Annotated in this window: 81 protein-coding genes and 1 pseudogene (1 of these 82 only partly in view); 48 read left to right on the forward strand and 34 right to left on the reverse strand. The window is 53.1% G+C overall.

Annotated features, from left to right (window positions below; all coding sequences use genetic code 11):
• Nucleotides 1–2,129, reverse strand: the 5' portion of a protein-coding gene (gene malT / locus OGX67_RS03685; RefSeq protein WP_003837876.1) for an HTH-type transcriptional regulator MalT. The gene continues 577 nt to the left of window position 1, outside the view; only the first 2,129 of its 2,706 coding nucleotides appear in the window; the start codon lies at nucleotides 2,127–2,129; the stop codon falls past the left edge of the window.
• Between the two features lie 619 nt (nucleotides 2,130–2,748).
• Between malT and malP the strand changes: the two genes are divergently transcribed.
• Both malP and malQ read left to right on the forward strand, forming a co-directional pair.
• Nucleotides 2,749–5,142 (forward strand): maltodextrin phosphorylase, encoded by a 2,394-nt coding sequence (gene malP, locus OGX67_RS03690; protein ID WP_257651315.1) that lies wholly within the window; start codon nucleotides 2,749–2,751, stop codon nucleotides 5,140–5,142.
• Nucleotides 5,143–5,151: 9 nt separating this feature from the next.
• Entirely contained in the window at nucleotides 5,152–7,239 is a 2,088-nt protein-coding gene (gene malQ / locus OGX67_RS03695; RefSeq protein ID WP_046671278.1) for a 4-alpha-glucanotransferase, read from the forward strand.
• A 45-nt stretch (nucleotides 7,240–7,284) separates the two neighbouring features.
• Here the strand turns inward: malQ and gntT are convergent, their stop codons facing one another.
• From gntT to gntX, 3 genes are all read right to left on the reverse strand, one after another.
• Complete coding sequence (gene gntT, locus OGX67_RS03700; protein ID WP_032950402.1) at nucleotides 7,285–8,601, reverse strand: gluconate transporter; 1,317 nt, start codon at nucleotides 8,599–8,601, stop codon at nucleotides 7,285–7,287.
• A gap of 368 nt (nucleotides 8,602–8,969) precedes the next feature.
• Nucleotides 8,970–9,545 carry a Fe-S biogenesis protein NfuA gene (gene nfuA / locus OGX67_RS03705; RefSeq protein ID WP_003023509.1) on the reverse strand — a complete coding sequence of 192 codons (576 nt, stop codon included), beginning with the start codon at nucleotides 9,543–9,545 and terminating at the stop codon, nucleotides 8,970–8,972.
• 58 nt (nucleotides 9,546–9,603) lie between these two features.
• On the reverse strand, nucleotides 9,604–10,287 hold the full coding sequence (gene gntX / locus OGX67_RS03710; RefSeq protein WP_054528856.1) for a DNA utilization protein GntX: 684 nt from the start codon (nucleotides 10,285–10,287) through the stop codon (nucleotides 9,604–9,606).
• 37 nt (nucleotides 10,288–10,324) lie between these two features.
• On the opposite strand from gntX, the gene bioH reads away from it, so the two are divergent.
• Nucleotides 10,325–11,095 (forward strand): pimeloyl-ACP methyl ester esterase BioH, encoded by a 771-nt coding sequence (gene bioH / locus OGX67_RS03715; protein WP_110248760.1) that lies wholly within the window; start codon nucleotides 10,325–10,327, stop codon nucleotides 11,093–11,095.
• 45 nt (nucleotides 11,096–11,140) lie between these two features.
• Here bioH and OGX67_RS03720 read toward each other — a convergent pair whose 3' ends face one another.
• The 6 genes from OGX67_RS03720 to greB form a co-directional block, all read right to left on the reverse strand.
• Entirely contained in the window at nucleotides 11,141–12,091 is a 951-nt protein-coding gene (locus tag OGX67_RS03720; RefSeq protein ID WP_257651314.1) for an Rpn family recombination-promoting nuclease/putative transposase, read from the reverse strand.
• 245 nt (nucleotides 12,092–12,336) lie between these two features.
• Nucleotides 12,337–12,573: a [Fe-S]-dependent transcriptional repressor FeoC gene (gene feoC, locus OGX67_RS03725; protein WP_003023516.1), complete on the reverse strand. Its 237-nt coding sequence runs from the start codon at nucleotides 12,571–12,573 to the stop codon at nucleotides 12,337–12,339.
• Between the two features lie 11 nt (nucleotides 12,574–12,584).
• Entirely contained in the window at nucleotides 12,585–14,903 is a 2,319-nt protein-coding gene (gene feoB / locus OGX67_RS03730) for a Fe(2+) transporter permease subunit FeoB (RefSeq protein ID WP_286525931.1), read from the reverse strand.
• Nucleotides 14,904–14,921: 18 nt separating this feature from the next.
• Nucleotides 14,922–15,149, reverse strand: a complete 228-nt coding sequence (gene feoA / locus OGX67_RS03735; protein WP_003023519.1) for a ferrous iron transporter A — start codon at nucleotides 15,147–15,149, stop codon at nucleotides 14,922–14,924.
• Between the two features lie 375 nt (nucleotides 15,150–15,524).
• On the reverse strand, nucleotides 15,525–17,858 hold the full coding sequence (locus tag OGX67_RS03740) for a Tex family protein (RefSeq protein WP_016151100.1): 2,334 nt from the start codon (nucleotides 17,856–17,858) through the stop codon (nucleotides 15,525–15,527).
• A 98-nt stretch (nucleotides 17,859–17,956) separates the two neighbouring features.
• Complete coding sequence (gene greB / locus OGX67_RS03745) at nucleotides 17,957–18,430, reverse strand: transcription elongation factor GreB (protein WP_003023524.1); 474 nt, start codon at nucleotides 18,428–18,430, stop codon at nucleotides 17,957–17,959.
• Nucleotides 18,431–18,655: 225 nt separating this feature from the next.
• Between greB and ompR the strand changes: the two genes are divergently transcribed.
• Both ompR and envZ read left to right on the forward strand, forming a co-directional pair.
• Nucleotides 18,656–19,375 (forward strand): osmolarity response regulator transcription factor OmpR, encoded by a 720-nt coding sequence (ompR, locus tag OGX67_RS03750; RefSeq protein WP_001157751.1) that lies wholly within the window; start codon nucleotides 18,656–18,658, stop codon nucleotides 19,373–19,375.
• Nucleotides 19,372–20,724, forward strand: coding sequence for a two-component system sensor histidine kinase EnvZ (gene envZ, locus OGX67_RS03755; RefSeq protein WP_003837891.1), 1,353 nt, complete (start codon nucleotides 19,372–19,374; stop codon nucleotides 20,722–20,724). The genes ompR and envZ overlap by 4 nt, the downstream gene beginning before the upstream one ends.
• A 56-nt stretch (nucleotides 20,725–20,780) precedes the next feature.
• Here the strand turns inward: envZ and nadS are convergent, their stop codons facing one another.
• The 3 genes from nadS to pckA all read right to left on the reverse strand — a co-directional run bounded on the left by nadS (nucleotide 20,781) and on the right by pckA (nucleotide 23,192).
• Nucleotides 20,781–21,077 (reverse strand): NadS family protein, encoded by a 297-nt coding sequence (gene nadS / locus OGX67_RS03760; RefSeq protein ID WP_003837894.1) that lies wholly within the window; start codon nucleotides 21,075–21,077, stop codon nucleotides 20,781–20,783.
• Nucleotides 21,078–21,129: 52 nt separating this feature from the next.
• Nucleotides 21,130–21,447 carry a type II toxin-antitoxin system RelE/ParE family toxin gene (locus OGX67_RS03765; protein ID WP_003847996.1) on the reverse strand — a complete coding sequence of 106 codons (318 nt, stop codon included), beginning with the start codon at nucleotides 21,445–21,447 and terminating at the stop codon, nucleotides 21,130–21,132.
• Nucleotides 21,448–21,569: 122 nt separating this feature from the next.
• Complete coding sequence (pckA, locus tag OGX67_RS03770) at nucleotides 21,570–23,192, reverse strand: phosphoenolpyruvate carboxykinase (ATP) (protein ID WP_257651313.1); 1,623 nt, start codon at nucleotides 23,190–23,192, stop codon at nucleotides 21,570–21,572.
• A 378-nt stretch (nucleotides 23,193–23,570) separates the two neighbouring features.
• On the opposite strand from pckA, the gene OGX67_RS03775 reads away from it, so the two are divergent.
• Nucleotides 23,571–25,289 (forward strand): DUF4153 domain-containing protein, encoded by a 1,719-nt coding sequence (locus OGX67_RS03775; protein WP_257651312.1) that lies wholly within the window; start codon nucleotides 23,571–23,573, stop codon nucleotides 25,287–25,289.
• Between the two features lie 108 nt (nucleotides 25,290–25,397).
• On the opposite strand, the gene hslO is transcribed toward OGX67_RS03775, so the two are convergent.
• The 4 genes from hslO to igaA all read right to left on the reverse strand — a co-directional run bounded on the left by hslO (nucleotide 25,398) and on the right by igaA (nucleotide 29,579).
• Nucleotides 25,398–26,276 (reverse strand): Hsp33 family molecular chaperone HslO, encoded by an 879-nt coding sequence (gene hslO, locus OGX67_RS03780; RefSeq protein ID WP_071697088.1) that lies wholly within the window; start codon nucleotides 26,274–26,276, stop codon nucleotides 25,398–25,400.
• 24 nt (nucleotides 26,277–26,300) lie between these two features.
• The gene (hslR, locus tag OGX67_RS03785; RefSeq protein ID WP_003837900.1) at nucleotides 26,301–26,702 is read right to left on the reverse strand and encodes a ribosome-associated heat shock protein Hsp15; all 402 of its coding nucleotides are present in this window, start codon (nucleotides 26,700–26,702) and stop codon (nucleotides 26,301–26,303) included.
• A gap of 10 nt (nucleotides 26,703–26,712) precedes the next feature.
• Nucleotides 26,713–27,381 (reverse strand): GMP/IMP nucleotidase, encoded by a 669-nt coding sequence (yrfG, locus tag OGX67_RS03790; RefSeq protein WP_003023533.1) that lies wholly within the window; start codon nucleotides 27,379–27,381, stop codon nucleotides 26,713–26,715.
• Nucleotides 27,382–27,443: 62 nt separating this feature from the next.
• The gene (gene igaA, locus OGX67_RS03795) at nucleotides 27,444–29,579 is read right to left on the reverse strand and encodes an intracellular growth attenuator protein IgaA (protein ID WP_003023535.1); all 2,136 of its coding nucleotides are present in this window, start codon (nucleotides 29,577–29,579) and stop codon (nucleotides 27,444–27,446) included.
• A 322-nt stretch (nucleotides 29,580–29,901) separates the two neighbouring features.
• On the opposite strand from igaA, the gene nudE reads away from it, so the two are divergent.
• Complete coding sequence (nudE, locus tag OGX67_RS03800; RefSeq protein WP_003023537.1) at nucleotides 29,902–30,462, forward strand: ADP compounds hydrolase NudE; 561 nt, start codon at nucleotides 29,902–29,904, stop codon at nucleotides 30,460–30,462.
• 55 nt (nucleotides 30,463–30,517) lie between these two features.
• Here nudE and mrcA read toward each other — a convergent pair whose 3' ends face one another.
• Nucleotides 30,518–33,070, reverse strand: coding sequence for a peptidoglycan glycosyltransferase/peptidoglycan DD-transpeptidase MrcA (mrcA, locus tag OGX67_RS03805; protein WP_048218777.1), 2,553 nt, complete (start codon nucleotides 33,068–33,070; stop codon nucleotides 30,518–30,520).
• A 120-nt stretch (nucleotides 33,071–33,190) separates the two neighbouring features.
• Here mrcA and OGX67_RS03810 point away from each other — a divergent pair, with 120 nt between their 5' ends.
• From OGX67_RS03810 to OGX67_RS03905, 20 genes are all read left to right on the forward strand, one after another.
• Entirely contained in the window at nucleotides 33,191–33,970 is a 780-nt protein-coding gene (locus OGX67_RS03810; protein WP_003023541.1) for a type IV pilus biogenesis protein PilM, read from the forward strand.
• Nucleotides 33,970–34,509 (forward strand): PilN domain-containing protein, encoded by a 540-nt coding sequence (locus tag OGX67_RS03815; RefSeq protein ID WP_204583218.1) that lies wholly within the window; start codon nucleotides 33,970–33,972, stop codon nucleotides 34,507–34,509. Before OGX67_RS03810 ends, OGX67_RS03815 begins: the two co-directional genes overlap by 1 nt.
• Nucleotides 34,493–34,948, forward strand: coding sequence for a HofO family protein (locus OGX67_RS03820; protein ID WP_032932729.1), 456 nt, complete (start codon nucleotides 34,493–34,495; stop codon nucleotides 34,946–34,948). Before OGX67_RS03815 ends, OGX67_RS03820 begins: the two co-directional genes overlap by 17 nt.
• The gene (locus OGX67_RS03825) at nucleotides 34,938–35,351 is read left to right on the forward strand and encodes a HofP DNA utilization family protein (protein ID WP_003837912.1); all 414 of its coding nucleotides are present in this window, start codon (nucleotides 34,938–34,940) and stop codon (nucleotides 35,349–35,351) included. Before OGX67_RS03820 ends, OGX67_RS03825 begins: the two co-directional genes overlap by 11 nt.
• Nucleotides 35,254–36,501, forward strand: a complete 1,248-nt coding sequence (hofQ, locus tag OGX67_RS03830; RefSeq protein WP_286525938.1) for a DNA uptake porin HofQ — start codon at nucleotides 35,254–35,256, stop codon at nucleotides 36,499–36,501. The genes OGX67_RS03825 and hofQ overlap by 98 nt, the downstream gene beginning before the upstream one ends.
• Nucleotides 36,502–36,905: 404 nt before the next feature.
• Nucleotides 36,906–37,427 (forward strand): shikimate kinase AroK, encoded by a 522-nt coding sequence (aroK, locus tag OGX67_RS03835; protein WP_003023552.1) that lies wholly within the window; start codon nucleotides 36,906–36,908, stop codon nucleotides 37,425–37,427.
• A 57-nt stretch (nucleotides 37,428–37,484) separates the two neighbouring features.
• Nucleotides 37,485–38,573, forward strand: coding sequence for a 3-dehydroquinate synthase (gene aroB, locus OGX67_RS03840; RefSeq protein ID WP_003837915.1), 1,089 nt, complete (start codon nucleotides 37,485–37,487; stop codon nucleotides 38,571–38,573).
• Nucleotides 38,574–38,669: 96 nt separating this feature from the next.
• Nucleotides 38,670–39,971 (forward strand): cell division protein DamX, encoded by a 1,302-nt coding sequence (gene damX / locus OGX67_RS03845; RefSeq protein WP_071697072.1) that lies wholly within the window; start codon nucleotides 38,670–38,672, stop codon nucleotides 39,969–39,971.
• 117 nt (nucleotides 39,972–40,088) lie between these two features.
• Nucleotides 40,089–40,925, forward strand: a complete 837-nt coding sequence (gene dam, locus OGX67_RS03850; protein WP_003023558.1) for an adenine-specific DNA-methyltransferase — start codon at nucleotides 40,089–40,091, stop codon at nucleotides 40,923–40,925.
• Between the two features lie 17 nt (nucleotides 40,926–40,942).
• Entirely contained in the window at nucleotides 40,943–41,620 is a 678-nt protein-coding gene (gene rpe, locus OGX67_RS03855) for a ribulose-phosphate 3-epimerase (protein ID WP_003023561.1), read from the forward strand.
• Entirely contained in the window at nucleotides 41,613–42,371 is a 759-nt protein-coding gene (gene gph, locus OGX67_RS03860; RefSeq protein ID WP_003837920.1) for a phosphoglycolate phosphatase, read from the forward strand. Before rpe ends, gph begins: the two co-directional genes overlap by 8 nt.
• On the forward strand, nucleotides 42,364–43,368 hold the full coding sequence (gene trpS / locus OGX67_RS03865; protein WP_003023564.1) for a tryptophan--tRNA ligase: 1,005 nt from the start codon (nucleotides 42,364–42,366) through the stop codon (nucleotides 43,366–43,368). The genes gph and trpS overlap by 8 nt, the downstream gene beginning before the upstream one ends.
• 165 nt (nucleotides 43,369–43,533) lie before the next feature.
• Entirely contained in the window at nucleotides 43,534–44,439 is a 906-nt protein-coding gene (gene yhfZ / locus OGX67_RS03870) for a GntR family transcriptional regulator YhfZ (RefSeq protein ID WP_044701428.1), read from the forward strand.
• A 15-nt stretch (nucleotides 44,440–44,454) separates the two neighbouring features.
• The gene (locus tag OGX67_RS03875) at nucleotides 44,455–44,817 is read left to right on the forward strand and encodes a hypothetical protein (protein ID WP_003023568.1); all 363 of its coding nucleotides are present in this window, start codon (nucleotides 44,455–44,457) and stop codon (nucleotides 44,815–44,817) included.
• Nucleotides 44,818–44,900: 83 nt separating this feature from the next.
• On the forward strand, nucleotides 44,901–46,064 hold the full coding sequence (locus tag OGX67_RS03880; protein WP_003023571.1) for a YhfX family PLP-dependent enzyme: 1,164 nt from the start codon (nucleotides 44,901–44,903) through the stop codon (nucleotides 46,062–46,064).
• Nucleotides 46,064–47,290 carry a phosphopentomutase gene (locus OGX67_RS03885; RefSeq protein ID WP_054528851.1) on the forward strand — a complete coding sequence of 409 codons (1,227 nt, stop codon included), beginning with the start codon at nucleotides 46,064–46,066 and terminating at the stop codon, nucleotides 47,288–47,290. Before OGX67_RS03880 ends, OGX67_RS03885 begins: the two co-directional genes overlap by 1 nt.
• Nucleotides 47,287–48,165: a phosphotriesterase-related protein gene (locus tag OGX67_RS03890; protein ID WP_032937263.1), complete on the forward strand. Its 879-nt coding sequence runs from the start codon at nucleotides 47,287–47,289 to the stop codon at nucleotides 48,163–48,165. The genes OGX67_RS03885 and OGX67_RS03890 overlap by 4 nt, the downstream gene beginning before the upstream one ends.
• Nucleotides 48,166–48,175: 10 nt before the next feature.
• Nucleotides 48,176–48,529, forward strand: a complete 354-nt coding sequence (locus OGX67_RS03895) for a DUF2620 domain-containing protein (protein WP_003023576.1) — start codon at nucleotides 48,176–48,178, stop codon at nucleotides 48,527–48,529.
• A gap of 11 nt (nucleotides 48,530–48,540) precedes the next feature.
• Nucleotides 48,541–49,845: a YhfT family protein gene (locus OGX67_RS03900; protein WP_286525941.1), complete on the forward strand. Its 1,305-nt coding sequence runs from the start codon at nucleotides 48,541–48,543 to the stop codon at nucleotides 49,843–49,845.
• A 13-nt stretch (nucleotides 49,846–49,858) separates the two neighbouring features.
• Nucleotides 49,859–50,947: an aminotransferase class I/II-fold pyridoxal phosphate-dependent enzyme gene (locus tag OGX67_RS03905; RefSeq protein WP_257651311.1), complete on the forward strand. Its 1,089-nt coding sequence runs from the start codon at nucleotides 49,859–49,861 to the stop codon at nucleotides 50,945–50,947.
• 65 nt (nucleotides 50,948–51,012) lie between these two features.
• Here OGX67_RS03905 and OGX67_RS03910 read toward each other — a convergent pair whose 3' ends face one another.
• From OGX67_RS03910 to tsgA, 8 genes are all read right to left on the reverse strand, one after another.
• On the reverse strand, nucleotides 51,013–51,183 hold the full coding sequence (locus tag OGX67_RS03910; protein ID WP_071697075.1) for a YhfL family protein: 171 nt from the start codon (nucleotides 51,181–51,183) through the stop codon (nucleotides 51,013–51,015).
• A gap of 191 nt (nucleotides 51,184–51,374) precedes the next feature.
• Nucleotides 51,375–56,507: a pectate lyase-fold domain-containing protein gene (locus OGX67_RS03915; RefSeq protein ID WP_286525946.1), complete on the reverse strand. Its 5,133-nt coding sequence runs from the start codon at nucleotides 56,505–56,507 to the stop codon at nucleotides 51,375–51,377.
• A 54-nt stretch (nucleotides 56,508–56,561) separates the two neighbouring features.
• Entirely contained in the window at nucleotides 56,562–57,269 is a 708-nt protein-coding gene (locus tag OGX67_RS03920) for a BigA/YdbA N-terminal beta-barrel domain-containing protein (protein ID WP_286525950.1), read from the reverse strand.
• Between the two features lie 339 nt (nucleotides 57,270–57,608).
• Nucleotides 57,609–58,982: a siroheme synthase CysG gene (gene cysG / locus OGX67_RS03925; protein ID WP_048218769.1), complete on the reverse strand. Its 1,374-nt coding sequence runs from the start codon at nucleotides 58,980–58,982 to the stop codon at nucleotides 57,609–57,611.
• 15 nt (nucleotides 58,983–58,997) lie between these two features.
• On the reverse strand, nucleotides 58,998–59,807 hold the full coding sequence (nirC, locus tag OGX67_RS03930; RefSeq protein ID WP_257651309.1) for a nitrite transporter NirC: 810 nt from the start codon (nucleotides 59,805–59,807) through the stop codon (nucleotides 58,998–59,000).
• Nucleotides 59,808–60,005: 198 nt separating this feature from the next.
• Nucleotides 60,006–60,332 carry a nitrite reductase small subunit NirD gene (nirD, locus tag OGX67_RS03935; protein ID WP_003023590.1) on the reverse strand — a complete coding sequence of 109 codons (327 nt, stop codon included), beginning with the start codon at nucleotides 60,330–60,332 and terminating at the stop codon, nucleotides 60,006–60,008.
• Nucleotides 60,329–62,872, reverse strand: coding sequence for an NADPH-nitrite reductase large subunit (gene nirB, locus OGX67_RS03940; protein WP_003023592.1), 2,544 nt, complete (start codon nucleotides 62,870–62,872; stop codon nucleotides 60,329–60,331). The genes nirD and nirB overlap by 4 nt, the downstream gene beginning before the upstream one ends.
• Before the next feature lie 305 nt (nucleotides 62,873–63,177).
• A complete protein-coding gene (gene tsgA, locus OGX67_RS03945; RefSeq protein ID WP_003023593.1) occupies nucleotides 63,178–64,359 on the reverse strand; it encodes an MFS transporter TsgA in 1,182 nt (393 codons plus the stop codon).
• Between the two features lie 264 nt (nucleotides 64,360–64,623).
• On the opposite strand from tsgA, the gene ppiA reads away from it, so the two are divergent.
• The 5 genes from ppiA (at nucleotide 64,624) to argD (ending at nucleotide 67,960) form a co-directional block, all read left to right on the forward strand.
• Nucleotides 64,624–65,196, forward strand: a complete 573-nt coding sequence (ppiA, locus tag OGX67_RS03950) for a peptidylprolyl isomerase A (RefSeq protein WP_003023595.1) — start codon at nucleotides 64,624–64,626, stop codon at nucleotides 65,194–65,196.
• A gap of 106 nt (nucleotides 65,197–65,302) precedes the next feature.
• A complete protein-coding gene (gene ficA, locus OGX67_RS03955; RefSeq protein ID WP_003023597.1) occupies nucleotides 65,303–65,470 on the forward strand; it encodes a FicA/YhfG family antitoxin in 168 nt (55 codons plus the stop codon).
• Nucleotides 65,460–66,062, forward strand: coding sequence for a putative adenosine monophosphate-protein transferase Fic (locus tag OGX67_RS03960; protein ID WP_032950367.1), 603 nt, complete (start codon nucleotides 65,460–65,462; stop codon nucleotides 66,060–66,062). Before ficA ends, OGX67_RS03960 begins: the two co-directional genes overlap by 11 nt.
• 31 nt (nucleotides 66,063–66,093) lie before the next feature.
• Nucleotides 66,094–66,657, forward strand: a complete 564-nt coding sequence (gene pabA / locus OGX67_RS03965) for an aminodeoxychorismate synthase component 2 (RefSeq protein ID WP_257651308.1) — start codon at nucleotides 66,094–66,096, stop codon at nucleotides 66,655–66,657.
• A gap of 85 nt (nucleotides 66,658–66,742) precedes the next feature.
• Nucleotides 66,743–67,960: a bifunctional acetylornithine/succinyldiaminopimelate transaminase gene (argD, locus tag OGX67_RS03970; RefSeq protein WP_003023603.1), complete on the forward strand. Its 1,218-nt coding sequence runs from the start codon at nucleotides 66,743–66,745 to the stop codon at nucleotides 67,958–67,960.
• Nucleotides 67,961–68,051: 91 nt separating this feature from the next.
• On the opposite strand, the gene OGX67_RS03975 is transcribed toward argD, so the two are convergent.
• Both OGX67_RS03975 and crp read right to left on the reverse strand, forming a co-directional pair.
• On the reverse strand, nucleotides 68,052–70,139 hold the full coding sequence (locus OGX67_RS03975; RefSeq protein WP_003023605.1) for a YccS/YhfK family putative transporter: 2,088 nt from the start codon (nucleotides 70,137–70,139) through the stop codon (nucleotides 68,052–68,054).
• A gap of 51 nt (nucleotides 70,140–70,190) precedes the next feature.
• Complete coding sequence (gene crp / locus OGX67_RS03980; RefSeq protein WP_000242758.1) at nucleotides 70,191–70,823, reverse strand: cAMP-activated global transcriptional regulator CRP; 633 nt, start codon at nucleotides 70,821–70,823, stop codon at nucleotides 70,191–70,193.
• 306 nt (nucleotides 70,824–71,129) lie between these two features.
• Between crp and OGX67_RS03985 the strand changes: the two genes are divergently transcribed.
• Nucleotides 71,130–71,534 carry an OsmC family protein gene (locus tag OGX67_RS03985; RefSeq protein WP_003023611.1) on the forward strand — a complete coding sequence of 135 codons (405 nt, stop codon included), beginning with the start codon at nucleotides 71,130–71,132 and terminating at the stop codon, nucleotides 71,532–71,534.
• A 98-nt stretch (nucleotides 71,535–71,632) separates the two neighbouring features.
• Here OGX67_RS03985 and OGX67_RS03990 read toward each other — a convergent pair whose 3' ends face one another.
• The 4 genes and pseudogenes from OGX67_RS03990 to OGX67_RS04005 all read right to left on the reverse strand — a co-directional run bounded on the left by OGX67_RS03990 (nucleotide 71,633) and on the right by OGX67_RS04005 (nucleotide 74,594).
• Nucleotides 71,633–72,502: a phosphoribulokinase gene (locus OGX67_RS03990; RefSeq protein ID WP_155574530.1), complete on the reverse strand. Its 870-nt coding sequence runs from the start codon at nucleotides 72,500–72,502 to the stop codon at nucleotides 71,633–71,635.
• A gap of 53 nt (nucleotides 72,503–72,555) precedes the next feature.
• Nucleotides 72,556–72,774 (reverse strand): YheU family protein, encoded by a 219-nt coding sequence (locus OGX67_RS03995; protein WP_003023615.1) that lies wholly within the window; start codon nucleotides 72,772–72,774, stop codon nucleotides 72,556–72,558.
• Nucleotides 72,771–73,839: pseudogene (locus tag OGX67_RS04000) on the reverse strand (hydrolase). Before OGX67_RS04000 ends, OGX67_RS03995 begins: the two are co-directional and overlap by 4 nt.
• A gap of 35 nt (nucleotides 73,840–73,874) precedes the next feature.
• Nucleotides 73,875–74,594 carry an NUDIX hydrolase gene (locus tag OGX67_RS04005; RefSeq protein WP_003023620.1) on the reverse strand — a complete coding sequence of 240 codons (720 nt, stop codon included), beginning with the start codon at nucleotides 74,592–74,594 and terminating at the stop codon, nucleotides 73,875–73,877.
• Nucleotides 74,595–74,785: 191 nt separating this feature from the next.
• Here OGX67_RS04005 and prs point away from each other — a divergent pair, with 191 nt between their 5' ends.
• On the forward strand, nucleotides 74,786–75,646 hold the full coding sequence (gene prs, locus OGX67_RS04010; RefSeq protein WP_071697079.1) for a ribose-phosphate diphosphokinase: 861 nt from the start codon (nucleotides 74,786–74,788) through the stop codon (nucleotides 75,644–75,646).
• Between the two features lie 14 nt (nucleotides 75,647–75,660).
• Nucleotides 75,661–77,151: a nicotinate phosphoribosyltransferase gene (locus tag OGX67_RS04015; RefSeq protein WP_257651306.1), complete on the forward strand. Its 1,491-nt coding sequence runs from the start codon at nucleotides 75,661–75,663 to the stop codon at nucleotides 77,149–77,151.
• Nucleotides 77,152–77,203: 52 nt separating this feature from the next.
• Here the strand turns inward: OGX67_RS04015 and OGX67_RS04020 are convergent, their stop codons facing one another.
• Nucleotides 77,204–79,105 (reverse strand): ABC transporter ATP-binding protein, encoded by a 1,902-nt coding sequence (locus OGX67_RS04020; RefSeq protein WP_286525958.1) that lies wholly within the window; start codon nucleotides 79,103–79,105, stop codon nucleotides 77,204–77,206.
• 132 nt (nucleotides 79,106–79,237) lie between these two features.
• Between OGX67_RS04020 and kefG the strand changes: the two genes are divergently transcribed.
• The 4 genes from kefG (at nucleotide 79,238) to slyD (ending at nucleotide 82,504) form a co-directional block, all read left to right on the forward strand.
• Nucleotides 79,238–79,789, forward strand: coding sequence for a glutathione-regulated potassium-efflux system ancillary protein KefG (kefG, locus tag OGX67_RS04025; protein ID WP_003023629.1), 552 nt, complete (start codon nucleotides 79,238–79,240; stop codon nucleotides 79,787–79,789).
• Nucleotides 79,789–81,594 carry a glutathione-regulated potassium-efflux system protein KefB gene (gene kefB / locus OGX67_RS04030; protein ID WP_003023630.1) on the forward strand — a complete coding sequence of 602 codons (1,806 nt, stop codon included), beginning with the start codon at nucleotides 79,789–79,791 and terminating at the stop codon, nucleotides 81,592–81,594. Before kefG ends, kefB begins: the two co-directional genes overlap by 1 nt.
• A gap of 9 nt (nucleotides 81,595–81,603) precedes the next feature.
• Nucleotides 81,604–81,804: a YheV family putative zinc ribbon protein gene (locus OGX67_RS04035; protein ID WP_003023632.1), complete on the forward strand. Its 201-nt coding sequence runs from the start codon at nucleotides 81,604–81,606 to the stop codon at nucleotides 81,802–81,804.
• 94 nt (nucleotides 81,805–81,898) lie between these two features.
• Nucleotides 81,899–82,504 (forward strand): peptidylprolyl isomerase, encoded by a 606-nt coding sequence (gene slyD, locus OGX67_RS04040; protein WP_003023634.1) that lies wholly within the window; start codon nucleotides 81,899–81,901, stop codon nucleotides 82,502–82,504.
• A 198-nt stretch (nucleotides 82,505–82,702) separates the two neighbouring features.
• Here slyD and OGX67_RS04045 read toward each other — a convergent pair whose 3' ends face one another.
• Complete coding sequence (locus OGX67_RS04045; RefSeq protein WP_003023639.1) at nucleotides 82,703–82,921, reverse strand: protein SlyX; 219 nt, start codon at nucleotides 82,919–82,921, stop codon at nucleotides 82,703–82,705.
• 232 nt (nucleotides 82,922–83,153) lie between these two features.
• On the opposite strand from OGX67_RS04045, the gene fkpA reads away from it, so the two are divergent.
• The 9 genes from fkpA to tuf all read left to right on the forward strand — a co-directional run.
• Entirely contained in the window at nucleotides 83,154–83,972 is an 819-nt protein-coding gene (fkpA, locus tag OGX67_RS04050) for an FKBP-type peptidyl-prolyl cis-trans isomerase (RefSeq protein ID WP_003023641.1), read from the forward strand.
• Nucleotides 83,973–84,139: 167 nt separating this feature from the next.
• Nucleotides 84,140–84,862: a helix-turn-helix transcriptional regulator gene (locus OGX67_RS04055; protein WP_003023643.1), complete on the forward strand. Its 723-nt coding sequence runs from the start codon at nucleotides 84,140–84,142 to the stop codon at nucleotides 84,860–84,862.
• A complete protein-coding gene (tusD, locus tag OGX67_RS04060) occupies nucleotides 84,862–85,248 on the forward strand; it encodes a sulfurtransferase complex subunit TusD (protein WP_003023646.1) in 387 nt (128 codons plus the stop codon). The genes OGX67_RS04055 and tusD overlap by 1 nt, the downstream gene beginning before the upstream one ends.
• Nucleotides 85,248–85,607: a sulfurtransferase complex subunit TusC gene (tusC, locus tag OGX67_RS04065; protein ID WP_003837966.1), complete on the forward strand. Its 360-nt coding sequence runs from the start codon at nucleotides 85,248–85,250 to the stop codon at nucleotides 85,605–85,607. The genes tusD and tusC overlap by 1 nt, the downstream gene beginning before the upstream one ends.
• A gap of 7 nt (nucleotides 85,608–85,614) precedes the next feature.
• A complete protein-coding gene (gene tusB, locus OGX67_RS04070) occupies nucleotides 85,615–85,902 on the forward strand; it encodes a sulfurtransferase complex subunit TusB (protein WP_003023651.1) in 288 nt (95 codons plus the stop codon).
• 125 nt (nucleotides 85,903–86,027) lie between these two features.
• Nucleotides 86,028–86,402: a 30S ribosomal protein S12 gene (gene rpsL, locus OGX67_RS04075; protein ID WP_003023654.1), complete on the forward strand. Its 375-nt coding sequence runs from the start codon at nucleotides 86,028–86,030 to the stop codon at nucleotides 86,400–86,402.
• Between the two features lie 95 nt (nucleotides 86,403–86,497).
• Nucleotides 86,498–86,968 carry a 30S ribosomal protein S7 gene (rpsG, locus tag OGX67_RS04080; RefSeq protein ID WP_003023657.1) on the forward strand — a complete coding sequence of 157 codons (471 nt, stop codon included), beginning with the start codon at nucleotides 86,498–86,500 and terminating at the stop codon, nucleotides 86,966–86,968.
• Between the two features lie 96 nt (nucleotides 86,969–87,064).
• Nucleotides 87,065–89,179 carry an elongation factor G gene (gene fusA / locus OGX67_RS04085; protein WP_003023659.1) on the forward strand — a complete coding sequence of 705 codons (2,115 nt, stop codon included), beginning with the start codon at nucleotides 87,065–87,067 and terminating at the stop codon, nucleotides 89,177–89,179.
• A 69-nt stretch (nucleotides 89,180–89,248) separates the two neighbouring features.
• The coding region (gene tuf / locus OGX67_RS04090; RefSeq protein WP_118262821.1) for an elongation factor Tu at nucleotides 89,249–90,345 on the forward strand (1,097 nt) is incomplete at its 3' end.

Raw genomic sequence — 90,345 nt, forward strand, 5'->3', positions numbered from 1 at the left:
ACAATTTCAGCCGGTTCAAACTCACCCAACAGGATTTGCGCGCGAGCGATGTTGCGCCACTGGCTTTGCAGGAAGTGGTTATTGGCGAATTCTGGTTTCGGCGTGTGGCGCAGCCAGTTGGCGGCAGAGTTTTTGTCGCTCACCATTTGCCAGTAAATCACCCGCACCTTATCGGCGTTGGAGATCCAGTCGCTGTGATAGTGACCGTTGCCCAGCAGGTTTTCCAGACGGTTGAGCAGGCTGCGAGCGTTATCAAGATCACCCCGCGCAAGTGAACACTGAACCAGCAGCGCCAGACACTGTAGCTGCTGCTGCGGCTGGAAAGTGGAAAGCAGTTCAATACCGCTACGGGCAGAGGCTTCTGATTCGTCCAGACGCGCCCATGCCCACAGGAGCTGCGCGCGAATACGTACCAGGAACTCGTGCATCGGCAGCTGTTCCAGGTGCTGCTCTTTGATCAGCTGGAACGCTTTTTCCTGAGTCTCCCAGGCGGCTTGTAAAAAGCCTTGGGCAAACAAAATTTCGCTTTGCTGGATAAGGCTCCACAGTGCGTAATGCCAGACGTCATGATGACGTGCCATTTGCTCGGTTTGCTGCATTAACGCCAGAGAGCGCGTGAGATCGCCCTTACAATGCAGGACTTCGCCGTGCACCGAGGTGGCGACGATACGACTATAGAACCAGGCGATGGGTAATTCATCCAGCGCCAGTTTTGCCAGGCGTTCGGCTTCGTCAGGGTTGCCATCGTTAATCGCTACCTGCGCCCGTAAAGCGTTGAATTCGGCGTGCAGCGTTGGCTCCATGTCGCCTTTTATTTCCTGCTCTGCGCGCGCCAGCAGGGTGTTAACCTCTCCGTAGCGGTGCTGGCTCTGCATCAGCCAGGCCTGTAGCAGAACCAGACGCGGATTTTCCAGCAGGCTTTCCCACGGCAGGGCTTTCAGCGACTCTTCCAGTAACGTCAGCTCGCTGTGGTTAAACAGTCCCCACGCATGATTAAGCAGGATATCGCGCAGCATATGGGCGTCACCGGCCGCCAGCGCGTGGTGGATAGCTTCGCTGGGGAAGCCTTGCGCCATCCAGCTTTCGGCGGCGGCGCGGTGTATTTCGGGCAGTTCGTTCGCCAACTCCCATTGGCAGCGCTGGCGTAAAAAGCTGCCAAACAGCGGGTGATAGCTGAACCACTCGCCAACGTCATCCATCCGCTGCAGGAATAACCCCTGGCGCTCAATTTCTTCCAGCCGCATCTGGCCATTTTCTTCCCCGGTAACGCGGACGATCAGCGCATCGTTCATGGAACGCAGAATGGCGCTTTTCAGCAGGAAGTGACGGGTGCCGAGGTCGACGCTGTCCAGCACTTCATCAACCAGATAATCGGACAAATGGCTGGCGTTGATCCCCGCGAGACGGCGTGCGGACTGGTGCGCAGAATGGTTGTTCTGGCGGGCGGAGAGGGCGATCAGCTGTAACGCTGTGGCCCAGCCAGCAACGTCATCGCACATCCGGCTGCTTTCTGCCGCTTCAATGGGAGAGGACAAACGTCGGTCGAAAAATTGTTTGGCTTCCTGATGATTAAAGGCCAGCTGTTGGCTGCCTATTTCCAGCAGTTGATCGCGTACCCGCAGATTGGCAATACCCAACTGCGGCAGGTTGCGCGACAGTACGACCAGCGTGAGGTTTTCAGGCTGGTGACGCAGGAAGAAACGCATCGCTTCGTGAATAGCCGGATTGGAGATCAGATGATAATCATCCACCACCAGGTAGAGCGGACGGTGCCACTCGGCCAGTTCGATAAATAGCTGGGCAAACAGTGACGTCAGACTGGCGTACTGGCGCTTTTGCACCATCGCTTCGCTGGTGGTGCAATGTCCACCCGTTGCCTGTTGGATGGCGGCGATCAGATAGCTGGCAAAGCGCTCTTGTTGATTATCGCCTTCATCCAGAGAGTACCAACCTAAGTCGTTCTTCCCCGCCGCCCATTGTGAAACCAGCGTTGTTTTTCCATAACCAGCAGGACTTGTTATCAGGGCAAGCCTGAAATTGTTCACGCCGGAAAGTTTAGCCAACAGGCGCTCACGAACCACCGTATGGTCGAGTCGAACCGGACGACTTAATTTAGACGGAATCAACATAAGTTAGTCACTTCACTGTGTGAAAATAGGGAAGAATGATTTTTTTTTGCGCTTCGTAATTAATAGATATAAGGTCGGCCAGATTGGTGTTTTATGCAAGCTAAGCGGACTTTTTGTGTGTCTGATTTTGCACTATGTCACAAATCTATACATCTATTGCAATAATTGTTTTAAAGAGTCGCAACAGGCGTGGCGACTGGATCCGTTGTAATTTTTAATGTGTCGAAAAATCCCTCTGTTTTTATATGGTTACTCAGGCGACTAATCAAAATCGACGAATTTTGTGGCCGACTTAAAATTTTTATGTGAATTATCTTACCCGGCATAGATATTTCAGGTTAGAAACTATTTCTCTATTTACATTTTGTTTCTCATCGTCACTCCATTATTTGAGATTGTCGATTAATCCTTTGTTATTAATGCGTCATCCAAAGGGCGTTATGCACGGTTTGCGCGAATTTACGGGTGATTACGCCCCCTTTAAGTGGCGGTGATCACACTTTTATGCTCATCCCCGCTCCTCCTCCCTCCCTAATCCGTGCCAGGATGAGGAATGTCAACAACGAGCCAGGCAAACTAGCGATAACGTTGTTTTATTACCTAAGGATCTGGAACCCCTATGTCACAGCCTACTTTCAACAAAGATCAATTTCAGGCTGCCCTGACGCGTCAGTGGCAGCGCTTCGGTTTACTGTCGGCTCAAGAAATGACGTCGCGCCAGTGGTGGCGGGCAGTGAGTGGGGCGTTGGCTGAGTTACTCAGCGCCCAGCCTGCGGCGAAACCGGCAAAAAATCAGCGTCACGTTAACTACATCTCGATGGAGTTTTTGATTGGCCGTCTGACCGGCAATAACTTACTCAACCTCGGCTGGTATCAGGAGGTGAGCGATGAGCTGAAAGCACATGATGTCAACCTGACCGACCTGCTGGAAGAGGAGACCGATCCGGCGTTGGGTAACGGTGGATTGGGACGCCTGGCAGCCTGCTTCCTCGATTCGATGGCGACTGTCGGCCAGTCGGCGACGGGGTATGGCCTCAACTACCAGTACGGCCTGTTCCGTCAGTCCTTTGCCGATGGGCAACAGATGGAAGCCCCGGATGACTGGCATCGTGGCAGCTACCCGTGGTTCCGTCACAACGAGGCGCTGGATGTGCAGGTTGGGATTGGCGGCAAGGTCAGCAAAGAAGGCCACTGGGAGCCAGGTTTTACCATCACCGGTCAGGCCTGGGATCTGCCAGTTCTCGGCTACCGTAACGGCGTAGCGCAACCGCTGCGTCTGTGGCAGGCCAGCCACGCGCATCCGTTTAACCTGACCAAATTTAACGACGGTGATTTCCTGCGCGCAGAGCAGCAGGGCATCGACGCCGAAAAACTGACGAAAGTGCTGTACCCGAACGATAACCACACCGCGGGTAAAAAGCTGCGCCTGATGCAGCAGTACTTCCAGTGTGCCTGTTCTGTAGCTGACATTCTGCGCCGCCATCATCTGGCAGGGCGTAAACTGCATGAGCTGGCTGATTTTGAAGTTATTCAGCTCAACGATACTCACCCGACCATTGCCATTCCTGAGCTGCTGCGCGTGCTGATTGATGAGCACCAGATGAGCTGGGACGATGCGTGGGCCATTACCAGCAAAACCTTTGCTTACACCAACCACACCCTTATGCCAGAGGCGTTGGAGTGCTGGGACGAGAAGCTTGTGAAAGCGCTACTGCCGCGCCATATGCAAATCATCAAAGAGATTAACGAGCGCTTTAAGACGTTGGTCGATAAAACCTGGCCGGGTGATGCTGAAGTCTGGGCGAAGCTGGCGGTGGTGCACAACAAACAGGTGCGCATGGCTAACATGTGCGTGGTCAGCGGCTTTGCTGTTAACGGTGTGGCGGCGCTGCACTCCGATCTGGTGGTGAAAGATCTGTTCCCTGAATACCACCAGCTCTGGCCGAACAAATTCCATAACGTCACCAATGGGATTACCCCACGTCGCTGGATTAAGCAGTGCAACCCGGCGCTTGCCGCACTGCTGGATAAAACGCTGAAAAAAGAGTGGGCCAACGACCTCGACCAGTTGATTAACCTGGAAAAATATGCAGACGACGCGAAGTTCCGTCAGCAGTATCGCGACATCAAGCTGGCGAACAAAGAGCGCCTGGTGAAGTTTATTAAAGCGCGTACCGGTATTGAAATAACGACTAACGCTATCTTTGATATTCAGATTAAACGTCTGCATGAATACAAGCGTCAGCACCTCAACCTGCTGCATATTCTGGCGTTGTACAAAGAAATCCGTGACAACCCGCAGGCAGATCGCGTGCCGCGCGTATTCCTGTTTGGCGCAAAAGCGGCTCCGGGTTACTACCTGGCGAAAAATATCATCTTCGCCATCAACCAGGTTGCACAAACTATCAATAACGACCCGAAAGTTGGCGACAAGCTGAAGGTCGTCTTCCTGCCGGATTATTGTGTCTCGGCGGCGGAAATGCTGATCCCGGCGGCGGATATCTCTGAGCAAATTTCAACCGCAGGGAAAGAGGCTTCCGGCACCGGTAACATGAAGCTGGCGCTGAACGGTGCGTTAACCGTTGGTACGCTGGATGGCGCAAACGTCGAAATCGCCGAGAAGGTGGGTGACGAGAATATCTTTATCTTTGGTCATACCGTGGAAGAGGTGAAGGTGCTCAAAGCCAAAGGCTACGACCCGGTGAAATGGCGTAAAAAAGACAAAGTGCTGGATGCTGTCCTGAAAGAGCTGGAAAGCGGGAAATACAGCGACGGCGACAAGCATGCCTTTGACCAGATGCTGCACAGTATCGGCAAGCAGGGCGGCGACCCGTATCTGGTAATGGCGGACTTCGCGGCCTACGTTGAAGCTCAGAAGCAGGTTGACGTGTTGTATCGTGACCAGGAAGCCTGGACCCGGGCGGCGATTCTGAATACCGCACGTTGCGGCATGTTCAGCTCGGATCGCTCCATCCGCGATTATCAGGCTCGTATCTGGCAGGCGAAACGTTAAGGAATCGCGATGGAAAGCAAACGTCTGGATAATGCCGCGCTGGCGGCGGGGATCAGCCCCAATTACATTAATGCCCACGGTAAACCGCAGTCTATTGGTGCCGAAACCAAACGGCGTTTGCTTGACGCCATGCATCGCACCACCGCTGCCACTCAGGTGGCGGTAACTCCGGTGCCGAATGTCATGGTCTATACCGCCGGTAAGAAAATGCCGCTGGCGGTTGAGGGAAGCGGAGAGTTTAACTGGCTGCTGACCACCGAAGAGGGCGTGCAGCACAAAGGGCATGCCGTCGGCGGTAAATCTTTCACTCTTCCGGCGAAGCTGCCGGAGGGGTATCACACGTTGACCCTGACCCAGGGCGAGCTGCGTACCCATTGTCGTATCATCGTGGCACCAAAGCGCTGCTATGAACCGCAGGCGCTGTTAGCCGGGCAGAAGCTGTGGGGCGCATGCGTTCAGCTCTACACCCTGCGATCAGAAAAGAACTGGGGGATTGGCGACTTTGGCGATCTCCGCGCCATGCTGGTAGATGTGGCGCAACGCGGCGGCGCGTTTATCGGGCTTAATCCTATTCACGCGCTGTATCCGGCTAACCCGGAGAGCGCCAGCCCGTACAGCCCGTCTTCACGCCGCTGGTTGAACGTGATTTATATTGATGTGAACGCCGTAGACGATTTCCGTCTGAGTAAAGAGGCGCAGGCGTGGTGGCAGAAACCCGCGACTCAGCAAGCTCTGCAACGTGCGCGCGATGCCGAGTGGGTTGATTATTCTGCCGTTACTGCACTGAAGATGACGGCGCTACGTATGGCGTGGAAAAGCTTCTCTGTACGTGATGATGAGCAGATGGCGGCCTTTCGCCAGTTTGTGTCTCAGGAAGGGGACAGCCTCTACTGGCAGGCAGCCTTTGATGCGCTGCATGCGCATCAGGTGAAAGAGGACGCATTGCGCTGGGGATGGCCGGTGTGGCCGAAAGCTTTCCAGTCAGTGGACTCGCCAGAGGTAAAACGCTTCTGCGAAGAACATCGTGACGATGTGGATTTCTACCTGTGGTTACAGTGGCTGGCGTATACCCAGTTTGCTGACTGCTGGAAAACCAGCCAGAGTTTTGCGATGCCGATTGGACTGTATCGCGATCTGGCGGTTGGCGTGGCCGAAGGTGGGGCGGAAACCTGGTGCGACCGCGAGCTGTATTGCCTGAAAGCCTCGGTTGGTGCGCCGCCGGATATTCTCGGTCCGCTCGGACAAAACTGGGGGCTGCCGCCGATGGATCCGCACATCATCACGGCACGCGCCTACGAACCGTTTATCGAACTGCTGCGCGCCAATATGCAGAACTGCGGTGCGCTGCGTATCGACCATGTTATGTCGATGCTGCGTCTGTGGTGGATCCCCTACGGTGAAACTGCCGATCACGGCGCTTACGTGCACTATCCGGTCGATGACCTGCTTTCAATTCTGGCGCTGGAGAGTAAACGTCATCACTGCATGGTAATTGGTGAGGATCTGGGTACTGTGCCGGTGGAGATCGTCAGCAAGCTGCGCGACAGCGGCGTGTACTCCTACAAAGTGCTTTATTTCGAGAATGACCATGAGAAAAACTTCCGTACGCCGAAAGCGTACCCGGAACAATCAATGGCAGTCGCGGCGACGCATGACCTTCCTACGCTTAAAGGTTATTGGGATAGCGGCGATTTGACGCTGGGTAAAGCACTGGGCCTGTATCCGGATGAAGTCGTGCTGCGCGGGCTGTATCAGGACCGAGAGCTGGCGAAACAGGGGCTGCTGGACGCGCTGCACAAATACGGCTGCCTGCCAAAACGTGCCGGTCACAAGGCGTCCCTGATGTCGATGACGCCGATTCTTAATCGCGGCATGCAACGCTACATCGCTGACAGCAACAGTGCGCTGCTGGGCCTACAACCGGAAGACTGGCTGGATATGGCTGAACCGGTCAACATTCCGGGGACCAGCGACCAGTACAAAAACTGGCGGCGTAAGCTCACCGCCACGCTGGAGCAGATGTTTGCCGATGAGAGAGTGAATAAGCTAATTAAGGATTTGGATAAGCGGCGAAAAGCGGCCGCGAAGAAGAAATAAAGAAATCAAGCCGGGTAGGCGCTAGCGCCACCCGGCTTTTTTACATCAGATTGCCATATTTAACAGCAGACACCCTACCAGACCGCAGACGGAGATAATGGTTTCCAGCATTGACCATGACTTGATGGTTTCACCGATGGTTAGGTTGAAGTACTCCTTGAACAGCCAGAAACCTGGATCGTTCACGTGGGAGAAGATGACAGAACCGGAACCAACCGCAATAACCATCAGCTCAGGGCTTACGCCGGTTGTTGCAATCAGCGGCGCCACTATCCCACCAGCGGTGATCGCTGCAACGGTTGCGGAACCCAATGCGATACGCAGTACTGCAGCGATAGACCATGCCATCAGCAGCGGAGACACGTTAGAGCCGTGCATCATTGAGGCGATGTATTTGTCCACGCCGCTATCAACCAGGACCTGTTTGAAGGCTCCGCCACCACCGATGATCAACAGCATCATCGCGATGATTTTGATTGAAGACACCAGCGTGTCGTTAATCTGATCCATCGAACGTCCGCGGTTCAGACCAAACGTGAACATCGCAATCAGCACTGCAATCAGCGTTGCCATGACCGGGTCACCGAGGAATTCTGCAACCGTCAGGAAAGCATGACCTTTCGGCAGAATCATCTCCGCCACGGCGCGCATTGCCATCAGAATAACCGGGACCAGAGAGGTCCAGACGCTGACGCCAAAGCCTGGCATCTCTTCTTCAGTGAAGGTTTTTGCGCTGTACAGACCTTCCGGGATTGGCTTATCAATGCCTTTCAGGAAACGTGCGTATACCGGACCGGCGAGAATAACGGTCGGGATTGCCAGAATCGTACCAAACAGCAGGGTTTTACCCATATCTGCGTGGAAAATGGTGGCAATAGCGGTTGGACCCGGGTGCGGTGGCAGGAAGCCGTGCGTTACGGACAGTGCCGCAGCCATTGGCACGCCAACGTACAGCAGCGGGATATTGGCAGCAGCGGCAATGGTGAACACCAGCGGCAGCATCAGTACGAAACCAACTTCGTAGAACAGGGCAAAACCAACGGTGAAGCCGGTTAATACCACCGCCCATTGAATATGTTTTTTGCCGAATTTAGCAATCAGGGTGGTTGCGATGCGCTGTGCGCCGCCGCAGTCCGCCAGCATTTTGCCCAGCATGGCGCCAAAACCCATAATCAGGGCGAGGCTGCCAAGGGTTCCGCCGACGCCGGCTTTAATTGAACCGATGACTTTATCCAGTGGCATCCCTTGCATCAATCCGACAGCAAGCGCCACCAGGACGAGAGCGATGAAGCCGTTCATTTTGAAACGGATCATCAGGAGGAGTAACAAGATTACACCGATAGCAACGATGACTAATGGCATGATTTACCTGGCCTTAACTTTGTTATGGGTAACGTCAGTGTTTAGATGACAAATTCCGATTGTCCCGACCGGGAACAGAGTATTCTCAGCACCAATGCTGGTTGCCTGCAAAACTAATCAGTTTAGCTGGCTATTATGTGTGTGTTAGGTGCTGATACGAATGATACGGGTAACATGAGGCGCTTGAAAATCACCTGGGCAGGCAAAATTTAAATTATGAGAGGCTGGTCAAATTATGCGGGGGATTATTACAGGGTGCGTGCAGAGAAATGTAAGGGCGTAGGCCGGATAAAGCGTTTACGCTGCCATCCGGCATCGATGCCCGGTGGCGACGCGGATGCGTCTTACCGGGCCTACAAGTCTGGTCGTTAGTAGTAAGAGTGCTCGCCGCGCTGGTGTTCGGTTAAATCGCGAACGCCTTTCAGTTCAGGGAATTCAGCCAGCAGCTGCTTCTCGATACCTTCTTTCAGCGTCACATCGACCATTGAACAGCCGTTACAGCCGCCGCCAAACTGCAGAATGGCGTAGCCTTCATCGGTGATTTCCATCAGAGATACGCGACCACCGTGACCAGCCAGCTGTGGGTTGATCTGCGATTGCAGCATGTACTCCACACGTTCCATCAGCGGCGCATCATCGGCAACTTTACGCATTTTGGCGTTTGGTGCTTTCAGGGTCAGCTGGGAGCCTAACTGGTCGGTAACGAAATCGATTTCTGCATCTTCCAGATACGGTGCGCTCAGTTCATCAACATATGCGGTCAGCAGGTCAAATTTAATGGCGGTGTCGGTTGCTTCCACGGCGTCCGGCGGACAATAAGAAACGCCGCATTCAGCGTTAGGCGTGCCGGGATTAATCACAAATACGCGGATTTGTGTCCCTTCTTCCTGATTTGCCAGCAGTTTGGCAAAGTGCGCTTGTGCAGCATCGGAAATATGGATCATAGTAATGGCCTAATAGTTGACTATTTTACTTGGTTATAATACGCCCATCATCGAGGCTCTACAAGGTTCGACACAGGCACCATACCTGGACAGTCGCCGCGCCGTTGCGTAAAAGCAGCTGCGCGATTTCCGCGACGGTACTTCCGGTAGTGACGACATCATCCACAATAACCATATGGAGTCCCTGCACCGGCAATTCAAGGCGAAAGGCATTTTTCAGGTTACGTTTACGTAATCGGGCGCTGAGATGGTGCTGTGTGGCGGTTGCCCGAACCCGCGAGATGGTCCGGCTGTCCCAGTCGCAACCCAGCCAGCGTGCAAGCGGACGGCACAGTAAATCGCTCTGATTAAACCCTCTGCGCCAGTGTCGGCGTTGCCAGAGCGGGACGCTGACCAGCCTGTCCGGCAGAGGAAGAGCGCTGACGCGCCGGGCCTGTAGTACCTCCAGCAACAGCAAACGCGAAAGAGCGGAGGCTGTTTCGCTGCGTCGCGAAAACTTGAGCTGGTGGATAAGCCCGCTCAACGGCGGAACATAGTCGCTGACGGTGACCAGCCGCTGCCACGGCGGCGGTTTTTGCAGACAGCGCCCACAGGGAATGACGGTATGAGCGGCAGGGAGTCCACATTGGGGGCATAGGCTGGCGTGTTGGCGCGTTGCCCGCGTACAGACTGAGCAGATCCCCCAATGCCCTAACGTCAGGGGCATTCGGCATAGCCAGCACAATCCCGGTACTGTTAGCATAGATGCATCCTTTCAGGCTAAAAGAGAACAATAACTGATGAATGACATCTGGTGGCAGACCCAGGGTTCGGGAAATTGCCATCTTGTGCTGCTGCACGGATGGGGACTGAATGCGCAAGTGTGGCATTGCATAAGCGAGGAACTGAGTTCGCATTTTACGCTGCATCTTGTCGACTTACCGGGATTTGGTCGTAGCCAGGGTTTCGGTGCAATGTCGCTGGAAGAGATGGCTGAGCGGGTATTGAATCAGGCACCGGAGAAAGCTATCTGGCTCGGCTGGAGTCTGGGCGGGTTGGTCGCGAGTCAGGTAGCCCTAACGCATCCTGAGCGTGTTCAGGCGCTGGTGACCGTCGCGTCTTCCCCTTGCTTTAACGCGCGGGATGAGTGGCCGGGTATCAAGCCAGAGGTGCTGGCAGGCTTCCAGCAGCAGCTGAGCGAAGATTTCCAGCGTACAGTGGAGCGTTTTCTGGCATTGCAAACGATGGGTACGGAAACCGCGCGTCAGGATGCGCGAGCGTTGAAGAAAACGGTGCTGGCTTTACCCATGCCGGACGTCGAGGTGCTTAATGGCGGGCTGGAGATCCTGAAAACGGTCGATCTGCGGGAACCGCTGTGCACGGTGGAAATGCCTTTCCTGCGGTTGTACGGCTATCTTGATGGCCTGGTGCCGCGCAAAGTCGTCCCGATGCTGGATGCCCTGTGGCCGCAGAGCGAGTCGTTGGTGTTTGCTAAGGCGGCGCATGCGCCGTTTATCTCGCATCCGGCGGAGTTCTGCTCAGCGCTGGTGGCGTTAAAACAACAGCTATAGCCAATGTTGATTTGCCCGGTAGCGTCGCGCTTGCCGGGCCTGAAATTAATGCGGTTGCGCAGGCAGGTCTTTAGCGCTAAGCCCGGTAATTCTGAGTATTGTTAATCTGTCGATACCATCCGCTAGCATGGTCGTCGCGATGCGCAAAGCTTCCTCTCGTTTGCCTTGTTGTAGACCTGTTTGTAACCCCTCTTGTAATCCTTTCCGATGGCCTTCCTGAAGACCATTAAAATGTCCTTCCTGCCGTAGCCTCTCAGCGATTGTCATCAATCTCTCCTTGTGTTGGGGTAAACGTTCGACGATTTCATGAATAAATTCCCCAAAATGCATGGTGTCTCCGGCTTGCATCAGGTAATTAAACAAGGCTTTCAACTGGTTGTCATTAGCGTGTCCTTTAACAAGCAGGATGGCCAGTTTTTCTACCAGCCCCATTAAATCGCGTTTACGGATATGTTTTTGGATGAGTTCCAACAGCGCCATCCGGCGATGCTGCATAATCTCGTCATCGGGCATAACGGTGATATCGATCAATGGAAACGCGGTGCTATAAAGCTGTCTGGCGGACTCTGGGTCATTAAACTCGTCCAGCCAACAAAGTGAATAGGGGTATGGGCTTGCTGCACCATGATAAAAAAGTAGGGGGATTACCAGAGGCAGCTTCTTATGTCCCGCATCCAGATGACGCTGCATTACCGCAATGGCATAGCGCATTAGCCGAAATGCCATGTGAGCATCGGCGCTGCTTTGATGTTCAATAATGGTGTAAATGTAACCATCACCTTCGCGAGTTTTTAACGACCACAGCACGTCGGAATAGTACGCGCGTAAATCGTCCTCGATAAAGCTGCCTGATTCCAGTTGCAGCGTTTTAAGATCGCATAGTTTTTGTAAAGAGGCTGGAAGATGGAGCTGAAGAAAGTCGCGTGCGGTTGCCGGGTGGTTTAAGAACGTTTTGAAAATCGCGTCATGCGGCGTAGCAGTCGTGTCAGTATTCATGGCGATCCGTCACCTGAGAAACAAGATGACGAGACTCTACTTTCATGGTCGGCAGTAATCATCCACGAATTAATAACGATGCGTAGCTGGCTGGAGGATAGATCTTTTTTGCTGAAATAATGAAATCTATGTGGAATCCATTACGCAAAAAAGCCGGATATCTGCATAAACGAATTATCCGGCCTGGACGTTTGCATCATTTGTAGGCCGGATAAGCGTAGCGCCATCCGGCAAATAGCATCTGATTAGCGTAAAGCCCACCATTCGCGCAGGCAGGCTTTACCTTCCGGGCAACTTTTGCAGCTTCCGGAAAGACACCCGTCGGCATCTTCCTGAATCCGCACCGCTTTGCCCATCTTTTCTAACTGATTCAGCATGGCGTCAATCATGGGCTGCGGGGTATGCAGCGTGTGGCTAATTTGTGTTGCCTCCATGCGCCCCCGCAAAGCCAATAAATCACGAACCTGAATAAGTGATGCCATTGTCGATAACCTTAGTGGCAATCGCCAGTCGTGCTGGAACAGCAGGAACTCGCCGTTCTGTTGGTTGCCAGCAGTGCGAGGTCCACGCGGCTGCGAGCTCGACGCAGTAGGCCCAGCAACACGATGTTAAACAGGATGACCGCTAAAATGCACACCAGGCTGTAGGTCGGGTGCTCTTTGTAGCTGACCGTCTGATAAAACAGCGTCGACAGAGAGTAGGCGATATTCAGGCCCCACAGAATCGAGAAACTCATCCAGCCACGGCTGGATTCACGTGCGATAGCGCCCATCATTGAAATGCACGGCACATACAGCAGAACAAAGATCAGGTAGCTGTACGCGGCGGCGGCGCTGCCAAATTTCTCGCCCATCACGCCCATTGCGCCCGTCGCCATTTCGCCGTCGCCCTTGCTGGCTTCGATAGGGTTAGCCAGTACGCTCAGGCTGAAGGTGTCTTTCAGGCTTTGCCAGGTTTCATCCACTGCGCCGATCAGCTCGTCACCGAGGTGGAAATCTGCCGGGTTGAACTCTTCTTCCTGAATGTTTTCCGCGGTATAGAGCGTGTTCAGCGTACCCACCACCACTTCTTTCGCCATCGCGCCGGTGAACAAACCTACGGTTGCCTGCCAGTTATCTTCGTGAACGCCAATCGGTTTAAACACAGGAGTAATAACACGGCTAACGGAGGCCAGAGCAGAGTCGTTGATGTTATCGACGATTTTCCCGCTCAGCGAGAAACTGTTAAACGCGCTGAGGAAAATGCTGACGATGATGATGACTTTACCTGCACGCAGAACGAAGCCTTTCAGGCGTTGCCAGGTCTGAATAATCAGACTCTTGATGTGCGGCACGTGATATACCGGCAGCTCCATCACGAACGGCGTTGCTTCACCACGCATGATGGTGTGTTTGAGCATCAGGCCCGTCAAAACAGCCATCACGATACCCAGTACGTACAGCGAGAAGACCGCCAGTGCGCCGTTCTGACCAAAGAACGCCGCGGCAAAGACGGCGAAAATCGCCAGACGTGCGCCGCAGGACATAAACGGCGCCATCATGATGGTCATCAGACGCTCACGCGGGGCGTCCAGCGTACGTGCGCCCATCACGGACGGTACGTTACAGCCAAAGCCGACGATCAGTGGGACGAACGATTTGCCCGGCAGTCCCAGCGCCTGCATCAGACGGTCCATCACAAACGCGGCGCGCGCCATGTAGCCGGAGTCTTCAAGGAAGGAGAGGAACAGATACATCATGCCGATTTGCGGTACCAGCGGCAGCACGGTGTTAATCCCGCCGCCAAGGCCCTGGGCCAGGAAGATGGTTAGCCAGTCCGGGAAGTGCAGCGTGTAGCCAATCCACTGAATACCATGGATAAAGAGTGCTACGGAGCCAACGTCAAACAACGGTTGCAGTGCGCCGCCGATGTTAATGGCGAGCAGGAACATCAGATACATCACGAACAGGAAAATCGGTAGCCCGAGGAAGCGGTTGAGAACGATTTTATCTACCGCGGTGGTGAAACGGCTCGGTTCTGCCGTCAGAGTATTGCTGACGGTATCGCAGATAGCGGCAATGCACTGATAGCGCGCATCGGCGATATGCAGCGCCGGATCGTCCATTGTCTCGCTCAGGCGTGCGATAGAGGCATCGAGATTTTGCGCGGCATCACCCGCATAGGCGCGGCTGTAGATATCGCCTTCCAGCATCTGCAGGCCCAGCCAGCGGCGCTGTTTGAGCGGCATATCTTTGGCCATCGCGTCGGCGAGGGAGTCCGCTTCCTGCAGCAACGGCTGGGCATAATGGACCAGCTCGACGGTGTCGTTTTCTTTGTAGCGATCGATCGCCAGCTTCAGCGCTTCAATGCCGCGGGCGCGGGTGGAAACCAGCGGAACCACCGGGCAGCCAAGACGTGCTGAGAGGGCGTCGATATCAATACGGATTTGCTGCTTTTCAGCGATATCCAGCATATTCAACGCGACGATGCAGGGGATGCCCAACTCAAGCAGTTGCAACGTCAGGTAGAGGTTGCGTTCAAGGTTTGAAGCATCGACCACGTTGATCAACAGATCCGCGTCGCCGCTTAAAATATAGTGGCAGGCAATCTGCTCATCGAGAGAGGTCTGGGATGAGATTGTCGTCAGAGAATAGGTGCCGGGTAAATCCACCAGCGTGACCTGATGGTCCGTTGTGGCGAAATGACCTTCTTTACGCTCAACGGTAACGCCAGCCCAGTTACCTACACGCTGGCGCGCGCCGGTGAGCTGGTTGAATAAAGTTGTCTTGCCGGAATTAGGATTACCAATTAAACCAATGGTTAGTTTTTTCATTTTTATAGACTCACTGTATTAACAGGAAACCGCTTCCACTTCTAATAACGCCAAATCCTTTTTACGCAATACCAGACTTACGCGACGCGTTTCGATATGGATAGGATCGCCGAGCGGGGCGACGCGTACTACGTTGAAGGAGGAGCCGGGCAGCATGCCAAGTGACAACAGTTTCTGACGATAAGCCGGGCTGATTTCACGGGCAAAGCCGGTAATTTTCCACGCACTGTCAGGAGTGAATTGCATAGGGACCTACTTATATCTCGCTAACTGGATGATTACCTCATGGGGCGACAGGGCGGCATGAGACCAGATGATTAGCCAACGTAAGGAAAGAGTAAATAATCAACAAAACAATGATAATGAGAATGGTTTCTATCATCAATAGAATAAATGTGACGGAATGTACAATTGGATAATAATTTGAGCCAATTTTGATATTCCTCAATATTTATTCTTGTAGGGAAAGAATGGTTCGCGGAGGTAATTATTGAGAATCTTAATGTTTAATTAAGGTTTCATCTGTTAATAAAGTGATAAATATATTGTGGTGAAAAGCGGGGCATATATTAAATATGCCGGATAAGGTATTGATTCCGTCATCCGGCACACGGTTTAAACTTAGCGCTTTTTACCCATTGCCGCTGCCAGCGCATCCATCATCGCGCTGTTGCCCGCAGGCTGGGCGTCACGACCACGCGGTTTCGCCGCTTTTGGCGCCGGGCGATTGCCCTGAGTGCGATCGTTATTCCCGCCGCCGCGACGCGCATTGGTTTCACCCGGCTGCTCGTCCAGACGCATGGTCAGCGCGATACGCTTACGTTGCAGGTCCACTTCCAGCACTTTCACCTTCACAATGTCGCCCGCTTTCACCACGGTGTGTGGATCGTCGACGAATTTATTCGACAGCGAAGAGATATGCACCAGGCCATCCTGATGAACGCCGATATCAACAAACGCGCCGAAATTGGTGACGTTGGTGACCGCCCCTTCCAGGATCATTCCCGGCAGCAGATCGTTCATGGTTTCGACACCATCGGCAAACTGCGCGGTTTTAAATTCAGGACGCGGATCGCGGCCCGGTTTTTCCAGCTCTTTGATGATGTCGGTGACGGTCGGCACCCCGAAGCGTTCGTCAGTAAAATCGGCGGCTTTCAGATTGCGCAGTTCGTTGCTGTTGCCCATCAGGTCACGCAGCGATTGCTCGGTAGCGGCCAGAATGCGTTCCACAATCGGATAGGCCTCCGGGTGAACGGTGGAGGCATCCAGTGGGTTATCGCCATGGTTGATGCGCAGGAAGCCTGCGCACTGTTCAAAGGCTTTTGGCCCCAGACGGCTGACTTTCAGCAGTTGCTGACGGTTCTGGAACTGACCGTTCTCATCACGCCAGGCGACGATGTTTTGCGCCATCATGCGTGTCAGACCGGCCACGCGGGTCAACAGCGGAACGGAAGCGGTATTGAGATCGACGCCGACGGCGTTCACACAGTCTTCCACCACCGCGTCCAGCTTACGCGCCAGCTGCGTCTGACTAACGTCGTGCTGATACTGGCCCACACCGATCGATTTCGGATCGATTTTCACCAGCTCAGCCAGCGGATCCTGCAAACGACGGGCGATAGACACTGCGCCACGCAATGAAACGTCGAGATCCGGGAACTCCTGCGCCGCCAGCTCGGAAGCCGAGTAAACCGATGCCCCGGCTTCGCTGACGATCACTTTCTGCGCGGTGACTTTCGGGAACTGTTTCTGCACGTCGAGGAAGAAGCGCTCGGTTTCGCGCGACGCTGTACCGTTACCAATCGCCACCAGCTCAACGTTGTATTTTTCACACAGCGCCGCAACGGCAACGGCGGCTTTGGCGGCCTGACCGGTGTGTGGATAAATGGTGTCGGTCGCGACCAGCTTACCTGTACCGTCAACAACCGCCACCTTCACGCCGGTACGCAGGCCGGGATCGAGGCCCATAGTGGCGCGCAGGCCGGCCGGAGCCGCCATCAGCAAGTCATGCAGGTTACGGGCAAAGACGTTGATTGCTTCATCTTCCGCGCGTTCGCGCACGGTGCCCATCAGTTCGGTTTCGAGGTGCATCAGCACCTTAATTCGCCATGTCCAGCTGACCACGCCTTTGCGCCAGCTGTCGGCAGGTGCGTTATTCAGGCGCAGTCCCAGGTGGTTCTGGATAATCTGTTCGCCGTGGCTCTCTTTTGGCGGCTCATCGAATTGCGGATCGGCATTCAGCGAAAGCTGCAGCACGCCTTCGTTACGGCCACGGAACATGGCCAGCGCACGGTGGGATGGCACGGTAGAGATCGGTTCGTGGTGATCGAAGTAGTCGCGGAATTTCGCGCCTTCCTCTTCTTTACCGCTTACCACGGTGGAAACCAAATGCGCGTTCTTCCACAGGTAGTCACGCACTTTCGCCAGCAGCGCGGCATCTTCAGCGAAGCGTTCCATCAGGATGTAACGTGCGCCGTCGAGGGCCGCTTTGGTATCCGCCACGCCGTTGTCGGCGTTGAGATATTTAGCGGCTTCTGTTTCCGGGTCGTGAGACGGCTCGTTCCACAGCAGGTCTGCCAGCGGCTCAAGGCCTGCTTCAATGGCGATCTGCCCACGGGTACGACGCTTAGGTTTGTACGGCAGATAGAGATCTTCGAGTTCGGTCTTACTTAACGTGCCGTTGATCGCTTTCGCCAGGTCGTCGGTCAGTTTGCCTTGCTCGCCGATAGATTTCAGGATTGCCTGACGGCGGTCTTCCAGTTCACGCAGATATCCCAGACGGGTTTCCAGATTACGCAGTTGCGTATCGTCCAGACCGCCGGTGATTTCCTTACGATATCGTGCGATAAACGGCACGGTGTTCCCTTCGTCAAGCAGGCGAACGGCAGCTTCTACCTGTTCAGCACGAGCCTGAATTTCACCTGCGATAATGCGGCAGAAAGAATCATTCATCATGGATAGCTTCGTCTATAGGATAAAAAATCAGGGGATAGTTATACGGATTGACTGACAAAAATGCCAGCCATCTGCCGGGGCTTCGGATTGTTCCGGTCTCACTTAACGTATTCAATCTCGTTCACGTACCAGCTGGCTTCGCCACCAGGGGTGTTTACTACTGCGAGATCGCCGACTTCTTTTTTCAGCAGCGCCCGCGCCATTGGTGAGTCGATAGAGATGTAATCTTTACGACCGAAGATCTCATCGTAGCCAACAATACGGAATTTGCGGATGTCGCCATCGTCATTTTCAATTTCAACCCATGCGCCAAAGAAGACTTTGCCCTCCTGCTGCGGGGAGTAATCGACGATTTTCAGATTCTCCATGCACTTGGTCAAATATCGGACGCGACGGTCGATCTCACGCAGGCGCTTTTTATTATACTGGTAGTCGGCATTTTCGCTGCGGTCACCCAGACTCGCGGCCCAGGTTACTTTTTTGGTGACTTCCGGGCGCTCTTCACGCCAGAGATAATTCAGCTCTTGTTTGAGTTTTTCATACCCTTCACGGGTTATCAGGGGCGTTTTCATCTTATTGTTTTACCTTCGACTCTGTGATGATGCGCACAATTAGTATTACGTGAGCATATCAACAGAATAAATAATGTATTGCGAGAAACATTGTATACTTAAGCTGCTGTTTAATATGCTTTGTAACAATTTAGCCTGGAATTCATACCAGAATTCGCTGGTGACTCACGTTAGCTTTCTTAAGAATATACACTTAATTGTTGCGAACCTTTGGGAGTAATAACAATGCAAGAGAACTATAAGATTCTGGTGGTCGATGACGACATGCGCTTACGTGCGCTTCTGGAGCGTTATCTGACCGAGCAGGGCTTCCAGGTTCGAAGCGTCGCAAACGCTGAGCAGATGGATCGTCTGCTGACCCGTGAGTCTTTCCACCTGATGGTGCTGGATTTAATGTTGCCGGGAGAAGATGGCCTGTCTATTTGCCGTCGCCTGCGCAGCCAAAGCAACCCGATGCCGATCATTATGGTCACGGCGAAGGGCGAAGAAGTGGACCGTATTGTAGGACTGGAAATCGGCGCTGACGATTACATTCCGAAACCGTTTAACCCGCGTGAGCTACTGGCACGTATTCGCGCAGTCCTGCGCCGTCAGGCGAATGAATTGCCGGGCGCGCCTTCTCAGGAAGAAGCGGTCATTGCGTTTGGTAAGTTCAAACTGAACCTCGGTACGCGTGAAATGTTCCGTGAAGATGAGCCTATGCCGCTCACCAGCGGTGAGTTTGCGGTGCTGAAAGCACTGGTTAGCCATCCGCGTGAGCCGCTGTCCCGCGACAAGTTGATGAACCTGGCCCGTGGTCGTGAATATTCTGCGATGGAACGTTCTATCGACGTCCAGATTTCCCGTCTGCGTCGCATGGTGGAAGAAGACCCGGCGCATCCACGCTACATTCAGACTGTATGGGGTCTGGGCTACGTCTTTGTTCCGGACGGTTCTAAAGCATGAGGCGAATGCGCTTCTCGCCACGAAGTTCGTTTGCCCGCACGTTATTGCTCATCGTCACCTTGCTGTTTGCCAGCCTGGTGACGACTTACCTGGTAGTGCTGAACTTCGCGATTCTGCCGAGCCTCCAGCAGTTTAATAAGGTCCTGGCCTACGAAGTTCGTATGCTGATGACCGATAAACTACAGCTGGAGGACGGTACGCAACTGGTGGTGCCGCCCGCATTCCGTCGGGAAATTTATCGTGAGCTGGGTATTTCCCTCTATTCCAACGAGGCCGCTGAAGAAGCCGGACTGCGTTGGGCGCAACACTATGAATTCTTAAGCCATCAGATGGCGCAGCAGTTGGGTGGCCCAACGGAAGTCCGCGTTGAGGTAAACAAAAGCTCGCCGGTTGTGTGGCTGAAAACCTGGCTGTCGCCCAACATCTGGGTACGTGTGCCGCTTACGGAAATTCATCAAGGCGATTTCTCACCGCTGTTCCGCTATACGCTGGCGATTATGCTGCTGGCTATCGGTGGCGCGTGGCTGTTTATCCGTATCCAGAACCGACCGTTGGTGGATCTTGAACATGCGGCGCTGCAGGTGGGGAAAGGTATCATTCCACCGCCGTTGCGTGAGTATGGCGCTTCAGAGGTGCGCTCCGTAACCCGAGCCTTTAACCATATGGCCGCAGGTGTGAAGCAGTTGGCCGATGACCGTACGCTGTTAATGGCGGGCGTGAGCCACGATTTACGTACTCCGCTGACGCGTATTCGTCTGGCAACGGAAATGATGGGCGAAGAGGACGGTTATCTTGCGGAGTCCATCAATAAGGACATCGAAGAGTGTAACGCCATCATCGAGCAGTTCATCGATTACCTGCGTACCGGTCAGGAGATGCCGATGGAGATGGCGGATCTGAACTCGGTGCTGGGTGAAGTGGTTGCGGCAGAAAGCGGCTATGAACGTGAAATCGAAACTGCGCTGCAGCCTGGCGCCATTCAGGTGAAGATGCACCCGCTGTCGATCAAGCGTGCGGTTGCCAATATGGTGGTTAACGCCGCCCGCTACGGCAACGGCTGGATTAAGGTTAGTAGCGGTACGGAGACGCATCGCGCCTGGTTCCAGGTAGAAGATGATGGTCCGGGCATCAAGCCGGAGCAGCGTAAGCACCTGTTCCAGCCATTTGTCCGCGGCGACAGCGCGCGCAGTACCAGCGGCACGGGGCTGGGTCTGGCGATTGTGCAACGTATTATCGATAACCATAACGGCATGCTGGAGATTGGTACCAGTGAACGTGGTGGGTTGTCGATTCGTGCATGGCTTCCGGTTCCTTTCACTCGCGCGCAGGGTATCACGAAAGACGTATAAGAAAGGGAGGCGAAATGCCTCCCTTTGTTTACGGGATACAGAGTAAAACTTCTGGCTTAAATTGCTTTTAATTGATTAATTATAAATGGATTTTTTTGAATTAATAAAAGCAGTTTTCTTGGTGCACCAGTCGGCTGGCGTCGTTTCGTTTCCCAGCTTTTAACCAGGTCATAACTCACGCCAACAGCTATGGCAAAATCCTGTTGGCGTAACCCTGTTGCTTCGCGGATGGCTTTAACATCAATTTCGCTAAAGGTATGTACATGTTCAGGCTTAGGTGTTTCTTCACCTTTCTCTATACGCACCATTTCTTCTGCACTGGCCAGCAAATCGGCAAATAATTCGTCTTTCATTTTGGCCTCACCACACCGGATAGCGGTGTCCTGATGATTAAAATTCCCATGATTAAATCAGCATATTGGATAAGTGCATTAAAACTCTTTTTTGCTCTTCGGTTAAATCATCCTGTTCATTTTTAGGATAGAGCAAAGCGAGATAGATTCGACCTTTGCGCGTCACGTTGTAATAGATAACCCTAATACCGCTGCGTTTGCCCATACCAGAGCGACTCCAGCGAATTTTTCTGAATCCACCTGTACCAGCGATAGTATCTCCAGCCTCAGGGTTCTCTATAAGCGCCTCTTGAAAAGCGCGAAACTCATCGTCAGGCAAAAGTAACGGACGGCGTTTACTAAATCCTTGTAGCTCAATAAATGTGAACATAGCGCGTCCTGCGCATGGGGTTGATAGTACAGATTATAGGTGTACGGAGTACATTTTAAAAGATAAACACAATAAAAAACCCCTTACCCTCTCGGATAAGGGGCTATATAACGAATCAAAAATTACAGCTTCGGTCCGGCGCTAACCAGCGCTTCACCCGCAGGGGTGTCGGTGTATTTCTCGAAGTTCTCGATAAACAGTTTCGCCAGTGCATTGGCTTTTTCCTGCCACTGCTCTGGAGACGCGTAGGTATTACGCGGATCGAGAATGCGCGTATCCACGCCCGGCAACTCGGTCGGGATAGCCAGGTCAAACATCGGCAGACGGAACGTTTCTGCGTCATCCAGCGAACCGTTCAGGATGGCGTCAATAATCGCACGGGTATCTTTGATAGAGATACGTTTGCCAGTACCGTTCCAGCCGGTGTTAACCAGATACGCCTGCGCACCTGCCGCCTGCATACGTTTCACCAGCACTTCTGCATACTGCGTTGGGTGCAGAGACAGGAATGCTGCGCCGAAGCAGGCAGAGAAGGTTGGGGTCGGTTCGGTAACGCCGCGTTCGGTACCGGCCAGTTTGGCGGTGAAGCCAGACAGGAAATGGTACTGAGTTTGGTCTGCTGTCAGGCGAGAAACCGGCGGCAGCACGCCAAAGGCGTCGGCGGTCAGGAAGATAACCTTCGTTGCATGACCCGCTTTTGACACTGGCTTAACGATATTATCGATGTGATAAATCGGGTAGGAAACGCGGGTGTTTTCAGTTTTGGAACCGTCGTCGAAGTCGATGGAACCATCTTCGCGCACGGTGACGTTTTCCAGCAGCGCGTCACGACGAATTGCGTTGTAGATTTCTGGCTCGGCATCTTTAGACAGTTTGATGGTCTTCGCGTAGCAACCGCCTTCGAAGTTAAATACGCCGTCGTCATCCCAGCCGTGTTCGTCATCGCCAATCAGGCGACGTTTCGGATCGGTGGACAGCGTTGTTTTACCGGTACCGGACAGGCCAAAGAAGACTGCCACATCACCTTTTTCCCCGACGTTTGCTGAGCAGTGCATGGAGGCAATGCCTTTCAGCGGCAGCAGGTAGTTCATCACGGAGAACATACCTTTCTTCATTTCGCCGCCGTACCAGGTGCCGCCAATCAGCTGGATACGCTCAGTCAGGTTGAAAGCCACGAAGTTTTCAGAGTTCAGACCCTGCTCTTTCCATTGTGGGTTGGTGCACTTAGCGCCGTTCATCACGATGAAATCCGGTTTGAAATCAACCAGCTCTTCGTCGCTTGGGCGGATGAACATGTTTTTGACGAAATGCGCCTGCCAGGCAACTTCGGTAATGAAGCGCACGGAAAGACGGGTATCGGCGTTAGCGCCGCAGAATGCATCAATGATAAACAGGCGCTTGCCGGAAAGTTGCTGGATAACTAATCCTTTCAGATGCTGCCAGGTTTCCGGGGAGAGCGGTTTGTTGTCGTTCTTACCTTTACCTTTGTCGGACCACCAGAGCGTGTCGCGCGTGGTGTCGTCACGGACAATGTACTTATCCTTTGGCGAACGTCCGGTAAAGATACCGGTATCAACGGCAACGGCGCCCAGATTCGTTAACACGCCACGTTCATAACCTTCCAGGTTTGGATCAAGTTCTTCCTGGAAAAGCGTGTCGTAGTCTGGATTGTAAACGATATCCTGAACGTCATTGATACCATAAGCCTTGAGATCTTGCGGGGTTAAACTGTTGTTCACACGCATTTCACTGCTCCTTAGCCAATATGTATTACCTGGAATAGTAAGGTTTTTTAGGGATTGCTAACCGCGACAAGGCTCATAGATTTACGCATCCGGGAAAATCACGGGTTACCGAATACGCTGCGACTCCTGTCACAAAGAGGCGGATATTATGGCAGGAAACCCTTTTTTGTTGTGGAAAATGTTCTTAAAACGTTAATGAAGAGTGTTTTTGGCGGGAATCTTGTGAGTGTAATCGCATTCACGTAAGAAAATAACGTAACTCATACATATACAATATCGATTCACTTCCCGTCGCGTTAGTCTGAAATCAGCCTACCAATGCTCAAAATTGTGAAGTTGATGCGATAATTAGCTTTTCCCTTCATTCTGGAAACTGACATGGATAGTGCTGAAATTTCACGTACAACGCGTTTGGGCATGATATTTATCGGCCTGCTGCAGGGGGCATTATGCTACCTGCTGATGACATATCTGGTGCCCCATAACGACGGCTGGCTGTTCTATGGCATGCCTGCGACGATTGCGATCACCTCGGCACTTTTGCTTACTGTCGTTTCTTTCAAACAACGCGCGCTGTGGTACTGGATGGCGCTGATCTTTGTTGTGGTGCTGGCGATGAGCGCCTGGCTAAAGTGGCAAGTCGAGGACAGTGATAAGTGGCGGCAACATGAAGTTTTTATGTTCTACGGTTGGCGCTTACTGCTGATGGCGATGCTTGCCTTGCCCTGGATTCAGTACTCGCTTCATGTCTCTCGTGAGCAGGCGCGTTACCCGCATTTTTATCGGCAATTGTGGCTTAATGCGTTGACGTTGCTGATTGTCTTTGTCGCCAACGGTCTGTTCTGGCTGGTGCTCCTGCTATGGAGCGAGATGTTTAAGCTGGTCGGTATTCCCTTCTTCAGCACGCTCTTCTTTGATACCGACTGGTTTGGCTATGTGGCCTTTGGTCTGATTACCGCACTGGCAGTGGTACTGGCTCGTACACAGTCGCGTCTGGTCACGGCGGTACAAAAATTACTGACGTTTATTGCCACCGGTCTGTTACCTCTGGTCGCGCTGTTGGCGCTGATGTTCATACTGACCTTGCCCTTCACTGGACTGGAGGCTATTTCGCAACGCGTGTCTGCGGCCGGGTTGATGTCAACGCTGACGCTGCTCCTGTTGCTGTTGATGGCTATCGTGCGTGAACCGCAAAAAGAGGCGTTACCCTATCCTGGCGCGTTACGCTACCTGATCAAATGCTCTCTGATTGTCGCGCCCATCTATATGCTGATTGCTGGTTGGTCACTGTGGGTGCGAATACAGCAGTACGGTTGGACGCCTGAGCGTTTGTATGGCGTGCTGGTGGTCGTGGTACTGCTGGTATGGTCGTTTGGCTATCTGGCCAGCATTTTACGCCGCGGGCGCAATCCGCTTGAGCTTCAGGGGCCGGTCATTCTTGGCGTTTCGTTGCTGGCGTTGGGGCTGTTGGTTCTGCTGTCGTCGCCGGTTATTGACGCCTGGCGTATCAGCGTTAACAGCCATATGGGGCTGTATCACAGCGGGAAAATTAAACCGGATCAGGTCAGCCTGTATATGTTGGATCACAGCGGAAAACCGGGGCGCGCAGCGTTGGAAGCATTACAAAAAGATGTGGCGTTTAATCAAGACAGTAAGCGCAGACGCGACTTGAATTCTCTGCTGCAAGGGAGCCGGGATCCGGTTAAAGAGCTAACCGCAACACAGTTAGTATCGAAGGTGGTGATTGCTCCGGGGAGCGAGAAGCCAGACGATGCGTTCTGGACGTTTGTCAAAGCACAGGGGTATCGCATCACCTCTTGTGCTGAGCAGAATGCGTGCGTATTGGTGAGTCAGGACCTCAATGCGGATGGTCATCCTGAGCAGGTGCTATATGCTTTTGGCGATGGGGAGAGTCTGGTCTTCGGCATGCAGAAAAACAAATGGGATTTGTTAGCTGTTGCCAGGCTACCTGAAGGATTCAATAAGGATAAATTGCTGCAGGCGGTGGCGAATCAGCAACTGGGTTCAGCCCCCAGAATCTGGCGGGATATCACTATTGATGGCAAAAGACTGCCGATGACTTATTACACCGAGTGAGTGTGTTGCCGGCAGCGTTTATGCCGGATAGCGGCGCGAACGCCTTATCCGGCCTACGACAGTTTTCCGTAGGCCTGATAAGCGCCGCGCCTTCAGGCAAGACGGTAATTAATGCACCTGTGGATCGGCAGGGGAGGCGTTGCTGCGGATCTCTGCAATATCCATGGCGTTAAACAGATAGTGGCTACCGCAGTAATCGCAGTGCATATCGATCTCGCCTTCTTCCGCCAGAATGCTGTCAACTTCTTCGTCCGGCAACGTTTTCAGTGCGCCTGCGCAGCGTTCGCGTGAACAGGTGCATTTGAACTCAACGTCCTGCGGATCATAGAGAGTAACCTCTTCTTCGTGGTATAAGCGCCACAGCACTTCGTTGGCCGGCAGCGTCAGCAGCTCTTCGGCCTTGATGGTTTCGGTCAGGGCGGCCAGGTGATCGAAATCATCTGCCTGTGCGTTTTGCGCCGGCATCACTTGCAGCAGCATTCCGCCAGCAGCGGGTTTGCCATCAACGTCGCCAGTGCGGATGAACAGGCGTGTCGGCAGCTGTTCGGAACGCATGAAGTAGTCTTCCAGACAGGCTGCCAGCGTATCACCTTCCAGACCGACCACGCCCTGATAACGCTCGCCTTCTTCCGGGGTAATGGTGATCACCAGGTAGCCGTTGCCCACCAGGGTTTTCAAATCGGCATCTTCAGGAATATCACCCTGCATGCGGGCCACGCCGCGCATCTGCTGATTGTTGTTGCCGTTGATGACGGCCAGGCTCAGCGGACCATCACCCTGCAACTGCACAGTGATATCACCGGCAAACTTCAGCGTAGCGGTGAGCAGGCTGGTGGCAACCAGCAGCTCAGCCAGTACGTTTTTGACCGGCTGCGGGTAAGTATGATTTTCGAGGATCTGTTGCAGGGTTTCCGAAACGGTCACCAGCTCGCCGCGCACGGCAAAGTTTTCAAACAGATAACGATGTAATTGGTCATGTTGCGGCATAATCATCTCTCTTGCAGGTGACAGTCACTCGCTGTCGCCATGTTTAAATCGTAACAGGTCGCGGCGCTCTTTCTTGTCCGGTCGTCTGTCCGGGTGCGGCATGGTTAACGCGTTAAGTTTACGCGCCAGCGCCATTTTTTCGCGTTTTTCCACGCTTTCCGCGGTTTCTTCATACAGCGTAACGGCTTCCGTTGCCGGGCGACGCTGCTCGGTAATGGCCTTGATAATGACCGTTCGCTCGTCATTTCCCTGGCGAAGGGTGAGGGTGGCGTTCAGCTCGACAATCTTGCTCGGCTTACTGCGCTGGCCGTTGTAGTGCACCTTACCGCCTTCAACCATTTCGCGGGCTAGCGCACGCGTTTTGTAAAAGCGTGCAGCCCACAGCCATTTATCCAGCCTGACTTCAGCAGAGGGCTTTTCTTTCATGGCGTCTCCTTCACATCAGTGAGGGGATCAGTCGGCGGTAGTCATTCAGTGACGGATGGCGTGCGTACTGCTTTTCGGCGATGCCGGAGTCGGGATTGGTCACGCCGAGGCAGTAACGAATACCGTACAGAGCAGCGGCGTCGAGAATGGGTTCGCTGTCGTCAATAAACAGCGTCTTCTCTGCACTCATTCCCGTTTCTTCAGCCACAGCGTGCCATAACCGCTGATCCTCTTTGGGATAACCAAATGTGTGGGTGGAAAGTAATAAATCAAGGTGTGAGGCCAGACCGGTATGCTCCAGCTTCACCGCCAGATTATGCGGATGCGCGTTGGTGAGCAAAATACGGCGCTTGCCGCTGGCTTTTAAGGCATCAAGAAACGGTACGGTATCTTCACGCAAAACGGCGCGCGGTCCCTGTTCCGTTGTCATGGCGCAAATATCCAGATCCAGGCACTCGCTCCAGTAATCCAGGCAGTACCAGTTTAGCGTATGCTGCACGGCATGATACTGCTGACGAATATAGTCCTGGGCTTCCTGAGGAGAGATACCCTGCTTCGCGCCATAGGTTTCCGGCACCAGTTTTTGCCAGAAATAGTTATCGAATGCCAGGTCGAGCAGCGTGCCGTCCATATCTAACAACACGGTGTCGACATCCTGCCAGGCAATATTGATATGCATGGAAACTCCCCACAAGAAAACATGATGCGCGACAGAGTAGCATATCCTGTCGTGCGAGCGTGTTATCGAATCAGGCTTTCCGGGTCGTCAATCAGCGTTGGATTCAGGCAACTTTCGTAGTAGCTCTGAATTTCCGCGATGCGGGTGCGGTGACGCTGGTAGCGTCTGAATGCCTGTACGCTGTTGTAGACAGCGCATCCGAGCATGGAGAACATCAGCAGCGTCGTGCCAAGGTAGCGCCATAACCCTGAACGATCCGGGATACGGTGCAGGCCAATGTGCTGGGTGCCATTGGCGTCAGTCGAAATATTGGTGACGATCCCCTCTGCGCGAAATGGTGTCTGCATCAGCATCTGCGCCAGGCGCTGGAAGGCGTTCCACTGTTCCTGGGGAGGATAGTCATATAGCGAGGTCGTCGGCCACGGCTGATCGACCAGATCGCTGCCTTCATCGCTGATAATCAGGAAACCGCCGGGAGCAGGGCTATTCAGCGCCTGGGCCGCTCGCGCAGTCTCGCGTGAAATAAATGGTGCCGTAGAGGTATTCACCAGATTATCTAACGACTCAGCGCTTACCGGACGCAGCAGCACGTTCACCCCATCCAGTTTGCCTGCGTTCGCTCGCTTTACCAGCGCGGCCCAGTCTTTGCTGTTACCGAGGTTAACCAGCGCATTCTTTAAGCGTACACATTCATCTTTGGCTGCACACAGATCGGCCGTTTTCAGGACAATCTCACCAAAATCGTCCAGTAACACCATGCCGGACTTTTGGATTGCCGAGCGTAGCGATGCGCTGACGCGAGAGTCATCGTCAGGTTTGGGATGCAGCTGGCGGTTCACGGCCTGCGTGAGCGCAGTGGCCTTATTCACCAGATCGGATTCGGGCAGCGGTAATGCGCGTGCGTCATTCCAGATAATTTGCGAGCAATCGAAAGGCATAAACGGCGTGGTGGGCTGCGCATTCCAGCTCCCTTGGGTATGAATATTACACATACCCGTACCGCTCAGGTGCAGTGTGTCACCCACGCGAACGCCCGCGTTTTCGAGCTGTTTAACGCTGGTGGCTTCGATAGTTTGCGCGCCCTTCATCCAGGAAAGCGTGACCTTTATCGGCATATCCAGCGGGATCCAAAACAGCAGCATCAGCAGTACCAGCAACGAGCCGCCCGCGATGACGGCGTTGCGCAGCCAATGTTGCAACGGGAAATTTTTGACTTCATCGTGCAGAGATAAAAAACGCCCCTGGCGGACAACGTGGCGATCGAGATAAATATCGATATCCGTTTGCTGGCCAAGGTCTTGGGCGATGTAAGGTTGCCAGTGAGGTGGGTAGATCAGATCGATAATACCCAGCGAGATATTATTAATTTGCTCCTGGTCGTTTTCGCCAAACAACCCCCAGCGACGCGGCGTACCGCGCAAACAATGAATTTCCCGCAGGGCGGTTTTGGACGGCGGGGCGAATAATCCCCACAGGCCCGCAGCTAACAGCAACACCGCGCCACCGACTGCCCATGGAACAAACGTATTCGGGATAACCAAACAGAAAAAGAACAGCAGGAATGATGCGGTTATCAGCAACGCCTCGCGCAATCCCGAAGGGCGGCTGAGCGCATATTCTTCATGGGTTTCCTGGCGAATATTCAGCAGTTCAATCTGCTCACTTTCTTCACCACGAATGGATGCCTGGGTAGAAGCGGTGTGCTGCAACGCATAGCCACGCGCTTCCTGCATATATTCCTGCAGCGTATGGCCGTTCAACGAGATAACCAGCGGTATTGTATTGGTATGGATTATCTCAACGCTATTTTCGTCATTGATGTATTGTTCCCAGAAAGGGGGAAGGTGTACCTCAACGGAATCAAGATAGTAGCGCCATTTGTTAGGATCGTCGGTAGTGATGCCGTAACGTGTAATCGAACGAGTAAGCACGATGACGCTATTACTTTGGGCATTCAACGTTAATGAGACTGGCGCAGAACTGGCTCCAGTTGGACCTGGTACTTGCTGAATTTGACTAAGGCTTTCGAGATAGTTTTCGACGGCAGTGCGTTCTTCAGGCGCGAGTTTACGTTTCGAGGCGTCTGAGAAAACGCTGCTCAAGGGTAAATTTTTCTGCCTGGATTTTGATTTGAGTAGCCATCCTGCAAGCAATGAGCAGGCCAGCAAAGCAGCTAAAAAAATCAGAATGGTGCTCATGCTTTCCCCATCTTACTTAGTCTGTCAGGCGTGGTCAGTCGCACCCTGTTCAATATTCGTGATTCTGTGGTTGGCTATCGGCAAGTGTGGAGTCGAACTTGAGCATCTTTAAGTACAGCCCAGTAAAAGCGAATCATAGCAAAATCACTAAAAATGGAATATCAGCAAATTCCTGGAGTTATTTCAACCTATTGACTTTTAATTTGAAATAGGGATTAACTTTTAGTACGTTACATAAATGTAAATAAACGGCAATTCACATTGCCGAAACCGTGCGGTATATCGCACAATAACCCCAGATTTCACAGCAAAGATCCTCACAATGAGCAAATCATTACAGAAACCCACGATTTTGAAAGTGGAAACCGTCGCCCAATCCCGGCTGTTTAAAGTCGAAAGCGTGGACCTTGAGTTCAGCAATGGCGTACGCCGCGTTTATGAACGTATGCGTCCATCCACGCGTGAAGCGGTAATGATTGTGCCGATTGTTGACGACCACATGATCCTCATCCGCGAGTACGCAGTCGGGACCGAATCTTACGAACTGGGCTTTTCCAAGGGATTAATCGATCCTGGCGAAAGCATTTTTGAGGCGGCGAATCGGGAGCTGAAAGAAGAGGTGGGGTTTGGCGCAAAAGATCTGACGTTTTTAAAGAAACTCAGCATGGCACCATCTTATTTCTCCAGCAAGATGAACATCGTGGTGGCAGAAGATTTATATCCTGAATCGCTGGAGGGTGATGAACCTGAGCCATTGCCGCAGGTGCGCTGGCCGCTGGCGCATTTGATGGACCTGCTGGAAGATCCTGATTTTCACGAAGCGCGTAATGTCAGTGCCTTGTTCCTCGTACGCGAATGGCTGAAAGGGCAGGGGCGGCTTTAATTTCTCTGCAGCTAATACACGAACAACAAAAAAGGCGCCTAAGCGCCTTTTTTGATCAGAACAGTTCGTGCGTCTCGCCATTATCGATAATGGTCGTCCCCACTTCATGCACCGCCTGTTGCGTCGGCTGAGTGCCTTCAATGAAGTACTCTGCGCGGCTATTGCCACCGCTTGCCAGTTGTCCTGTGCTGCGATCGATATTGACCGTTACGATACCCGGTGGCGGCGTCAACGGCTGTTCAGGCACGCCTTCCAGCACGGACTTCATGTAGGCATCCCATGCTGGCTGCGCACTCTTCGCACCGCCTTCGTAGCCGGAGATTTGGTCTTTGATCGCGCCGGAAGCTGTCGTATGACCAAGGTTGCGGCGATGATCATCAAAGCCGATCCATACTGACGTCACCACGCCTGGTCCGTAACCGGAGAACCACGCATCTTTAGAGCTGTTGGTGGTTCCGGTTTTCCCGCCGATATCATGACGCTGTAAATCGCGACCTGCGCGCCAACCGGTTCCCATCCAGCCTGGTTCACCAAATATATTGGTGTTCAGCGCGCTTTTAATCAGGAAGGCCAGCGGTGTGTTGATCACGTGCGGAGCGTATTCCTGTGTGCCGCTTTGCGCGACCAGTGCCTGGTTAGCCTGCTCAAGCTGTGGCATAGGCACGGCAGCATTCTGCTGTTCCTGCGAGACAGCGACATCTTCTACGTTACTGTTTTCCAGCACGTTAGATTTCTGGGTATCGCCGTAAATCACCGGAATATCGCATTCCGGGCAGGCAATTTTCGGCTTCGCTTCGAAGATAACGCCGCCCATATCGCTTTCGATCTTACTGATGAAATACGGATCGACCAGGAAGCCGCCGTTAGACATCACTGCGTAACCGCGCGCCACCTGCAACGGTGTGAACGAAGCCGAACCCAGCGCCAGTGACTCGGTATGCACAATGTTCTGTGCCGGGAAACCGAAACGTTGCAGATACTCTGCCGCGTAATCCACGCCCATGGCGCGCATGGCGCGTACCATCACCACGTTTTTCGACTGACCCAGCCCCTGACGTAAGCGGATAGGACCGGCATACTGCGGCGGGGAGTTCTTCGGCTGCCAGTCGGAACCAGCACCGGCATCCCAGCGGGAGATTGGTACGTCGTTGAGCATGCTAGCCAACGTCAGACCTTTATCCATCGCGGCGGTATACAGGAATGGCTTGATGTTAGAACCCACTTGGCGTAACGCCTGCGTTGCGCGGTTAAACTTGCTCTGGTTGAAGTCAAAACCACCAACCAGTGCCAGCACCGCGCCGTTTTGCGGATTGATGGAGACCAGTGCGGAGTTGACGTCCGGCACTTGCGCCAGCCACCAGGCATCGCCCACCTGGCGTACCCAGATTTGCTGGCCGGCCTGTACCACGTCGGTCACTTTACGCGGCGTTGGGCCTTGTTGAGTATCCGAGCGGTAAGGACGCGCCCAGCGCATACCATCCATGCGTAATGACACTGACGTACCATCCGCCAGCGCGGCAATGGCTTCCTGCGGATTGGCACTGGTAACAACCGCCGGTAACAGCGGGCCATAAGTCGGCAGCGCTTTCAGCGTATCGGTGATTTTTTTGCTGTCCCAACTGCTTTCGCCCACTTTCCACAGTATGTTCGATGGGCCGCGGTAGCCGTGGCGCATGTCGTAATCCATCACGTTGTTACGTACTGCCTGCTGAGCTGCCTGCTGTACTTTGCGTGTAATGGTGGTGGTGATGCGATACCCGTCTTCATAGGCTTTCTCACCATAACGGTTATACATCTCCTGGCGCACCATTTCAGACAGATATGGTGCAGAGAAAGCGATTTCCGGTGCGTGGTAGTTGGCGTCAATGGCCTCGCCGCGCGCCTGATCGTACTGGGCCTGCGTGATGTAGTTTTCGCTCAACATACGCGACAGTACAACGTTACGTCGCGCGGTTGCCCGGTCCATCGAATAGAGAGGGTTGAAGGTTGACGGCGCTTTTGGCAGACCGGCAATCACCGCAATTTCACTTAAGCTGAGTTGATCCACCGTTTTACCGAAATAGACCTGCGCGGCAGCACCCACGCCATAGGCGCGATACCCCAGGTAAATCTTGTTCAGATACAGCTCGAGGATCTCATCTTTACTCAGCAGTTGTTCAATGCGGATCGCCAGGAACACTTCTTTGATCTTACGCATCAGCGTACGTTCCGGGCTCAGGAAGAAGTTTCTCGCCAACTGCTGGGTAATGGTACTCGCCCCTTGCGACGCGTGACCAGAGAACAATGCTACGCTGGCCGCACGGAAGATCCCCACCGGGTCTACCCCGTGGTGCTCATAAAAGCGGCTGTCTTCTGTGGCGATAAAGGCTTTAACCATTACCGGCGGCATCTGATCCAGCGTGACCGGGATTCGACGTTTCTCGCCATACTGCGCGATTAGCTCGCCGTCAGCGCTGTAAACCTGCATCGGGATCTGTAAACGCACATCTTTGAGCGTCGCGACGTCAGGTAATTGCGGCTCGATATAGCGATAAAGGCCATAAATCGAGCCTGCTCCCAGCAGGATGCAACATACTGCAAGGATTAATAAATACTTTACGAACTTCACTGGAGATTTCCCATTTAGTGGCATTTGGGCAGTTTATAAACAAACGCGCGGTAGTATAAAGGCAAGCCAGACGCATTGATATACCCGTTAAAGCGACGGGTGATAAGGAGATCATCAGCAATGGCTTTCAATATCTGGAAAATTGGTCTGCATATTCAGCAACATGAAGTGCTGGCTGTCGCTATCGTTCGCGAAGCATCAGGTTGGTATCTGCAGCGCTGGTGGCGTATACCGCTGACGCCTCAGGTTATCGTCGATGGCCACATTCGCGAGCCTGAACAGCTGGTCGCCGCGCTACTGCCGTGGAGCCGGGAGCTCCCTCGCCGACACTATATTCATCTCTCTTTTCCCGCCAACAGGACGTTACAAAAAAAGTTTCCTCGTCCGACAATGACGTTACGCGAGCCAGAGCAAACCGCATGGTTGTCCGGTTCGATGGCGCGTGAACTGGATATGGCTCCGGATGCACTGCATTTTGATTATAGCGAAGACACTTTGAGCCCGGCGTTTAACGTCACTGCTGCGCAAAGCAAAGAGATTTCAGCGCTTCTGACGCTTATCCAAACCCTGAAGGTGCAGGTTACGGCGATTACCCCGGACGCCAGCGCGTTACAGCGATTTATTCCCTTCCTGCCGGAGCATCACCAGTGTCTGGTATGGCGCGATGATGCCCAGTGGTTATGGGCGACCCGTTCAGCATGGGGACGTAAATCAACGGGCGATATTAGCTGTATCGAGGAGCTTGCCACGACATTATCTCTGCCCACGACAGCCATTGCGCAATGCTCCCCCGGCGGCTTCGATCCTTTAAGCGCCGTGTCTGTACGCCAGCCGCCCATTCCAACGCAAAGCCATCACTTCGCCATTGCGCTGGGACTCGCTATGGGGGGCGTGTACTGATGATTGCGACCATTAATCTTCTGCCCTGGCGTCAGGCTCGGCGTTACGCTTGCCTGCGCTTCTGGGGCATCTTATTTAGCGCTTCACTCTTGCTTAGTATTGGCGTGTTGTTGCGCTATTACAGCGTTTTGAGTGTAGAAAATCGGGCTGAATTGTTGCTGGCAGACGCCGAAAAAATGCGGGCCGAGGCCCTCATGGCGCTGAAGCCGCGTGTGCAACAGCGCCAGCAACGATGGCAGCAGGTTCAGGCGCGGAACAAACAGCGTGAGCAGACCCGAAGCTGGCAACGGGCTTTGCAAGGGCTGGCGGAATTACTGCCGGAGCAGGCGTGGTTAACAAAAATGACCTGGCAGCAGGACACGCTGGAACTGACGGGAAACACGCTGAACTTTGCCGCATTGAAGGTATTGGAAGCGCAATTACGCCAGTTGCCGTTGTTTATGTTGAACAGCCCTGGAGAAACGCAGCAGGATGCGCAGGGACGCTGGCAATTCCACTTTCGACTGACACGGAGCGACGCGCATGATAACGCTCTGTGATGTCTGGTTAGCGCAGTCGCCACGCTTTCGACTCATATGCTGGTGCGGCTGGATGTTGGGGTTACTCATACTGGTGACGCTATGTCTTTACCCCGTAGCGCGGGAGCGGACTATGCAACGCGAGTCGCTGGTCCAGCAACGTGCGGCTATTCAGATGCAATGGCGAGATGTATATCTGCTGGCGGCATCACCAGCAGAGTCTGAAGAGAAACTGACCTTGTTCTCCCCGCTGCTGTTTCAGAATTCACTTACCCGTCTTATCCACTGGCAACCCTCAGTTCAGGGGGGAGAGATGGCGCTGATATCGGCCTGGGATGCTATCCCGCTGACGTTTGTCCAGTTGGCGGATCAGGGGATGAACGTCAGCCGATTTTCGCTTAGCGCAGAAGGCACAGAGCTGCTGCTAACGCTACAGCTGGAGCGCCTGAATGATGGTTGAACGCTGGTTGTTGGCATGTATAAGCGTACTGATGCTCACCGGTATGCGTAATCCCTTCCTGCCGCCGGAGGACCGTTGTCAAATTGCTGAGCTGTCGACATGGCGTTTTCAGGGCATGGTGAGTCAGGGCACACGACCCATCGGCATCGTTCAGGATAGCCAGAAAAAATGGCGGCGGGTTAAGCGAAATGACGTCCTGAAAAACGGTTGGACGATTATGCAGATAACGGCCCAGAACATAACTCTCGACACAGAAAAAAACTGCGAACCGCCGCGGTGGCAGTGGCAGCGACAAGGAGCGGTAAATGAAGCGATGGATAGCGTTGATAGTAATGGCACTGGCGGTCGGGATAACGAGCGCGCTGGCGACGAAACCGCAAAACGTGACGCTGGTGGTCGATGATGTGCCGGTTACGCAGGTATTGCAGGCGCTGGCTGAACAGGAACAAAAAAAACTGGTGGTTTCGCCGGATGTCAGCGGTGTGCTGTCGCTGCATTTGACGGATGTCCCCTGGAAGCAGGCATTGCAGACGGTGGTAAAAAGTGCCGGGCTGGTATTACGTCAGGAAGGCAACGTCCTGCATGTGCATTCTGTTCAATGGCAGAGTGAAAATGCGGCTCGTCAGGAAAACGAGCAGGCGCGGATTCAGGCTAGTCTTCCGCTGGAACATCGCAGCATCATTTTGCACTATGCTGATGCCACCGAGCTGGTAAAAGCCGGAGAAAAGCTGCTCAGTGCTAAAGGAAGCATGACGGTGGATAAACGAACCAATCGCATACTGCTGCGTGACAATCGTGTTGTTCTCGACACCCTGGAAACGTGGGTAGCGCAAATGGATTTGCCAGTTGCCCAGGTTGAACTGGCGGCGCATATCGTCACCATTAATGAAAAAAGTTTGCGTGAGCTGGGGGTGAAGTGGTCACTGGCTGACGCACAACAACCGGGGGCGGTTGGGAATGTCACAACGCTTGCCAGCGATCTCTCTGTAGCCACCGCCACATCCCGTGTGGGATTTAACATTGGCCGTATTAACGGTCGTTTACTGGAACTGGAGTTGTCTGCGCTGGAGCAAAAACAGCAACTGGATATCATTGCCAGTCCACGATTACTGGCATCTCACCTGCAACCTGCCAGTATTAAGCAGGGCAGTGAGATCCCTTATCAGGTCTCCAGCGGTGAAAGCGGTGCGACATCCGTCGAGTTCAAGGAAGCGGTACTGGGGATGGAGGTGACGCCAACGGTGTTGCAGAAAGGGAGAATCAGGCTGAAACTGCATATCAGCCAGAATGTTCCGGGACAGGTTCTACAACAGGCAGATGGCGAAGTGCTGGCTATCGACAAGCAAGAGATTGAAACGCAGGTCGAGGTAAGAAGCGGCGAGACGATTGCGCTTGGCGGGATTTTTTCACATAAGAATAAATCCGCAGCCGACAGCGTGCCGCTATTAGGCGACATTCCTTGGCTTGGCTCTCTTTTTCGCCATGATGGTAAAGAAGATGAACGGCGCGAGTTAGTGGTCTTTATTACGCCCAGGCTGGTTTCAACGGAATAACTTATGCATGAAAAGCCGTTGTTTTTGCACTGAACACGTTTCAGGGATTTGACGTGAGGGTGTATTTAGCATACAAGGAGTACCGATTTGAGCGTCGGTACTTTTCTTTACTTATGCGGCAGTGAATACGCTTTGCCTTTCCGGTGGTGTGCCATAGGCTTATTGGGTGTCATTTGGCTGCGCGATACGTCGCCAGGTCTGATGTTTGCAGGGTAGCATGCCTGCCACGACCAGAAATGCGTTAGGTTTGGTGATTTATTCAGTTGCCAAACCCGCTTGAGTATTGAGATAATTTTCAGTCTGACTCTCGCAATATCTTATGAGGTTTCAGTTCATGTCCTGCTGCGCTGGGTGTCTGCGAAGCGGGTTTACCATTAACGAATAGTCTTAGTAGTACCGAAAAAATGGCAGAGAAACGCAATATCTTTCTGGTTGGGCCTATGGGTGCCGGAAAAAGCACTATTGGGCGCCAGTTAGCTCAACAACTCAATATGGAATTTTACGATTCTGATCAAGAGATTGAGAAACGAACCGGAGCTGATGTGGGCTGGGTCTTCGATGTAGAAGGTGAAGACGGCTTCCGTGATCGCGAAGAAAAAGTCATCAACGAGTTGACGGAAAAACAGGGTATTGTGCTGGCAACTGGCGGTGGCTCTGTAAAATCACGTGAAACACGTAACCGTCTTTCCGCGCGTGGCGTCGTGGTCTATCTTGAAACGACAATTGAAAAACAACTTGCGCGTACTCAACGTGACAAGAAACGCCCGCTGCTGCAGGTAGAATCACCGCCTCGTGAAGTTCTGGAAGCGTTGGCTGACGAACGCAATCCTCTGTACGAAGAGATTGCTGACGTGACCATTCGCACCGACGATCAGAGCGCAAAAGTCGTAGCAAACCAGATTATTCATATGTTGGAAAGCAACTAATTCTGGCTGAATACACACTCGTCTGCGGGTACAAGTAACTAAGGTGGATGTCGCGTAATGGAGAGGATCACAGTCACTCTCGGGGAACGTAGTTACCCTATCACCATCGCGGCTGGTTTGTTCAATGAACCAGCTTCATTCTTACCGCTGAAATCGGGCGATCAGGTTATGTTGGTGACCAACGAAACCCTGGCCCCCCTTTATCTCGATAAGGTTCGCGGCGTACTTGAACAGGCGGGTGTTAACGTTGATAGCGTTATCCTTCCCGATGGCGAGCAGCATAAAAGCCTGACGGTTCTGGATACGGTTTTCACCGCGTTACTGCAAAAACCGCACGGTCGTGATACCACGTTAGTTGCCCTTGGCGGCGGCGTGATTGGCGATCTGACCGGTTTTGCGGCAGCCAGCTATCAACGTGGTGTTCGTTTTATTCAAGTTCCGACAACCCTGTTGTCGCAGGTCGACTCCTCCGTTGGCGGCAAAACCGCCGTAAACCATCCCCTCGGTAAAAACATGATTGGCGCGTTTTACCAACCGGCCTCCGTGGTGGTGGATCTCGATTGTCTGAAAACGCTTCCTGCGCGTGAGCTGGCATCGGGGCTGGCGGAAGTGATCAAATACGGCATCATTCTTGACGGTGAATTTTTCAGCTGGTTGGAAGACAATCTGGATGCGTTGTTGCGTCTGGACGGTCCGGCGATGGCGTACTGTATTCGTCGTTGTTGTGAGCTGAAAGCAGAAGTTGTCGCAGCAGACGAGCGCGAAATGGGCTTACGTGCTTTACTGAATCTGGGGCACACGTTTGGCCATGCGATCGAAGCTGAAATGGGTTATGGCAATTGGTTACATGGTGAAGCGGTGGCCGCTGGTATGGTAATGGCTGCCCGTACGTCTGAACGTTTGGGTCAGTTCACCTCCGCTGATACGCAGCGCATCATTACGCTGTTACAGCGAGCAGGCTTACCGGTGAATGGGCCGCGTGAAATGTCCACTGAGGCTTATCTGCCGCACATGCTGCGAGATAAAAAAGTGTTAGCGGGAGAGATTCGTTTGGTGCTTCCGCGAGCGATAGGGAAGAGTGAAGTGCGCGGCGGAGTGTCGCACGAGGTGGTTCTTAACGCTATTGCTGATTGCCAGCAGGCGTAACAACAAGAAAGGTCAGGCTTACGTTGCGAAACGTAGGTCTTTTAGCTTCAGGTTATGTGCAAAGTCGTAAGCATTAACCTTTGAGTGGGGTGTTAAATGGATGAATTCAAACCAGAAGACGAGCTGAAACCCGATCCCAGCGATCGTCGTACTGGTCGTTCTCGTCAATCGTCTGAACGCGATAATGAGCCGCAAATCAATTTTGATGATGTTGATCTGGATGCTGACGATCGCCGTCCTGCGCGCGCACGCAAAGAGCGTGATGAAGAGCAGGACATTGAAGAAGAGTATGAATCTGATGACGATACCGTGGATGAAGAGCGTGTAGAACGTCGTCCGCGCAAGCGTAAGAAAGCCGCCAGCAAGCCTGCCTCCCGCCAGTATATGATGATGGGCGTGGGTGTTCTGGTACTGCTGCTGCTGATTATCGGCATTGGTTCTGCGCTGAAAGCCCCCTCATCTTCTTCCAATGAGCAGGCAGCATCTGGTGAGAAGAGCATCGATCTCTCTGGCAGCAATGCAACGGATCAGGCGAGTGCAACGACACCTGCAACGGGCGCAGAGCAGACTGCTGGCAATACCCAGCAGGATGTTTCCCTGCCACCGATTTCCTCTACCCCGACTCAAGGTCAGACACCTGCGGCAACTGAAGGGCAGCAGCGTGTTGAAGTGCAGGGCGATTTGAACAACGCTCTGACACAACCGCAAGGGCAGGAGCAAGTTAACAACGCTGTGGTTAACTCTACGCTGCCGACCGAACCTGCGACCGTTGCGCCGATGCGTAATGGTAATGCTGCGCGCCAGACTGCGAAAACGGAAACGACTGAACGTCCTGCGTCTACGCATCAGGAACGTAAACAGGCCGTAATTGAGCCGAAGAGCAAATCGCAAACTACGGTGAAAGCGACGCCGACGGAGCCGAAACCTGTTGCCCAGGCAAAACCAACCGCAACTGCGCCGACTACCACAACCAAAGCACCTGTGGTAACCGCTACGCCGAAAGCGACCGTTGAGCCGAAAGCAACCACGACGGCGCCAGCACAGACCGCAACGCCTGCGCCAACGGCGACAGCAACAACGACAACACCTGTTGCTGGCGGAGCGAAAAGTGCAGGTAACGTTGGAGCGTTAAAATCTGCGCCGTCCAGCCATTACACGCTGCAGCTCAGCAGTTCTTCTAACTACGACAACCTGAACGGTTGGGCGAAGAAAGAAAACCTGAAGAACTATGTGGTGTACCAGACAACGCGTAACGGTCAACCGTGGTATGTTCTGGTAACAGGCGTGTATGCGTCTAAAGAAGATGCGAAACGTGCAGTGTCTACGTTACCCGCTGATATTCAGGCGAAAAACCCGTGGGCAAAACCGCTGCACCAGGTTCAGGCCGATTTGAAGTAAGATAGGATATGTTCTGCAATGGTTTGCTGTTTCGCCCAATTGCGGGACAAAGACTAAAGCGCAGGATGCTGTCGGAGCTTTCTCCACAGCCGGAGAAGGTGTAATTAGTTAGTCAGCATGAAAAAAAATCGCGCTTTTTTAAAATGGGCAGGGGGGAAATACCCCCTGCTTGATGATATTAAACGGCATTTACCTCAGGGTGAGTGCCTGATTGAACCTTTCGTGGGTGCCGGGTCGGTGTTTCTCAACACCGACTTTTCTCGTTATATTCTTGCCGATATCAACAGCGACCTTATCAGTCTCTACAACATCGTGAAGACGCGTACCGATGAGTATGTGCAGGCTTCTCGTGAGCTGTTTATGCCTGAAACCAATCAGGCTGAGGTGTACTATCGGTTCAGAGAAGAATTTAATGCCAGCCAGGATCCGTTCCGCAGAGCAGTGCTGTTCTTGTATCTGAACCGCTTTGGTTACAACGGATTGTGCCGTTATAACCTGCGCGGCGAGTTTAACGTCCCGTTTGGGCGTTATAAAAAACCTTACTTCCCGGAAGCCGAGTTGTACCATTTTGCTGAGAAAGCGCAGAATGCGGAGTTCCATTGCCTCTCCTATGAAGAGTGCATGGATCGTGCGGATAGCAACTCTGTGGTCTATTGTGACCCGCCTTATGCACCACTTTCGGCGACGGCAAATTTCACTGCGTATCACACCAACAGCTTTAGCCCGAAAGAGCAGGCGCATTTGGCCGAGATGGCAGAAAAGCTGGTCAGTAAGCAGATCCCAGTGTTAATTTCGAACCACGATACGCCCGATACCCGTGAATGGTACCGAGCGGCGAAACATTTTCAGGTCAAAGTGCGGCGCAGCATAAGCAGCAATGGCGGCACGCGTAAAAAGGTGAACGAACTGCTGGCACTGTATAAACCAGGAGTTGTAACGCCTGCGAAGAAATAAATCTCAAGGAGAAGCGGATGAAACAGTATTTGATCGCCCCCTCAATTCTGTCGGCTGATTTTGCCCGCCTGGGTGAGGACACTGCGAGAGCGCTGACTGCCGGTGCCGACGTCGTGCACTTCGACGTCATGGACAATCACTACGTACCGAACTTGACCATCGGACCGATGGTACTGAAATCGCTGCGTAAATATGGCATCACTGCCCCGATTGATGTTCACCTGATGGTGAAACCGGTCGATCGTATTGTCCCGGACTTCGCCGCCGCCGGTGCCAGCATCATTACTTTTCACCCGGAAGCCTCCGAGCATGTTGATCGCACTTTACAGCTGATCAAAGAGCATGGCTGTAAAGCGGGCCTGGTGTTCAACCCGGCAACGCCACTGAGCTATCTGGACTACGTCATGGATAAGCTCGATGTGATCCTGCTGATGTCCGTTAACCCAGGCTTTGGCGGGCAGTCCTTCATCCCACAAACGCTGGATAAACTGCGCGAAGTGCGTCGTCGCATTGATGAATCTGGCTACGATATCCGCCTCGAAGTGGACGGCGGTGTCAAGGTGAACAACATTGGCGAAATTGCCGCGGCAGGCGCAGATATGTTTGTCGCAGGCTCCGCTATTTTCGACCAACCAGACTACAAAAAAGTCATTGATGAAATGCGCAATGAACTGGCGAAGGTAAGTCATGGATAAGTTTCAGGATATTCGGGGCGCTGCATTTGACCTCGACGGCACGCTGGTCGACAGCGCGCCGGGATTAGCCGCAGCGGTGGATATGGCGCTGTATGCGCTGGAATTGCCGGTTGCCGGAGAAGAACGCGTTATCACCTGGATTGGCAACGGTGCAGACGTACTGATGGAGCGCGCGCTGGCGTGGTCTCGTCAGGAGCGCGCGACATTACGTAAAACGATGGGTAAACCGCCCGTTGATGATGATATTCCCGCTGAGGAACAGGTACGTATTTTGCGTAAGCTGTTCGACAGATACTACGGTGATGTCGCAGAAGAGGGGACATTCCTGTTCCCTGATGTTGCCGACACGCTGGGCGCGCTGCATGCGAAAGGATTGCCGCTGGGTCTGGTGACCAACAAACCGACCCCGTTTGTCGCGCCATTACTCGAAGCATTAGATATCGCCAAATACTTTAGCGTGGTCATCGGTGGTGACGACGTGCAGAATAAAAAACCGCATCCGGATCCGCTGCTGCTGGTGGCAAGCAAGCTTGGCATCAAGCCTGAGCAAATGCTCTTCGTAGGGGATTCACGCAATGATATTCAGGCGGCAAAAGCTGCTGGCTGTCCGTCCGTTGGCCTGACCTATGGCTACAACTACGGTGAGTCGATCGCGCTGAGCCAGCCCGACGTTATTTACGACCGTATTAATGAACTACTGCCCGCTCTCGGGCTTCCGCATAGCGAAAATCAGGAATCAAAAAATGACTAAGCCCATCGTTTTTAGTGGCGCACAGCCCTCAGGTGAATTGACCATTGGCAACTATATGGGTGCGCTGCGTCAGTGGGTGAGCATGCAGGATGACTACCATTGCATCTACTGCATCGTTGACCAACATGCCATCACCGTTCGTCAGGATGCTCAGCAGTTGCGTAAAGCAACGCTCGATACGCTGGCGCTGTACCTGGCATGCGGTATCGATCCTGAAAAAAGTACAATTTTCGTGCAGTCTCACGTACCGGAGCATGCACAGTTAGGTTGGGCGCTGAACTGCTACACCTACTTCGGCGAGCTGAGCCGTATGACCCAGTTCAAAGATAAATCCGCACGCTATGCGGAGAACATCAACGCCGGCCTGTTTGATTATCCGGTACTGATGGCGGCAGACATTCTGCTGTATCAGACCAACCAGGTACCGGTTGGCGAAGATCAGAAACAGCATCTGGAACTGAGCCGCGATATCGCCCAGCGCTTCAACGCCCTGTATGGCGAGATCTTCAAAGTGCCTGAGCCGTTCATTCCTAAATCCGGCGCGCGCGTGATGTCGCTGCTGGAGCCGACGAAGAAAATGTCCAAGTCGGATGACAACCGCAACAACGTGATCGGCCTGCTGGAAGATCCTAAATCTGTGGTTAAGAAAATCAAACGCGCGATGACCGACTCTGAAGAGCCGCCTGTTGTACGCTACGACGTGCAGAACAAAGCGGGCGTTTCCAACCTGCTGGATATCCTCTCTGCGGTCACCGGCCAGAGCATTCCGGAGCTGGAACAGCACTTCGAAGGCAAAATGTATGGTCATCTGAAAGGTGAAGTCGCAGAGGCCGTTTCCGGTATGCTGACCGAGCTTCAGGAGCGTTATCACCGTTTCCGTAACGATGAAGCTTTCCTGCAGAAAGTGATGAAAGACGGTGCGGAAAAAGCCAGCGCACGTGCTTCTGTTACGCTTAAAGCCGTTTACGAAGCGATTGGTTTTGTCGCCAAGCCGTAATGCGCTCTGTGTTGTTGAAGAAACCGGGTTACGCCCGGTTTTTTTTCGCCTGTTGGTTTGTGAACCTCAAAAAATGTGAAGCGCCTCGCCGTTTGCATATTTCCTCATTGCGTTATATCTTCATTTTAATGAAGATATAAATATTCAATTTACTGAAAATATAAAATGCGTCGGACATTTATCAAGAAAGAGGGGGTTGTGCTGACAACCCTGGCTCGTTACCTGCTCGGTGAGAAGTGCGGTAACAGATTGAAAACTATTGATGAACTGGCAGCCGAGTGTCACTCATCGGTAGGGTTAACTCAGGCTGCGTTGAAAACGCTGGAATCCTCTGGGGCAATCCGTATTGAGCGTCGTGGGCGTAACGGTAGCTATTTGGTGGATATGGATAACCGTACGCTGCTAAAGCATGTGGATATTAATAACGTGGTCTGTGCGATGCCGCTGCCTTACACCCGTTTATATGAAGGACTGGCGAGTGGGCTGAAAGCGCAGTTCGATGGGATCCCGTTTTATTATGCACACATGCGTGGGGCTGATATTCGCGTGGAATGCCTGCTAAACGGCGTCTACGACATGGCGGTGGTTTCTCGTCTGGCGGCGGAAAGTTACCTTGCTCAGGACGGGCTGCGCATCACGTTGGCGCTGGGACCGCATACCTACGTTGGCGAGCATCAGCTAATTTGTCGCAAGGGCGAATCTGCAGATGTAAAACGTGTCGGACTCGATAACCGTTCGGCGGATCAGAAAATCATGACCGAGGCCTGTTTTGGCAACCGTGACGTTGAATTGATCGATATGCCTTATCACGAAAGCTTGCAGCGCATCGCGAAAGGGGATGTGGATGCGGTTATCTGGAACGTGGTTGCCGAGGCCGAGCTGGCGGTACTGGGGTTAGAAGCCACGCCGCTCACCAACGATCCGCGATTTCTGCAGGCCACGGAGGCCGTGGTACTTACCCGCGCAGAGGATTATGCGATGCAGCAGCTACTGCGCGCCGTTGTTAACAAAGAGGCGCTGCTTGCCCACCAACAACGTGTGGCGAACGGTGAACAGGAACCCAGTTATTAAGTGAAGGCAAACGACATGGAAAACAGGCTTAACCTGCTGTGTGAAGCAGGCGTTATCGACAAGGATATTTGTAGCGGCATGCTGCAAGTGGTCAGGCGGTTGGATGAAGAGTGGCGCTTGCCGATTCACAGCGAGCAAGGAACCATGGCGATGACCCATATGGCGAGTGCGTTAATGCGCAGTCGCCAGGGCGAAGTGATTGAAGCGCTGGATGGTGAGTTGCTGGAGGAGTTGGCGCAATCTCATCTCTGGCCAACTATTTTGCTGGTACATCAGGCGCTGATGAAAGAGTTTACGGTGGCGCTGCACGCGAATGAAGAAGGCTATATGTTGGCGAACTTGTATGGATTGTGGATGGCGGCGAACGAAGGTGTCTGAAATCACTGGGAAATGAGCTTATTGCATCTTAAATATTCAAAAAAATGAATATTTAACTGAAGGATTAGAAACGAGGCAGAGAAATGTTTATAGACGCATTGAAACGCCAGAACCCTGCGCTAATCTCCGCCGCTATCGCGTTATGGCAGCAGGGAAAGATCGCCCCTGATAGTTGGGTCATTGATGTTGACCAGGTCATTGAGAATGGCAAACGTCTGCTGGATGTCGCGGGGCAACATGGTATCTCGCTGTATCTGATGACCAAACAGGTTGGACGTAACCCGTGGCTGGCGGAGAAACTGTTGCAGCTTGGCTATGAAGGCATCGTGGTTGTCGATTACAAGGAGAGTCGCGTCATGCGCCGTGCCGGGTTGCCGGTTGCGCATCAGGGACATCTGGTGCAGATCCCGTCGCGGCTGGTCAATGAAGCTGTAGCGCAAGGTACTGAAGTCATCACATTGTTCTCACTGGAGAAAGCGCGCGAAGTTTCCGCTGCTGCGGTGAAGGCCGGTTGTGAACAGAACGTGATGCTGAAGGTGTACGACAAAGATGATTTTCTCTACCCGGGACAGGAAAGCGGATTTCCGCTGATGTATCTGACGGATGTGGTCAATGAAATCCGCAGACTGCCGGGCCTCCGCCTGAGCGGCCTCACCCATTTCCCATGCCTGTTATGGGATGAAAACTCCGCGCAGACGATGCCGACGCCTAATCTGCATACGCTGGTAAATGCCCGACGTCAGTTGGTTGAGGCCGGGATTGCCATTGAGCAGCTTAATGCGCCGTCAGCCAGTAGCTGTTCGTCACTCCCTTTGCTGGCGGAATATGGTGTCACCCATGCGGAGCCGGGTCATGCGTTGACCGGCACCATTCCTTCCAATCAAAAAGGCGACCAGCCGGAACGCATTGCGATGCTGTGGTTGAGCGAGATATCGCACAATTTTCGCGGGGACAGTTATTGCTACGGCGGGGGCTATTATCGTCGCGGCCATGCGCAAAATGCGCTGGTCTTTACGCCAGAAAATGACGCGCCGATCGCAGCGAAGCTAAAACCCGTGGACGACAGCAGCATTGACTACTACCTGCCTGTGGCCGGTGAGTTTCCGGTGAGCAGCGCGGTGATCTTCTGTTTTCGCACCCAGATCTTCGTGACGCGTAGCGACGTGGTGCTGGTGTCGGGCATTCAGCGCGGCGTAGCTGAAATCGTCGCGCGATACGACAGTCTCGGCAATATTCTGGAGGACTAATGGCCCGATTCGTGGTGTTGGTAATCGACAGTTTTGGCGTTGGCGCAATGAAAGACGTCACGCGGGTCAGGCCGCAGGATGCCGGAGCGAATACCTGTGGTCATATCCTGGGCGAACTCCCGCAGTTACGGCTGCCAACGCTTGAGAAGTTGGGGCTGATTAACGCTCTGGGCTTTGCGCCGGGCGTGATGAAACCTTCGGAATCGGCAGTCTGGGGCGTTGCGGAGCTGCAGCATGAAGGGGGAGATACCTTTATGGGCCATCAGGAGATTTTAGGTACACGGCCTCAGGCCCCGCTGCGGATGCCATTTAGCGACGTCATTGATCGCGTTGAGCAAGCGCTAAAAGCCGCAGGCTGGCAGGTGGAACGTCGCGGCGGCGACCTGGCGTTTCTTTGGATCAACGATGCGGTTGCAGTGGGCGATAACCTCGAAGCGGATTTAGGTCAGGTCTACAACGTCACTGCCAACCTGTCCGCTATTGCGTTTGATGAGGTGCTAAAGATTGGCCGCGTAGTGCGTGAACAGGTTCAGGTCGGGCGCGTCATCACCTTTGGCGGCCAGCTTGCGAACAGCCAGCGCATTCTGGATGCCGCCGAAACGATGGAAGGGCGCTTTGTCGGCATTAATGCCCCACGCTCCGGCGCGTATGAAAGCGGTTTTCAGGTCAGGCATATGGGCTTTGGCGTAGATGAGCAGGTACAGGTACCGCAAAAACTGCATGACGCCGGAATCCCTACCGTGCTGGTCGGTAAAGTGGCGGACATCGTTGGCAATCCGCACGGGCGCAGCTGGCAAAACCTGGTAGATAGCCAGCAGATTATGGATATCACGCTTAACGAATTTAACGCGGAATCGACGGTATTTATCTGTACCAACATTCAGGAAACCGATCTCGCCGGACACGCTGAAGACGTCGCACGTTATGCCGAACGGCTGCAGCTTGTTGATCTTAATCTTTCACGCCTTCTGACCGCTATGGAGCCAAATGACTGTCTGGTGGTCATGGCCGATCACGGCAACGATCCGACCATAGGGCACAGCCACCATACCCGGGAAGTTGTGCCGGTATTGGTGTATCAACAGGGGCTTGAGCCTGCGCAATTAGGCATCCGGGCGACGTTATCCGATGTTGGCGCTACGGTGTGTGAATTTTTCGGCGCGGCGGCGCCACAAAACGGCTGTTCTTTTCTCTCGGCATTGCGCCTTACAGGAGACACCTTATGAACTTTGATCCGACGGGCTACACCTGGGTCCACGAACATCTGCATATCGATCTCTCCGGATTTAAGAATAACCTCGACTGCCGGTTAGATCAGTACGATCTCATTTGTCAGGAAATGAAGGATCTCCGGGCGTCAGGCGTCAGCAACATTATTGAGATGACCAACCGCTATATGGGACGTAATCCGCAATTCATGCTCGACCTGATGCGCGATACCGGAATCAACGTCGTGGCCTGCACAGGCTATTACCAGGATGCGTTCTTCCCTGAACATGTTGCGGCGCACAGCGTGGAACAGCTCGCGCAGGAGATGGTCGATGAGATAGTCATCGGTATTGATGGCACTGAATTGAAGGCCGGAATTATCGCGGAAATTGGCTCTAGTGAAGGCGTGATTACGCCGCTTGAAGAGAAGGTGTTTATCGCCGCGGCACGGGCACACATCGAAACCGGACGCCCCATCTCAACCCATACCTCTTTTAGCACGATGGGAGTGGAACAGCTGGTGTTGCTACAGGCGCACGGCGTCGACCTTTCCCGCGTAACCGTTGGTCACTGCGACCTGAAAGATAATCTCGACAATATCTTACGCATGATCGAGCTCGGCGCGTATGTGCAATTCGATACCATCGGAAAAAACAACTATTACCCGGACGAGAAACGCATCGCCATGCTGCACGCGATACGCGATCGCGGACTGCTTAGCCACGTCATGCTCTCTATGGACATTACCCGCCGCTCGCATTTAAAAGCCAATGGCGGCAATGGCTACGACTATCTGTTAACCACCTTTATCCCACAGCTGCGCCAGTCAGGATTCAGTCAGGCCGATGTGGACATGATGTTACGTGATAACCCCTCAAAATTTTTCCAATAAGGACAGAATCATGAAAAAGATTGGCGTTGCTGGCTTACAGCGTGAGCAGATTAAAAAAACCATCGAAACCGCAGCACCGGGCTGCTTTGAAGTCTCCATTCATAACGATATGGAAGCGGCGATGAAGGTGAAATCCGGACAACTGGATTACTACATCGGCGCTTGTAACACCGGTGCGGGTGCAGCACTGTCGATTGCCATCGCGGTGATTGGCTACAACAAGAGTTGCACTATCGCCAAGCCGGGTATTAAGGCGAAAGACGAACATATCGCAAAAATGGTTGCGGAAGGGAAAGTGGCATTTGGTCTCTCCGTCGAACATGTTGAACATGCGATTCCGATGCTGGTTAACCACCTGAAATAAAAGGCATGACTATGGATCTGTATATTCAGATTGTGGTGGTGGCCTGCCTGACCGGCATGACGTCACTTCTGGCACACCGCTCGGCGGCCGTCTTTCATGACGGCATCCGCCCGATTCTGCCGCAACTGATCGAGGGGTACATGAACCGCCGTGAGGCGGGAAGTATCGCGTTTGGTCTGAGTATCGGCTTTGTAGCGTCGGTGGGGATCTCCTTTACCCTGAAAACCGGCTTGCTCAACGCCTGGCTGCTGTTCCTGCCGACGGATATTCTCGGCGTGCTGGCAATGAACAGCCTGCTGGCGTTCGGTCTGGGCGCTATCTGGGGCGTATTGATTCTGACCTGCCTGCTGCCGGTGAACCATCTGCTCACGGCGCTGCCGGTGGATGTGCTGGGTAGCTTGGGTGAATTAAGTTCGCCGGTGGTTTCTGCATTCGCACTCTTCCCGCTGGTGGCGATTTTCTACCAGTTTGGCTGGAAACACAGCATTATCGCGGCGGTGGTGGTACTGATGACCCGCGTGGTGGTGGTGCGTTACTTCCCGCATCTGAACCCGGAATCAATTGAGATTTTTGTGGGGATGATGATGCTGCTGGCGATCGCCATTACGCATGATATTCGCCATCGTGGCGATGAAGAGATAGATGCCAGCGGGTTATCTGTCTTTGAAGAACGAACCTCACGGATTATTAAAAACCTGCCGTATATTGCCATCGTTGGCGCGCTGATTGCCGCCGTTGCCAGTATGAAAATTTTTGCTGGTAGCGAGGTCTCAATTTTTACGCTGGAAAAAGCCTATTCAGCGGGGATTACGCCTGAGCAATCGCAGACGCTGATTAACCAGGCGGCGCTGGCGGAATTTATGCGTGGGTTGGGTTTTGTGCCGTTGATTGCCACCACCGCGCTGGCAACCGGTGTGTACGCGGTAGCGGGCTTCACCTTTGTTTATTCCGTAGGTTATCTGGCTCCGAACCCGTGGATAGCGGCAATCCTTGGCGCTATCGTGATTTCAGCGGAAGTGCTGCTGCTGCGCTCAATTGGCAAATGGCTGGGGCGTTATCCGTCAGTGCGTAACGCATCGGACAATATTCGTAATGCGATGAATATGCTGATGGAAATGGCGCTGCTGATAGGCTCGATTTTTGCCGCCATCAAGATGGCGGGCTACACCGGCTTCTCGATTGCGGTAGCGATTTACTTCCTTAACGAATCGATAGGGCGTCCGGTGCAGAAGATGGCGGCCCCGGTCGTGGCGGTGATGATTACGGGTATTGTGCTGAATATTCTCTACTGGTTTGGTCTGTTTGTTCCGGCCTGAGGAGGCGTAAAACATGAAGACGTTCCCTCTGCAAAGTCTGACGCTCGCGCAAGCACAACAAAAGCAGTTTGCGCTGGTGGATACGCTCTGCCGTCACTTTCCTGGCGCTGACTTTCTGGCTGGTGGCGATTTTGGGTTGGCCCCGGGACTGAATCAGCCCCGGGTCACGCAGCGAGTGGAAAAGGTGCTGGCCGAGGCGTTTCATGCTGAAGCCGCCGTGCTGGTTCAGGGGGCTGGCACCGGGGCTATTCGCGCTGGGCTGGCCGCACTGCTCAAACCCGGGCAGCGGCTGCTGGTACACGACGCACCTGTGTATCCTACAACACAGGTGATCATCGAGCAGATGGGCATCACCCTGGTCAGGGCTGATTTCAACAGCCCCTCGGCAATCATGCGGGCTATTACGCAGTATCGCCCTGATGCCGCGCTGGTACAGCATACGCGGCAGCAACCGCAGGACCATTACGTTTTAGCGGATGTGTTGGCGGAAATAACACAATGTGGCGTACCGACATTAACCGATGATAACTACGCGGTGATGAAAGTAGAGGGTATCGGCTGCGAGTGTGGGGCGACGCTGTCCACCTTTTCCTGCTTTAAGCTCTTCGGCCCGGAAGGCGTAGGGGCGGTTATCGGCAAGGCAGAGGTCATCGCTAAAATTCGTAGCACCCTCTATTCCGGCGGCAGCCAGATCCAGGGAGCGCAGGCGCTCGAGGTTCTTCGCGGTCTGGTTTTCGCTCCGGTGATGCATGCGGTGCAGGCTGGCGTTTCTGAGCGTCTGCTGAATCTGCTCGATAGTGGAGCGATACCTGAGGTGAAAAAAGCGGTTATTGCTAATGCCCAGTCGAAGGTGCTGATCGTGGAGTTTCACCAGCCGATTGCCGCCCGTGTGCTGAAAGCGGCGCAAGAGAGAGGTGCGCTACCGTATCCGGTAGGAGCGGAGTCGAAATATGAAATCCCGCCGCTGTTTTATCGCCTCTCCGGGACCTTCCGTGAAGCGAATCCAGAGCTGAGCGACTATGCGATTCGTATTAATCCCAATCGCAGTGGCGAGGACACGGTGCTGCGGATTTTGCGGGAAAGCGTGAGTGTATGTGAGTGAGCGTAAATCTAAAATGAAAAAACCGGGAAATTCCCGGTTTTTTTGTATCTGCGCAATCGCGTATATTATTGATTTGCAGCCGGGCCGCAGCCACCAATAATTTTAGAAATTGAAATCGCCGGATGGAATAAATAATCGTAGCTACAGTTGTTTTTTGTGTTTTCAATATGACCAGTACATGCGGTCAGCGTAGCCAGAATCCCTGCAACAATGGTGATTTTTGCAAATTTAAACATATCAAAATCCTTATTAGGTATCTATTTTTAAATGGATGAAATCCATTTCTCGGTCGTTAAAATATCAGGTAATAGGGCATTGATGTAGTCCAGATAAGGACTTTATATTATTTATTAATTATTTGTTTGGTGAATTGATGGGTTATAAATGCGGTCTGATATTAATAAATAATAACAGACCGCCAGCGCTTTTATTTAGCGAAATGTTTCTTGAAATTCAACATAAAGCCTTTATCGCTGATACCGTCCTCTTTCCACTGGTAAGCATCCAGGTTCAGGCTGGCATCTTTGGCGCTGTATTTCACGCCGACGGTTGCCAGGCCGTTCATGCCGCCGCCTTTCTGACCATCATCGAGACTGAACTGTTGACCCGCCACACCCTGCAAAGACGCTGAGCGCTGGCTCTTGCTGTAGCTCAGATTTGGACCGCCCTCCAGCGTCATGTTAGCGCTCCAGCCATTTTGACCTGTATAGTTCGCTTTCAGGCCGACGATAGAATCAACAGCTGTTTCACTTCCACTGTTCATGCTCAGGTTGAAATCACCCGCGCTGCGTTCTTTGTAGCCGTCTTCCAGCGTGTGACGTAATTTCACTCCTGCGTATGGCGTGACCGACAGCCCCTCATCCAGGGTAAAGGTTTTCGCACCTTCACTGCGGAATTCGAGGTATTGTTGACGCGTGCTGGAATCCGCAACTTTGCTGACATCGCCATAAGAGACAGAGCGGTTGCTGTCGAGATTGTGTACGTCATAACGCAGGGCGTTATTCCACGCCAGTCCGTCTTCAAACGCCATGCTGTGCTTGAGACCGAAGAACTGACTGAAGCCGCCAGTCAGGCCATTGTCGCCCACTTTTTGTGAACCACTGCCGTCCAGACGGGCGATCCCGTACTCCATCGTCAGGTTCTGGCTGGTGGTCAAATCAAGCGTCTGACGTAGCGCTAGCATGTCGTACTCGGTGTCGTTGCCCAGTTCGGCACGCGGATCGCCCTTCGCCACCACGTTGAACGCCAGACCATTCGCGTTCACCTGCGGCGCTGCGCTGGTCAGCATGTTGAAGCGGTTGCTGAGTACGCGCGCTTCACGGAATACAGTGGTGGCCTGGCTGCCACTCACCTGCTTCAGGGCTCTGTTGAGCTCGGCGGTGGTGCCAACGTTCAGGCTGGTATACAGCTCGTTGTTGGTGTAGCCTGCATCCAGCGCCTGGGCGACGCTGTCGACGCTGCTGTCGGTCGCCACGTCGGTGTAGGCGTTTTTGGTCATGGTGACATCTACGTTGCCGTCGGTGTCGGTGCTGCCCTGAGCATTCCACACCACGCTGGTGGATCCGATGTTTTCCGCGCCCTGGATATTGCTACCGGTAAAGGCGTTATCCACCACGATAGTAGTGTCTGCCGTGCCCGCGGTAAATCCGGTACCCACTTTTACATTGTCGCCAATCACCAGATTGTTAGCTTTCAGCGTGCCGGAGCTGCCGTCAGCGTTGGTGCCGACAATGTAGTTAGAGAGCTGTTGCGGCGCGTTCGGATCGGCTGGCGGCGTCGGGATGTTTCCCTGAGATGGTGCAGTATCCGCGTCTGGTATAGCGATATCCGCAGCGCCGTCTTCGTTGGTGTAGGTGGTTCCTGGCGCATAGATACCGCAGCCGCTATCACACAGCAGATTGATCTCGCCGTTATTGATAATGGCTTTTGTCGTGCCGCCAAAGGCATAAGAGTTATCCGCGTATACGTTGATTACGCCGTCAGCCGTGTTGTTGATCGTGGTTTTCGAACCATTGCCCTTGATTCCGATAAGCCCGGTGCCGTTGGTGTCATCGATTTGCCCCTGTTCGGTACCAACGTTAATGGTGCCACTGTTAACCAGGTTGACAATATAGCTGGTGGAGCCGCCGCTGATTGCGACAGCGTTGTTGCCCTGTACGTTGATGGTTCCCTGGTTGGCGAAGTTATAGCCGCGTCCGAGGTTGATGAGCGGCGCATTTGGGTTAATGCCGTTAATCACGCCTGTTTCGGTATTCCAGATCCATTTACCATTGCTGTTTGAATCGGTACTGGCCGTGGTGATGGCGCTGTAGCCGTTAGTGGCAGTGATAGTGCCGCTGTTGACCTGAGAGAGAGAGTCGCTGGTGCGTGTGACATGGACAATAGTATTTTCGCCGCCCGCTACCGCGCTGCCGCTGTTACTGAGTGTTGCCCCCGCATCATTGTAGAGCAGGAAGCTGCCGCTCATCAGCGCTTTACCGTCTTCCGTCACCGTCATACCACCGTTGTTGACGATTTCCTGCTGGTAGCTGCTTGCTGAAATAGCCCCGGTAAAATCACCATCGTTAAAGAAGGTGGTGTTGCCGCCGAGGGTCAGTAGATCGGTGGTGATGCTGCCGCCCGCACGGTTGTACGTGGTTGCATTGGCCTTTATTTTATCGGCGTTCAGAGTTCCTTTGTTTTCCAGACCACCTGCGTTGATGCTCAACGTACCATCAACGGTCAGTGCGGCATCCGCTTCGTTGTATAGCCAGCTTTTCGCATCAACATTGCCGTTAAGCGTTTCGTTGCCGTAGTTTGCCAGGGGGGTGACGCTGATGAATCCGCTGGCGGAGGTTTGGGTGTCGCTGTCGCCGCTGCCCGCCAGCACCTGCAGCCACAGCTGATCGCCTGGCGTGGAGCCCATATGCGTATCCTGATCATCCATCGGGCTACCGTTGAGGTTGATCTGGCCATTATTGATGATGTAGCTGCTGCCGTCGGCATAAAATGCCTGGCCGTAGCTGGCATCAATATTGATAACGCCTGTCGCGCTATTTATTGCTGTCCCTCCTGCGGTCGCGGCCATACCAACCAGCAGGGGAGTCTCTGTTCCCACGTTCTCATCGCTGGTTAAATTGATGGTGCCCTGGTTAATCGCCGTACCGCCTGACAGGGCCGACATACCGAAGCCCGCATTATGGACGGTGATGGTGCCGGTATTCGTTACCGTAGCGCTACCACTACCGCTATTACTGGAGCCTGCTACCATTCCGCTACTGCTCACCCTACGGTCGGAAGGCGCCCAGTAACTTTCGCTAATGATGTTACCGTCTGCATCCAGCGTCTGCTTAAAACCGTCGACATAAATCGACCCGGCGTTAAGTGCTGTTCCTTTGGATGCGGTCATACCATATAACCCTGCTCCGTAAAGGGATATTTCGGCCCCGGCGTCGTTGAACACCGCGGCATTGTTGTAGGCCAACATGCCGTAAACCGTATTGCTATACCAGGCGATTGGATAGAGGAGGATGCCGCCTTCGCCGTAAGGCGTTGACCCGGTGGTCAGCGTGATGCTGCCGCCTGCGGCATTGACTGCGGTCGAATTTTTTCCATCGGCTTCGAGGGTTGCTATCATGTTGTACTTGGTGGTGTTGGTTGTTGCTTTGATATCACCGCTATTTTTAACCGATGCTCCATTTGAGGCACGCATGAGGGTTGTTATACCGCTCATGTTAATTGCCCCCTGATTTTCAATAGAAGAGTTCGTACCGCCTGCTGCCATTATTGCATTGAGGCTGAAGTACTGGCTGTCAATGAAGTTATATTGAATATCCACCACCGAAGTGTCGTTAAATATAACTTCTCCGCCATTTGCCACATTAACCAGGGCGGTACTGCCTCCGGAGATATCTTTAATTTTCAGCTGAGAATGTCCATCCAGCGTGACGTTGCTTTCGCCATTGATATTAATGCCGGTAACGAGGGAGGAATACATCCCCGGGACGGCAGACTGGTCAATATTGATCCCTCCCATCAGATCAACATTATTGCCATCGCCAGTAATGTTAAGCCCGATAGAATTTAGGTAGCCGCCCGAGTCGTTACTCGTCTGATCGCTGGAATAAATGGTGAGAGCACCGGATAAACTTACCTGATTATTATCACCAGTGATATCAATACCGGATAAAACATCACTGCTTGCCATTTTGCTATTATTGGCAAAATCACTGTTAAGCGATACGCTGCCGGAGATATCGGTGGTGGTATCATCGCCAATAATGGAAATGCCGGTTGCGCCACGATAAACACCCGTACTGTCCTGCGTTGAGTCGACAATGATATTGCCACCGAGCGTGGTCTGCGCTTCATTGCCACTCACCAACGTCCCCGTACCGTTGAGGCTAACCTGGATATTGCCTTTGTTTTTAAAGGTGTTCCCCTGGCCGGCCACCACGAAGCCGATAGACGATGTATCCTGTACTGTGGCATTACCGGTATTGCTAAGGGTGTTGTTCTGGCCATAGGCGACAAGACCCGTAGCACCATGAGTCACCAGCAGATCGCCGGTTTGGATCAGACTGGAGTCATTGCCATCAATAACGGCGGCTATTGAGCCTGCGCCATCGGCCGTAATATCGCCCGTGTTGGTAATGCGAGTGCTGTCACCATTGATTCGTGTACCGGTTGCACCATCGGTAATGGTTTGCTGTCCCTGACTGATAACCTGCGTATCGTCACCTTCAATATACAGTGCAGTGGAACCGGTGCCGCTGGCTGTAACATCCCCTGTATTGTCGACGACTGTATCGTTGCCAGTAATTTTCGCTCCTGTACCACCGTCAGCTACATTGAGTTCACCATCGTTAGTGATATGCGCTTTATCGCCATTAATGATCGTTCCGATTGAACCCTGTCCGCTAATATCGGAGGTTCCGGTGATATTCACACTGGAATTGTCACCGTCAATGATCATAGCGATAGCACCGTTGTTGACGGTGATATCGCCAGTCATATTAACAGTGGCATCATTACCGTTGATATGAGTGCCAGTAGCGCCATCGGATATATACTGTGCGCCTTCGCTGATGACGGTGGCGTCGTCGCCGCTAATATTTAGCGCAGACGATCCCTCTCCGCTGACGGTTGAGTTCCCTTTATTCTCGATGAACGCATTATCCCCGGTAATGTGTCCCCCGGTGCCACCGTCGGTGATAGTCATTTCACCTTCATTGACGACGCGCGCGTTATTACCGTTGATAACAGAGCCAGTGGAACCTTCACCGCTGATGTCTGAGATTCCGGTATTATCGATCGTAATATCGTCGCCATCGATAACCAGACCTGTACCACCGTCAGTGACGTCGATACCGCCTGAGATGTTGGTTGTCGTGCCATTACCTGAAATAAATGCGCCGGTCGCGCCGTCAGTGGTCGATTGCCCTGAAATGGTGTTGATAGTGTTATCGCCGGTAACAATAATACCAATAGCGCCATCGCTTACCGTGGAGTTGCCATTCAGCGTGTTTTGTGTGTTATCGCCGGAAATAATCACACCCGTTTCATTCTCACCGCTGATCACCAGCCCGCGTTCGCTGGTATGCGTTGCGCCGTCCTGGTCGGTAATTAGCGTCCCTTAGCTGGCGACAATCAGGTTACCGCGACTGTCATATTTCCAGAAACGCCCATCAGAGGTTGTGCCGCTGAAAACGGCATTGTTGTCATCGGTGATGTGCCATTTATCGGCAACCAGTTGCGTGCCGTCTGCGGCAGTCAGGATGTAGCTGTTGCCATCTGTTGATTTTTGCCAGCTCAGAACCACATTGGTGGCGCTGGTCGCTGCGGTATTAATGTTTAGCTCATCCAGTGTGACCGTTGCCGCGCCGTGATCGGACGTCACGCCGTTATCATAGATATTTACGCGAGTATCAGGCGGAGTGACATCGCCACCGTCGTCAGGCGGAGTGACATCATCGCCACCGTCGTCTGGCGGGGTGACATCATCGCCGCCATCGTCAGGTGGTATCGGTGTTACATTATCGTCTGGAGGGAGTGGTGAGGTATCCTGATGGCGAGCATGACCGCCGCCGTTGTTATCTATACCAATGGCGACGCTGGCAACCAGAGCCGCTACTCCCCCTGTTACCCACCCCCAGTGATTGTCGTTTTCAGGCAATGCAGCAAGACAGGCTGCAGAGAGTTTTTTACGTTCTTCTTTGGATAATAAGGAAATGTTTTTCGGACAATCTTCATTGTCATCGTTGTTATCTGAGGCAAATGCTGGGGTGTACCAGGGTTGTAATGCAACCGCAATCGCAATAGCAATGATCTTTCTTCTTTTCATAAGAATCGTCCTTGGTTATATAACATCCTGTAATTGGAAATGAAATTCTTAAATGTAAGTGAAATATGATTAGTCTAGGGAATTTCATTCAATGAATATTATTTTACCATCGATATATCGGACCTGGTCAAATAGGCCCTCGGAGCTATTCATTTTTCTGATGAATGTAGTTTGCTTGTTTTGTGCGGGCGGGAGGCGCTTTATTGATAATTATGCGGTTTTTTATCTTCGTGTATTTCTAGAGTGAATTATTTAGTTTTTTTTAATTGTCTTGTTAGAATAAATAACTCTATTAATAAAATAAATGCCCTGAATATCAGGGCATTTATTAGCATTCAATTAATGATTCGAGAACCAGTTCAGCTTATCGCGTAGCCCAACCACGCGACCGACGATAATCAGCGCCGGACTTTCAACCTGCTGTGCCAGCTCGCCGAGCTGTGTCAGAACCCCGTTGACGACGCGTTGCTTCACGGAAGTCCCGTTTTCTACCAGTGCGACGGTCATATCAGGCTGCATGCCAAATTCAATCAGTTTTTCCTGGATGGTGGCTGCCTGATTCAATCCCATGTAGAAAACCAGCGTCTGTTTCTCGGCCGCCAGGTTTTCCCAGTCCAGCTCACCGCCGGTTTTCAGGTGTCCGGTAACCAGACGCACGCTCTGAGCGTAATCACGATGGGTCAGTGGAATGCCGGAATAGGCAGAACAACCAGAGGCTGCGGTAATACCAGGCACTACAGAGAATGGAATACCGGCATGGCACAGCGTTTCCAGCTCTTCGCCACCACGGCCAAAGATGAACGGGTCGCCACCTTTCAGTCGTACCACGCGCTTGCCCTGCTGTGCTTCACGCAGCAGGATCTGATTGATCTCTTCCTGCGGTACGCAGTGATAGCCCGCACGTTTGCCGACGAACACCCGGTCTGCATCGCGGCGTACAAGGTTCATGATGTCGTCGGAAACCAGGCGGTCATAGACCACGACATCCGCTTGCTGGATCTGCTGTAGCCCTTTCAGCGTCAGCAGGCCGGCATCGCCAGGACCGGCGCCAACCAGTACCACTTCACCACGGTGATCCAGCGGTTCGCTGAGCATTTGCTCGGTGGTTTCCTCGACGGCTTTTAGGTCATTGTTCGCCAGCGACTGCGCCAGGCGGTCATTCACGAACAATTTTTCCCAGAAGCGGCGACGTTCACCCATGCTGGCAAACTGTTGCTTCACCCGGGAGCGCAACTTGCCGGCATATTGTGCGACCTGGCCCAAATGCTGAGGCAGTACGGATTCAAGCCTTTCACGCAGCAGACGGGCAAGCACCGGCGATGTCCCGCCGGAGGAGACCGCCACCATCAGCGGCGAGCGGTCGATAATGGAGGGCATGATAAAACTGGCTGCTTTTGGCGCGTCGACCACGTTGCAGAAGATACGGCGTGACTCCGCGGCGGTGCTGACGCTTTGGTTGACGGCATCGTCATCGGTGGCGGCAATAGCCAGCCAGCAGGTGTTGAGCAGGGACTCATCGAACGGTCCCTCAACCAGCGTCAGCATGCCTTCATCTGCCCATACTTTGAACTGCGGAATAAACGCCAGTGCATTAACCGTTAAACGGGCGCCCGCTTCCAGCAGTAACCGCGCTTTGCGTTCTGCGACATCACCACCGCCGACGATCAAGCAGTCGCGGTCACGTAGTTGACAAAATATAGGCAAATGGTCCACGACATTACCCCTTAATTAATTATTAGCAGCCGCCTCTGGCTTGTTGATTTTTGCCGGAGCCGGACGCTCCGATTTTGGCGTAGCATACCAATAACCTAATCCCATGAATACGACACCGGACAAAGTATTACCGAGTGTCACCCACAGCAGGTTATGACCAATTCCTGACAGGGTATAAGCTTCGCTGTGATGACCGAACCAGGAGAGGGCAAACAGCGTCATGTTGGCCACCGAGTGCTCGTAGCCTGAAGCGATAAACGCCAGCAGACACCACCAGATAGCGAGGAATTTTGCCGCGCCTTCGGTACGGATTGCCATCCATATTGCCAGACAAACCAACCAGTTACACAGTGCGCCTTTAAAGAACAGCACCGTTGCAGGCGCGGTGGTTTTCGCCAGCGCGACCGAATGGACGATGCTGGTATCGACCGGCAGCAGACTGCCGCCCCCCCAGCTATAAAGCAGGGCGACAAACACGGAGCCGACCAGGTTACCCAGCCAGGTTTGCGGCAGGATAGCCCACATTTGGCCGTGGCTGATGGTGCCCGCTTTGACGCCGAGCGTCAGGAACATGGTGTGACCGGTAAACAGTTCTGAACCGGCAATAATAACCAGCGTTAAAGCGATACCAAAGGTTGCACCCATCACCAGCGGACGTACGGACGGGTCGAGCAGGTTACCGAGGGTAAAAATAAGGATGATGCCGAGGCCAACGTAGGCCCCTGCCATTGCCGAACTGACCCAGAACCCGAGCGGGTTATTTGCCGACAGGCGTGCGATGCGCGCAGCGTTAGCCGCACACTTATTGATAGTGTCTGTGAACATGTGTTGATTATCCTTTTCTCACTTCATCCTTTGCACTGCCTCTTTGTTGGCAGCCCTCGCTCACCCCAGTCACATAGTGAACTATGCTCTTGGGGGGTTGCTCAGTTGCCGCCGCGATGCAGCACAAATGATTTTGTGATAACAATTACAATGAAAAAAATACAAAAAAGGGGAGGCGTTGCGCCTCCCAAAAATTTATTAACCGCGCAGTTGCACCGTGCCGTCTTTCACTCGCGCTTCGTAATGTTTTACGGAGAACTGTTCGTCTTCCATGCACAGTCCGTCGCTTAAACGAAAACGCTGTTTTTTCAGCGGGCTGGCAACCCACAATTCGCCCTGATGTTCAGCAATCAGCCCACGAGAAAGCACGCTGGACTCAAAGAACGGGTCGATGTTGCTGATCGCAAACACCTGGTCGCTGTGATACGGGCGGAAAATCGCAACCTGCTCGTTACCTAACAGGGCGCAGACGCCTGTTGCAGGCAGAATGTCATCGATTTTGCAGATGTTTTTCCACTGGCTCATGCGTTTTCCTCCACCAGAGTCACCGGGATACGCTCATAAGGCGTGGCCGGACGATGTTGTTCACGTTCAGGCACAACCTGGACATTCGGATCGCGTTTATCGCTGTTGATAAAGTGTTTGAAGCGAACCTGCGCGGATGGAGTGTTAACGGTTTCTGTCCACTCGCAGACCACCGCTTCACGCAGACGGGCCATCTCTTCTTCAAGATGCTGGTTTAGGCCCAGCTTGTCGTCGATGATGACGGACTTCAGATACTCGATGCCGCCTTCCAGATTGTCTAACCACGGTGCGGTACGGGTCAGTTTGTCGGCGGTACGGATGTAGAACATCATGAAACGATCAAGATACTTGAGCAGCGTTTCGCGATCGATATCTGCTGCCAGCAGGTCTGCATGGCGAGGTTTCATCCCGCCGTTACCGCAAACGTACAGGTTCCAGCCTTTCTCAGTGGCGATGATACCCACGTCTTTGCCCTGAGCTTCCGCACATTCGCGGGTACAACCGGAGACGCCGAATTTCATTTTGTGCGGGGTACGAATGCCTTTGTAGCGATTTTCCAGCTCCACGCCGAAGCCGACGCTATCGCCGACGCCATAACGACACCAGGTGCTACCTACGCAGGTTTTCGCCATACGCAGCGCTTTGGCATACGCGTGGCCGGTTTCAAAACCCGCTTCAATCAGCTGACGCCAGATTTCCGGCAGGTCATCTTTCTGCGCGCCGAACAGACCGATACGCTGAGAACCGGTAATTTTGGTGTACAGGTTAAACTCACGCGCGATACGGCCCACGGCCACCAGGCCTTCAGGGGTAATTTCACCGCCCGCAGAGCGCGGGATCACGGAGTAAGTACCGTCTTTTTGGATATTGGCCAGGAAGTTGTCGTTGGTGTCCTGCAGCGGCGTGTGCTGTGGTTTGAGGATGTACTCATTCCAGCAGGACGCCAGCAGGGAACCCACGGTAGGTTTACACACTTCGCAGCCGTAACCTTTACCGTGTTTAGCCAGCAACTCTTCGAAAGTTTTAATGCCTTCTACGCGGATCAGGTGGAACAGTTCCTGACGTGAATACGGGAAGTGTTCGCACAGGTTGTTGTTAACTTCGATACCCTGTTTCGCCAGTTCGGCGTTCAGGACCTGCGTTACCAGCGGGATACACCCGCCACATCCGGTACCGGCTTTGGTTTCCGCTTTCAGCGCCGCAACGGTATGGCAGCCTTTGTTGATAGCGGCAACCAGCATGCCTTTGGTGACGTCAAAGCAGGAGCAAATCTGCGCGCTGTCCGGCAGTTTATCGACACCGATAGATGGCTTACCGCTGCCCGCATGTGCTGGCAGAATCAGTGAATCTGGATTTTCCGGCAGTTCAATGGCGTTCAGCACCAACTGCAGCAGATTGCCGTAATCGCTGGTGTCGCCAACCAGAACCGCGCCGAGCAGGGTTTTGTTATCTTCGCTAACGATCAGGCGTTTGTAGACTTCTTTGCTTTCGTCGAGATAGACATAGCTACGTGCGCCCGGCGTGCGAGCATGCGCGTCGCCAATACCGCCGACGTCAACGCCGAGCAGCTTCAGCTTGGCGCTCAGGTCCGCGCCTTCAAAGGCGTTTTCAGTTTCGAGAATATGGTCAACGGCAACCTGCGCCATTTTGTAGCCAGGAGCGACCAGACCATACACGCGGTTGTTCCAGCTTGCGCATTCGCCGATGGCATAGATGTCCGGGTCAGAAGTCTGGCAGGTGTCGTTAATGACGATACCGCCGCGTGGCGCGACGTCAAGGCCGCACTGGGTGGCCAGTTTGTCGCGTGGACGAATACCGGTAGAGAAGACGATGAAATCGACTTCCAGTTCGCTACCGTCGGCAAAACGCATGGTTTTGCGCGCTTCGGTGCCTTCCTGAACGATCTCTTTGGTGTTTTTGCTGGTGTGCACACGCACGCCCATGCTTTCAATTTTGCGACGTAACTGCTCGCCACCCATATGATCCAGCTGTTCAGCCATCAGCATTGGGGCGAATTCAATCACGTGGGTTTCAACGCCGAGGCTTTTCAGCGCACCAGCGGCTTCCAGGCCCAGCAGGCCACCGCCGACCACGGCACCGCGTTTGCTACGGCGCGCGCAAGACTCAATCGCGTTGAGGTCTTCGATGGTGCGGTAAACGAAGCAGTCCTGGGTTTCCGAACCTTTAATCGGTGGGATCCACGGGTAAGAGCCCGTCGCCATGATTAGCTTATCGTAGTAAACCGTACGACCTGCGCTGGAGTGGATTACTTTCTCCTGGCGGTTAATGGTAATTGCGCGCTCGCCCACTAACACCTTAACGCCGTGCTTCTCGTAGAATCCTTCACGCACCAGAGAAAGCTCTTCGGCGGTGTGGTGGGAGAAGTAGGAAGACAGGTGTACGCGGTCGTATGCTTTGCGGGGTTCTTCACAGAAGACGGTAATATCAAAATTGGCAGCGTCGGATTTATCAAGAAGATCCTCAATAAAGCGATGGCCGACCATACCATTACCGATAATAGCGAGTCTGACTTTGCTCATTTTTGCCTCGATTTCTTTTCTATTACTGCCTACCTTAACGATTCAGCAACCGCACTTATTGATGCAAATCAAATTCGCCCTTATATACCCCTTAAGAGGTATATAACTGATTTGTCAGCATTTTTATAAGTGACGGAATTATTTGAGTTTTCGTGTTTGTACAAATAGCGTACAAATTAAGGGGTTTTTGTAAGAATTGGCCTACATGACCAGTGAAAGAAGAGAGGGGGCGAAAATATGCCGGATGATGTAGATACCATCCGGCAGTGTGTAGGCCGGGCTAGCTAAGCGCCCCGGCACTGAGATTAATGCGTTGCTGGCGCGTTATGCTGGCGATGACGCGTGACGAACCCAAGAATAAAGCACATTACGAATACAACCGCATACAAGCCGTTAGCCGTCTGCAATGCTGCCTGTGGGCCGCTGTGTGCCACAATAGGGCCGGTTACCACGAAGGTGAGCATAGTACCGATGGTGCCGCAGGTCAGAACGAAGTTAACCAGTTTGGGTGAGGCGACCTTCGTCTGCTGGGAGCCAAGGGTAATGATGGTGGTATAAATCGCGCTGGAGAAGAAGCCCAGCGTTAGAATGAACCACGGCATATGTTCCGGCGTACCCGTGATAAACAGATACATCAGTACGGTGGCCAGACCCGCCAGTACGGTCAGGATGCGTTGCAAATCGAAGAAACGCAGAATGAAGCTAAACGCCCACATGCCAACCATGTAAGACATCCAGAAGTCGCTGACCAGTTTACCTGCGTCGTTCAGGCTCATACCCAGGCTTTTGGCGTATTCCGGAACCCAGGAGATAAAGCCCAACTGACCGAGGATGTAGCACAGCGCGGCGATCGCCAGAAACAGCACGCCAATCCCCCATTTTTCTTTTACTACCGGCGCGTCTGACTGCTGAGCGTGTTTACCCAGTGCCGGAAATTCACAACCGAAGGTCAGCAGGAAAATAGCGACGTATACCAGGCCGATGCAAGCATAGACCCAATACCATTCGATGCTGCGCGCTAACAGGAACGCGGCAACCATCGGGAAAATCATCCCGGCCATGCTGAAGAAGGAGTCAGTAAACAGTAAGCGGGAACCGCGCTGGCGACCTTCGTACATTTGAGTTACCAGGAACGTACCAATCGACATGGTTATACCGCTCACAAGACCCAATACAAACATGGCGGCAGAGAACAAGGCCAGGCTATGGCTGAGCATCAGTCCGGCGACTGCCAGTACCATCAGGATAAAGCCGAAGCGCAACTGGGTTTTCAGGGGCACGATTTCCATTAACCATGCATTCAGAAAGATAGAGATCAGAATGCCGGCATTCAGGAAGGTGAAGGTGTTACTCATGCTGGAAACGGGCAAATGGAAGTAATCTGCGATGTTTCCCATCACCATCCCGGTGACAATTACCAACGCACCTGTCAGGGCGTAGGAGAGAAAGCTAATCCATGTGAGCTTGATGCGATTGCTGTTAGTCATGACTGGCCTGTATAGAAGTGTAAGGCGCATTGACTGCGCCGTGAGCGGGCAGATTTTAGGCGCTTTTGTGATGTATTTAAATATTTATTGGTAATGAGTTTGTTTATTACATTTTTGTATGTGATCTAAATCACATTGATTCATGCGGCAGTAAGGTTACATTTGTTTCAAGTACGTAAAATTAGGTAAAGGGATGGCCTTGTCCTTGAAGGCTCTTTAGAATCAATTCACTTGCTTCATTTCTGCTCTTGTTAAGGAATTCTCATGCTCAAATCGACTCTGGCGGCTGTTGCAGCTGTTCTCGCTCTTTCTGCTCTCTCTCCCGCAGCACTGGCAGCAAAAGGTGACCCTCATGTTCTGCTGACAACCTCTGCTGGTAACATTGAGCTGGAGCTGAACAGTCAGAAAGCCCCGGTTTCAGTGCAAAACTTTGTCGATTATGTCAACAGCGGTTTCTATAACAACACTACGTTCCACCGTGTGATCCCTGGCTTCATGGTGCAGGGTGGCGGTTTTACCGAGCAGATGCAGCAGAAGAAACCTAACCCGCCAATCAAGAATGAAGCCGATAACGGACTGCGTAACACCCGCGGCACGATTGCTATGGCGCGTACAGCGGATAAAGACAGCGCGACCAGCCAGTTCTTTATCAACATTGCAGACAACGCTTTCCTCGATCACGGCCAGCGCGACTTTGGCTATGCTGTCTTCGGAAAAGTTGTGAAAGGTATGGATGTCGCGGATAAGATCTCTCAGGTACAGACCCATGATGTCGGTCCATACCAGAATGTTCCGTCAAAACCGATTGTTATCCTTTCTGCTAAAGTTCTGCCGTAATCGTATCTCGCGCGGGTAGTTCTTGCCCGCGTTCCCCCCTCTCTCTGCGTAACCCGAAATTGCTGCTTATACTTGTGGCAAGTGTCGGCTCATTCAGGGAGGTCACGTGAAAAAACTCACCGATAAACAAAAGTCCAGGCTGTGGGAACAGCGGCGAAACGCCAATTTCCAGGCCAGCCGACGGCTGGAAGGCGTAGATATTCTACGGGTTACTCTGAGTGCTGAAGACGCTCTGGCGCGTCTTGAAGAGCTGAGGAGGCACTATGAGCGATAAATTCGGTGATGGTCGCGACCCGTATTTATATCCGGGCCTGAATGTCATGCGTAACCGTCTGGGGATTCATCAGGCGCAGCGTTTGGCGCAGGCGGCTTATGAACTGACGGCGCTGCGTGCGGCGACTATCGAATTGGGGCCGCTTAAACGGGGCTTACCGCACCTGTGCGCCATTCATCGCCAGCTGTATCGGGATATTTTTGACTGGGCGGGACACTTGCGCGAAGTCGATATTTACCAGGGCGATACTCGCTTTTGCCATTTCGCCTATATCGAGAAAGAGGGCAATGCACTGATGCAGGACCTGGAAGATGAGTCCTGGCTGGTGGGATTACTGGAAGACAAGTTTGTCGATCGTCTTGCGCACTATTATTGCGAAATCAATGTGCTGCATCCGTTTCGCATTGGTAGCGGTCTGGCGCAGCGTATTTTCTTCGAACAGTTAGCGATTCATGCAGGGTATGTGCTGAGCTGGGATGGCATTCCGGTTGAGGAGTGGAATCAGGCTAATCAGAGCGGGGCGATGGGTGACCTGTCTGCACTGCGGGCGATATTTCGTAAAGTGGTAAGCGAAGCACCGGAAACTGAGTAGAATAGCGCGGTTCTTATGTACCGGAGCCGCCATGATCCTGCTTATCGATAACTATGATTCTTTCACCTGGAACCTGTACCAATACTTCTGCGAACTGGGGGCAGATGTCCTTGTCAGGCGCAACGACGAGCTGACGCTGGTGCAAATTGACGCGCTGAGCCCGCAAAAAATCGTCATTTCCCCGGGACCCTGTACGCCGGATGACGCCGGTATTTCGCTGGAGGTTATTCGCTATTTCGCAGGGAAGATCCCTCTGCTGGGCGTTTGTCTGGGGCACCAGGCGATGACGCAGGCCTTTGGCGCGACCGTGGTTCGGGCGGCGAAAGTGATGCATGGTAAAACGTCGCCGATTACGCATAACGGGCAGGGCGTTTTTCAGGGGCTCGCCAATCCATTAACGGTAACGCGCTATCATTCTCTGGTGGTCGCTCCCGAAACCCTTCCTGACTGCTTTGAGGTGACCGCCTGGAGTGAAACGCAGGAGATCATGGGTATTCGCCACCGGGAGTGGGATATGGAAGGGGTGCAGTTTCACCCGGAGAGCATTCTCAGCGAACAGGGGCATCAGCTGCTGGCTAATTTCCTCAACCGGTGATTTGTGGTTGCTATTTAGTGATTTTTTATTCATATTTTGTGATTATAATTTCACTAGCATTTCTGCTTAACAGGGTGGTAATGACATGGCAACTGAACAAACTGCAATTACACGCGCGACATTCGATGAAGTGATTCTGCCGATTTATGCACCGGCTGAGTTTATCCCGGTAAAAGGGAAAGGGAGTCGAGTATGGGATCAACAGGGTAAAGAGTATGTTGATTTCGCGGGCGGCATTGCAGTTACCGCGTTAGGGCATTGCCATCCTGCGCTGGTTGAGGCGTTAAAAACCCAGGGTGAAACCCTGTGGCATACCAGCAACGTTTTCACCAACGAACCTGCGTTGCGCTTAGGCCGTAAAATCATTGAGGCAACATTCGCCGAACGCGTACTGTTCATGAACTCCGGTACCGAAGCTAACGAAACCGCCTTTAAGCTGGCGCGCCACTATGCCTGCGTGCGTCATAGCCCGTTCAAAACCAAAATCATTGCCTTCCATAACGCGTTTCACGGCCGCTCGCTGTTTACCGTATCCGTCGGCGGGCAGCCGAAATATTCCGACGGCTTTGGACCAAAGCCGGCAGATATCATCCATGTCCCGTTTAACGATCTGCATGCGGTCAAAGCGGTGATGGACGATCACACCTGCGCGGTGGTGATCGAGCCTATTCAGGGCGAGGGTGGCGTTACTGCGGCAACGCCGGCATTCCTGCAAGGCTTGCGTGAGCTCTGTGATCAGCACCAGGCGCTGTTGGTATTTGATGAAGTACAGAGCGGGATGGGGCGTACTGGCTCACTGTTTGCCTATATGCACTACGGCGTGACGCCGGATATCCTGACCAGCGCCAAGGCGCTCGGTGGCGGTTTCCCGGTGAGCGCGGTGCTGACCACCCAGGAGATTGCCTCCGCGTTCCACGTGGGTTCACACGGCTCCACATACGGCGGTAACCCGCTGGCCTGCGCGGTTGCGGGAGCTGCGTTTGATATCATCAACACGCCGGAAGTGCTGGAAGGTATTCAGGCCAAACGCCAGGCGTTTGTTCAGCATTTGCAGAAAATTGACCAGCAGTTTGACATTTTCAGCGACATTCGCGGTATGGGACTGCTGATCGGCGCCGAACTGAAGCCGCAGTTTAAAGGCCGGGCGCGTGATTTCTTGTACGCCGCGGCGAATGAAGGCGTGATGGTACTGAACGCCGGACCGGACGTGATGCGTTTCGCGCCGTCGCTGGTGGTGGAGCAGACCGATATCGATGAAGGGATGCAGCGCTTCGCGCAGGCCGTGGCGAAAGTGGTGGGCTGATTGCCGGATGGCGGCGCGAGTGCCTTATCCGGCCTACAGGGTAAGGTGTGATTCGTAGGCCGGATAAGCGTAGCGCATCCGGCAGTCGACCTTAACCTTTCATGTCCCGCAACCGGCGGCTCAGCCAGATCCCGTGGTGCGGTCGCTGACGCCATGCTACCGACGAAATGGTATGCATGGTGTTCAGATGCCCCAAAACCCGCTGCAGATGCTGCTCAAGGGTGCTTAAAGGCCCATGGGACAGCATCTCTGGCGCCTCAAGAATATTCACATCGCCGGAGCTTCCGGGTCCGTCATATTCCAGCCGCTGCTGACAGCGCTGGATCGCAATTTCACAGGACTCCAGATATCGCTGCGCCAAATCCGGCGTCAGCATCGTATGTTCCCTTGCCAGCGTAGTCATTGCGTTGATGTGTTCGACGATGAACTGACTATGCGTAACCCACAGTTTCATGTCCGCCAGATAGTGCGAGTTGAACCCAGGCTCCTGCATCGCCTGGTTAAGTGAGTTGAACAGCGTGTTATGCGCCTGGTTGACCCGCATGCGTTGATACGCCAGCGGTGTGGCCTGGGGATCGTTGCTAAGAATCAGGCGAATGGCCTCCTGATCGGCTTCTAACGCATCGTGGGCGTTTTTACGCAGTAAACCGCTCTGCCACTGCGGCCACAGCCAGAGCATCCCGCCAAAAGCGATCAGGCAGCCAGTGACCGTATCGATAAACCGCGGCACGATAAACTGTTCCCCGTTCAGTGTCAGCAGTTGCAGGGTATATACCGCGGTGACGGTAAAGCCGACGGTAGCCCAGCCGTAGTTTTTGCGGATGGTCAGATAACTCACCAGGGTTATCAGTAGCATGCCTGCCAGCGTGTAACCTTCCTGAATATGAAAGTGCAGCGTGACGCCGGCGATCACCAGACCGACGAGCGTCCCTACTGAACGGTGTAAGATACGTACCCGGGTTGCCCCGTAGCCATTTTGCGTGACAAACAGGATTGTCATCAAAATCCAATAGGGTTTTGGCAGGTGTAAGGCGCTGCCCATCAGGCTGGCAATGCTCAACATGACGCTGATGCGTCCGGCATTACGCAGCGCCGGGGATTTCAACGACAGATAGCTTTTCAGGGCAGGGATCAGCGGCAGCCGACGCTGCTTGTCAGCCATTAAATCACGGGCATACAGTGGTCGCTGGGTGCGTAGCACACGGGCAATACGGCTGAAGTGCCAGTAGCAAAATTGACCCACCGGATTGTCCGGATGCTGGTTGGCGATTTTCTCCAGCGTGCCAATCTGCTTTTCCATTGAGAAACGGGTCGGTAAGCGGTGATACAAAATATCATCGGCCAGTACGCGAAGGCGTTCGGCGACGGTGCGCGCATTCCAGCGAATCACTTGTTCGGCGTGGCTACGTTCGACCAGCTTTTGCACCTCTTCCGGCTGGTGGAGGCTAACGGAAATATGTTCCTGTAAATCGAGCGCCTCCTGAAAGGCACGTAGCAGGCGCTTATAATCGTTGTTGCGATGCGCCGACAGCATATGCATTTGCTGATAGCACTGGGTAATTAAATCCACCGCTTTTTGCTGGCGCACCAGCAGGGGAGGCAGCGCTTTTTCTGGGTCGGCATGCTGGGTCAGCATGCTGTACTTGGCCTCACAGTAATCGGCTAATTCGCGGTACAACAAGCTGAGCGACTCACGCAGCGGCTGCTCGCGCCACATCCAGAACCAGAACCAGTTGAACAGGCCATACCACAATGTGCCCAGCGCGTAGATTAGCAGCGGCTCCCAGACGGGCATGTTACCTGCCAGACTGAGTGTGAAAATTGCCGCGATAAGCGAGGCAGGTAGTAGTCGCGCATGCAGAGGGCCTAATTCTGCGGTTACACCAAGAATCAGCGTCAGGCCGGTGAGGATCAGCGGCAGCGGTATAGTCTGTGCCAGCAGTAATTGCATGATCAGACTGCATCCGGCAAACAAAGACGCGCCAATCACTAAGCGTTTGAAAAAGCGCTTATGCGGGGTATCAAGACCGGCAATATTGCAGCAGGCAGGGACGAGGGAAAAGAGGAGTCCCAGATGAAGCTGACCGATGATCAGGCCGACGGCCACAGGTAAACATAGCACCAGCGTTTGTCGTAGTGCGTAGTTGATCTCTGGGTGGTATATCAGTCTTCGCCACATCGGAGCAAACAAAAGTGGCGCATTACGGGGTAACGCGCCACTTCGATGGGGTTAACGTGTGCCGTAGACGACGATGGTCTTACCGTGTGCGGAGATCAGGTTCTGATCTTCCAGCATCTTCAGAATACGACCGACGGTCTCACGGGAGCAGCCAACGATCTGGCCGATTTCCTGACGGGTGATTTTAATCTGCATGCCGTCCGGGTGGGTCATCGCATCAGGCTGTTTCGCCAGATTCAGCAGAGTCTGCGCGATACGACCGGTAACGTCGAGGAAGGCAAGGTTGCCCACTTTTTCAGACGTGACCTGCAGACGGCGAGCCATCTGAGAGGACAGGCGCATCAGAATATCTGGATTGACCTGGATTAATTGGCGAAATTTTTTGTAGGAAATTTCAGCGACTTCACATGCAGTTTTAGCACGGACCCAGGCGCTGCGTTCCTGACCTTCTTCGAAGAGGCCTAATTCACCAATAAAATCGCCCTGATTCAGATAAGAAAGGATCATTTCTTTCCCTTCTTCATCTTTGATCAGCACTGCCACTGAGCCTTTAACGATGTAGTACAACGTTTCCGCTTTTTCACCCTGGTGAATCAGCGTGCTCTTCGATGGGTACTTATGAATATGGCAATGAGACAAGAACCATTCGAGAGTCGGGTCTGTTTGCGGTTTGCCAAGCACCATGCGCGGTTATCCTCTGTTATAAGCTGTCTCCAGAGCCAAAAAACATCCTGTCTCTGGGTTTGCAAAAATGTGCTTCCCGCTACCTGGGAAGGGGGCTGTCAATACGTGCGACGGCCTGTAATGTGATGTCCTCTGCATACATGCAGTACGTCAATGTATTACTGTAGCATCCCGACTGTTTTAGCATAGCTTTCGCCGTGTGTCTCCTGGTGTCTCGCTTCAGCATGACGCAGGTCGCCTTCCGTTGCGAGATTTGTTGTGTGCGCGTAATCTGTCAGGAAAATTGATGCATCGGAGTAATAAAATATGCAAGCACGTGTTAAGTGGGTTGAAGGGCTGACCTTCCTCGGTGAGTCCGCCTCTGGCCACCAGATTTTGATGGACGGTAATTCCGGTGATAAAGCGCCGAGCCCGATGGAAATGGTCTTAATGGCTGCGGGTGGTTGCAGCGCAATTGATGTGGTGTCGATCCTGCAAAAGGGTCGTCAGGATGTGACCAACTGCGAAGTGAAGCTGACCTCCGAGCGTCGTGATGAAGCGCCGCGCCTGTTTACCCATATCAACCTGCATTTCATCGTAACGGGTAACGATCTGAAAGATGCGTCCGTCGCACGTGCGGTCGATCTTTCGGCGGAAAAATATTGCTCCGTGGCGCTGATGCTGGAAAAGGCGGTGAACATTACCCACTCCTATGAAGTGGTTGCCGCGTAATTGCTGATGCCGGATGGCGGCGTTGCCTTATCCGGCCTACAGGGTGATGTTGAGTCGTAGGCCCGATAAGCGAAGCGCCATCGGGCGCTTTCCACATATCACTCTATCTTTTTGCCTTCCATCAGTCGCTGCACCAGCGGCAGCATAATCAATTCCATCGCCAGACCCATTTTTCCGCCCGGTACGACCAACGTATTGATATGAGAAATGAATGAGCCCTGCAGCATGGCCAGTAGCCACGGGAAGTCGATCCCTTCCAGATTACGAAAATGAATCACGACAAAGCTTTCATCGAGTGACGGAATGCTCTTGGCGGCAAAGGGATTAGAGGTATCGACGGTTGGTACGCGTTGGAAGTTGATATGCGTACGGGAAAACTGTGGCGTGATGTAATTGATGTAATCGTCCATTGAGCGCACCACCGAGTCCATCACCGCTTCACGCGAGTGTCCACGCTCGCTGGTATCGCGGGTCAGCTTCTGGATCCACTCCAGGTTCACGATCGGCACCACGCCAACCAGTAGATCGACATGCCGGGCCACATTTTGCTGAGGGGTGACAACGCCGCCGTGAAGTCCCTCATAGAACAGGACATCCGTCGGTTCAGGCAGCGGCTGCCAGGGCGTGAATGTCCCCGGAACCTGATTCCACGGTACTGCTTCATCGTAGGTGTGCAGGTATTTACGCGACTGACCTTTGCCCGTCTGGCCGTATTCAATGAAGGTTTGCTCCAGCAGACCGAAGTCGTTAGCTTCGGGGCCGAAATAGCTGATATGCCGCCCGGCATCGCGTGCTTTGCGAATCGCCATGTCCATTTCCGGACGGGTATAGCGGTGAAAACTGTCACCTTCCACCTCGGCGGCGTGCAGGTTTAACTGCGCGAAAATTTTACGAAACGCGAGGCTGGTGGTGGTGGTCCCCGCGCCGCTGGATCCTGTTACCGCAATCACCGGATGTTTGGCAGACATAACAACTCCATGAAATGGTTGTAATTATAGTAAAGTCGGCCGGCGGCTACGGATTACTCGTGAATCTGCTTCCTCGGCATAATGTTGACCGTTTCATGCAGTTCGGACCACACCAGCACGGCTTCACCTGATTGTAGTTGGCGTTTGACGTCGGCGACTTTTTGTTCGAGCGAGCGTTCATGTTCACCGTAATCGGTGCCTTCACGCAAGACAAAGCTTTCAATCAGATTGTCCAGCGCGTCCGGAGAGATATCTTGCCATGGGATAATCATGATGACGCCTCCAGATACGTTGTCAGCCAGTCCGGGATTCTTGATTCCAGCCACATCTCAGGACGGCGCACTGTGCCACCAATAAATCCGACGTGGCCGCCATGTTCAGTCAGCTGATATTCCACCTGTGAAGGCAGATTTTCCGGTTTCGGGATCACGTGATGATCCATAAACGGATCGTCTTTAGCATGGATAATCAGTGTTGGTTTGGCGATCCGATTGAGCAACGGCATGGCGCTGCACTGGCGGTAATAGTCGATAGCATCGGCGAAACCGTGGATTTTGGCGGTGATCAGATCGTCAAAATCGCGAATGCGGCGCAAAGATTTCAACTGGGCCAGGCTTACCGGCAGCGAACCTGGATACGCCTCAAGCTTACGCGAGGCGTTGGTTTTCAATAAATTGAGCAGGTAGCGCTGATAGACACGGGAAAAGCCCTTGTCCATATGGTAGCTACAGGCTTCGAGCACGAAAGGCGCAGAAACGATAACCGCTGCATCTATCGGAATATCGTTGCCTTCTTTTGCCAGCAGACAAGCCAGCATGTTTCCACCGAGTGAATAACCTACCGCGGCGGTCGGTGCGCGACCGAACTCACGATCCAGCCAGTGTAAAAACCAGGTGCCATCTTCTGTTTCACCGGAGTGATAAATACGGTTCAAACGATTGGGCTCACCACTGCAACCGCGAAAATGCATTACCACGCCCAGCCAGCCGCGCTTTTGTGCTGCTTCAATCAGGCCATGTGCGTAGGGGCTGTTCAGACTACCTTCCAGACCGTGAAAAACCACCAGGCGCGGTTTATGTCTCGCCTGTTGCGGATCTTCACTCCACGCCAGATCGACGAAATCGCCGTCGGGCAATTCCAGACGCTGCCAGTGGGCGTCGAACTTCACCTTACGGCGAATTAATCGCGGCAGCATCGTCTGCAGATGGCGGTTACTGATACCGCGCATCGGGCGGAATTCTCGCGAATCGTCGGTAGGTGGGGTCATTTCTGTGGACGTGATTTCAACCATAACACCGGAGCAATTAATAATCGGAAAGAATAACTATACCGCGCACAGCGCGTGCGGGTTAGCCAATATGTGATTTTGTCGCTAGTCAGTCAGCAGGTTACGCGAGAAAAAATGAAAATCGACGTTAGGTTTACGTCGCCACAGGCGGGCTTTACGCGTCCCTGTCGCCACGCTTTCTCCAGTATCTTCAAACATTCCTGACGCTTCAAAGCGACGAATCAGACTTTTACGCTGGATCGACTGACCGAGGATCACCTCAGTGGCTTCGAGTAGTTGCCCATGGGTAAATGTTTCTGGCAAGCAGTACACTGGCAGGAGCGAGTACATCGTTTTTTGCCGCAAGCGATGCAGCGCCGCTGTAATGATTTTCTCGTGATCAAACGCGAGTGAATAGTTTTTCAGCTCATCAACCGGCACCCAACGGGCATTGCTGACGCTGGCGATATGGGGCGCGCAGTCTACCCAGGCGATTAGTGCAAACCAGGTGACCGTCAGGCTCCAGCCGCGCGGGTCACGATCAGGCCCGGAAAAGGTATCCAGTTGTTCCAGCCACGAAGGCGAAACACCCGTTTTTTCAGTGAGTTTGCGCAGCGCGGTGGTACGGGTTGAATCATCGTTTTCGATATCAATAAAGCCGCCGGGTAATCCCCAACGTCCTTTTTGCGGCTGCTTTGCCCGCTCGACCAGTAATACGCACAGCGCCTGCTGATGCAGGGTAAATAACACACTATCTACCGTCACCAGAGGTGAAGGGAAGCGGCTGGCGTCGTACTGATTCAGGTAGTCGGCTTCGGTGGTCATAAGGTACTCACGATGATTTGTAACGCTGATAAGTGTACCAGCCCGGCACCGGGGGGCAAGATTCGTTTTTTCTCATTACTTATCAGTTGATTAACTAACAGCTTAAAAATAATTCATTTTCTGCTTGCTTAATATGTGTCTTAAGGACATTATTAATTGTGTCGAAGGGACATAATTAAGGGGTGAGCGCGATGAACATAAAATTGACACTAACTTTGGACGACCAGGTCTATGCCGTTGCCAGCGGTGTTTTTCCTGATGGTGCTGTCTGGTTAAAAGTCACCGATGCGTTGCCAACCTTTGCTCGCCTGATGCGCATCCGTGCCACGGCTATGCGCGATATGAACGATTTTATGCTGCTGTCGCAACTGGTTGAGGCGGTCCGTCATCAGACCGATGTACTGGTCAGCCATCTCGACCTTCCCTGGCTACCGTGGGCGCGTCAGGACAGACATATGGTATCGGGTGACAGCTTTGCGCTGAAAGTCTTCGCCAGTCAGCTCAATACGTTGAAATTTGACAAGGTCAACGTGCTCGACCCGCACAGTGACGCGGCGGCGGCTGCAATCGACAACTTTGTGGCGATCCCCCAGGAGGTTTGCCTGATGCAAAGCGCGTCATTATCGCGGCTGTTTCAGCAAAACGCGCTGATGTTGGTTGCTCCCGATGCAGGATCGCTGAAGAAGATTGATGCCGTAGCCAGAGCGGCCGGTGTGGAGCAGTACGCCATCCTGAGCAAAAAACGTGATGTGGCAAGCGGCAGCCTGACGGGATTTGCGTTATTGGCCGGAGACGTCAGGGGGAGGGATCTGCTGATTGTCGACGACCTGTGTGATGCTGGCGGCACCTTCATAGGTTCTGCGCAGGTGCTACGTGATGCCGGTGCCCACAGCGTTAGCCTGTACGTCACCCACGGGATCTTTTCTAAGGGCGTTGAACACCTGTTTGCTAACGGTATTGACGCCATCTACACCACCACTTCTTTAGCTGCCCCGACGCTGGAACATCCGCAGCTTGAACTTATCGATATTGACGCGATTTACCGCGCCTGAGGGAGACACCTGTTATGAAAATGAATCCAATTTTAGCTATCGACGGCTACAAAGTGTCTCACCGCGTGCAGTATCCGCAGGGCACCCGTCGCGTATATTCCAACTTTACCCCACGCAGCGATCGCTTTTTCTCCTCGCCGTTGGCGGATGGCAAACTGGTATTTTTCGGCCTGCAGGGGTTTATGCAGTGGTTTTTAGTCGACCTGTTTAATGAGGCGTTCTTTGCCCGCCCGGAAGATGAGGTTGTGAGTGAATACAAACAGGTCATGGATAGCTATCTCGGCAAAGATGCAGTGGCGGTGGACCATATTCGTGCATTGCATCAGTTGGGCTATCTGCCGCTGCACATCAAGGCGCTGGATGAAGGTAGCAAAGTCCCAATGACGGTGCCGGTTTTAACCATTATCAACACCAAACCCGAATTTTTCTGGCTGGTGAATTACCTGGAGACCGTCCTGTCGGCGGAATTGTGGAAAGCGTCGACAAACGCCACGATTGCTCACCATTACCGCAAAATCTGCGCACGCTGGGCACAGAAAACCTGTAGCGACCAGACGCATCTTGACTTCCAGTGCCATGACTTTTCATTTCGCGGTATGTCCGGATTACAGGACACCATGCAGGCGGGCAGTGGGCATTTGTTGAGCTTTAAAGGGACCGACAGTATTCCATCTCTGTTGTACGCCCGCGATTACTACACCGACGGCGAGCCCTATTTTATCGGCGCCAGCATTCCAGCTACTGAACACAGCGTGATGTGTATGGGCGAGCGCGAGCATGAGATTGAAACCTTCCGCCGCCTGATTGCCGATCTCTACCCGCAAGGATTTGTATCGATAGTATCTGATACCTGGGACTACTGGCAGGTGCTGACGGAATATACCCGTGAACTGAAGGGCATCATTCTGGCGCGTGAAGGTCGTGTGGTATTCCGTCCGGATAGCGGCAACCCGGTAGAGATTCTGTGCGGTACTGGCGAAGATAACGATACAAGCAGCGATCGTACCGCTCAGGAGAAAGGGTCCGTGGAAGTGCTGTGGGAGATTTTTGGCGGTACGATTAACGCCAAAGGTTACAAGGTGCTCGACCCGCATGTTGGACTGATTTATGGCGACTCCATCACCCTTGAGCGGGCGAATGAGATCCTGCGTCGTCTGGAAGCGAAAGGATTTGCCAGTTCAAACGTCGTGTTTGGCGTCGGTTCCTTTACCTATCAGTACAACACGCGTGACACCTTCGGTTTTGCGATGAAAGCGACGTGGGGAGAAGTCGACGGCAAAGGCCGGACGATTTTCAAAGAGCCGAAAACCGATAATGGCCTGAAGCGTTCAGCCCGTGGTCTGCTTCGCGTCACGCGTGATGAGCAAGGGGAACTGCGTCTGCATGATGAACAAACCTGGAAACAAGAACAGGAAGGGGAGCTGAAAACTCGTTTTCTCAACGGCAAGCTGTTTAACCGCGAGCATTTCGAAGAAATCCGCCAGCGTCTGGCGATGCAGGGATAATTCAACAAAAATGCCGGATAGGACGTATTGGCGTCAGATCCGGCAATTATGACTACTCGGCGAGCATCTGCTCAAGCTGCTCCTGAGCGTCCAGCCAGGCCATTTCACACTCTTCCAGCCCGGATTTCGCACTGGCCTGCTGTTGCAGACAAGCGGTGAGTTCGCCTTTGCGGCTTTGGTCGTACAGTTCGCTGTCGCCGAGTTTCTCTTCCGTCTGAGCTAACTGCGCGTGCAGTTTCTCCATCTCTTTTTCCAGACGGGTGATCTCTTTGCGCAGCGGTTGCGTCAGAGTGCGCAGTTCAGCTTCACGACGCTTCTGGTCTTTACGTGCCTGGGCGCTGTTAACGCTTTCTTTCGCCGGTTCGTCGCTCTGATTTTCCTGTTTCTGGACATCGCTCAGCCACTGCTGATAATCCTCCAGATCGCCATCAAACGGCTCGACTTTCTTGTCGTGTACCAGATAGAGGTCGTCGGTGGTGGAGCGGATCAGGTGACGGTCGTGCGAGACGACAACCAGCGCGCCTTCAAAATCGATCAGCGCTTCGGTCAGCGCCTGACGCATATCTAAGTCCAGGTGGTTGGTCGGTTCATCGAGCAGCAGCAGGTTCGGGCGCTGCCAGACGATCAATGCCAGCACCAGACGCGCCTTTTCACCACCGGAGAAGCGGCGAGTCTCTTCGCTGACTTTATCGCCCTGGAAGCCGAATCCACCCAGGTAGTCTCGTAGTTTCTGCTCCAGCTCCTGCGGCGCCATGCGTGCCAGATGCTGAATTGGTGATTCATCGGCGCGTAAAAACTCCAGCTGGTGCTGCGCGAAGTAGCCCAGCTTGATGCCTTTCGCCAGGCCAATCTCGCCGCTGATGGGGGCCAGTTCGCCGGCCAGCAGCTTAATCAGCGTCGATTTACCCGCGCCGTTGCGACCGAGCAGACCGATGCGGGAACCCGGCACCAGGTTCAGTTTGATCGAATCGAGAATGACGCGATCGCCGTAGCCAGCGCTGACCTTTTCCATCTTCAGCAGCGGGTTTGGCAGGCTTTCCGGTTCACGGAAGCTGAAGTGGAACGGGTTGTCCACGTGCGCTGGGGCAATCAGCTCCATGCGTTCCAGCATTTTGATACGACTCTGCGCCTGTTTTGCTTTCGTTGCTTTAGCGCGGAAACGATCGATATAGCTTTGCAGATGTGCCACGCGCTCCTGCTGGCTTTCGTACATTGCCTGTTGCTGCGCGAGGCGGGTCGCACGCTGTATTTCAAACGCGCTGTAGTTGCCGGTGTACTCGAACATGGTTTGCTGTTCGATATGAATAATTTTGTCCACCACCGGATCGAGGAAGTCGCGGTCGTGGGAGATCAAGATCAGCGTGCCCTGATAGCTTTTCAGCCATCTTTCCAGCCAGATCACCGCGTCGAGATCGAGGTGGTTGGTAGGTTCATCGAGCAGTAGCAGGTCTGAACGGCAAATCAGCGCCTGGGCCAGGTTGAGGCGCATACGCCAGCCACCGGAGAAGTCGCTGACCGGCCGTTCAAGCTGTTCGTTGGAGAAACCGAGGCCATGCAGCAGGCTGGCGGCGCGTGAACGCACGGTCCAGGCGTCGATGGCATCCAGCTTGCCATGGACAGTGGCAATGGCATGTCCATCGTTACGTTCGTTGGCGTCGTTCAACTGCGCTTCCAGTTGACGATATTCGCGGTCGCCGTCAATGACGTACTCCAGCGCGGGCTGTGGCAACGCAGGCGTTTCCTGATTCACCCACGCGAGCTGCCAGTTTCCCGGATAGGTAAATCCTCCAGCGTCGGCGCTGAGTTCATTTTTCAGCAATGCCAGCAGGGTAGATTTACCGCAGCCATTTTTACCCACCAGGCCAACCTTCTGCCCTGGATTAATGGTGGCCGTGGCATTGTCCAGCAAGACGCGCACGCCGCGACGAATTTGTAACGATGAGAAAACAATCATAAGGCGCCGTATGTTCAGACTATGTTAATTTATCATTATGATAATGTAATGTGCGGGCCGTTTGCCGCACCGAGGCGCAATGGTAGCCCAAAACGTCGAAAATAGACAAAAGACAAAACCGGGAGGGGGATGATGTTCCAGCCAGCGAAAGTCTTGCTGCTGTATGCCCATCCGGAATCTCAGGACTCGGTCGCGAACCGTGTTCTGCTTAAACCGGCCATGCAGCTCAGCAATGTTACCGTGCACGACCTTTACGCGCACTATCCTGATTTTTTTATCGATATTCCGCATGAACAGGCGCTGCTGCGTGAGCATGATGTGATTGTTTTTCAGCACCCACTCTATACCTATAGCTGTCCGGCGCTGTTAAAGGAGTGGCTTGACCGCGTACTGAGCCGTGGATTTGCCAGCGGTCCAGGAGGGAATCAACTGGCGGGAAAGTACTGGCGTAGCGTTATCACTACCGGAGAACCGGAAAGTGCCTACCGCTATGACGCGCTAAACCGTTATCCAATGAGCGATGTGCTGCGCCCTTTCGAGCTGACGGCCGGTATGTGCCGCATGCACTGGATGAGCCCTATTATCGTTTACTGGGCCAGAAGGCAAACGAAGCAGGAGCTGGACAGCCATGCGAAAGCGTATGGTGACTGGCTGGCGAATCCGATCCCTGTGGGAGGCCGCTGATGGAAGGTTCAGATTTGTTGACAGCCGGAGTGTTGTTCCTCTTCGCAGCGGTGGCGGCGGTACCGTTGGCGTCCAGGTTGGGTATCGGTCCGGTGTTGGGTTACTTGCTGGCGGGTATTGCCATCGGCCCGTGGGGATTAGGGTTCATCAGCGATGTGGATGAAATCCTGCACTTTTCCGAGCTGGGCGTAGTCTTTCTGATGTTCATCATTGGGTTGGAACTTAACCCGGCCAAGCTATGGCAACTGCGGCGTTCAATTTTTGGCGTCGGCGCCGCGCAGGTGATGCTGAGCGCGGTGGTGTTGGCCGGATTATTGATGCTCACTGCGTTCTCCTGGCAGGCGGCAGTGGTTGGCGGCATTGGTCTGGCGATGTCATCGACCGCGATGGCGCTACAGTTGATGCGTGAGAAAGGCATGAACCGCAGTGAATCCGGGCAGTTGGGTTTTTCGGTGCTGCTGTTTCAGGATCTGGCGGTGATCCCTGCGCTGGCGCTGGTTCCGCTGCTGGCGGGGTCTGCTGACGAACATTTTGACTGGATTAAAGTGGGAATGAAGGTGCTGGCCTTTGCCGGCATGCTGATTGGCGGGCGCTATTTGCTGCGTCCGGTTTTCCGCTTTATTGCGGATTCTGGCGTGCGGGAAGTGTTCACCGCTGCCACGCTGCTGTTGGTGCTGGGTTCTGCTTTATTTATGGATGCGCTGGGGCTGTCAATGGCGCTGGGAACGTTTATCGCGGGTGTGCTGCTGGCGGAAAGTGAATACCGACATGAGCTGGAAACGGCAATCGATCCTTTTAAAGGACTGTTGCTCGGGCTGTTTTTTATCTCCGTTGGCATGTCGCTCAATCTCGGCGTGCTCTACACCCATATTCTGTGGGTGGCAGCGAGTGTGATCGTGCTGGTGGTCGTAAAAATGCTGGTGCTGTATGTACTGGCGCGTCTTAACGGCATGAGAAGCTCTGAACGGATGCAATTTGCCGGGGTTTTAAGTCAGGGCGGTGAATTCGCTTTCGTGCTGTTTTCAACGGCATCCTCGCAACGGCTGTTTCAGGGCGACCAAATGGCGTTGCTGCTGGTGACCGTCACACTGTCGATGATGACCACGCCGCTGGTGATGAAGTTGATTGATAAATGGCTCTCCCGCCAGTTTAACGGCACGGATGAGGAAGACGAAAAACCCTGGGTGGAAGATGATAAACCGCAGGTGATTGTGGTGGGGTTTGGGCGTTTTGGTCAGGTTATTGGTCGCCTGTTGATGGCCAATAAAATGCGTATTACCGTCCTGGAGCGAGATATCAGCGCGGTGAATCTGATGCGCAAATATGGCTATAAGGTCTACTACGGTGACGCCACTCAGGTGGAACTGTTGCGCTCCGCAGGGGCAGAGGCGGCACAGTCTATTGTTATTACCTGTAATGAGCCTGAAGACACAATGAAACTGGTGGAACTGTGCCAACAGTATTTTCCGCATTTGCATATTCTTGCGCGAGCGCGCGGACGTGTAGAGGCGCATGAGTTATTACAGGCCGGTGTTACGCAGTTTTCGCGCGAAACGTTCTCCAGTGCGCTGGAGTTGGGGCGTAAAACGCTGGTTACACTGGGGATGCATCCGCACCAGGCCCAGCGTGCCCAGCTGCATTTTCGTCGGCTGGATATGCGCATGCTGCGGGAACTGATCCCCATGCATACAGATACGGTACAAATCTCTCGAGCCAGGGAAGCACGGCGCGAGCTGGAGGAAATTTTCCAACGAGAGATGCAGCAAGAGCGACGTCAGCTGGATGGCTGGGATGAATTTGAGTAGAGGATAATCATGGCAATTCGTAAACGTTTTATCGCAGGCGCAAAATGTCCGTCCTGCCAGTCGCAGGATACGCTGGCGATGTGGCGTGAAAATAATATCGATATTGTTGAGTGTGTTAAGTGCGGTCATCAGATGCGGGAAGCCGATAAAGAGGCGCGCGAGCACGTTCGCAAAGAAGAGCAAGTGATCGGGATTTTTCATCCGGACTAGCGATATGGCGCAGCTTTTTTTAAGCTAGAGGGTACACGGGTGCAGAATTCCGCTACAATCTGCGCCACTATTCTTTCCATGCTCAGGAGATATCATGAAAGTAGCAAAGGACCTGGTGGTCAGCCTGGCCTATCAGGTACGTACAGAAGACGGTGTGTTGGTTGATGAGTCTCCGGTGAGTGCACCGCTGGACTACCTGCATGGTCACGGTTCCCTGATTTCTGGCCTGGAAACAGCGCTGGACGGTCATGAAGTTGGCGACAAATTCGATGTTGCTGTTGGCGCAAACGACGCATACGGTCAGTACGACGAAAACCTGGTGCAGCGCGTTCCTAAAGACGTCTTCATGGGCGTTGACGAACTGCAGGTTGGCATGCGTTTCCTGGCTGAAACTGACCAGGGTCCAGTACCGGTAGAAATTACCGAAGTGGAAGACGACCACGTTGTGGTTGACGGTAACCACATGCTGGCTGGCCAGAATCTGAAATTCAACGTAGAAGTTGTTGCTATCCGCGAAGCGACCGAAGAAGAACTGGCTCACGGCCACGTTCACGGTGCGCACGGTCACGACCACGATCATGACCACGGTCATGACGGTTGCTGCGGTGGTCACGGCCACGACCATGGTCACGAGCACGGCGGCGAAGGCTGCTGCGGCGGTGGCGGTAAAGGTAACGGCGGCGGCTGCGGTTGCCACTAATACCCTTCGTCTTTCAACCCACAGCGGTGTTGGCTGCGCTTTCGAATCTTGGTCACATAGTTATCTATGCTCCCAGGACTTCCTCAAGCTTGCCGCCTTGCTGTGATTTGAAATCCTTTGGGTATATGTGAGTAGATCCGATAAGCGTTAGCGCTTTCGGACACAAAAAAAGCGGGGATATCCCCGCTTTTTTACGTCTCAATAATGTGGCGGAGGGGTCTCTTCAGACTGCGACGCGATGTGGGACGGTTGCGTTGCTTTGAGCTTTTCCGTCAGCAGACGCAGATGGTCGCGCAGTTTGGCCATTTCCAGTTCATGCGCGGTCACCGTCACGTTGAGCTCTTCAATGGTTATCTCCTGAAATGCCAGGCGACTTTCCAGTTCAGCCAGGCGAGTTTCCATTGTTGTATCCTGCATGATTCACCTCTTTCTTTTTTCTCCGGCAGATCGCGGACTGCGGCGAATTCTACTTAACTTTGCCTGTTTGCACAGCACTCAATCTTCGGTAACGAAACTAATTTAAACAAAAAGAGTCTGAAAAGTGGTGATAATAGGGCGTGCCTGTATGTTGATTTGTTCTGCAACGCTTTATAGTACATTTTTATGTTAGTTAACCCTGGGGTGAGATGCCCCGGCCCTGGAGATATGGATGAAATCACTGTTTAAAGTAACGCTGCTGGCGACCACAATGGCTGTTGCTCTGCATGCCCCGATCACCTTCGCTGCTGATGCTGCGAAACCAGCCGCTACTGCTGACAGCAAAGCAGCATTCAAGAATGACGACCAAAAAGCCGCTTACGCGCTGGGCGCGTCCCTGGGTCGTTATATGGAAAACTCTCTGAAAGAGCAGGAAAAGCTGGGCATCAAACTGGATAAAGATCAGCTGATCGCTGGTGTTCAGGATGCGTTTGCAGACAAGAGCAAACTGTCTGACCAGGAAATCGAACAAACTCTGCAGGCGTTTGAAGCGCGCGTGAAGAGCTCCGCCCAGGCAAAAATGGAAAAAGACGCGGCTGACAACGAAGCCAAAGGTAAAGTTTACCGCGAGAAATTTGCTAAAGAGAAAGGCGTTAAAACCTCGGCTACTGGCCTGGTCTACAAAGTAGAGAAAGAAGGTACCGGCGCTGCACCGAAAGACAGCGATACCGTGGTTGTTAACTACAAAGGTACGCTGATCGATGGTAAAGAGTTTGATAACTCTTATACCCGTGGTGAGCCGCTCTCTTTCCGTCTTGACGGCGTGATCCCGGGCTGGACTGAAGGCCTGAAAAACATCAAGAAAGGCGGCAAAATCCAGCTGGTTATCCCACCGGATCTGGCTTACGGCAAAACGGGCGTTCCGGGCATTCCGGCCAACTCTACGCTGGTCTTTGATGTTGAACTGTTAGACATCAAACCGGCACCGAAAGCTGACGCGCAGCCAGATGCTGCACCGGCAGATAAAGCTGCAGACAGCAGCAAAAAATAAGCTAACAGAAACCGCCGCCCACAGGGCGGCGGTTTTTTATTATCGACAGGATATAATTAATACTGGAAAGCGCCTTGTGCGCTGTATTACTTTAGATGCCCCTATAATAGTGATGAGCCTGCCCTGACAACATAACGACAGGCTCCTGAAAAGGAGTGCTTTTTTTCATGTCCAGGTCGCTTTTAACCAACGAAACCAGTGAGCTAGATTTGCTGGATCAACGTCCTTTCGATCAAACCGACTTCGATATCCTCAAATCCTACGAAGCGGTAGTGGACGGGTTGGCGATGCTCATTGGTTCCCATTGTGAAATCGTATTGCACTCTTTGCAGGATTTGAAATGCTCGGCCATCCGCATTGCTAACGGTGAACACACGGGCCGTAAAATTGGCTCACCGATTACTGACCTTGCGTTGCGTATGCTGCATGATATGACGGGTGCGGATAGCAGCGTGTCGAAGTGTTACTTCACACGTGCGAAAAGCGGTGTCTTGATGAAGTCGGTGACGATTGCCATTCGCAACCGTGAGCATCGCGTGATTGGTCTGTTGTGCATCAACATGAACCTTGATGTCCCTTTCTCGCAGATAATGAATACCTTTATCCCACCGGAAACCCCGGAAGTGGGCTCTGCCGTCAACTTCGCTTCTTCGGTGGAAGATCTGGTTACCCAGACGCTGGAATTCACAATCGAAGAAGTGAATGCCGATCGTAATGTTTCCAACAACGCGAAGAACCGCCAGATCGTCCTGAATTTGTATGAGAAAGGCATCTTCGATATTAAAGATGCCATCAACCAGGTCGCCGATCGGCTGAACATCTCCAAACATACGGTCTACCTCTATATTCGTCAGTTCAAAAGTGGCGATTTCCAGGGGCAAGATAAGTAATGCGTTTTGCCATCATGGTGACGGGGCCTGCATACGGCACGCAGCAGGCGAGCAGCGCGTTGCAATTTGCTCATGCGCTACTCAAAGAAGGGCATGAGCTAAGCAGCGTCTTTTTCTATCGTGAAGGTGTGTATAACGCCAACCTACTCACTTCGCCTGCCAGTGATGAATACGATCTGGTACGGGCCTGGCAACAGCTGAACCAACAGCATGGTGTAACACTGAATATTTGCGTGGCTGCGGCGTTGCGACGCGGCGTGGTTGATGAGACTGAGGCAAAGCGGCTGGGGCTGGCAGGAGCTAATTTACAATCAGGTTTTAACCTCAGCGGGCTTGGATCGCTGGCTGAGGCATCCCTGACCTGCGATCGCGTGGTGCAATTCTGATGAAACGTGTTGCTTTTGTCTTTTCTACCGTGCCGCACGGCAGCGCATCTGGCCGTGAAGGGTTAGATGCATTGCTGGCGACCTCTGCATTAACGGAAGACCTCGGTGTGTTTTTTATCGGTGATGGCGTCTTTCAAATCCTTCAGGGACAGCAACCGGATGCCGTGCTGGCGCGAGACTATATCGCGACCTTCAAGCTGTTAGGGTTGTACGATATCGATCAATGTTGGCTCTGCGCTGCCTCATTACGCGAGCGGGGCCTTCAGCAGGGGAGTAATTTTGTGATCGATGCGACAGCGCTTGAACCGGAAGATTTACGCCGTGAGTTAGGCAACTATGACGTCATTTTAAGGTTTTGAGACTCTCATGCTGCACACACTACATCGCTCCGCGTGGCTTACCGATTTCTCCTCTCTTCTTCGTCTGATTGATAAAGACGATGAACTTTTATTGCTCCAGGATGGCGTGACGGCAGCAATCGAAGGAAGCCGTTTCCTTGAAAGTCTGCAAAATGCCTCCATTAAGGTCTATGTACTGGAAGAAGACATTAAGGCTCGCGGGTTGAGCGGTCAAATTTCAGACAGTGTCGTCAGGGTTAGCTATACTGACTTCGTCAGACTTACGGTGAAGCATCCCAGCCAGATGTCCTGGTAATTGTGGGATCGTTGTATATTTCTTGACACCTTTTCGACACCGACCTAAAATTCTGCGTCCTCATATTGTATGAGGTCGTTTTATTACGTGTTTACGAAGCAAAAGCTAAAACCAGGAGCTATTTAATGGCAACAGTTAACCAGCTGGTACGCAAACCACGTGCACGCAAAGTTGCAAAAAGCAACGTGCCTGCGCTGGAAGCATGCCCGCAGAAACGTGGCGTATGTACTCGTGTATATACTACCACTCCTAAAAAACCGAACTCCGCACTGCGTAAAGTTTGCCGTGTTCGTCTGACTAACGGTTTTGAAGTGACTTCCTACATCGGTGGTGAAGGTCACAACCTGCAGGAGCACTCCGTGATCCTGATCCGTGGCGGTCGTGTAAAAGACCTCCCGGGTGTTCGTTACCACACCGTTCGTGGTGCGCTTGACTGCTCCGGCGTTAAAGACCGTAAGCAATCACGCTCCAAGTATGGCGTGAAACGTCCTAAGGCTTAATGGTTCTCCGTTAAGTAAGGCCAAACGTTTTATATTAATGTCAAACTAAACTCTTAGAGTTTTGGACAATCCTGAATTAACAACGGAGTATTTCCATGCCACGTCGTCGCGTCATTGGTCAGCGTAAAATTCTGCCGGATCCGAAGTTCGGATCAGAACTGCTGGCTAAATTTGTAAATATCCTGATGGTAGATGGTAAAAAATCTACTGCCGAAACTATCGTATACAGCGCGCTGGAGACCCTGGCTCAGCGTTCTGGTAAAAACGAACTGGAAGCTTTCGAAGTAGCTCTCGAAAACGTGCGCCCGACTGTCGAAGTTAAGTCTCGCCGCGTTGGTGGTTCTACTTATCAGGTACCAGTTGAAGTCCGTCCGGTCCGTCGTAATGCTCTGGCAATGCGTTGGATCGTTGAAGCTGCTCGTAAACGCGGTGATAAATCCATGGCTCTGCGCCTGGCGAACGAACTTTCTGATGCTGCAGAAAACAAAGGTACTGCAGTTAAGAAACGTGAAGACGTTCACCGTATGGCAGAAGCCAACAAGGCGTTCGCACACTACCGTTGGTAATCCCTTCGGAGTTTTAGTCACCAGGCGGGCGCTTCTAGTAAGCAGCCCGCTTTGGGCTACTTAAATTGAACGCCTAAAAGATAAACGAGGAATCAAATGGCTCGTACAACACCCATCGCGCGCTACCGTAACATCGGTATCAGTGCGCACATCGACGCCGGTAAAACCACTACTACCGAACGTATTCTGTTCTACACCGGTGTAAACCATAAAATCGGTGAAGTTCATGACGGCGCAGCCACCATGGACTGGATGGAGCAGGAGCAGGAACGTGGTATTACTATCACCTCCGCAGCGACTACTGCATTCTGGTCTGGTATGGCTAAGCAGTATGAACCGCATCGCGTAAACATCATCGACACCCCGGGGCACGTTGACTTCACTATCGAAGTAGAACGTTCCATGCGTGTGCTTGATGGTGCAGTAATGGTTTACTGCGCAGTTGGTGGTGTTCAGCCTCAGTCTGAAACCGTATGGCGTCAGGCAAACAAATATAAAGTTCCGCGCATTGCGTTCGTTAACAAAATGGACCGTATGGGTGCGAACTTCCTGAAAGTTGTTGGTCAGATCAAAACCCGTCTGGGCGCGAACCCTGTTCCGCTGCAGCTGGCAATTGGCGCTGAAGAAGCGTTCACCGGTGTTGTTGACCTGGTGAAAATGAAAGCCATCAACTGGAACGAAGAAGATGCAGGCGTAACCTTCACTTATGAAGATATCCCGGCTGACATGCAGGAACTGGCTGAAGAATGGCACCAGAACCTGATCGAGTCCGCTGCAGAAGCTTCAGAAGAGCTGATGGAGAAATACCTGGGTGGTGAAGAACTGACTGAAGAAGAGATCAAAAAAGCTCTGCGTCAGCGTGTTCTGAACAACGAAATCATCCTGGTAACCTGTGGTTCTGCGTTCAAGAACAAAGGTGTTCAGGCGATGCTGGATGCGGTAATTGATTACCTGCCATCCCCAGTAGACGTACCTGCGATCAACGGTATTCTGGACGACGGTAAAGATACTCCTGCTGAGCGTCATGCTAGCGATGACGAGCCGTTTGCTGCTCTGGCATTCAAAATCGCTACCGACCCGTTCGTGGGTAACCTGACCTTCTTCCGCGTGTACTCTGGTGTGGTTAACTCCGGTGACACCATCCTGAACTCCGTGAAAACTGCACGTGAACGTTTCGGCCGTATCGTACAGATGCACGCTAACAAACGTGAAGAGATCAAAGAAGTTCGCGCGGGCGATATCGCTGCTGCTATCGGTCTGAAAGACGTGACCACTGGTGACACTCTGTGTGACCCGGATCACCCGATCATTCTGGAACGTATGGAATTCCCTGAGCCGGTAATTTCCATCGCGGTAGAACCGAAAACCAAAGCTGACCAGGAAAAAATGGGTCTGGCTCTGGGCCGTCTGGCTAAAGAAGACCCGTCATTCCGCGTATGGACTGACGAAGAATCTAACCAGACCATTATCGCTGGTATGGGTGAGCTGCACCTCGACATCATCGTTGACCGTATGAAGCGTGAATTCAACGTTGAAGCGAACGTCGGTAAACCTCAGGTTGCTTACCGTGAAGCGATTCGCGCGAAAGTTACCGATATCGAAGGTAAACACGCTAAGCAGTCTGGTGGTCGCGGTCAGTACGGTCATGTTGTTATCGACATGTACCCGCTGGAGCCGGGTTCAAACCCGAAAGGCTACGAGTTCATCAACGACATCAAAGGTGGTGTAATTCCTGGCGAATACATCCCGGCCGTTGATAAAGGCATCCAGGAACAGCTGAAATCTGGCCCGCTGGCTGGTTACCCGGTTGTTGATCTGGGCGTGCGTCTGCACTTCGGTTCTTACCATGACGTTGACTCCTCTGAGCTGGCGTTTAAACTGGCCGCTTCTATCGCCTTCAAAGATGGCTTTAAGAAAGCGAAACCAGTTCTGCTTGAGCCTATCATGAAGGTTGAAGTAGAGACTCCGGAAGAGAACACCGGTGACGTAATCGGTGACTTGAGCCGCCGTCGTGGTATGCTTCGTGGTCAGGAATCCAACGTCACTGGCGTTGTTATCCATGCTGAAGTTCCGCTGTCTGAAATGTTCGGATATGCAACCCAGCTGCGTTCTCTGACCAAAGGCCGTGCTTCTTACTCCATGGAGTTCCTGAAGTACGACGATGCGCCGAACAACGTTGCTCAGGCCGTTATTGAAGCCCGTGGTAAATAATCCACAGGATTAAAACCTAAGTCCCGTGCTCTCTCCATAGGGGAGAGCACTATAGTAAGGAATATAGCCGTGTCTAAAGAAAAATTTGAACGTACAAAACCGCACGTTAACGTCGGCACCATCGGCCACGTTGACCACGGTAAAACTACCCTGACCGCTGCAATCACTACCGTACTGGCTAAAACCTACGGCGGTGCTGCTCGTGCATTCGACCAGATCGATAACGCGCCGGAAGAAAAAGCTCGTGGTATCACCATCAACACTTCTCACGTTGAATATGACACCCCGACTCGCCACTACGCACACGTAGACTGCCCGGGCCACGCCGACTATGTTAAAAACATGATCACCGGTGCTGCGCAGATGGACGGCGCGATCCTGGTTGTTGCTGCGACTGACGGCCCGATGCCGCAGACTCGTGAGCACATCCTGCTGGGTCGTCAGGTAGGCGTTCCGTACATCATCGTGTTCCTGAACAAATGCGACATGGTTGATGACGAAGAGCTGCTGGAACTGGTAGAAATGGAAGTTCGTGAACTTCTGTCTCAGTACGATTTCCCGGGCGACGACACTCCGATCGTTCGTGGTTCTGCTCTGAAAGCGCTGGAAGGCGAAGCAGAGTGGGAAGCGAAAATCATCGAACTGGCTGGCTTCCTGGATTCTTACATCCCAGAACCAGAGCGTGCGATTGACAAGCCGTTCCTGCTGCCTATCGAAGACGTATTCTCCATCTCCGGTCGTGGTACCGTTGTTACCGGTCGTGTAGAGCGCGGTATCATCAAAGTTGGTGAAGAAGTTGAAATCGTTGGTATCAAAGAGACTGCTAAGTCTACCTGTACTGGCGTTGAAATGTTCCGCAAACTGCTGGACGAAGGCCGTGCTGGTGAGAACGTTGGTGTTCTGCTGCGTGGTATCAAACGTGAAGAAATCGAACGTGGTCAGGTACTGGCTAAGCCGGGCTCTATCAAGCCGCACACCAAGTTCGAATCTGAAGTGTACATTCTGTCCAAAGACGAAGGCGGCCGTCATACTCCGTTCTTCAAAGGCTACCGTCCGCAGTTCTACTTCCGTACTACTGACGTGACTGGTACCATCGAACTGCCGGAAGGCGTAGAGATGGTAATGCCGGGCGACAACATCAAAATGGTTGTTACCCTGATCCACCC

This window comes from Citrobacter sp. Cf118 (assembly GCF_030334095.1).
Taxonomy (GTDB): domain Bacteria; phylum Pseudomonadota; class Gammaproteobacteria; order Enterobacterales; family Enterobacteriaceae; genus Citrobacter; species Citrobacter freundii.

Bases quoted from the DNA above. Each gene is read 5' to 3' on its own strand.
- malP (WP_257651315.1), top strand. From the start codon at position 2,749: ATGTCACAGCCTACTTTCAACAAAGATCAATTTCAGGCTGCCCTGACG.
- malQ (WP_046671278.1), top strand. From the start codon at position 5,152: ATGGAAAGCAAACGTCTGGATAATGCCGCGCTGGCGGCGGGGATCAGC.
- gntT (WP_032950402.1), bottom strand. From the start codon at position 8,601: ATGCCATTAGTCATCGTTGCTATCGGTGTAATCTTGTTACTCCTCCTG.
- nfuA (WP_003023509.1), bottom strand. From the start codon at position 9,545: ATGATCCATATTTCCGATGCTGCACAAGCGCACTTTGCCAAACTGCTG.
- gntX (WP_054528856.1), bottom strand. From the start codon at position 10,287: ATGCTAACAGTACCGGGATTGTGCTGGCTATGCCGAATGCCCCTGACG.
- bioH (WP_110248760.1), top strand. From the start codon at position 10,325: ATGAATGACATCTGGTGGCAGACCCAGGGTTCGGGAAATTGCCATCTT.
- OGX67_RS03720 (WP_257651314.1), bottom strand. From the start codon at position 12,091: ATGAATACTGACACGACTGCTACGCCGCATGACGCGATTTTCAAAACG.
- feoC (WP_003023516.1), bottom strand. From the start codon at position 12,573: ATGGCATCACTTATTCAGGTTCGTGATTTATTGGCTTTGCGGGGGCGC.
- feoB (WP_286525931.1), bottom strand. From the start codon at position 14,903: ATGAAAAAACTAACCATTGGTTTAATTGGTAATCCTAATTCCGGCAAG.
- feoA (WP_003023519.1), bottom strand. From the start codon at position 15,149: ATGCAATTCACTCCTGACAGTGCGTGGAAAATTACCGGCTTTGCCCGT.
- OGX67_RS03740 (WP_016151100.1), bottom strand. From the start codon at position 17,858: ATGATGAATGATTCTTTCTGCCGCATTATCGCAGGTGAAATTCAGGCT.
- greB (WP_003023524.1), bottom strand. From the start codon at position 18,430: ATGAAAACGCCCCTGATAACCCGTGAAGGGTATGAAAAACTCAAACAA.
- ompR (WP_001157751.1), top strand. From the start codon at position 18,656: ATGCAAGAGAACTATAAGATTCTGGTGGTCGATGACGACATGCGCTTA.
- envZ (WP_003837891.1), top strand. From the start codon at position 19,372: ATGAGGCGAATGCGCTTCTCGCCACGAAGTTCGTTTGCCCGCACGTTA.
- nadS (WP_003837894.1), bottom strand. From the start codon at position 21,077: ATGAAAGACGAATTATTTGCCGATTTGCTGGCCAGTGCAGAAGAAATG.
- OGX67_RS03765 (WP_003847996.1), bottom strand. From the start codon at position 21,447: ATGTTCACATTTATTGAGCTACAAGGATTTAGTAAACGCCGTCCGTTA.
- pckA (WP_257651313.1), bottom strand. From the start codon at position 23,192: ATGCGTGTGAACAACAGTTTAACCCCGCAAGATCTCAAGGCTTATGGT.
- OGX67_RS03775 (WP_257651312.1), top strand. From the start codon at position 23,571: ATGGATAGTGCTGAAATTTCACGTACAACGCGTTTGGGCATGATATTT.
- hslO (WP_071697088.1), bottom strand. From the start codon at position 26,276: ATGCCGCAACATGACCAATTACATCGTTATCTGTTTGAAAACTTTGCC.
- hslR (WP_003837900.1), bottom strand. From the start codon at position 26,702: ATGAAAGAAAAGCCCTCTGCTGAAGTCAGGCTGGATAAATGGCTGTGG.
- yrfG (WP_003023533.1), bottom strand. From the start codon at position 27,381: ATGCATATCAATATTGCCTGGCAGGATGTCGACACCGTGTTGTTAGAT.
- igaA (WP_003023535.1), bottom strand. From the start codon at position 29,579: ATGAGCACCATTCTGATTTTTTTAGCTGCTTTGCTGGCCTGCTCATTG.
- nudE (WP_003023537.1), top strand. From the start codon at position 29,902: ATGAGCAAATCATTACAGAAACCCACGATTTTGAAAGTGGAAACCGTC.
- OGX67_RS03810 (WP_003023541.1), top strand. From the start codon at position 33,191: ATGGCTTTCAATATCTGGAAAATTGGTCTGCATATTCAGCAACATGAA.
- OGX67_RS03815 (WP_204583218.1), top strand. From the start codon at position 33,970: ATGATTGCGACCATTAATCTTCTGCCCTGGCGTCAGGCTCGGCGTTAC.
- OGX67_RS03820 (WP_032932729.1), top strand. From the start codon at position 34,493: ATGATAACGCTCTGTGATGTCTGGTTAGCGCAGTCGCCACGCTTTCGA.
- OGX67_RS03825 (WP_003837912.1), top strand. From the start codon at position 34,938: ATGATGGTTGAACGCTGGTTGTTGGCATGTATAAGCGTACTGATGCTC.
- hofQ (WP_286525938.1), top strand. From the start codon at position 35,254: ATGAAGCGATGGATAGCGTTGATAGTAATGGCACTGGCGGTCGGGATA.
- aroK (WP_003023552.1), top strand. From the start codon at position 36,906: ATGGCAGAGAAACGCAATATCTTTCTGGTTGGGCCTATGGGTGCCGGA.
- aroB (WP_003837915.1), top strand. From the start codon at position 37,485: ATGGAGAGGATCACAGTCACTCTCGGGGAACGTAGTTACCCTATCACC.
- damX (WP_071697072.1), top strand. From the start codon at position 38,670: ATGGATGAATTCAAACCAGAAGACGAGCTGAAACCCGATCCCAGCGAT.
- dam (WP_003023558.1), top strand. From the start codon at position 40,089: ATGAAAAAAAATCGCGCTTTTTTAAAATGGGCAGGGGGGAAATACCCC.
- rpe (WP_003023561.1), top strand. From the start codon at position 40,943: ATGAAACAGTATTTGATCGCCCCCTCAATTCTGTCGGCTGATTTTGCC.
- gph (WP_003837920.1), top strand. From the start codon at position 41,613: ATGGATAAGTTTCAGGATATTCGGGGCGCTGCATTTGACCTCGACGGC.
- trpS (WP_003023564.1), top strand. From the start codon at position 42,364: ATGACTAAGCCCATCGTTTTTAGTGGCGCACAGCCCTCAGGTGAATTG.
- yhfZ (WP_044701428.1), top strand. From the start codon at position 43,534: ATGCGTCGGACATTTATCAAGAAAGAGGGGGTTGTGCTGACAACCCTG.
- OGX67_RS03875 (WP_003023568.1), top strand. From the start codon at position 44,455: ATGGAAAACAGGCTTAACCTGCTGTGTGAAGCAGGCGTTATCGACAAG.
- OGX67_RS03880 (WP_003023571.1), top strand. From the start codon at position 44,901: ATGTTTATAGACGCATTGAAACGCCAGAACCCTGCGCTAATCTCCGCC.
- OGX67_RS03885 (WP_054528851.1), top strand. From the start codon at position 46,064: ATGGCCCGATTCGTGGTGTTGGTAATCGACAGTTTTGGCGTTGGCGCA.
- OGX67_RS03890 (WP_032937263.1), top strand. From the start codon at position 47,287: ATGAACTTTGATCCGACGGGCTACACCTGGGTCCACGAACATCTGCAT.
- OGX67_RS03895 (WP_003023576.1), top strand. From the start codon at position 48,176: ATGAAAAAGATTGGCGTTGCTGGCTTACAGCGTGAGCAGATTAAAAAA.
- OGX67_RS03900 (WP_286525941.1), top strand. From the start codon at position 48,541: ATGGATCTGTATATTCAGATTGTGGTGGTGGCCTGCCTGACCGGCATG.
- OGX67_RS03905 (WP_257651311.1), top strand. From the start codon at position 49,859: ATGAAGACGTTCCCTCTGCAAAGTCTGACGCTCGCGCAAGCACAACAA.
- OGX67_RS03910 (WP_071697075.1), bottom strand. From the start codon at position 51,183: ATGTTTAAATTTGCAAAAATCACCATTGTTGCAGGGATTCTGGCTACG.
- OGX67_RS03920 (WP_286525950.1), bottom strand. From the start codon at position 57,269: ATGAAAAGAAGAAAGATCATTGCTATTGCGATTGCGGTTGCATTACAA.
- nirC (WP_257651309.1), bottom strand. From the start codon at position 59,807: ATGTTCACAGACACTATCAATAAGTGTGCGGCTAACGCTGCGCGCATC.
- nirD (WP_003023590.1), bottom strand. From the start codon at position 60,332: ATGAGCCAGTGGAAAAACATCTGCAAAATCGATGACATTCTGCCTGCA.
- nirB (WP_003023592.1), bottom strand. From the start codon at position 62,872: ATGAGCAAAGTCAGACTCGCTATTATCGGTAATGGTATGGTCGGCCAT.
- tsgA (WP_003023593.1), bottom strand. From the start codon at position 64,359: ATGACTAACAGCAATCGCATCAAGCTCACATGGATTAGCTTTCTCTCC.
- ppiA (WP_003023595.1), top strand. From the start codon at position 64,624: ATGCTCAAATCGACTCTGGCGGCTGTTGCAGCTGTTCTCGCTCTTTCT.
- OGX67_RS03960 (WP_032950367.1), top strand. From the start codon at position 65,460: ATGAGCGATAAATTCGGTGATGGTCGCGACCCGTATTTATATCCGGGC.
- pabA (WP_257651308.1), top strand. From the start codon at position 66,094: ATGATCCTGCTTATCGATAACTATGATTCTTTCACCTGGAACCTGTAC.
- argD (WP_003023603.1), top strand. From the start codon at position 66,743: ATGGCAACTGAACAAACTGCAATTACACGCGCGACATTCGATGAAGTG.
- OGX67_RS03975 (WP_003023605.1), bottom strand. From the start codon at position 70,139: ATGTGGCGAAGACTGATATACCACCCAGAGATCAACTACGCACTACGA.
- crp (WP_000242758.1), bottom strand. From the start codon at position 70,823: ATGGTGCTTGGCAAACCGCAAACAGACCCGACTCTCGAATGGTTCTTG.
- OGX67_RS03985 (WP_003023611.1), top strand. From the start codon at position 71,130: ATGCAAGCACGTGTTAAGTGGGTTGAAGGGCTGACCTTCCTCGGTGAG.
- OGX67_RS03990 (WP_155574530.1), bottom strand. From the start codon at position 72,502: ATGTCTGCCAAACATCCGGTGATTGCGGTAACAGGATCCAGCGGCGCG.
- OGX67_RS03995 (WP_003023615.1), bottom strand. From the start codon at position 72,774: ATGATTATCCCATGGCAAGATATCTCTCCGGACGCGCTGGACAATCTG.
- OGX67_RS04005 (WP_003023620.1), bottom strand. From the start codon at position 74,594: ATGACCACCGAAGCCGACTACCTGAATCAGTACGACGCCAGCCGCTTC.
- prs (WP_071697079.1), top strand. From the start codon at position 74,786: ATGAACATAAAATTGACACTAACTTTGGACGACCAGGTCTATGCCGTT.
- OGX67_RS04015 (WP_257651306.1), top strand. From the start codon at position 75,661: ATGAAAATGAATCCAATTTTAGCTATCGACGGCTACAAAGTGTCTCAC.
- OGX67_RS04020 (WP_286525958.1), bottom strand. From the start codon at position 79,105: ATGATTGTTTTCTCATCGTTACAAATTCGTCGCGGCGTGCGCGTCTTG.
- kefG (WP_003023629.1), top strand. From the start codon at position 79,238: ATGTTCCAGCCAGCGAAAGTCTTGCTGCTGTATGCCCATCCGGAATCT.
- kefB (WP_003023630.1), top strand. From the start codon at position 79,789: ATGGAAGGTTCAGATTTGTTGACAGCCGGAGTGTTGTTCCTCTTCGCA.
- OGX67_RS04035 (WP_003023632.1), top strand. From the start codon at position 81,604: ATGGCAATTCGTAAACGTTTTATCGCAGGCGCAAAATGTCCGTCCTGC.
- slyD (WP_003023634.1), top strand. From the start codon at position 81,899: ATGAAAGTAGCAAAGGACCTGGTGGTCAGCCTGGCCTATCAGGTACGT.
- OGX67_RS04045 (WP_003023639.1), bottom strand. From the start codon at position 82,921: ATGCAGGATACAACAATGGAAACTCGCCTGGCTGAACTGGAAAGTCGC.
- fkpA (WP_003023641.1), top strand. From the start codon at position 83,154: ATGAAATCACTGTTTAAAGTAACGCTGCTGGCGACCACAATGGCTGTT.
- OGX67_RS04055 (WP_003023643.1), top strand. From the start codon at position 84,140: ATGTCCAGGTCGCTTTTAACCAACGAAACCAGTGAGCTAGATTTGCTG.
- tusD (WP_003023646.1), top strand. From the start codon at position 84,862: ATGCGTTTTGCCATCATGGTGACGGGGCCTGCATACGGCACGCAGCAG.
- tusC (WP_003837966.1), top strand. From the start codon at position 85,248: ATGAAACGTGTTGCTTTTGTCTTTTCTACCGTGCCGCACGGCAGCGCA.
- tusB (WP_003023651.1), top strand. From the start codon at position 85,615: ATGCTGCACACACTACATCGCTCCGCGTGGCTTACCGATTTCTCCTCT.
- rpsL (WP_003023654.1), top strand. From the start codon at position 86,028: ATGGCAACAGTTAACCAGCTGGTACGCAAACCACGTGCACGCAAAGTT.
- rpsG (WP_003023657.1), top strand. From the start codon at position 86,498: ATGCCACGTCGTCGCGTCATTGGTCAGCGTAAAATTCTGCCGGATCCG.
- fusA (WP_003023659.1), top strand. From the start codon at position 87,065: ATGGCTCGTACAACACCCATCGCGCGCTACCGTAACATCGGTATCAGT.